At 53.6% G+C, this 115343-nt stretch carries 80 protein-coding genes, 16 pseudogenes and 1 riboswitch (2 of these 97 running past the window's edge); of the genes and pseudogenes, 57 read left to right on the forward strand and 39 right to left on the reverse strand.

Annotated features, from left to right (window positions below; translation table 11 throughout):
* Both BMX59_RS14785 and BMX59_RS14790 read right to left on the reverse strand, forming a co-directional pair.
* On the reverse strand, nt 1-379 hold the start of the coding sequence (locus BMX59_RS14785; protein WP_093122677.1) for a 3-dehydrocarnitine:acetyl-CoA trimethylamine transferase CdhC. It extends 509 nt beyond the left edge of the window; the window shows 379 of its 888 coding nt (coding positions 1-379); its start codon is at nt 377-379; its stop codon lies beyond the left edge, outside the window.
* 742 nt (nt 380-1121) lie between these two features.
* Nucleotides 1122-2147 carry a GlxA family transcriptional regulator gene (locus BMX59_RS14790; RefSeq protein ID WP_093122680.1) on the reverse strand — a complete coding sequence of 342 codons (1026 nt, stop codon included), beginning with the start codon at nt 2145-2147 and terminating at the stop codon, nt 1122-1124.
* 622 nt (nt 2148-2769) lie between these two features.
* Between BMX59_RS14790 and BMX59_RS14795 the strand changes: the two genes are divergently transcribed.
* From BMX59_RS14795 to BMX59_RS14865, 15 genes are all read left to right on the forward strand, one after another.
* Nucleotides 2770-4326: an ABC transporter substrate-binding protein gene (locus tag BMX59_RS14795; protein ID WP_093122683.1), complete on the forward strand. Its 1557-nt coding sequence runs from the start codon at nt 2770-2772 to the stop codon at nt 4324-4326.
* An 8-nt stretch (nt 4327-4334) separates the two neighbouring features.
* Nucleotides 4335-5294, forward strand: coding sequence for an ABC transporter permease (locus tag BMX59_RS14800; protein WP_093123363.1), 960 nt, complete (start codon nt 4335-4337; stop codon nt 5292-5294).
* On the forward strand, nt 5291-6118 hold the full coding sequence (locus BMX59_RS14805) for an ABC transporter permease (protein WP_093122686.1): 828 nt from the start codon (nt 5291-5293) through the stop codon (nt 6116-6118). Before BMX59_RS14800 ends, BMX59_RS14805 begins: the two co-directional genes overlap by 4 nt.
* A 3-nt stretch (nt 6119-6121) precedes the next feature.
* The gene (locus BMX59_RS14810; RefSeq protein ID WP_093122698.1) at nt 6122-7777 is read left to right on the forward strand and encodes an ABC transporter ATP-binding protein; all 1656 of its coding nucleotides are present in this window, start codon (nt 6122-6124) and stop codon (nt 7775-7777) included.
* Nucleotides 7778-8008: 231 nt separating this feature from the next.
* On the forward strand, nt 8009-8758 hold the full coding sequence (locus BMX59_RS14815; protein ID WP_093122708.1) for a hypothetical protein: 750 nt from the start codon (nt 8009-8011) through the stop codon (nt 8756-8758).
* Nucleotides 8759-8877: 119 nt separating this feature from the next.
* Nucleotides 8878-9108 carry an AlpA family transcriptional regulator gene (locus BMX59_RS14820; RefSeq protein ID WP_093122711.1) on the forward strand — a complete coding sequence of 77 codons (231 nt, stop codon included), beginning with the start codon at nt 8878-8880 and terminating at the stop codon, nt 9106-9108.
* 4 nt (nt 9109-9112) lie between these two features.
* Complete coding sequence (locus BMX59_RS14825; protein ID WP_093122714.1) at nt 9113-9955, forward strand: ParA family protein; 843 nt, start codon at nt 9113-9115, stop codon at nt 9953-9955.
* Between the two features lie 81 nt (nt 9956-10036).
* A complete protein-coding gene (locus BMX59_RS31095; RefSeq protein WP_093122717.1) occupies nt 10037-10246 on the forward strand; it encodes a hypothetical protein in 210 nt (69 codons plus the stop codon).
* Between the two features lie 14 nt (nt 10247-10260).
* Nucleotides 10261-11847 carry a ParB family protein gene (locus BMX59_RS14835; protein WP_093122720.1) on the forward strand — a complete coding sequence of 529 codons (1587 nt, stop codon included), beginning with the start codon at nt 10261-10263 and terminating at the stop codon, nt 11845-11847.
* Nucleotides 11844-12392, forward strand: a complete 549-nt coding sequence (locus BMX59_RS14840; RefSeq protein ID WP_093122724.1) for a DUF2857 domain-containing protein — start codon at nt 11844-11846, stop codon at nt 12390-12392. Before BMX59_RS14835 ends, BMX59_RS14840 begins: the two co-directional genes overlap by 4 nt.
* Entirely contained in the window at nt 12389-13576 is a 1188-nt protein-coding gene (locus BMX59_RS14845; protein ID WP_093122729.1) for an STY4528 family pathogenicity island replication protein, read from the forward strand. The genes BMX59_RS14840 and BMX59_RS14845 overlap by 4 nt, the downstream gene beginning before the upstream one ends.
* 216 nt (nt 13577-13792) lie before the next feature.
* A complete protein-coding gene (locus BMX59_RS14850; protein ID WP_093122734.1) occupies nt 13793-14548 on the forward strand; it encodes a PFL_4669 family integrating conjugative element protein in 756 nt (251 codons plus the stop codon).
* Nucleotides 14545-15063, forward strand: a complete 519-nt coding sequence (locus BMX59_RS14855) for a DUF3158 family protein (protein WP_093122738.1) — start codon at nt 14545-14547, stop codon at nt 15061-15063. The genes BMX59_RS14850 and BMX59_RS14855 overlap by 4 nt, the downstream gene beginning before the upstream one ends.
* The gene (locus BMX59_RS14860; protein WP_093122741.1) at nt 15060-15515 is read left to right on the forward strand and encodes a single-stranded DNA-binding protein; all 456 of its coding nucleotides are present in this window, start codon (nt 15060-15062) and stop codon (nt 15513-15515) included. The genes BMX59_RS14855 and BMX59_RS14860 overlap by 4 nt, the downstream gene beginning before the upstream one ends.
* 226 nt (nt 15516-15741) lie before the next feature.
* Entirely contained in the window at nt 15742-17709 is a 1968-nt protein-coding gene (locus BMX59_RS14865) for a DNA topoisomerase III (protein WP_093122744.1), read from the forward strand.
* 41 nt (nt 17710-17750) lie between these two features.
* On the opposite strand, the gene BMX59_RS14870 is transcribed toward BMX59_RS14865, so the two are convergent.
* Nucleotides 17751-18008, reverse strand: a complete 258-nt coding sequence (locus tag BMX59_RS14870) for a hypothetical protein (protein ID WP_093122749.1) — start codon at nt 18006-18008, stop codon at nt 17751-17753.
* 208 nt (nt 18009-18216) lie between these two features.
* On the opposite strand from BMX59_RS14870, the gene BMX59_RS14875 reads away from it, so the two are divergent.
* The 4 genes and pseudogenes from BMX59_RS14875 to BMX59_RS14890 all read left to right on the forward strand — a co-directional run.
* Nucleotides 18217-18558 carry a helix-turn-helix domain-containing protein gene (locus BMX59_RS14875; protein ID WP_093122754.1) on the forward strand — a complete coding sequence of 114 codons (342 nt, stop codon included), beginning with the start codon at nt 18217-18219 and terminating at the stop codon, nt 18556-18558.
* Nucleotides 18559-19469: 911 nt separating this feature from the next.
* On the forward strand, nt 19470-20051 hold the full coding sequence (locus BMX59_RS14880) for an STY4534 family ICE replication protein (RefSeq protein ID WP_093122758.1): 582 nt from the start codon (nt 19470-19472) through the stop codon (nt 20049-20051).
* Nucleotides 20052-20122: 71 nt separating this feature from the next.
* Entirely contained in the window at nt 20123-20380 is a 258-nt protein-coding gene (locus tag BMX59_RS30765; protein ID WP_093122763.1) for a hypothetical protein, read from the forward strand.
* 99 nt (nt 20381-20479) lie between these two features.
* A pseudogene (locus BMX59_RS14890) lies at nt 20480-20755 on the forward strand (JAB domain-containing protein); the annotation flags it as partial.
* A 336-nt stretch (nt 20756-21091) separates the two neighbouring features.
* Here BMX59_RS14890 and BMX59_RS14895 read toward each other — a convergent pair.
* The 4 genes and pseudogenes from BMX59_RS14895 to BMX59_RS31110 all read right to left on the reverse strand — a co-directional run.
* The gene (locus tag BMX59_RS14895; RefSeq protein ID WP_093122773.1) at nt 21092-23842 is read right to left on the reverse strand and encodes an ATP-binding protein; all 2751 of its coding nucleotides are present in this window, start codon (nt 23840-23842) and stop codon (nt 21092-21094) included.
* A gap of 52 nt (nt 23843-23894) precedes the next feature.
* On the reverse strand, nt 23895-24368 hold the full coding sequence (locus tag BMX59_RS31100; RefSeq protein WP_371914376.1) for a methyl-accepting chemotaxis protein: 474 nt from the start codon (nt 24366-24368) through the stop codon (nt 23895-23897).
* A 66-nt stretch (nt 24369-24434) separates the two neighbouring features.
* A pseudogene (locus BMX59_RS31105) lies at nt 24435-25211 on the reverse strand (PAS domain-containing protein); the annotation flags it as partial.
* 2896 nt (nt 25212-28107) lie between these two features.
* Nucleotides 28108-28244, reverse strand: a pseudogene (locus BMX59_RS31110) (transposase); the annotation flags it as partial.
* 274 nt (nt 28245-28518) lie between these two features.
* Here BMX59_RS31110 and BMX59_RS30155 point away from each other — a divergent pair.
* Nucleotides 28519-28941: a hypothetical protein gene (locus tag BMX59_RS30155; RefSeq protein ID WP_139212884.1), complete on the forward strand. Its 423-nt coding sequence runs from the start codon at nt 28519-28521 to the stop codon at nt 28939-28941.
* A 2331-nt stretch (nt 28942-31272) separates the two neighbouring features.
* On the opposite strand, the gene BMX59_RS30470 is transcribed toward BMX59_RS30155, so the two are convergent.
* Nucleotides 31273-31434 (reverse strand): hypothetical protein, encoded by a 162-nt coding sequence (locus BMX59_RS30470; protein WP_175486680.1) that lies wholly within the window; start codon nt 31432-31434, stop codon nt 31273-31275.
* A 515-nt stretch (nt 31435-31949) separates the two neighbouring features.
* On the opposite strand from BMX59_RS30470, the gene BMX59_RS14910 reads away from it, so the two are divergent.
* The 3 genes and pseudogenes from BMX59_RS14910 to BMX59_RS14920 all read left to right on the forward strand — a co-directional run bounded on the left by BMX59_RS14910 (nt 31950) and on the right by BMX59_RS14920 (nt 37367).
* The gene (locus tag BMX59_RS14910) at nt 31950-35174 is read left to right on the forward strand and encodes a hypothetical protein (protein WP_093122786.1); all 3225 of its coding nucleotides are present in this window, start codon (nt 31950-31952) and stop codon (nt 35172-35174) included.
* 365 nt (nt 35175-35539) lie between these two features.
* Nucleotides 35540-35884, forward strand: a complete 345-nt coding sequence (gene tnpB / locus BMX59_RS30770; RefSeq protein WP_256572964.1) for an IS66 family insertion sequence element accessory protein TnpB — start codon at nt 35540-35542, stop codon at nt 35882-35884.
* Between the two features lie 49 nt (nt 35885-35933).
* Nucleotides 35934-37367, forward strand: a pseudogene (locus BMX59_RS14920) (IS66 family transposase).
* Here BMX59_RS14920 and BMX59_RS14925 read toward each other — a convergent pair.
* Nucleotides 37349-37534, reverse strand: a pseudogene (locus BMX59_RS14925) (IS3 family transposase); the annotation flags it as partial. The pseudogenes BMX59_RS14920 and BMX59_RS14925 overlap by 19 nt on opposite strands.
* A gap of 60 nt (nt 37535-37594) precedes the next feature.
* Here BMX59_RS14925 and BMX59_RS14930 point away from each other — a divergent pair.
* Nucleotides 37595-38971: pseudogene (locus BMX59_RS14930) on the forward strand (IS30 family transposase).
* A 1-nt stretch (nt 38972) separates the two neighbouring features.
* Here BMX59_RS14930 and BMX59_RS14935 read toward each other — a convergent pair.
* The 4 genes and pseudogenes from BMX59_RS14935 to BMX59_RS30775 form a co-directional block, all read right to left on the reverse strand.
* Nucleotides 38973-39859 (reverse strand): annotated as a pseudogene (locus BMX59_RS14935) (IS3 family transposase); the annotation flags it as partial.
* A gap of 162 nt (nt 39860-40021) precedes the next feature.
* Nucleotides 40022-40537 carry a DUF6622 family protein gene (locus BMX59_RS31115; protein ID WP_371914375.1) on the reverse strand — a complete coding sequence of 172 codons (516 nt, stop codon included), beginning with the start codon at nt 40535-40537 and terminating at the stop codon, nt 40022-40024.
* A 338-nt stretch (nt 40538-40875) separates the two neighbouring features.
* A complete protein-coding gene (locus BMX59_RS14945; protein ID WP_093122794.1) occupies nt 40876-41793 on the reverse strand; it encodes a glycoside hydrolase 64/thaumatin family protein in 918 nt (305 codons plus the stop codon).
* A gap of 131 nt (nt 41794-41924) precedes the next feature.
* Nucleotides 41925-42459: pseudogene (locus BMX59_RS30775) on the reverse strand (transposase); the annotation flags it as partial.
* 45 nt (nt 42460-42504) lie between these two features.
* Between BMX59_RS30775 and BMX59_RS14955 the strand changes: the two are divergent.
* On the forward strand, nt 42505-44685 hold the full coding sequence (locus tag BMX59_RS14955) for a TonB-dependent receptor (protein WP_175486681.1): 2181 nt from the start codon (nt 42505-42507) through the stop codon (nt 44683-44685).
* An 18-nt stretch (nt 44686-44703) separates the two neighbouring features.
* The gene (locus tag BMX59_RS14960) at nt 44704-45561 is read left to right on the forward strand and encodes a DJ-1/PfpI family protein (RefSeq protein WP_218189806.1); all 858 of its coding nucleotides are present in this window, start codon (nt 44704-44706) and stop codon (nt 45559-45561) included.
* Between the two features lie 718 nt (nt 45562-46279).
* Here the strand turns inward: BMX59_RS14960 and BMX59_RS14965 are convergent.
* From BMX59_RS14965 to BMX59_RS14975, 3 genes and pseudogenes are all read right to left on the reverse strand, one after another.
* On the reverse strand, nt 46280-46522 hold the full coding sequence (locus BMX59_RS14965) for an ATP-binding protein (RefSeq protein WP_093122807.1): 243 nt from the start codon (nt 46520-46522) through the stop codon (nt 46280-46282).
* A 32-nt stretch (nt 46523-46554) separates the two neighbouring features.
* A pseudogene (locus BMX59_RS31120) lies at nt 46555-46761 on the reverse strand (hypothetical protein); the annotation flags it as partial.
* Nucleotides 46762-47668: 907 nt separating this feature from the next.
* Entirely contained in the window at nt 47669-48628 is a 960-nt protein-coding gene (locus BMX59_RS14975; protein WP_093122811.1) for a GlxA family transcriptional regulator, read from the reverse strand.
* Nucleotides 48629-48841: 213 nt separating this feature from the next.
* Here BMX59_RS14975 and BMX59_RS14980 point away from each other — a divergent pair, with 213 nt between their 5' ends.
* On the forward strand, nt 48842-49543 hold the full coding sequence (locus BMX59_RS14980) for a DJ-1/PfpI family protein (RefSeq protein ID WP_093122820.1): 702 nt from the start codon (nt 48842-48844) through the stop codon (nt 49541-49543).
* A gap of 394 nt (nt 49544-49937) precedes the next feature.
* On the opposite strand, the gene BMX59_RS14985 is transcribed toward BMX59_RS14980, so the two are convergent.
* Nucleotides 49938-50837: a LysR family transcriptional regulator gene (locus BMX59_RS14985; RefSeq protein ID WP_093122823.1), complete on the reverse strand. Its 900-nt coding sequence runs from the start codon at nt 50835-50837 to the stop codon at nt 49938-49940.
* A 163-nt stretch (nt 50838-51000) separates the two neighbouring features.
* On the opposite strand from BMX59_RS14985, the gene BMX59_RS14990 reads away from it, so the two are divergent.
* Both BMX59_RS14990 and BMX59_RS14995 read left to right on the forward strand, forming a co-directional pair.
* Entirely contained in the window at nt 51001-52791 is a 1791-nt protein-coding gene (locus BMX59_RS14990) for an ABC transporter substrate-binding protein (protein WP_093122826.1), read from the forward strand.
* 139 nt (nt 52792-52930) lie between these two features.
* A complete protein-coding gene (locus BMX59_RS14995) occupies nt 52931-53659 on the forward strand; it encodes an ABC transporter permease (protein ID WP_218189807.1) in 729 nt (242 codons plus the stop codon).
* A gap of 48 nt (nt 53660-53707) precedes the next feature.
* Here BMX59_RS14995 and BMX59_RS15000 read toward each other — a convergent pair whose 3' ends face one another.
* From BMX59_RS15000 to BMX59_RS15010, 4 genes are all read right to left on the reverse strand, one after another.
* Nucleotides 53708-54649, reverse strand: coding sequence for a SctD/MshK family protein (locus tag BMX59_RS15000; protein WP_093122832.1), 942 nt, complete (start codon nt 54647-54649; stop codon nt 53708-53710).
* A 118-nt stretch (nt 54650-54767) separates the two neighbouring features.
* Nucleotides 54768-54929 carry a hypothetical protein gene (locus BMX59_RS30475; protein WP_175486682.1) on the reverse strand — a complete coding sequence of 54 codons (162 nt, stop codon included), beginning with the start codon at nt 54927-54929 and terminating at the stop codon, nt 54768-54770.
* Nucleotides 54930-56049: 1120 nt separating this feature from the next.
* A complete protein-coding gene (locus BMX59_RS15005) occupies nt 56050-56514 on the reverse strand; it encodes a hypothetical protein (protein ID WP_093122836.1) in 465 nt (154 codons plus the stop codon).
* 2513 nt (nt 56515-59027) lie between these two features.
* Nucleotides 59028-59861, reverse strand: coding sequence for an enoyl-CoA hydratase/isomerase family protein (locus tag BMX59_RS15010; RefSeq protein WP_093122839.1), 834 nt, complete (start codon nt 59859-59861; stop codon nt 59028-59030).
* Between the two features lie 101 nt (nt 59862-59962).
* Between BMX59_RS15010 and BMX59_RS15015 the strand changes: the two genes are divergently transcribed.
* The 16 genes and pseudogenes from BMX59_RS15015 to BMX59_RS31130 all read left to right on the forward strand — a co-directional run.
* Entirely contained in the window at nt 59963-60340 is a 378-nt protein-coding gene (locus BMX59_RS15015) for a winged helix-turn-helix transcriptional regulator (protein ID WP_093122842.1), read from the forward strand.
* Between the two features lie 209 nt (nt 60341-60549).
* The gene (locus BMX59_RS30160; RefSeq protein WP_139212887.1) at nt 60550-60852 is read left to right on the forward strand and encodes a hypothetical protein; all 303 of its coding nucleotides are present in this window, start codon (nt 60550-60552) and stop codon (nt 60850-60852) included.
* A gap of 275 nt (nt 60853-61127) precedes the next feature.
* Nucleotides 61128-61199, forward strand: a complete 72-nt coding sequence (locus BMX59_RS31125) for a hypothetical protein (RefSeq protein WP_371914377.1) — start codon at nt 61128-61130, stop codon at nt 61197-61199.
* A gap of 14 nt (nt 61200-61213) precedes the next feature.
* Nucleotides 61214-61600, forward strand: a complete 387-nt coding sequence (locus tag BMX59_RS15020; protein WP_256572971.1) for a DUF2946 domain-containing protein — start codon at nt 61214-61216, stop codon at nt 61598-61600.
* A complete protein-coding gene (locus tag BMX59_RS15025) occupies nt 61584-62186 on the forward strand; it encodes a TonB-dependent receptor plug domain-containing protein (protein WP_093122845.1) in 603 nt (200 codons plus the stop codon). The genes BMX59_RS15020 and BMX59_RS15025 overlap by 17 nt, the downstream gene beginning before the upstream one ends.
* Nucleotides 62187-62329: 143 nt before the next feature.
* Nucleotides 62330-62836, forward strand: a complete 507-nt coding sequence (locus BMX59_RS15030; protein WP_256572965.1) for a DJ-1/PfpI family protein — start codon at nt 62330-62332, stop codon at nt 62834-62836.
* On the forward strand, nt 62833-63063 hold the full coding sequence (locus BMX59_RS30165; protein ID WP_139212888.1) for a hypothetical protein: 231 nt from the start codon (nt 62833-62835) through the stop codon (nt 63061-63063). The genes BMX59_RS15030 and BMX59_RS30165 overlap by 4 nt, the downstream gene beginning before the upstream one ends.
* Nucleotides 63064-63557: 494 nt before the next feature.
* Nucleotides 63558-64100, forward strand: coding sequence for a PFGI-1 class ICE element type IV pilus protein PilL2 (locus BMX59_RS15035; RefSeq protein WP_093122851.1), 543 nt, complete (start codon nt 63558-63560; stop codon nt 64098-64100).
* Complete coding sequence (locus tag BMX59_RS15040) at nt 64097-64768, forward strand: chemotaxis protein (protein ID WP_093122854.1); 672 nt, start codon at nt 64097-64099, stop codon at nt 64766-64768. The genes BMX59_RS15035 and BMX59_RS15040 overlap by 4 nt, the downstream gene beginning before the upstream one ends.
* 9 nt (nt 64769-64777) lie before the next feature.
* The gene (locus BMX59_RS15045; RefSeq protein WP_093122857.1) at nt 64778-65497 is read left to right on the forward strand and encodes a TIGR03759 family integrating conjugative element protein; all 720 of its coding nucleotides are present in this window, start codon (nt 64778-64780) and stop codon (nt 65495-65497) included.
* Nucleotides 65479-66027 carry a lysozyme family protein gene (locus tag BMX59_RS15050; protein ID WP_093122860.1) on the forward strand — a complete coding sequence of 183 codons (549 nt, stop codon included), beginning with the start codon at nt 65479-65481 and terminating at the stop codon, nt 66025-66027. The genes BMX59_RS15045 and BMX59_RS15050 overlap by 19 nt, the downstream gene beginning before the upstream one ends.
* A complete protein-coding gene (locus BMX59_RS15055) occupies nt 66024-66539 on the forward strand; it encodes an integrating conjugative element protein (protein WP_093122865.1) in 516 nt (171 codons plus the stop codon). Before BMX59_RS15050 ends, BMX59_RS15055 begins: the two co-directional genes overlap by 4 nt.
* Nucleotides 66540-66548: 9 nt before the next feature.
* Complete coding sequence (traD, locus tag BMX59_RS15060; RefSeq protein WP_093122869.1) at nt 66549-68654, forward strand: type IV conjugative transfer system coupling protein TraD; 2106 nt, start codon at nt 66549-66551, stop codon at nt 68652-68654.
* An 85-nt stretch (nt 68655-68739) separates the two neighbouring features.
* The gene (locus tag BMX59_RS15065) at nt 68740-69471 is read left to right on the forward strand and encodes a TIGR03747 family integrating conjugative element membrane protein (protein WP_093122872.1); all 732 of its coding nucleotides are present in this window, start codon (nt 68740-68742) and stop codon (nt 69469-69471) included.
* A gap of 244 nt (nt 69472-69715) precedes the next feature.
* Nucleotides 69716-69865: pseudogene (locus BMX59_RS15070) on the forward strand (transposase domain-containing protein); the annotation flags it as partial.
* A gap of 697 nt (nt 69866-70562) precedes the next feature.
* Nucleotides 70563-70732, forward strand: a pseudogene (locus tag BMX59_RS31130) (TraC family protein); the annotation flags it as partial.
* A gap of 883 nt (nt 70733-71615) precedes the next feature.
* Here the strand turns inward: BMX59_RS31130 and cysS are convergent.
* From cysS to BMX59_RS30790, 12 genes and pseudogenes are all read right to left on the reverse strand, one after another.
* Entirely contained in the window at nt 71616-72995 is a 1380-nt protein-coding gene (cysS, locus tag BMX59_RS15085; RefSeq protein ID WP_093122876.1) for a cysteine--tRNA ligase, read from the reverse strand.
* A 47-nt stretch (nt 72996-73042) separates the two neighbouring features.
* Nucleotides 73043-74236, reverse strand: coding sequence for an MFS transporter (locus BMX59_RS15090; protein ID WP_093122880.1), 1194 nt, complete (start codon nt 74234-74236; stop codon nt 73043-73045).
* Between the two features lie 4 nt (nt 74237-74240).
* Nucleotides 74241-75035, reverse strand: a complete 795-nt coding sequence (locus BMX59_RS15095; protein WP_093122885.1) for a thioesterase II family protein — start codon at nt 75033-75035, stop codon at nt 74241-74243.
* Nucleotides 75032-78466 carry a beta-ketoacyl synthase N-terminal-like domain-containing protein gene (locus tag BMX59_RS15100; RefSeq protein WP_139212889.1) on the reverse strand — a complete coding sequence of 1145 codons (3435 nt, stop codon included), beginning with the start codon at nt 78464-78466 and terminating at the stop codon, nt 75032-75034. The genes BMX59_RS15095 and BMX59_RS15100 overlap by 4 nt, the downstream gene beginning before the upstream one ends.
* Nucleotides 78463-79725, reverse strand: coding sequence for an ACP S-malonyltransferase (locus BMX59_RS15105; protein ID WP_175486684.1), 1263 nt, complete (start codon nt 79723-79725; stop codon nt 78463-78465). Before BMX59_RS15105 ends, BMX59_RS15100 begins: the two co-directional genes overlap by 4 nt.
* 14 nt (nt 79726-79739) lie before the next feature.
* Complete coding sequence (locus BMX59_RS15110; protein WP_093122896.1) at nt 79740-85700, reverse strand: non-ribosomal peptide synthetase; 5961 nt, start codon at nt 85698-85700, stop codon at nt 79740-79742.
* An 8-nt stretch (nt 85701-85708) separates the two neighbouring features.
* Nucleotides 85709-88783 (reverse strand): beta-ketoacyl synthase N-terminal-like domain-containing protein, encoded by a 3075-nt coding sequence (locus tag BMX59_RS15115; protein ID WP_093122900.1) that lies wholly within the window; start codon nt 88781-88783, stop codon nt 85709-85711.
* Nucleotides 88784-88786: 3 nt separating this feature from the next.
* Complete coding sequence (locus BMX59_RS15120) at nt 88787-95401, reverse strand: non-ribosomal peptide synthetase (protein WP_093122904.1); 6615 nt, start codon at nt 95399-95401, stop codon at nt 88787-88789.
* 613 nt (nt 95402-96014) lie between these two features.
* Nucleotides 96015-97102: pseudogene (locus BMX59_RS15125) on the reverse strand (IS3 family transposase).
* Nucleotides 97103-97433: 331 nt separating this feature from the next.
* Entirely contained in the window at nt 97434-98429 is a 996-nt protein-coding gene (locus BMX59_RS15130; protein ID WP_093122908.1) for a sodium:calcium antiporter, read from the reverse strand.
* A gap of 62 nt (nt 98430-98491) precedes the next feature.
* Nucleotides 98492-98637, reverse strand: a riboswitch (yybP-ykoY riboswitch).
* Between the two features lie 328 nt (nt 98638-98965).
* Nucleotides 98966-99319 (reverse strand): gamma-glutamylcyclotransferase family protein, encoded by a 354-nt coding sequence (locus BMX59_RS15135; RefSeq protein ID WP_093122912.1) that lies wholly within the window; start codon nt 99317-99319, stop codon nt 98966-98968.
* A gap of 29 nt (nt 99320-99348) precedes the next feature.
* A pseudogene (locus BMX59_RS30790) lies at nt 99349-99750 on the reverse strand ((Fe-S)-binding protein); the annotation flags it as partial.
* 212 nt (nt 99751-99962) lie between these two features.
* Here BMX59_RS30790 and BMX59_RS15140 point away from each other — a divergent pair.
* Complete coding sequence (locus BMX59_RS15140; protein WP_093122917.1) at nt 99963-100172, forward strand: hypothetical protein; 210 nt, start codon at nt 99963-99965, stop codon at nt 100170-100172.
* Between the two features lie 17 nt (nt 100173-100189).
* On the opposite strand, the gene BMX59_RS15145 is transcribed toward BMX59_RS15140, so the two are convergent.
* The gene (locus BMX59_RS15145; RefSeq protein ID WP_093122927.1) at nt 100190-101818 is read right to left on the reverse strand and encodes a methyl-accepting chemotaxis protein; all 1629 of its coding nucleotides are present in this window, start codon (nt 101816-101818) and stop codon (nt 100190-100192) included.
* Nucleotides 101819-102078: 260 nt separating this feature from the next.
* Here BMX59_RS15145 and BMX59_RS15150 point away from each other — a divergent pair.
* Both BMX59_RS15150 and BMX59_RS15155 read left to right on the forward strand, forming a co-directional pair.
* Nucleotides 102079-103226 (forward strand): annotated as a pseudogene (locus BMX59_RS15150) (IS3 family transposase).
* A 514-nt stretch (nt 103227-103740) separates the two neighbouring features.
* Nucleotides 103741-104748 carry a DUF481 domain-containing protein gene (locus BMX59_RS15155; RefSeq protein WP_093122932.1) on the forward strand — a complete coding sequence of 336 codons (1008 nt, stop codon included), beginning with the start codon at nt 103741-103743 and terminating at the stop codon, nt 104746-104748.
* Nucleotides 104749-104893: 145 nt separating this feature from the next.
* Here the strand turns inward: BMX59_RS15155 and BMX59_RS15160 are convergent.
* The 5 genes and pseudogenes from BMX59_RS15160 to BMX59_RS30795 form a co-directional block, all read right to left on the reverse strand.
* Nucleotides 104894-105082 (reverse strand): annotated as a pseudogene (locus BMX59_RS15160) (IS21 family transposase); the annotation flags it as partial.
* Nucleotides 105083-105111: 29 nt separating this feature from the next.
* A pseudogene (locus BMX59_RS15165) lies at nt 105112-106648 on the reverse strand (IS3 family transposase).
* A 304-nt stretch (nt 106649-106952) separates the two neighbouring features.
* Nucleotides 106953-107237: a restriction endonuclease gene (locus BMX59_RS31135; RefSeq protein WP_175486685.1), complete on the reverse strand. Its 285-nt coding sequence runs from the start codon at nt 107235-107237 to the stop codon at nt 106953-106955.
* Nucleotides 107238-107660: 423 nt separating this feature from the next.
* A complete protein-coding gene (locus BMX59_RS15175) occupies nt 107661-107954 on the reverse strand; it encodes a hypothetical protein (RefSeq protein WP_093122943.1) in 294 nt (97 codons plus the stop codon).
* A 243-nt stretch (nt 107955-108197) separates the two neighbouring features.
* Nucleotides 108198-108416, reverse strand: a complete 219-nt coding sequence (locus BMX59_RS30795) for a hypothetical protein (protein WP_093122947.1) — start codon at nt 108414-108416, stop codon at nt 108198-108200.
* Between the two features lie 323 nt (nt 108417-108739).
* Between BMX59_RS30795 and BMX59_RS15185 the strand changes: the two genes are divergently transcribed.
* The 9 genes in view from BMX59_RS15185 to BMX59_RS15225 are tightly spaced (at most 17 nt apart) and all read left to right on the forward strand, a layout consistent with a single transcriptional unit that may run on beyond the window.
* Nucleotides 108740-109075, forward strand: coding sequence for an integrative conjugative element protein, RAQPRD family (locus BMX59_RS15185; RefSeq protein WP_093122951.1), 336 nt, complete (start codon nt 108740-108742; stop codon nt 109073-109075).
* Nucleotides 109072-109311 (forward strand): TIGR03758 family integrating conjugative element protein, encoded by a 240-nt coding sequence (locus tag BMX59_RS15190; RefSeq protein WP_073162517.1) that lies wholly within the window; start codon nt 109072-109074, stop codon nt 109309-109311. The genes BMX59_RS15185 and BMX59_RS15190 overlap by 4 nt, the downstream gene beginning before the upstream one ends.
* A gap of 17 nt (nt 109312-109328) precedes the next feature.
* Entirely contained in the window at nt 109329-109700 is a 372-nt protein-coding gene (locus tag BMX59_RS15195) for a TIGR03745 family integrating conjugative element membrane protein (protein ID WP_093122954.1), read from the forward strand.
* A gap of 7 nt (nt 109701-109707) precedes the next feature.
* Nucleotides 109708-110121, forward strand: a complete 414-nt coding sequence (locus BMX59_RS15200; protein ID WP_093122959.1) for a TIGR03750 family conjugal transfer protein — start codon at nt 109708-109710, stop codon at nt 110119-110121.
* Complete coding sequence (locus tag BMX59_RS15205; protein ID WP_093122963.1) at nt 110118-110759, forward strand: PFL_4703 family integrating conjugative element protein; 642 nt, start codon at nt 110118-110120, stop codon at nt 110757-110759. Before BMX59_RS15200 ends, BMX59_RS15205 begins: the two co-directional genes overlap by 4 nt.
* Nucleotides 110756-111568: a TIGR03749 family integrating conjugative element protein gene (locus tag BMX59_RS15210; protein ID WP_093122967.1), complete on the forward strand. Its 813-nt coding sequence runs from the start codon at nt 110756-110758 to the stop codon at nt 111566-111568. Before BMX59_RS15205 ends, BMX59_RS15210 begins: the two co-directional genes overlap by 4 nt.
* Nucleotides 111558-113075: a TIGR03752 family integrating conjugative element protein gene (locus tag BMX59_RS15215; RefSeq protein ID WP_093122971.1), complete on the forward strand. Its 1518-nt coding sequence runs from the start codon at nt 111558-111560 to the stop codon at nt 113073-113075. The genes BMX59_RS15210 and BMX59_RS15215 overlap by 11 nt, the downstream gene beginning before the upstream one ends.
* The gene (locus tag BMX59_RS15220) at nt 113038-113454 is read left to right on the forward strand and encodes a TIGR03751 family conjugal transfer lipoprotein (protein WP_093122976.1); all 417 of its coding nucleotides are present in this window, start codon (nt 113038-113040) and stop codon (nt 113452-113454) included. Before BMX59_RS15215 ends, BMX59_RS15220 begins: the two co-directional genes overlap by 38 nt.
* Nucleotides 113454-115343, forward strand: the 5' portion of a protein-coding gene (locus tag BMX59_RS15225) for a conjugative transfer ATPase (protein ID WP_093122980.1). The gene runs 864 nt beyond the window's last position; only the first 1890 of its 2754 coding nucleotides appear in the window; the start codon lies at nt 113454-113456; its stop codon lies beyond the right edge, outside the window. Before BMX59_RS15220 ends, BMX59_RS15225 begins: the two co-directional genes overlap by 1 nt.

Below are 115343 nucleotides of genomic sequence, written 5' to 3' on the forward strand. Positions count from 1 at the left end.
TGCAGATTTCCGGCAGCAACGCTTCAACGTGCGCCAGACGAGCGAGAGGGCCAACAAGGTCAGTGTTAGGGCCGAACTCCATCGGGCGCTCGCCTGCTCCAATCTCCAAATCTCCGCCCATGCCAGCGGTGAGGTTGACGATGATGTCGACGTCTGCTTCGCGAATACGGTCCATAACTTCTCGGTAAAGCTCGACGTTGCGGCTAAACCGTCCAGTCTCAGGATTACGCACATGGCAATGAACCACTGTCGCACCGGCCTTAGCAGCCTCTACAGCGGCGGCCGCAATTTGTTTCGGCGTAATCGGTACCAAGTGGCTTTTCTTTGTCGTATCGCCAGCACCGGTAAGTGCGCAAGTTACGATGACGTCGTGATTCATTATTTGGCTCCTAACAAACGTAATGGTACCGTCCACAGCCGTATGAGGCTGCGAGATGAATTTTCAGCTTGATGATCTACTAATCAACTACTGGTATTAGCGAAAACGTTAACAACTCCTGCAGGTTCGGACCAAAAGGTGGCGACATGAATAGAGCTCTGGCTCGACCGAGAACTTCCTTAGTTAGCTTGGCTGGAAGCCACGATTGCCCCAATCAGGCAAAGGAGGCCAGGAATGTCCAACGTGTCACTAAGCCCCGCCATTGCTGTCACCCCGCTGAGAAGCGCCCCTTAAGGTTTGGTTGAGTCCTTTTGGCTCTATACAATCGTTAACGGTTTGCAGGGCCATTATTAGGTGTCATTTAGATGTCGACCCTACATTTCCGGAATACTTCCATACATTTTCGGACCAAATATTATCGTGGGCACCGATTTGAGGATCCCTGCACCATTCTGCGAGCTATGGACTTGAAGCCGACTGTCGGGTGTGAATGAACAAACCACCCTTATACTTAGAACGAAAGTAAATATTGAGTTAATACCCAGAACAAATCGAAATTTTTCTTGTGGTCTTCAACTTTTATTGCGTCTTAAACTCGCAATCAACTCTCTCAGCCTGATATATTTAGAGATTTAACATCTGCCCAAAGAATGAGAGTAACGACAAAGCACATCGGCTAGAAATTCAGACAAGTTTGAGGTGGCCATTCTCCGAGCGAACTCGGCCACCGAATTGACAGACTCTAATTACTCCAGAGATGTGCTTCACTCTTCGACGCTTGCTCTGCTGGCCGCTCAAGATAATATATTTCCCGGCGATCAGCCGCTGGCTGCTGACCAAACTCCCGCCTGAAAGCCCTCGAGAAGTCGGAGCTAGAAGAGAATCCGCAGCAAATTGCGACCTCTGTAACACTGATGCTCGTTTGACGTAACAGCAGGCGCGCTCTCTGCAGGCGCAGGCCTCGGTGATACGCCTGCGGCGTGACGTTCAAGTACATACTGAATAATCGCCTAACTTCGCGATCAGTGACCCCTTCTGATCTGGACATTTCCGCCACATCTAAATGCTTATCGAGGTTGAGATCGAGAAATTTGAGAATTCGAATCAGCCTAGGATGCGTCACATTCAGTCGCCCAGAGGAATCGAGCCGCTGAGGATTTTCACCTTGCCTAACCTTACTGTAGACAAATCCATCCGCCACTGCTGAGGAGACAGAACTACCCTGATGAAGGGCAATTAAATGAAGCATCATGTCTAAGGCCGCGGAAGCGCCGGACGCGGAAAATCGCCCCCTATCCACTACGAAGATACTGGTAGATATCTTGACCAACGGAAAGGTCTCCACAAACCCCTCCATATTTTCCCAGTGTATGGTTGCTTTATATCCATCGAGCAAGCCGGCACGGGCGAGCACATATGCTCCTGTTTCAACACCACCGACTTTCGCACCTTGCCTAGCCATCTTTTTCAGCCAGCTGCAAATCTTGGGAGAGGTGTAGAGATGCGGATCCCAGCTGCTGCATACGATGACCAAAGAGCTGGCGGAAACGCTGTCCATGGATCCATCAACGTTGATAGAGATGCCATTGCTAGCTCTCACGGGATTCCCATCATGTGAGACCACCTTTATCTGATAAACCTTTCGTCCGACGACCCAATTAGCCTCTCGAAAAGGCTCAATCGTTGAGGCGAAGGTTATCATCGCAAACTGTTCCAAAATCAGAACCGTTATGAGGTATGGCTCCGGTTGCTGCATCTCAATAGTCATGACCGCTACCTAATTTGACACTGGTGAAGGCTGACCGGGAGCGAAGCAATATTTGTTCCGAAAATGTATGAACCCGTTCCGAAAATGTAGAGTACACAAATGATTAGGACCTAATAATCGACCTATCGGGCCGCAGAACCCGTCGTCGAGAGTGCAATGAAATCAGCGAAAGACACACGCAAGCCGCACCATACATGCTCGGGTAACTGTTCCTGGCCAAATATTGTGCTGAAGTCATTTTTAAATTGGCTCCCGGCGGTAGGTCGATGGCTACGGTGCGATCTTCTATCGATCGGGCGCCGATGCTGCGCGCCAAGCGTTGCAGCATGCGTTCCGAGCCATGCAATTGCACCAAAATGGTGCGATAGCTCGATAGCGCTAGGATACGTGTTCGATGGTAACAAACCATTGTGCATCGTTACGAAAACACCTAATGCAGCGGAACTAATGCCAACGGCATCGGTTTGGGGAAGCAATGCAAAAGTCAAACTTAGATTAATCAAAACAAGAAATCGATCATTTGTGGAAAACTAGTTATGTCCGAAACATGATCAAAGCAATACTTATCTGATTGACACTGCCACGTTCCCTAAATATTCACCCGTCCTCGGAGAAGAATAAAATGAAAGATCGTATTTTAGGCGCAATGTTGGATAGACGTACGTTCCTTATTAGCTCGGGCGTTGCTGGAGCTGCTCTAGGGCTTCCTAGAGGATTGATGGCACAGGAAAACCCGGTGAAAGGGGGCCGGCTTGTTTTAGGGTTGGCGGGAGGGGCTACAACCGACAGTCTCGACCCAGCTCTGGCCAGTGCCCAGGTCATATACGCCGTAATCGCTCAGTTTGCCGAGCGTTTGGTTATGATTGCAGACAACGGCCGGGATTTAGAGCCCAGGTTGGCTGAAAGCTGGAGTAGCTCACCTGATTTCATGACTTGGAATTTTAAGGTACGTAAAGGAGTTACGTTCCATAATGGCAAACCGCTTACAGCTAAGGATGCCGTATTTAGTCTAAATCGCCATCGTGGACCGAACTCAAAATCGGGCGCCTCAGAAGTTTTTAAAGTTGTCAACGATGTGAAGGTTGTCGATGAATTTGAGTTTTCAGTGTTGTTAAATGAGCCCAACTCAGAGTTCCCATTCCTGATCGCGGACTACCATATTGTTGTTCAGCCAGACGGTGACAATGGCAAGTCTGGCATCGGTACTGGTCCGTACGTCTTAGTGCAAAGTGAGATGAGGCACGGAGTTCGTTACATTGCAGAAAAATATAAAGACTATTGGCAACCCAATGTTGGTCATGTTGCCTCAATTGAGACATTGGTAATAAATGACAACAGTGCTCGTGTTTCAGCATTTCTAAACGGCCAAGTTCACATAATTAACCGTGTGGAACCGAAAGTCGTCAGCTTGATTTCTCGCGCTCCTACTGTAAAAGTGGTACCAACAAAAGGGCGCGGTCACTATGTATTCGCAATGCGCTGTGATGTGGCGCCATTTGATAACCCGGACCTGCGGATGGCACTAAAACTCGCCATAAATCGCGAAGAGATGGTGAAACAAATTGTGCGTGGCTACGGATCAGTAGGTAATGACACACCGGTGAATGATACTTATCCGTTCTCCTCCCCGCTGCCACAACGCGCCTATGACCCTGAAGAAGCCGCTCGGTACTACAAAAAATCGGGGCACTCTGGTCCAATCGTTTTACACACTTCTGACGTTGCTTTCGCTGGAGCCGTAGACGCTTCTGTTCTGTTCCAAGAGCAAGCACGGCGCGCGGGCATCCAGATTGAAGTGAAGCGTGAGCCAGGCGACGGCTACTGGGATAACATTTGGAACAAAGCGCCTTTCTGCGCTACTTACTGGGACGGACGGCCCACTCAGGATCAGATGCTGGCATTGGCATACGCAACGGGGGCAGCGTGGAATGAAACAGCGTGGAGTAATCCCGAATTCGACAAGCTGTTGACCGACGCACGTAAAGAACCGGACCCATCAAAGAAGACTGAAATTTATAAGCAAGCGAATCTATTGATCCGTGATAATGGCGGAGCGATTATTCCAATGTTCACGCAGTACCTCGATGGCGTTAGCAATAAAGTCAAGGGATACATTCCTGATATCAATAACGAGCTTTCCAACGCGCGCTTTGCCGAACGTTGCTGGCTGGCCTCCTGAGGCTTATGATGAAAAATAAAGTGTCTGTACTAGTAGGCCAAAGGGTAGTCCTCGGCTTACTGACTTTAATGGTGATTGCGGTCCTGATCTTCTTTGGCACACAATTGCTGCCTGGTGATTTGGCACACACAATCTTAGGTCACCAAGCCTCACCCGAGGCGGTGGCGGCACTGAACCGAGAGTTGAACCTCGACAGGCCTGCTACCGAGCGGTTTGCAGGATGGGTGATGGATCTATTCCATGGCGATTTGGGGAAGTCTCTGGCCAATGGAACCCCAATTATTGATCTTATTGGAGAGCGACTAGGAAACACGTTCTTTCTCGCAGGTCTAGCTGCGATGATATCCGTACCAATCTCTGTTGTATTGGGAGTAACGTCGGTTATCAATAAGGGGGGTTGGCTTGATCGTGGGATTTCCTGGTTAACTTTAAGTCTAATCTCACTCCCGGATTTTTTTCTGGGGTATACATTAATCTTCGTCTTCTCCGTGACTCTTGGATGGCTTCCAAACCTATCCTCTGTCTACACGGGTATGGATTTTTGGAGCAGGATCACAGCAGTAGCATTACCCTGCGCTGCGTTAGTACTAATCGTATCTCCACACATGATAAGGATGACAAGAGTTGCCATCTTAAATGTCCTCGGCAGTCCTTATGTCGAGATGGGATATTTAAAAGGTCTCTCTTCATCCAGAGTCGTGGGGATCCACGCTCTAGCTAACGCAATTTCTCCGATTATTACAGTGATTGTGCTAAACATGGCCTATCTGGTTGTGGGCGTAGTGATTATCGAGGTTGTTTTCGTGTACCCCGGAATCGGACAGTTGATGGTCGATAGCGTCAGTAAACGAGACGTGCCGGTGGTCCAGGCCTGCGCTTTAATTTTCGGCACCACTTATATTGTGATGAACATCATTGCAGATACCTTAGCAATGATTGGTAACCCTCGCATTAGGTACTCAAGATGAAATGGCTTCTTCCTATTTGGCAATCGCCATGGGCTACGCGTATCGCGTTCCTCACAATAATACTGTTTATCGCTATTGCTTTGTCGGCTCCATGGATAGCGCCCTACGGATTAAACGACAGTGTGGGTGATGTGTGGGAGCCCCTATCCGCTCTTCATCCTTTCGGGACAGATAGCCTAGGGCGAGATATATTGAGTCGCCTAATGTTCGGCGGCCGTATTACGCTGTTGGTGGCAGGTTCAGCAACGCTCTTGGCGTTCATTATCGGCATTACATTTGGGTTTATCGCGAGCGTCTCCAAAGGCGTTCTAGATCAGATTTTGTCGCGCATTAATGATCTTGTTATGTCCGTACCGACACTGATCCTTGCTCTCGTGATATTAGCTATCGTTCCAATTAACCTATTCACACTCATAATACTCATGGCTATACTCGATTCGACCAGAGTATTTAGACTTGCCAAATCTCTATCCGCAGATATTGCTGTGATGGAGTACGTTGAGATGGCACGTCTTCGTGGAGAGCGAACGTTCTGGATTGTCACCCACGAAATTTTGCCTAATGCTATAGCGCCTTTGATATCGGAGTTTGCGCTGCGATTTGCATTTGCTGTTCTATTCCTCAGCGCGCTTAGCTTTCTAGGACTTGGAGTCCAGCCCCCTTACGCAGACTGGGGCAGCTTGGTACGTGAAAATAAGGACGGAATCATATTTGGTGTTCCTGCTGCATTGATTCCAGGGGTCGCGATCGCTTTGTTGGCATTTTCTGTCAATGCGTTTGCCGATCGATTTATCAATCAGTCGTCTCGTTTTCGTAAGGAGTGAGCTATGAGTCAGTTAACGAGCAATCTCCTTGAAGTGCGAAATTTATCCATCGAAGTTGCCTCAAGACAGCGCACTAAAAGTCCGACAGTGTTGGTGGACGATGTCAGTTTCAATGTCATGCCAGGTAAGGTGTTAGGACTTATCGGTGAATCTGGCGCAGGCAAGTCAACTATAGGTCTTGCTGCACTTGGGTACCTCCGTCCTGGATGCCAAGTCAACGGTGGAAGCATTACGATTGACGGACAATCAGTTTTCACTAACAAGAAGCTTCGGGGGGAATCCATTACCTACGTGCCGCAGTCTGCGGCTGCCTCTTTCAACCCCGCCTTTAGGTTGGTGAAGCAGGTGGTCGAGACAGCTGTGACGAGGGGGGTATTATCGCGTGACGAAGCCAAGACAGCGGCGGGTGCGCTTTTCAACTCGCTAGGCTTAAATGCAGCTGATTTCGGCGATCGATTTCCTCACCAGGTTTCGGGTGGACAATTGCAGCGTGCGGCCACAGCCATGGCACTTTGCACCAACCCAAAAATAGTGGTGTTTGATGAGCCGACCACCGCGTTAGACGTTACCGTTCAAGTCGAAGTATTGAAGTTGATTCAGGAGGTTATTCGAGGGTCCGATCTGGCCGCCATCTATATTTCTCATGACCTTGCTGTAGTTGCGCAGGTCGCTGACGAAATCATGGTCCTTCGCCATGGGAAAATGGTGGAGCATGCACCTGCCAGGGCCCTTATTACTTCCCCAGAGATGGAATACACCAAACAGCTTCTCTCAGTTCAAATGGCGAAAAGACTTGCATGCAACACCGCAGGTGAGAAGCTGTTATCGGTGAACCGAATCACCGCTGGGTACGGTGAGTTGGACGTCGTTAAAGACGTATCATTCGATTTGAGCGCAGGTCAAACGCTTGCTATTGTCGGTGAATCAGGTTCTGGAAAGTCGAGCATGGCCCGTGTCATTACCGGCCTATTAGCTCCCCGCCTAGGCACGATTGATTTCAACCAAGATAAAATGTCTGCTACTTTGCAAGGCAGAACGCTCAAGCTACGTAAAGATCTACAACTGATTTATCAAAGTCCTGATGTGGCGCTGAACCCACGTCAAACAATTGAAAAAATACTCTCTAGACCTTTACAACTATATTTCAACCTGCGGGGGACTGAACTTCGAGACCGCGTCATCGCTTTGCTTGAGCAAATGGAACTCAACAGCTCATTTTTAAATCGGTTGCCAGGCGAACTGTCTGGCGGTCAAAAGCAACGTGTCTGCATTGCTCGGGCTTTAGCAGCATCGCCCAAGCTGATCATCTGCGATGAGGTGACATCTGCGCTCGACCCTTTAGTCGCGGACAGTATTGTAAAACTATTAATGAAAATTCAACGGGAGACTCATGTTGCATATATATTTATCACGCATGATATTGCATTGGTTAGAGCAGTAGCTGATCAAGTTATCGTGATGAGTAATGGAATCTGCGTAGAAAAAGGGGACGCTACCTCAATCTTGGATTCTCCTATCAATACCTATACCAAAACCCTAATTGAATCCGTCCCCAAAATGGAACTTGACTGGCTCAAAAATCTGCAACTCTCGCGCTTGCAATCTGCGACTGCTCCTTTGCAGGAACTAGCAATATTGCAGTCCCGTCAAAGTGTTTGATTTTCATTGATTCAAATTTGTTGAATCTTTGCAACTATGCCCAGTCCGACAGGCCTGGGCACGTACTCCAGGAAGCAGGACGACCCAACCGGCTAAGCTGATCACTTATAAATTTAAGGAAATTATCTAACGTTAAAATTATTATAGGGAGAGTCGCCGCACGGAAGCCAGCTGTTAGATGCTATTAAGTGTACTGAGCGGGTCTGCTCCCTCAAATATGAGGCAGATCCTGTGTACGAATCCGATAGCTACAACGCGTTGGAAAAAATTTTTTATCGACCCATCGACGCAGCTATACGCTGGTGTAACCTAATGGCTTACGAAACTCAAATACTTAGGTCTGCTTGGGATTCCCCTGCGCTGCTGTCAAAGAACTTCCCCCAATGGCCCTGTCTACATGCTACTAACGAAAAAATCCTCGACGCAGTACGCAATCGTGAGCTCCCATTTGGTTATTTTGGGGTAACGGTACCACCACAAACACCTATTGATTACCGGCTACTCACTGTCAGGCATACAGAGCTCAAATGGTGGATGATTCATCATTATCCCGATCAGCGGCCGGCGTTTCTATTTGGAAAGCAGCCCGCTGAGAATGAACACATCAGCTTCGGTACTTACCTGACGTTGCGAGCTGACCGAGAGGCGCTGGAGGTGGAGCTCAAAGCGAGTGACGCCGCCCTTCGTGAGCTCCTTGAAGAACTCAAGGCTATCGGCTTGGAACGGGAAAGCTTACGCGCACTCGTTAAAGCACAAGGTAAGCTCAGCGAGCGCAGCGAAACTGGATATCAGCATGTAATCGGCGCCTTGCTCGAAACCCTCCTCGGATCCTCACCCGCCGGAAAACCCAACTCCGTATTCGATAGCCAAGCCGCTATCGTTGACTCAATAACTGCGCACTATGAAGGCACTCCAGGTTTGAGCAAACGTTCTCTCGACGAGAAATTCGCCGCCGCCCGGCGGAGCCTTTCCCGAACGTGAGTCCGACAGTCATTGCACTGCAATAGGTACGATTGCAGTGCAATGACTGTCGGACTTTTCTGTTTTTGAATTCAGGTCTCTTCCCAATTTGCGCTATCCGGCGCCAAGGAATGACGACCATGCAATCCCAAACAACCACCGACACATCTCAGCCTCAGTCATCACCCGAACGCTACATCATGCGGCGCGAAGAAGTCGAACGAAAAACCGGCTTCAAGCGGGCTCACATCTACAACCTGATGAAGGATGGTAAATTCCCTCAAGCTAAACGCATTGGATTGCGTGCAGTCGGCTGGGACTCGCTGGAAATTGAGCAGTGGGTCGCTGAACGCTTAGGCCAGCAGGCCTGATGTCATGCGTGTGGTATCGGTGGTTTCCACTAAAGGTGGCGTGGGCAAGACCACGGTGACCGCCAACCTCGGCGGCCTTTTGGCTGACGCAGGCCTACGCGTCCTGCTACTGGATCTGGATAGCCAACCCACCCTCTCCAGCTATTACGGCTTGAGCCAGAAGGCTGATGCCGGTGCGTACGAGCTCATCGCACTCAACCTAACTACGCCTGCACAGATTGTTTCCAAGACAGTTATCACGCGACTCGACCTGATCCTCTCCAACGATGATCAAGGCCGGTTGAGCACCTTGTTGCTGCATGCCCCTGACGGGCGATTACGGCTGTGCAATCTGCTCGACAACTTCCGTCCCCGTTACGATCTGCTTTTGATCGACACCCAAGGTGCGCGTAGCGTGCTGCTGGAGATGGCCATCCTGGCCTCCGACCTCGCCCTCTCCCCCATCACGCCGGAAATGCTCGCCGCCCGCGAATTGCAGCGTGGCACCTTGAAGTTACTCAGCGAACTCGAACCATTCCGCCACCTGGGCATTTCACCGCCCCCTTTGCGACTGCTACTGAATCAGGTAAATGCCATTCGAGTGGACACCCGGATGATCATCCGTGGCCTGCACGAGACCTTCGCTGGAACTACCCACATATCGGTTTTAGACACTGTAGTTCCAGACCGAGTGGCGTATCTCAAGGCCGCCTCCCTCGGCCTACCGGCCCACCGAATCGAGACGCGTCAGTCACGCAAACGACGCTCGCCATCAGCGCTGGAAACCATGCAAGCGCTGGCCATTGAGCTGTTCCCCGAATGGCGCGAGGCGATCTCCACGGTGAGCAGATGTGCGGAGGTTCAATGAGCCGTACCACCAAACCGGCATTTCTCGCCAAGTCATTTTTATCGATCTTGATGCCAACAGCGTTTGGCAAGGAGTCTTTTGATGTTGCACAAGCTTCCCATCATCGTTCAACCGTCCATTCGCCCACATCATCCACCTTGCAAGGAATACTGCACCGTGGTCTTTCGCCTGCAGGGTGGGCGCTCGGCCATGGGGTGGTTCCTCGCAGAACTTTCCCGACACCTCGAAGGTTCGGGGACTGCCGAGATCGTGAAGTTCGAGGTCGGGGACCATTTGCACAACCAACGTTAACGGAGGTTGTTCAGATGAAAAAGCTGAGTCAGGAGGAGATCACCGACAAGCTGCACCAGGACCCCTTCCCTCAAGGTCCAGAACTAGAGCGACTGTCTGACCCACTAACTGACACGCCGATGCTGGTCACTCTGGAGCAGTTGCGACCCTACGAACACAACCCGCGTTTCATCCGTAATTCGCTGTATGACGATATTAAGGCCTCGATCCGTGAACGAGGGCTGGATCAACCACCACCAATTACCCGCCGTCCGGGTGAAACCTCTTTCATCATCCGCAACGGCGGTAATACGCGCTTGGCGATTCTCGGCGAGCTGTGGCAGGAAACCCGCGACGAGCGCTTCTTTCGCATTCATTGCCTGTTCCGACCTTGGAGCAATGAAATCACTGTCCTGCTCGGCCATCTGGCCGAAAGCGATCTGCACGGCCAACTCACCTTCATCGAACGGGCTCTGGCGGTGGCCAAACTCAAAACCATGCTAGAAGCAGATGGCGCTGTACTCTCGCAACGTGAACTGGCGCGACATCTTGCCGCTGGGGGTTACCCTATTTCACAGTCGCACATCAGCCGGATGCTCGACACCCTAGAACACTTATTGCCCGCCATTCCACAAACCCTGTATGCCGGTTTGGGCAAGCCCCAGATTGAACGCCTGATAGCTCTACGTAGTCAGGCAGAGCGAACCTGGAACCGTTTTCCAACCGCCACCATTACGTTTGCCGAATTTTGGCTCGATACTCTGGTCTACTTCGATGCCGACCCGGAGTCCTTCGACCTTGGGCAGCTCCAAGATGAACTGCTCGAACGCATGAGTCGCTTGCTCGGACAGTCCTACCGTATGTTGGCCCTGGAGCTGAGCGATACCCAACGGGTCATTTCGAAGTCTGGCGTTGCCCTCACCGCGCCCTCGGGAAATATCCATCAGCCGAGCATTGACGAAGCCTCTGCAGGACTTCCCTCCTCCGAGTTCCATCCCAAATCAACTGAAGCTAGACCCCAGACCGAACCAACGCGAGAAGAACCGCTCACACCGCCAGAAACGAAGGTCGTATCAGCGGTCAGTCCTCCGTCACGCGTTCAACAGATTCGTGAACAGATTGATCGCGAGACCGCCACCGACGCAGTATCTTCTGTCGACACCTATGCGATCGACGGTATCTGGACCATCGCACCAGCACTGGATAGCCCCGAACAACTGCGATCTGCCATTGCCACACTGGCGCGGGAAATGGCGGCCTATGCCGGACATCCCGAGAGCATCGTCGATCAGCCGCTTGGCTTGGGCTTCGCTCTGAACATTGAGCGAGTTGATCGTGCAGCGCCTCGCGCAACCAGCGTTCACCTACTGCTCATGGCCCTGCTTCGCGCTCAAGACGACGTCAACTGGGAGGACCGCAAGCAACTGCCCTCGGCCCTGTTCGGTCAGCTGTTGCTGGGTGTCTATCAACTCCCGCTACCAGATCTTCCCGCTGTGGATGTTGGACTGGAACGACTGCCCGACGGTCTGCTCATCAAGCTGTATCGGCTAATTCGTTTGGCCCGGCGTCTGATCGACTTAACGCTTACCCCTGAAGATGAGTCACCGAAGGAGCTGCCATGAACCTGTCCTTCAATGTGCTCAATCAGGCCATGCTGACCCAGGTGTTGCATGAGCTGCGCCTGGGTAACCTGCAGCGCTGCAAGGCACTCGGACTGAGTGAAAACGACATCTACCTATTGCAATCCCTACCGCCAACCACCCTGTCGCGCCTGGCCCATGCCACAGTACCCTGGGTTGAGGTCAAGATTGACTCACCGGTGCTGCATCGGTTGATCGAGCAAGCCGAACGCGACGAGCAGAACGAGCGATTGATCAACCGCGCGCTCAAGCTCGGCGCCAGCAGCACCATCATGTATCAGTACTTCGGCTTGGGGCATTCGGAAACCGCGCTGCGTCGACGTCTGCTCAAGATAGAGACCCGTAAGGGTCGTCCTCAGCATTTGAGCGAAGCACAGGAACATGCGCTCTGGCAGCGTTGGTGTCAGCTACGCACTCGAGACGGTACCGAGGATCAGCTCGACGCGATGATGATGCTGGCCGAAGAACAGCAGATCAGTTTGACCATCGTCTGGCAGCAGATCGACCAGTACAGCAACGGAACATGAACGCTGCCCCTTCCAGTCGCTGGCAGCGCGTCCTGCAGCAATGCACCCAGCAGTTGAGTGAGCGCTGGCCGGCACGCCCTACCACTGAACAACCCTCCAACCAGGCGCTGCAGGCTGGCTTTCTATTCAGTGGCCTATCACACGAAGTCGTGCCACGTAGGCTGCTGTTGGATAATCGGCTAACGCCATTGGAGCGCAATGCCTGGCAGGTGTTTCGACTCATGCTGCAAGGTCAGGGCGTGGTCACACCGCGCTATGAGGATTTGCAGCCTTACCTGTCTAGCGTGCCCTACGGTGCTTCAGCCTCCCGTGAAACCATTGCTCGAGTATTAACGATGCTCAGGTTGACGCGTTGGCTCAGTTTGGTGAGTCGCGGACGCGATCAGCTCAGCGGACGTCTTCAAGGTTCTCTGTACGTCCTGCACGATGAGCCGTTAACCCCCGCCGAAGCCATGGAACTGGATCAGGATTACCTGGCGCTGGTCGGACATGCACTCGGTCATGCAACGAAGGCGGTTCGTACTGTTGCGCAGCACATTGTGGAAGAAATCCGCCAGGATACGAATATCGATCAGGGTCGACTACCGACACGGCTCGACAGTTGGGGCGAACACTGGACGCAGCAAGAATTGGATCATGCAACCGATGCCGTATTACACGATTCCGAACGAGGGGAGGATGCCCTCGTTCGGAATCGTGCAGGCACTCGTTCGGATTCCGAACTGGGCCTGAACGCCAGTGTTTCCTTGACCGTTCGGAATCCGAACGCTGCCTGTACTGTATTAAAAGAAAGTAAATGTACAGTACCGCGCGCGACCGCAGCGGTGGATAACCTGCACTGGCCAACTTCGCTGCACCTGAGCCCAAGCGAACGTCAGGCCATCGCCGTGGCGCTGAACAAGCTCAAACCTGCGGATCAGCAGGCGGTGCTCAACGAAGCGGGGGCACGCTGTACGGCCGGCGGGATCCGCAAGCCAGCGGCCTATTTGATGGGCCTGATCCAGCGTGCGCTGAAAGGCGACTTTCGTCCTTGGGCCAGTCAGGCCGAACCGTCAAATATTGCAGAGCCGGCCCCACCCGCCCCCTCACGGCCGTCTCGAAAAAAGGGCGAACCTGCATCAGACCTCGCCCTAGCGTGCCTGAATGAGCTGCGCAAACTGCGTGGAGGAAGTGGACGTCAGTAGATTTGATGCCACTGGCATCAAATCCATGGAGTTCCACTGTGCGAACACGTCGGACCAAACTATGAAACTTAGGGAAAAGTCGGCCTACCCTTCCCTCAGACCTCTCCTTAGTTAGCCCTCTTAAACCAAACCGAACAAACCGCCCTCAGCTTTTTGGCTGCCCTTAATCCTCATCTGTCGCAACGTTTCCGTCCAAGCCTATGCGAGGACAACACCGTGGCCGATCACTATCAACTCAACCTGGGTTCCCTGCGCAGCAGCATCACCCTGACCCTGCACACCCATCACGCCGCACGTATCTGGCAAGGTCGGGCCGCACGTGAAGGCGTCCACTCGATCATGGGCATGGCCGGCTACATAAGCGTCACCAACCTGATCAAACAAACCGCGGCCCAGGACGATCCCTATGCCGACTGGGCCATCGTACAACTCGAAGAAAAACTGATGCAGGCCAAGGCTGGGATGCTGGAACTGACCCAACAGCTGGATCGGATCAGACAGGACCTGCCGACACAGATCGACATGGGCGACAACCTCAACATCCACCCCGTCACCTTACCGTTGTACATCGGCAGCCAGCTGGGTTTTTTGGCGGTCTACCTGCTGACCGACTACGACACCCTAGTGCGCCGTACCCTATTGGCCCATCACACGGCTTTGATCGGCCGAAGAGACATGGAAGCCTGGATCGACGACGGCGCCCATCTGCTGCGCAGCCTGTTCGGCCAGGCGCAGCGCTATCGCCACGCTGGCGTCACGCGCGATGACATGGCGGCGAACAATGCCCGTGCGATTGCCGCAATCGACAAATTCGACTTGCCACCGATAGACATTCTTGAGGGACATCGCAGATCACAGTTTGCGCCACCTATCATTCGTCGTGGTGCTGTAGCGGTGGATGACGCTGACGCTTTGGCAGAGGACGTTGACGGTCCGTCTGCGAACGTAGATGAGCCGGAGGCTGATGCATGAATCCCATGATCCCGATTCAACCAATGCCCTTCGAAGCGTTGACACCGGATGCCTATCGGCAGCTCGAACACGCTGCCTCCCTAAAAGGCCTTTTAAAACCTTTTAAGGGTAAGGGGGAGTTGGAGCACCTGGCGCAGGTGGCGAGGGAAATCGAGGCGCAGTTATGTCGCCTGATGGAGGCTGTCGTGCAGCAAGCCGGGCAGCCGCCGTATTCGCTACTGGAGATACGATTGGTGCTGCAGAACACCAGTGCTGGCAGCACATTTTTGCGTTGGCGCACGCGTGATTTTTCTCGCATGGGTGTGGCGGTTTGGGAACGTCAGATCTCCAACAAAGCATTGCCGCAGATCGTACGAGAGGAATTGCACCGTTTCGAATGCGCGCGTATCGCACTAAACCTTCAGATGAGTGTGGTGCATTCGCTCTACCGCCAGGCTACGACCTGCGCGATCAAAATGGCCAGTGCCGAACAGTTGCTGCGCCAGTTCACACCCGCAGTGGAGAAAACACGATGAGTACTTTTTTCGTCGGCGAAGGCAATATCGGCAGTGCGCCAGAATTCCAAGAGTTCGCCTCTGGCAATGATGAACCACGGCGTTTGCTACGGCTGAATGTCTACTTCGACAACCCTATCCCACGTGAGGGCAGCTATGAAGATCGGGGCGGCTATTGGGCGCCGGTTGAGCTCTGGCACCGCGAGGCTGAACACTGGAGCACGCTGTATCAGAAAGGCATGCGCGTGCTGGTCGAAGGTCGTACGGTTCGCGATGAGTGGGAGGACAGCGAAGACAATGCACGAGTGACCTTCAAGATCGAAGCCCGTCGAGTCGGCATCCTGCCTCACCGGGTGTACAGTGTGGTCATGCGGGAACGCCCCAGTGAACCGACGGCCTCTCAAAATACTGAGCAGGCCAGTTCACCGACGTCGAACCCCAAGAAGCGCAGAGGACAACCACCTACGGCCTGAGCGACTTCAGGCATAAAAATTGAGCGTTTGCGCGAAGTTCCTGGCCTGTCATTGCTCGCTGCTCGTGAAGCCCTACCTAGTTACGCACGCTCCAATAAGGTAGCAGCTTCAGCCCATTCAAGGCCGCCCTCACCGATTAATATGAGGAACCTGCCATTCAGGTTTCTCATATCTCGCCCCTGCTACTTCGAACAACGCTGCTCCGAACTCAATCCGGAGTAGTTATATGCGCCTCTTCCTCTGCGAAAAACCTTCCCAGGGTCGTGACATCGCCAAGGTTCTCGGAACCACTCGGCGTGGCGATGGCTGCCTGATCGGCCCCGAGACAACTGTTACCTGGTGTATCGGGCACCTACTGGAGACGGCCCCGCCTGAAGCCTACGGCACTCAGTACAAGAACTGGTCGTTGGATCATCTACCGATCATTCCGGCGCAGTGGCAAGTGGAGGTCAAACCCAAAACTGCCGCGCAGTTCAAAATCATCAAACGCCTGCTCAGCGAAGCCACCATCGTTGTCATCGCAACCGACGCCGACCGCGAAGGTGAGATGATTGCCCGCGAATTATTGGAGCTCTGCCAGTACCAAGGCACTGTTCAGCGCCTCTGGCTGTCCGCACTCAACGAAGCATCGATTCGCAGGGCATTGACCTCGCTGAAGTCTGGTCAGGAAACCTTCCCGCTCTATCACTCGGCCCTCGCCCGCAGCCGTGCCGACTGGCTGATCGGCATGAACCTCAGTCGTTTGTTTACCCTTCTTGGTCGGCGGGCAGGCTACGACGGCGTTTTGTCAGTGGGGCGCGTCCAGACACCCACCTTACGTCTGGTGGTCGTTCGGGATCGTGCTATTGAGGGCTTCGTCCCGGTGCCTTACTGGAACATTGAGGTACACCTATCGTCGATGGGCCAGCGATTCATCGCGTCGTGGTTACCGCCATGCTCAGGACGGGACGAGGCGGGGCGTTGCCTACAACAAGTGCTTGCCCATCACGCGGTCCAAACAATCACCGACGAAAAGTCCGCTACGGTACTCTCGTTACATACTGAGCATTTCCGAGAACCGCCGCCCCTGCCCTACGACCTAAGCACGTTGCAGGAAGTCTGCTCGCGTAAGCTGGGGCTCGGCGTCCAGGAAACCCTGAACATCGCCCAAGCCCTGTATGAAACCCACAAAGCCACCACCTACCCGCGCAGCGATTGCCGCTATTTGCCAGAGAATATGTTCAACGAGGCTCCCGCGGTACTCGACGCCCTGCTCAAAACGGATCCTGCACTCAGACCTGCATTCGAGGACCTCGATCAATCATTGCGCTCCCGCGCATGGAACAATGCCAAGGTCACTGCTCACCACGGCATCATTCCCACCACCGAACCGGCAAACCTGGTGCGGATGTCCGAACAAGAACGCCATGTCTACGAACTGATCCGTAGCCACTACCTAGCGCAGTTTCTTCCGCATCATGAGTTTGATCGGACCCAGGTCGAACTGGCCTGTGGCGAAGAACGATTGACCGCCGTGGGCAAACTGATCTTGGTCCAGGGCTGGAAAAGCTCGCTCTCCGAAAACACCGAGGAGGACGAGCCCAGTCACAAATCCCAAGTCTTACCCATCTTGCAACAGGGCACGCAGTGCGCAGTGGACAATGTTGAACTCAAATCCATGCGAACTGCCGCTCCTAAACCGCTCACCGAGGGTGATCTGATCAAGGCGATGAAAAACATCGCCAAGCTTGTCAACGACCCACGCCTGAAACAGAAACTTCGGAACACCACCGGTATCGGAACCGAAGCCACACGAGCCGGCATTATCAAAGCATTAATTGATCGCGGTTATTTGCTGAAGAAAAAACGCGCGTTAATAGCTACGGCGGCGGCCCATACCCTGATCGAGGCGGTACCCGCTGCAGTTGCGGATCCTGGCATGACCGCGATCTGGGAGCAGGCGCTTGACGAAATCGAAGCGGGACGCCTGACCTTGGAGGCGTTCGTCGCGAAGCAGGCGAACTGGATTGCTAAGTTGGTCAAACACTATGGAGCGCTCAACTTGTCGATACCGGTCGAAGCCGGCCCGGCCTGCCCCATTTGCAATGCCTCAATGATCAAGCGGAAGAGCAAATCTGGGCCGTTCTGGTCATGCTCGCAGTATCCGAACTGCAAAGGCACTACGCAGTTCAGAAAAGAGACGCGCCGCCCATGACAGTTCGATGAGATCAACATGAAGTTAGGGTGGTGCACAGCTCAGTGCATCATCAGCGGCGCCTGATCCTGCTCCAAGTCGATCAAAGGTTGTCCGACCTCACGGGCCAAAGCGATGCCTGTCGAAATCCATATCTGCCCCAGTTCGTTGAAGGCTTTTAGGTGGGCAGGATCTTCGTTGAGCCAATGAACAAGGCGTTCGAAGTATTCGGGATTATCCGGGCAATCATGAATCTTGATGAACAGCTCCAGTGTTCGATCCCAAATCAGATCCATGACGTCCTTTCTCTCATCTTCCATGTTCAACCATCCCTCAACATGGTCCCTTCAGACCGTCGCTCTTACTAATCACTCTGGACTCTGATCCCTGGAGGGGCAGAAACCACGTCGCGATACTCAGCTGTTTCAGTCACTATAACAACCCAATGAGTCGATACTCAACCCTTAAGGATGTTCATGTCAACGGGTCTTTGCTCAACCATTCGGGTTGAACTGGAGAACTCATCACTTGGCACATAAACATCCAACCCAAGCCCAAATCGGGCGCATGATCGCGAAGCACCGCAGCGAGCGTAATTTGACTCAGGAAGAGGTGGCTGAACGTTTAGGGATCGGTAGTGAAGCCATCTCGCGCCTGGAACGAGGTGTAGTGGAACTTTCCGTGGTCAAACTGATGCAACTGGCGGACATTTTCGATTGCCGGATGGATGAACTGCTGACGGAGTCGAGCAATCGCCCCAATGACCAGGGCCAGATGATCGCGGGGCTGCTGAGTGGACTGAAAGAAAGCGACCGTGCCTTTATCTTGGCAACTGTCGAACAATTAGCCGCACATCTCGGCAGTAAGTAACTTCTTTCATCGTGCTCAACATGGCGTCTTATGAAGGGGGCCTGTAGGCTTGACGTCGTGTTGACCTCTCTGCTGTAGTAGCTTCGGATAATCGCCAACGGCGACCCAAGACCGATTAGCTTCGCGCAGTTCGGTCAAACTCTTCGAGTCCGGAGCCTCCTATTCTGCGGAATTTAATTCCCGTTTTTTGCTCGACATGATTGTGGTGGCGGATGACCACTGTTGCCTCTACCCGGCAATAGCGGTCATCCGCTTCGGCGATCGTATTCAGTCCCGGAGCCCACCGGGGAAACACAGGGCACCCTTTGTGCGCGGATGCGTGCCAGCATATTCCGACCCAGGCCACGACAAGGGCCGGTTGGCGAATCATTGCGCAGTTCAACCAAGTTTTGCGAGGAGCTTGTCGACTGCGTAAGACCGCCAAAGGTGGTTTTTCTCTTCCTCGCCTGGCACACCGCCAGGCCCACTCTTCTTTTTTTCATTTTCTTAATTCCAGTGACTACCACCGTATTCCGGCCCTAAAAAATCGGGTTGTAACGTCTTGACGCTCCCCGGTGACAGGCTTATACAAAGGGCGTGGTTCGCTGTCGTTGACAGCCCAACCCAGATAGCCAAAACCTTCAAGGCTACGCCACGTTCGTGGTGGTTTACCCAAGTGCGATCAGCGTTCGGAAGCTCGCACGGTTGCCGCTTAAGCGGTGATGAATGCCGACTACTCCATGCCTGCGGGTTACCACTGCAGACTCTCCTCTGCTGCACAGCTACTCACCCAGAAGCTTCATTCTGATGGTCATCGGCTTGCCGGTGGCGAGTCGTTCATCGCTCGACTTCATCTTACCCACCCTGACGGGGGCTCACGTTCCCGTCAGGGGCTGTGCGTCGCCGTTTTCCCTTGAAACAGGAGAACCACCATGGCCTACGCCAACCAATCCCAAGAAGCGACCTCTTACTTCAACCTGCACACCGTCGGTATCGGCTACCTCAACCGTGTTCGTGAAGTACAGGTCCGCCGCGGTCAGCCATTCATGGCCTGCGATATTGCAGCCTTGCATGGTGCCACTGATGCAGTGGAGTACACCCGCTTTGATTGCAAAGTCGCTGGTGGCGAAGCTGACCGTTTGATTCGTCTCTATATGGACGCCGTCAAGGCCGAGAAAAAGGTCTTGCTGTCGTTCCGTATTGGTGACCTGTGGATCGACCCATTTCTCTATGAGAAAGGCGATAAACAAGGCCAACCTGGCGCCAGCCTGAAAGGTCGTTTGCTGTTCATCGACTGGATCAAGGTCAATGGTAAGTTTGAATACAAATCGCCCGCCAGGCAGGAAGCAACAGCACCTGCTGAGCCAGCGCCGATCAATGAACCCTCTCCAACGTCGGCTGATGCCGAAGCTGAGGATACCGACAACCCTACAGAGTCCAGGATTGAACCTGAATCTCCACCTACTCACCGCACGGCTCGCCGTGTCGCCACGCGCACTGTTCAGTCCGCCTGAACAATCCATGATGTTTTACATCAAGGCGCTCAATCGAGCGCCTTTTCCTCAACCAGCACAGGAGAACCAATATGGAATGCTTCTGGCTTTGCGACGACTGCTTGTTCGGTGCGGCTTACCAGGACTACAGCACGCTATCGCTGTATCACTCGCCGGAGGAGATCGAACAACGCATCGCCACGATACATCGCGGGCTGGTTCGCTTAATGCCCATCAGTGCCGACTTCGATCCCGAAACCAGTTTGGGCATAAGAGCCTTTTCTTCCTTGCCTTGTGACGGTTGTGGTTCACCCCTGCACGGTCAACGCCACCGATACACTCGGCTATAAACCCTACATCACCTGCAAACGCCGGCAACTCCACACCCACCTGGGGATACCACTCCCCTCGGGCGTGTACCCCTGATCATTCCCTTCGGAGGTAGCGCCATGAGTTCCCCACTCACACTGATTGAGACCTCGGATTTCGAGGCTGATCGCATTGTTCAAGAAAACCAGCTGATCGACGAAGCGCTGCATATTCTGGATCGTCGACTGTTCAGTCGCGGTCCTAAACCAACGTCACCTGACACCGTGACCTCTTACCTAAAACTGCAGCTTACACAACAAGAACATGAAGTCTTTGGTGTAATTTTTTTTGACGCTCAGCACCGGGTGCTGGCGTTCGAAATCCTCTTTCACGGCAGCATTGATGGAGCCAGCGTTACGCGCGCAAACCAGTTGTTGTCTAGGTGCGAAGCCATGCAACAATGCGGCTCAGATTGTTCGCAAGCTGCGAAGGTTTACCGCTAGCAGTCAACGTCTGCCGAACACCTTCGCTGCTTTGGAGCGTAAAGTATCGGATGCTTACCAACGCCCTATCAACTTCCCGTGCTAAATTAGATTACTCTTCCGATGCTGCTGCGATTTGCTGATTACTATCATCTGTACGACCTCTGTGATGATTGCAACGGCCGCCCAGCCTCATCGGCGGTATCTTGAGTCTTATGGACTTATTGCGTACGGCCTATCACCGGATCCATGACCTCGGAATGAAGTTCCTTACACGGTGCCTTGGGGTGGGCAAACCAAATTTTCGGCTTTCTCAAGCTGCTCTAAATCGAGGGATAGGCACGTCAACCAGAAGTTCGCTCCCTGCGAAATAGCTTCACTCTCGGCCTGTCGCAACACGTTATAGGCAAGCACGCCACGGCCTTCTTGAGCTAGTATTTGCGCTTTAATCTGAAATAGTTTCGGGATAAGCCAACGCTCCTGCCGCCCGATAGCAGTTTTCAGCGTTTCGTCAACCATCTCTAGCGCGCGATTCGTCAAGCCTAGCAGGGCAAGCCCCCGTGCGTACTCGCACCGAAACAGACTGTCCAGCGGGCTGCCACCTTGATCGCGTAGCTTCTCCAGCACTTCTCCTAAAGACGGCAATGCCTCTTCAGCAGCACCTTGATGTATCAGCAGGATCTGTTCGAACGCGCGGGCAATATGTCGCCACAAATACAGGTCATGACCTTCCATGCTTTCTTGCAGCATCGACAGACAGTGCCTGGTCTTTTGAAGCCGCCCCGATAGCAAGGTGAACGGAATGGCACTCAGGCTCAAGGTGTACCACAACGTGGCGGGGTGATTAAGGTTGATAGCCTGACTGACGTTCTGCTCAAGGGCCAACAGAGCCGCATCGACATCGCCCTGCAGCAGTTGGATCTGTGACTTGATCGAACATGCCGCGATGCGCTGGTTGAAATGAAGATCGATCAGGTCAGGTTTCGTTGAAGACGGCGCGCTCAGCGCCTCGACCACCGAGCGGTAAGCATCATCAAGACGTCCCATATAAAACTGCGTATTGGCTCGCATTCGTAACCCCAGCAATTGACGCTCGCTGCACCGGCTGTCCTTGCTGAGCTCGACGTATTGGTCGGCGAGCTCTAGGGCGCGCAGGTATTGATTACCGCAGCAATAAACACTCCAAAGCCCCCACAGTGCACGCAGTTGACTATTGGTATCGCCCAGAGCGCGCGCATCGGCGCCCACCTGCCGCCACGCCTGACGGATTTTGTTGCCGCTGCCATAGGCCAGTGTCATGACGCTGGCTGAGATGGTAAGCAGCCGCATGCGCTGGTGCTCGTCAACCGGTGCGTGATCGCCGAACGATTGCAGGCCACGACTGACCCAGTCATAGCATTCGGCGGTCAACGATAAGCGCAACCAAAGAGGCGCGCTTACCAATGTCAACTCGACCGCCAGCTCCCGATCACCATCTGGTGAATAAGCCCATTCCAGCGCGGCGCGAACATTGTCAACATCTGCCCGATAGCGCGCAAGCCACGCCTGAGGCGACTGCTTGACTAGGTCCTGCACCGCATTCTGGAGCTCATTGAGTATCCAGTCCGCGTGACGCAATGCCAAGGAGCCAGTCTCGCCATGCTCTGCAAGTTTCTGGGCAGCATACAATCGCGTTGTTTCCAGCAGCCGATACCGTTTGATTGACAGTTCTTCGCGCGACATGATCAGCGACTTGTCCAGCAGACTTTCCATGATCTGTGCCCGATCCCCGGCTTGGACTTTGGTTACAGCCTCCACGGCGTTTAATGTGAATAGTCCGGAGAAAACCGATAATTGCCGCAGCAATGCTTGTTCCTGTGCAGACAGCATTGCGTAGGTCCAGTCCAGCGCGGCTCCCAAGGTACGGTGTCGTGGGAAGGCTGTACGACGGCCTGTCATCTGCAATCGAAACACACCGTCGAGCATGTCCGGCAGATGACCGATGCCGAACGCCTTGACCCGCGCAGCAGCGAGCTCGATGGCCAACGCGTTGCCTTCCAGCTTGCGGCAGATGGCTGCGGCGGATTGAACATCCCTTTCGTTAAGCACATACCCAAGGTCGTGCGCGGCGATGCGTTCGACCAATAGCTCAATGGCGGGGTATTTCATCGCCTGTTCCAGGGTCAAGTCCGGCGTTTCAGGGGGAAAAGGCAGTGGCGGTAGATCATGTACACATTCGCCTTGCACCCGCAGCGGCTCGCGACTGGTGACCAGTATCGAACACTGCCAGGCATCGCACAGGATGGCCTCGACGGCGGTAGCTACTTCGTCCAGCACATGTTCGCAGTTGTCTAGAATCAGCAGCGCTCTGCTCGCGGCCAGTCGTCTGGCAATACCTGACAAAGGGTCGTCGGTGTCGCACTCGATTTTAAGCGCGGCGGCAATGACCACGTGCACGAGTTGGCCGCGACTTACTGGCGCCAGATCGATGAAAATCACACCTTGCGGATAGAAGGGGTGGAGTCGGTCGGCCAAGGCCTGTGCAACGGTGGTCTTGCCGGCCCCTGCATGGCCAGAGAGGGTCACGAAACGTCGCGTTTCCAACTGCTCGCACAGTATATTCAAAAGCTTGTCTCGACCGAACACCTTACAGGCGTTGTGCTGTAACGGCGCTGAAGGAGCTGATAACGGCGCTTCGTCAAGCGATATGGAAGTGGTGACGGCGTCAAATCGGTAGCCGCGCCCCGATACGGTAACGATGCGGGCAGAATTGGCGTCATCGGCCAGCGCACGGCGCAACGTAAGGATCTGTGCACGCAGGTTACATTCCTCGACCACCACTTTTGGCCAGGCCAAACTTAGCAGCTCGGCTTTTTCGAGCAGTTCGCCGGGGCGAGTGGCCAATGCAATCAGCAGCAACATAGCCCGGTTGCCCAAGGGCACAGGTTCGCCGTTTTTCAGCAATTGATAATACTGGGGGATGAGCACAAACGGGCCAAAGCTAATGGCTGATTGCTTCGGTCGCGGCGAGTTGAAATTCATCGTGCTCCCTCAAGATGATTACGCGCGGTACCACTTCGTTGCACATGCCTCATTATTGATTCAATCCAGCGAAAATCCGAACGGCATCCACCGCCTCTTCGGTACGGCTGCTGATCTGTACGATTGCCGATCCCGCCTGGTCTGCGAGACTCACCCCCTTAACGGCGTTATTGCGAGTATTGTCAATGCTGACGATTGCCTGCCGAACCTCGGTCTGAATCAGCTCGATCATATCGGAGATTTCTTGAGTAGAACGGGTGGTACGGCTGGCCAACTGCCGAACTTCATCGGCCACTACGGCGAAGCCTCTTCCCTGATCCCCGGCGCGCGCTGCTTCGATAGCTGCGTTGAGAGCCAGCAGGTTGGTTTGACTCGCAATGCTGTGGATAGTGTTGACGATGGTGGTGATCTGCTCCGAACGCGCGCCCAGTTGGCCGATGATTCGAGCTGAGTCTTCGATGCTGCATGAAATTTCACGCATCTCACTGGCAGCTTGTTGAATCACCTGTGTGCCTTGCTCGGCCATTTTCTGGGTTTGCGTCGAGATGTGATATGCCTGCGCGGCACTTCGGGAGTCCCGTTCATGCTTCTCGATGCGCGCGGTTATGTCGGAAGCGTACTTCACCACTTTGCTCAGTTTGCCGCAGGCGTCATACACCGGGTTGTACGACGCTTCCAGCCAAATCGTTTGACCGCGCTTGCCGACACGTTTGAATTGTCCACTAAAAAAAGCACCGTTTTTCAGACGCGTCCAGAATTCGCTGTAGTCAGGACTGCTGGTCAGTTCGGCAGAGCAGAGCAGTCTGTGGTGTTTCCCTATTAGTTCGTCGCGGCTATAACCTAGCAGACGTAGCAAGTTGTCGTTAGCAGCGATGACACGCCCTTCCAGATCGAATTCGATCACCGCCATGGCGCGGTCGATGGCCTGTAGCTTGTTGCGGGCTTCACTTTCGGCTTGCAGCTTTGCTGTGACATCCGTCGCATATTTGACTACTTTGATGACTTTACCGTCTGTGTCGCGTACAGCGTTATAGCTGGCCTCAAGCCACACCGTACTGCCGTCGCCTGCAACTCGTCGAAACGTTCCCGAAACGAACTCGCCACTGCGCAGGCGGGACCAAAGCTGCGTGTACTCGCTACTGCGAACATACTGATCTGTGCAGAATATTTGGTGTTCCTTGCCAATGATGTGCTCGGGCAGATAGCGCATGGTCTTGGAAAAGTTTTCATTAGCGCTAAGCACGATCCCCTCCAGATCGAATTCGATACAAGCCATGGAGCGATTGATGGCCTCCAACAGTCTGGCCTGATGAGCAATGGTCAGCTGAAGGTGCTGTATTACTTTTTTCTTGGACGAGTCGAAAAGCATTGGTGGCAGCCCGATAATTGGAAGACGGAATTGCCACTCCGTGGCTTCAACAGCAATGGTTATAAACGGTGCGATAACGAAATAATCACACACGTAACGCTATAAAGTAACGAAATACCTGTGCAACTCGTCGGATTTGCACAAGTTTTCAAGGCTCAACGCGATTCTCTCGTGCCTATCCCCTCGTTCCTTTACCGGCCGGACGGCGCTTCCTACCGCCCGCCCCAAGGTGGTTCTCGTTCTCAAAAGCAATTCGGGGGTGGGCATAACGCTCGGCAACAACTGAGTTTGGGAGACAGTGGTACAACCTCCACATACTTCACCACCGGGACGTAAGCGATCAATGTTGATAGAGGGGTTCATTAAAACTTGGGATTTCCGAGGACGTAATTTGACCGCGTCGAGCTCAGCTTTTTTGGCAGTGGCCAGCTCAGCGAGTTTTACCAAGGTTTCAATAACCATTTTGAGTGACTTCCATTTTCATAATTACATTACCACAGCTCCGCCTGAACTTGCAGTAGGGACCTCTGCTTTAACTTAATGAAAAGTAATGAGTCCCAAAACGGCACACTGCAACGCTCATACTTTATTTTATATTAGAACCAGACCGGCAGGCTAAAGCACAAGCACCTTGATCGATACTAAACCAACGCAATGATTCTGCGCTGTGAAAAACTGTGAAAACGCTACGCATGCTGCTAGCAATTACAACCACCAATTTCCTCCATGCGTATATCAACGGACTTCAAATATGAATTTAGCGTGAGACCCGTTACGAGAACTACCGACATCATTATTCAGCAAACTGAAATCATGTCAGCTCACTATCAACGGGCCTTCCGCGGTGTGAATGTCGGTGAAACATGTGACTGGAAAATGACAGATAAGATCCATGCCGAACCTGAAAGACTCGTTGCTCAAGAGAAATCGACCTTTGAGGACGCCCAGAAGCACTCAAGCTCGCATCGGTGAACTGGAGCCCGCCGGCGGTCTTAAGTGAGCCTTCATGCGCACCACGAAAAATACTGCCAGTGAAAAGTGCGGAGTGACAAAGCTTGGTGAGTGGAATTGCGCAGACCATTAAGTGCAAAATAGTATCAATTTTTAAACTGATAAGTATTTGACTTGCTAACGGAACAGGCTTTTCATAGAAGTATGATATTCATCTCATAATTTTCAGATAATCTACAATTCAGTTCAGCACCGCGCGGCTCACTTTACCGGGGAAAACATCGTGCTCCTCGCCACACTAAATTCAGTGCCATTATTCAGACAAGCTTTCCCAATTTCGAGTATATCGGTAAACGCGAGCTGACCCATCGCAAGCGTTTTTTAGTCACGATGAAGCAAGTCGTTTCATGAGGCGGATTGATAGCCCCTCATTATCCCAAGATACATTTATCGCAGGTGTTATCCATTTGAAACCATGCTGCGCACTCGCCTGCTGCAGAACTGGTTTTCCCTCAATATATCTCCCATTCAGAAACACTACACGAAATTACTAAAATGTGCCGACTCGCTAGGCTGACTTTCAGCGCTCTAATACCCGAAGATGTCAGGATGATGAGTTTATGCCTCCTGCTAAAAATGCAACAACTTGCAATGAGCACCAGGGAAATCATGATTGCTGCTTGCAGAACAAAGCTTTGTCACTTCGCAGAAGACTAAAGTGGACGCCTCTATCATCCACACCTTTAGCTCGACCAAAAAATAAGGAAGGGGAGCCCCCCCATGAAATACACTAGATTAGTAGCGAACCAAAAAAGTGCATATTATTCTTGTTTACAAAATCGTACAAATACGATATAACATAACGAATAGAACCGAATGGAGCGGACCTATTGATAAATTAGCGAGATGAATTATCACCTTAAATGTTATGAGCAAAGAGAAAATGAATAGGCGTAAACAAAAAATAAAGATTTCAAAGCGAAACCTTACTATTTTAACGATAATTTCCCTTATAATCTTTTCATTTTTTTTATATAAAAGCATTTCCTCAGCGCCGGCCCACACGCCTTTTTACCATTCATTGCAAGTGACAAAAAAAATTATTTTTTTCCATAGAGTATTTTAGCTGATCGTAAATAACACATCGGACGACAATAAATTACGACATCTAAAATCATGGCCTGCCGTAACAGAGGCTTGCCCCCTGCCCCGCGTATGCATCAGGTAAAGTCGGCGATTTCCTAGATCGCGCTTGTAAGCTGTGGACAAGTTAGAGCAGTAGTACCTGTTTCGGTGCAGAACGTTTCACTCATAAACGCCGCGTACAAACCGCGCACGTCTAGGCTAAGAGTAGTGATATCCGCTACTGCTAGACCGCGGCAAGCAAAAATCTGGTTAGAAGAATGTGGTATAAACTATTCTAGCTACCATGGATATTTTCCAGCTTCAAAGTGAGGCACTTTCAAAGCCATCAGGACTGATGCCGTCCAGATGACCGTGACAATGCGTTCGATTGTAAAGTAATTCAACGCCATTAACAATGCATCCTACGCCAACTTCTTATCTAGCGCTGGCTTCATAAACCAGCCGAACAACTCGCAAGCATTAGAGATTCAGCAAGATGCTCAGATATAACTGCTTCTTCAACTTTCGGATGTATGTGACAATCAGCCGTAACAGCCGACCATTCTCTTTTTTCACGATCTGATATAGGCTTAGCTATTGATAGTACTTAATACGAGAAACTTGCATAATCCGACGCAGCATAGTGGTACTCATGCTCGTTCATAAAGCTGTATTTCACTTCGGGTTCTCCGGCAAAATACCGCGCTGTTTTTTTAATATTTCGCAACCTTCTTCCAAGTTCAGCATATGGACTCGTAATCATACAATTTCGCCTTGGGTTTATAGAAGGTTGCTGGCCTGCTTCTCAGTTTTTCAGGGCTCACGGGGTTCCCACTTGGAGAGGCTGATAGTCGAAAATCCGAAGCATTTCAGCTGTTTCCGCAACAGAGTATCCGCGCTCAATGACCTGCCTGACTGCTTCGGATTTGAATTCTACGTAAATCGCTGGGTATCCACAGACATCTCCAGTCGATGCTCAAAGTAGAGATTGAAAATATATGTGATGCTACGGGCAATCCAATTAACGCACAAGGAGGTATTTCAGCCACTTCAGAGAACGCAATGTAGAGTCTTGAATATTGGTATCGCTAAATTTTATAACTCCAGCACTCAAAATTGGTAGGCGCCTGTGAATATTTGTGAAATATTACGAAAACTACTAGATTTCCTATTGAAGAATGCTAGTTTTGTTTCGGTAACGCGAGTAAAAATATTTAGACCGGGAGACTTTATGAAAAATATAAGCTTTTCAATAATCATAATTTGTGGCATAGCCATCTTCAACTCTACTGAAATTAATGCTTCCCCAGGTGTATATGAATCGCTCAACCGAGGAATATATGTAATTTCCGGAACCGATTGCGGCAATCCGCCTAACGCTGATATTAAGGAATATAACGGCAAAGGCATTAGTACTGCGCATACAAGTAAATGTGTAGCGAAAGTTATTTCTAAGAGCAAATCAGCACGCGGCACGGTTTTTGAAATTAGCCAGACGTGCAATGACTCCGGCGACGGGTCGGGCACAACATTCACTGAAAAAGACAAAATCCTAGTTAAGGATCCTAATCATTTTCAATACGTTTCTGACAATACAATTTATACTTATTGCCCAAAAAACAAACTGCCTAAAGACCTGCAAACGAATTACTAAAAACTTCCTACATCTCTTTACCCATCGACATCAGCGGCACTTACAAATTTCATTGGTAAGAGCCGCTTTTCTTATTTTTACACCCTAATACGAAGCACGTAATAGCAAACCCAAAAGTTACATGTGATGTATTTAGCTATCTAAATTATTTGAATCCAGCATATAGTTCCGACTGCTAATTCTCAGGAAATTATATGCAGACCAGCAAACCGAAAAATAGTTAACCTCACAAGATCCAACTTCATACGAACAACTTATTGCTGAACAAGCAAACAGATTATTGATGGCCTGCATATGACTTTATTGCATATACCTCAATATCAAAAACCACTTAAATCTTCTTGAATTCAATTCTTAGCTGTTTGGTGGACTCGCATACCTCATATCTGCAGCACTCTTAATGATCTGACGTAATGCTTAATCCTCTCTCTAGAGCCTCTCCTAGCTACGCAGACACAATTCTTTAACCTACCTGAAATTTTAAAAAAATCTGCACATGAGCGGCCTTAATAAGTTAAAGTACAAAAATTTTGGCCACGCGACATTCCGCTACTTAGGCATTTAGTAGTACCGTCCACCGACGCGATTCGCATCAATCTTTCGCAATTGGAAAGCCTCGCTTGCCCTTCGCGGCCAATATCATGGCAGCCACCGAGATGAATGCAGCCCTGTTTAAGCCATCCTTCGATTTAACGAATTTGGAATAGGGCCACCTTCTCAATAATTCACAGAATGCCTGAAACGAATTAAGAAACTTTGGTAACTCCGTTTAAAATCTTAAAATGGGTGCAGCTTATCAATCAATATCATATCTATCTACAGAGCATCGGCCGATGCTTGAGCGAGAAGCAGACTACACCAAAGGTACGTCCCGTTGAGCAGTATGTACGTAGAAAATGGATGCGGAGGACAGTGCGAAGTACTGGTCTAAGCATCAGTTCTGGCCCAACTGAGCGATGAAAGCAGTCAGACCGCAGACATTTTGATACATACAACGGCGACGAAGTTTGTCCATTATTTATCTCTGTTGTAATGGCAGGAGAAATCTTTGGTCGTGCGGGGATGGCAATTACTCGCTCGAACACGACGCATTGGATGAGCAAACCTAGTGCAACTCCAGCGGTTATTAGAGGCGCTACGCGGACGAAACGCCAGTGCAAATGCTTGCGCCAGTTGAGAAGAAGGCTTATATCGCTTAAGTATAGGCCTACGCACCAAGCCACTTTTAACACTCAAGGCTTGTACGACTCTATCCCAAACGTATGTTCAAGCAGACAGGCAACTTTCTTGTCGTATGAAATGGCTAACCACTACAAAGGCGTTTTAACAAGACATCTCCGAAATCAGCTAAACCATCGATGCACTTGGCAATCTTTTGATCGGCACATGGTTAATAAAATTCAGTGACAGAACAAGTGCTGCACTCTATCAGCTACTTGTATGAGGTCGAACGTCAGTTGTAGAGGGGCAAGCCGCGAGAGACCAATAATGACTATTATTGGCAAATATTTCAAAAAATTCCAATTACCATCTTTCAAAATTTTGCATGAATGGAGGTTGGCCCAGCACGATTTAGCAACCAAAGACTTCGCTATGGCGATGGAGCTCGGTGACATTATTGACTACAGGACTCCCAGTGACCCTTAATTCAGTAGAGTAGCGTGCACAAGCGTCGCAGTGGTCAGGCGTTTTACCTAGGCTAGATGTAGAAAATTTAGTATGGCAGGCAACTGAAATGAGATATTGAGTTCATGCTATCAGCAAACACGCTGACGAATAAAAATAACGACAACAACAGATTTGCCCCGATTGAATTACACCACCAGGCAGGCGAGCAACGCTCGTGATACCTAGAATCGTAATATGTCTATCCGAATCCGCCTTGCTTAGGCGATTCAAGTCGAGAGACGAAATTTGACGATTGCTCTACAATTGATGAATGTTGATTAAACATGCTAAGCTGCACAGCAAGATGCTACCGAGATATGCGCCACCAGACCGGCCGAAATTAAGGCGCATGGCTGCTTTATTTAATATCTTTTGGTTATTGAGAACTACTTTTACCACCATCTTTATTACTGGCGTAAATTTCCGTTCGGTGAATACGTTTTTACTAAATGGTCTAAAGTAGAGCGAAGCTCGCTTAAGCCTAGAGGTTAGATGCCGTTTTCAATAAGGGTGGAAAAATCAGAGCCTCAAAAAATAAAAGTGATCATCGGTTATATCTAAATTACGTGCACACAAAAAAGACTACATCATTAAAAACTCAATTTTAACCAAAAAAAAGCTAGGCAGGCGAGCAGCCTTTCGACTGCACGCCACGCAGCGAGGTTAGTTTTGAGGGCGTTGCTTGGTTGCATCGAGCTCAGCTTTTTTTGCTGTAGATAGCTCTGTAATTTTTGACGATTTTTCAATGGCCATATTGAATGTAGCTTCCATTTTTTCGATTGCTGCGTCTGCGCCACCAGAGTTGGCTGGGGAAACTGGATTCATTGGGAATATCCTCAACAATATGAATATTATTAGCCGCAAAAGCGGCCGCTAGCTTGATGCTTGAGCAGCGTTTATAAAACTGGTTCAGCACGCTCCTCTCGCGAAAAATATTGTTACGCATATCAAAAAATTAAATGCTGTGAATTTTCGTGAAATCGAGGCGCGCCAAAAAAATTTCGCCAAACCACTCTTGTCCTTGTCGAGCGGAGAAATATGCGCCGCATAGCCGCATAATTGCAACGTTAATCAAAAAACCCCATATGCATGCTATTTAAATATGAGTTCCAACAGGAACGAAATCATTACACTCATGAAACCGTGAAAAACGTATTAAGGCAAGCACAACTGTGAATTCTTGTGAAAAATCATTTTACTGACTCCTCATTTAGGCTAGGTTGATGTCATATCATCACTAGGGCATGGATATTGATTTACACGAGAGCACCTTGCTTGGTCTATCAGACCTAAATTTATGATTTTCTATTAAGCATATAAATAATTTAGAGATTTCTTCCATGATAACCAAAGTAGAAAAAAGCACCAAACACACTTCGGACTCTGATAAGAAGTCTACAAAGCTTTGGGAAAGCTCCGTGAAGTTAGCTTCTTCAAGCGCAAAACTTAAAGCTAAATCTTCTTCATCCAAAGCGTCTACAAACAATGAACTCGGCAAAGGCCAAAAACGTCCTGAAGGGGACAGCCGATCAGCTCGGCAAATAATAAATGAAAGTAACCTTCTGAAAAACCTGGGCAATCAGAACGGAGTGAAAGATAATCTAAAAAAGCAAGTGGGCGACTTTGAAAAAGATGCTGATGCTGCTTATCGCGCTGTTAAGGTCCTGGAGCATGTAGTCAGCGTCGATGAGAATGGCAAAATGCTTTCTGGTTATGACGCCCTAGGTAAAAATAATTCGAGCATTGATGGCTTTACTAAAGATGGTGAAGCTGAGCACGGTACGGAAGCCGGACGCTTGCAAGATTTCGGAAAATTTGGTTATTCAAGTTTACGCGGAGAGCTAGTAAAGTCTGATCTTTCAGCCAATGCAAAACGTCCTGATGGCGATAAACGTTCAGCCAAAGAGATTATAGATTCCTCGCCCTTGTTAAAAAACTTGGGTAACCAAAGCGGTGTGAAGGATAAACTTAAAAAACAAGTCGGCGATTTTAACAGTGACGCCGATGCGGCCTATCGAGCCACTCAAGTACTCAAGCATGTGGTTAGCTTCGATGAAAACGGCAAAGAACTAACTGGTAAACTTTCAATCAATAAAGATAATGACAAAATTGATGGTTTTACCAAAGATGGTGATGCCAGGCATGGTACAGAAGCGGGCCGTTTGCAAGACTTTGGAAAGTTTGGCTTCAACAGTCTTAAAGGCGAGCTTTTCAGTGTTAAAGATAGGATACATACCAATAAAGCTGCCCCTCCCAAGGAGCCTAAGGATGTACAGTCTTTGCGTGAAAAATACGAAATCCCTAGCTTTGGTGCTGAAGGTTTGATGGATATGGAACTGGTCAACCACAAAACCGTGGGAAGCCAGACCGCGGAAAGCTTTGTCAATGGTATTCGCGACGACATTAAGAGCGGGAAATTGAAAGAAAATTCGGACGAAGCTAAGTTAGTTAATTTCATGGAGGGCCAAGCTGCGCTTAGTGACGGTTACGAGCTGCACGGATATGTAGAGTCCGTTAATAATATGGACGCTAGTAGTAACAGTACTTATCGGCGGACGAACGTTAAACCTGCGAAACTAAGCGGAAAAGATGTTAAGGATATCGTTGATGAAAAAAAGCTCGCTAAACAGATTTCAATCTTGATGGGCAAGGATGATATAAAACGTCGTTACGATAAAGAGCTCCAAAAAAATATTAGCACTTTACCCGGCGAACAATTAAAGGAGGTTCGCGAACAAGTATTCCCAGCTCTTTTCAAGCAGCACACACGTGAAGCGAATACAAAATTTGAAGAATATGTGATCGCCATGAACGACTCTGGTGACCCGCAAAAGCAAAAAATCGCAGAGCTGGACGTGGATAGATATTTTGAATCTCTCCGTATCTTAGAGCCAGATAGCTATACCGCGCGCCGCCAAGCCTTTGATCAAAATATGATGACGCACCAATTGAACACATACGTTGAAAACCCAGACAAGGTGTCGTCGAAAAATTCTCAAACTGGACTGACCTCTACCCTAAGTATAATTAAGTCTGGCCTTAGCACAGCTACGGGTGTGATGGACAAGGGTGACAAGACTTACGATTTATATAAAAAAATGAAAGATGAGGTAGATATTCTTGATGGGCATATAAAACATTTGACGCCGGATGAAAATAAGAAGATCTCAGCTGCTTTACACCTTGCTACTATCAGTGGAGATCCTAATGCGATTGACAAGGTCGTTGATAACCAACTTAAGGGGCTTGCAAACAATAGAGAGGCCACAGCTGGTTCTCTCAAAAAATTTCTGCATTCAGCAAGCTCCTCCGGATCACTAGGCGCGATGAACGGTACCGTGAGTCTGGTCAGCGCTGCGATGCAACTGGCCAATGGCGGCAAGGGTATGACAGATGACCAGAAAATTGCTGCTACGCGTGATCTTATTGGAGGGTTAAGTAGCACCAACGACTTTTTAAAATTCGGCTCAAATTTAGCGGAAATTGCTGGCGGCAGGCATTCTTATGACCCAGCGGTTGACATTGATGGCAAACGCCAGCCAAAAATCAAGGCCACTCAATGGCTCGGCATGCTGGACGACAACTTTCCTGACCTCTGGAACAAACAGAAAATCGCGAAATCTGATGCTCTTACAGACGCTATTAGTGAACGCGTTAAGGCCTCTTCCGATACCCTTAAACATCTTGATGTTGGAAATTTGTCGGCGGAGGGGGTAAAAGAATACGATAAAACCGTCCAGGCCCTTGGAGAAAAGATGGGGGTCAGAGATATTCCTGGTCACGCAGGAGACTTAAAGACAAATAGCTTTGCCGAGGCAGCGGGACGTTCTTTCTTGCGCTTCATGGGTGGATCGGCATTGGACGTGACAGGAGGAGTGATGGATATTGTGTCTGGTGCACGTAAGCTCCGAGATGCAAAGTCTGATTTGCAGAAGGTGGACGCCGCGTTCTCACTTGGCTCAGGCATTTCCGGCACAGGTACGGCTATCTCAAACACGGTCGCTATGTTTGCGCCCAAAGGTGCTCATTTGGCGGCTGCACTGAGTGGGGATGTAGCTACTACGGTAGTCCGCGGCCTGGCTATAGGAGCTCGAATCGCAGGACCTATATTTTCCGTCGCAGGGGTCATCTTTGGTATAGCAGGCACTCTGATTGCCGAAGCAGTACAGCATGCGAAGCTACAAAAAATAACTGATTCGGAGGGTAAGTTTTTCAAAAATCTTGCTGACTCTGGTGTCACCCATGAGAATTGGGGTGATAAGCTAGAATATGCCCGCTACGCTACTTACATGTACGGCAGCCGGGACACGCCTGATGATAAGTCAATGTTTGAGTTTCAGGCGGATGAATGGAAACATTTCAAGGAAGCTGAAGGCAGACGAGGCAGTTCACTTTCGCGTCTCGCACCTTATCTTCATAAGGACGGCGACCCTCAAAACGAAAATCTGTGGAAGAAATTTTTAGCCGGTGGTACTAATCTTAGCAGCCGGAACGGGTTAAATTCCAATACAGATGATTGGCGTCCATGGTCCGATACGGATCTAAATGCAGGTAGAACTAAATAGCCCCAATTAAATTAGGTGAATAAGGCAATCTAAAGTGTTAACTTTACCTACTCTTAGTGATTTTGATTATGCAGAAACGAATATTGTCAGAATCCAAACTGCTACCGTATCAGCGAGAGGAGGCCTCTATCACTGAGATTGCCGCAGCAACAGGAATTCTTAGATTGAAGTCCACTGGGTTCTGCTGATAAGTGGCTACCGATTTACCAGCATCAATCTCCTGCAACCTTGCCGGCTTTCGTTCCGTTAAAAGCGGTACCAAGACGAGCAACGGAAGAGATAGTGATTATCTAGCTGCCTGTGGGCAATAAATTCATCACCGTAATGGCCAACCTCGGATCCGGACGGCTGCGCGTGTTTTATTCGTGGTCTGGCCCAATGATTCGTGTCTCGTCTGGCTCGCCACCGAGCCCATTGACATGCGCGCGGGTACTGAGACCGCGTTGGCCAGAGTTGTCGCGGTGTTCGGTGCGGCGAAGCCGCACTGCGCTTACCTCTTTGCCAACCACCGGGCGAACCGGATGAAAATCCTAGTGCACGACGGCTTCGGTATCTGGCTGGCGGCGCGGCGCTTGAACCAAGGTAAGTTTCATTGGCCAGGCATCCATCGTGGGACGGAGATCGAATTCGCCCCTGAACAACTTCAGGCGCTGGTACTTGGATTGCCCCTGGCATCAAGTCGGTGCGGGCGACGTAATTACATTGCTTAAACGCTCCTTTCAGCTGTAGCACGCGGGCTGCTTTGGTAAAATCCACTGCATGACTTCCTTACCCTATCTCGACCAAATGACTTCCGAACAACTGCGCGCACTGGCTGCCCAGTTAATGTCCAAGATCGAGACCCAGGACGGAAAGATTTATCGTAATAAGACGATCATTGAGTAACTTACTCACGAAATCGCCATTCTCAAGCGCCACAAGTTCGCCAAGCGCAGCGAGCAGATCAGCCCGGCGCAAGGCAGCCTGCTCAATACCGACCTCGAACCATTGAGGCAGAGTTAAAAGCCCTTCATACCGCACCTGCGCAGACAGAACCACGCCAGCAACCCAAGCGTGCGCCGTTACCGCCGCAGTTCCCGCGTACCGTAATCCATCACGAGCCAGACAACACCCAATGCACCTGCGGCTGCCAGCTTCAGCGTATCGGCGAAGATGTCAGTGAGAAGCTGGACTACACCCCGGGCGCGTTCACCGTCGAACAGCACGTTCGTGAGAAATGGGCCTGCCGCCAATTCGAAACGCTTATCCAGGCGCCGGTGCCGCCGCAGGTAATCGATAAGGGCATCTCAACAGCGGGCCTACTGGCCCATGTGATGGTGGCCAAGTTCGCCGACCACCTGCCGCTGTATCGACAGGAAAAGATCTTCGGTCGTGCCGGTCTGACCATCCCGGGTTCGACCCTGGTACAGTGGGTGGGCCAAACTGGCGTGCAGCTTCAGCCCCTGGTCGATGCGCTGCGCGAATTAGAGTTGGCCCAGCGCGTGGTTCACGCCGATGAAACGTAGGTACAAATGCTGGCGCCAGGCGAGAAGAAACCCACCGCGCCTATGTCTGGGCCTACAGTACGACGCCGTTTTCGACACTCAAAGCCGTGCTCTACGACTTCAGCCCCAGCCGTGCCGGCGACCATGTGCGTAACTTGCACCTAGAACGGTAAGCTGGTATGTGACGACTTTTCCGGCTACAAGGCCAGCTTCGAGCTGGGCATCACCGAAATTGGCTGCATGGCCCATGCGCCCCGCACTTTCTTCGACTTGCATATCGCCAATAAAAGCCAGTTGGCGGAGCAAACGTTTCACTCGATTGGCGGACTGTACGAAGTCGAGCGAAACGCGAAGGAAATGAGCGACAAAGATCGCAGGCGATTGCGGTGCCCATGGCCAAAAAACTGCACGAGTGGATGCTGGCCCAACGCGAACTTGTGCCCGAGGGTTCGGTCACGGCCAAAGCTCTGGATACAACCTCAAACGCGGGGTAACGCTGACGCGCTACTTGGAAGATGTTGCTGTGCCCGTCGACAACAATCAAATCGAGAACCTAATCCGGCCGTGGGCACTTGGGAGGTCGAACTGGTTATTTGCAGGGGCGCTGCGCAGCGGCAAGCGGGCGGCGGCGATCATGAGTCTTATCCAGTCGGCGCGCATCAACGGGCATGATCCGTATGCTTATCTCAAATATGTGCTGTCGCGGTAAGCTTCTTGAGCTGTCATGTAGCCCACAGTCGGTACCCATTCAGTTTTCAAGCTGCGAAACACACGCTCTATTGGTGCATTATCCCAACAGTTTCCACGACGACTCATGCTTCGGCGCATGCGGTAACGCCAGAGCCGTTGGCGAAACTGGCGACTGCCATATTGGGCGGACTCAATCGGTCGTCGCAACACCTTGATCGAGGTGTTATGGGACGACCCGCAGGATGAATGCACAAATTAACGGGCCGGGGAGCGATGTGCTCTCCAGGTGCACCCTCACTTCGTAATGAGATCGAGCGGCTATTTTTGGTGCAGATTGCAACAGGCATCAAAAGCGAAAAGGCAGCACATGCCGTTAGCGTATCAACAGCGGTAGGTACACGCTGGTTCCGTCATCGAGGCGGGTTGCCACTATTCATGTCGAATCACATATCAGGACGATACTTATGGTTTGCAGAGCGAGAAGAGATTGGGCTGCTTTGAGCGCAAAGCATTGGCGTTCGTGAGATCACCTGTCGTCTTGGACGAAGCCCATCGACAATTTCAAGGGAGCTGACACGAAATGCTGCTACCCGTTGCGGTCGGCTTGAATATCGAGCGTCAGTAGCGCAATGGAAGGCAGAACTGGTGGCCAAGAAGCCGAAGCCAGCGAAACTGGTCGCTAATTCGCGACTGCACCAATACGTACGTGACCGTCTTGAAGGCAAGGTTCAAGGCGCCGATGGTCGTGAGATTTCTGGGCCTCCGCAAGCGCCCCTCAAAGGCCGAAATAAACCGCATCGCAGTGACCGTAAATGGGTCAATGGCCGGTCACCTGAACAGATTGCCACCCGCTCCAGATCGATTTTCCGGATGATGAATCCATACGCATCTCTCATGAAGCCATATATTAGACGCTCTACATTCAGGGGCCAGGAGCTCTCAAGCGCGAACTGGTGAGCTGCCTGCGCTCAGGACGCGCATTGCGTGTGCCAAGATCCAGAGCGCAGGCCAAAGCGTGGGCACACGTCAGCAAGGACATCATGATCTCCAGTCGCCCTGCTGATGTAGAAGATAGGGCTGTACCCGGGCATTAGGAGTGCGACCTGATCATCGGCCTGAACCGTTCTGCGATTGGAACTCTGGTCGAGCGCTCAACTCGATTTTACCATGCTTGTCCATCTGCCTCGCGGGAAAGGTTACGCGCTAATTCCACGCACAAAGAACGGTCCGGCGCTGGCAGGCTATGGGGCGGTTAGTATGGCCAACGCATTGAAGAAGACAGTGACTGACTTTCCTATCGAACTGTGGCGATCTTTGACTTGGGATCGTAGAAAGGAACTGTCGTATCACGCTCGATTTACCATCGAGTCCGGAGTAAAGGTTTTCTTCGCTGATCCACATAGTCCATGGCAACGCGGCACAAACGAAAATACGAACGGCCTTCTACGGCAATACTTCCCAAAAGGCACTGACCTCTCTCGTTGGAGTGCCCAAGAAATACAGGCGGTAGCTCATGTACTTAACACTAGACCTCGAAAAGCATTCGGCTGGAAAACACCTGCCGAAGCACTGAATGAGTATCTAAAGTCTGTACAACAATCCAGTGTTGCGACGACCGGTTGAATCCGCCTTGCGAGCCCTGATCCGAGTGAAACAGCAGTCCTTGAAGCCTGCCACGCTGTTCGTAAGCCATGTCCAACGCCTTGATGACCAGATCCGCATCCGGCTTGTTTGACAGCGCCCACCCCACAATTCGGCGTGCGTAGAGATCCAGAACGACAGCTAGGTAATGCCATTTCCCTTGAGCCCAGATGTAGGTGATGTCGCCACACCAGAATTGATCCAATGCCGGAGCATCAAACTCTCGATTCAAGATGTTCGGAATGTCAGGCCGCTCCACCGTCGCTTGTTTGTAGGCATGTGATCCAAGTTGCTTGCCAACAAACTCCAGTTTCCGCGTCAGGCCGCGCACCTTGAACCGCCCGATTTGCTCACCGTCTTCCTGCATCATCGACACGATGCTGCGGCTACCGGCGGCGCTTCGACTTTGCGTAAACAGTTCGTTGACCCGACTGCGCAACCGAAGCCGCTCAACGTCCGGAGTTCGGCGCCTGAGCCGGTTGGAGTAGTAACACGAGCGAGTAAAGCCAAAGACTGTGCAAAGCCAATCGACCGACTCTTGGGCGCTCAGTTGATCAATTAGCGCGTGCGCTTGTGCTCTTCCGACATCAAGAGCGCGGTAGCCTTTTTTAAAATGGATTTCTCCCGTTCAAGGCGAGCGATTCGAGCTTCCAATTCCCGGATTTTCTGCTGCTCAGGCTTCAGCGCCTTACTCTGCGCAATAACGCCGTTACGCTCCTGCTGGAGTTGATTAACCCAGCGACGCAACGCGGACTCGACCACCCCAAGCGAGTGGCTGGCTCCGATATGGCTATAGCCTTGATCGAGCACGAGGCCTGCGGCCTCGCGTTTGAATTCAGCGGAAAAGGATCGACGTTGCTTGGTAAGCAGACACCTCTATCTGGCGATCATTCTCGCCTAAATGGGTGTCCGGTTTCATTAGACCACTACACTGCCAACGCAGCGAGCCAGCGAGATTGAGCGACTGCTACCGCATAAGTGGCAATCTGCTTAGATCTATAAGACGTGATGGCCGGTGAATGCTGATTACTATTAGGTAACACGAAGCTTTAACCATTTACGGTAAAAGCTCGTAGCACGACCGCAAAAAAGACCTACGGTAAATCCCGATACAGTGCAGCCGATTAATACGATTTGGACATCATTCGAGCGCTCGGGATGCACGGCTGCTTGATAGCCAATAAAATATCTCACAGCAAAGAAAAGCAGGTATATCGCGAGAATTTTCCAAGTCCTAGGCACGACAAGTCGCCTTCCGGCATCGTCAAGAGTTAGGCAACGCGTAGGGAACAAAAATAATGCAGTGGCGCTCCCTACAGCTATGGCTGTTAACCACGCGCTTAACGTCATCGTGAGGTGACCGCTGTAGTTAAGTGAAAAAAGAGACCAAAATACAAAGATACAGGATGTAATAAGCAGAAAGCTCGGGCTCTCTCGGGTAGGCCGTAAAGCTTTGAATCCGTAATAACAGATCAGTAGAAAAACGCCGAAAACCCAGAGGGGGGTACCTTGTAGAATTTCAAGCATCGCCTTTGGAGTCCTTGCCACTATTTCGTGACTTTATGCTTACATTAGCTCGGGAGCGCTGTCACGTGAAAGCTTGTCTGGGGGCTAGCGCGCTGAGAGTATTAATGGATTTCGTAGCGCGATGTTAACCGACAACCAAACAGACGCGTCTAAGGCATCTTGAAGGCGTATTCACCACCCGCTTACCTAAGTTGTAATTGCTAGCTGCTGCTTACTAAGGCGACAATTCTTCTCTGGCCTCATCCTCTAAAGAATTGAAGCCTTCACAAAACTCGTTGCGATTCAGAAACCCGTCGCAATGCCCCTACAGTTGAACACAATCCGTAGCGGCACTTAAGATGTGCGCAGGAAAAATTATATCAGGAGATTTGCACGTTAAGATTGTTCGAGCTAGTACCGAGGGTACTGGAGTCATCTTTCGGCAAAACATACCCCTCACCCTGTCCCACTACCGTACGGTAGTAGTTGGCTATTGAATCGTCGATTGCTTCAGCATTCGTCGTCTTTTTCAAGCCGTATACGTTGCCACTTCCATCTCTTGCCTTGATTTTGTCAGGTGCTCCGCTAACGATATCCTTCAAGGTGCCGGATACGGGGCCACCCGAACCAGGCTCGATGGTCATTCGAGAGTTGTTGCCTTCGATATAGCTTACGTCATAAAACGTCTGCTTGCCGTCGACCCCGCCGTTAAACTTCACTTCGCCCAGAGTGGCATTAGCACCATCTCCGTCAGAGGTGCGGAAATTACCCGACCAGTTCTCAGGGAAAGCTTGTGTCAGCGTTTCACCCGGCTTGAGCGTAACAGACGGAATAGAGAGTTGGTCAGCGTTGGAGGTAAACACTATAGTCATCGGCGTATCGCGCTTATTGGAGAAATTCAGCGTGTTACCTGCCGACGGTTTAGTTGGAGAGCTAGAAGCGGCATGCGATGTAGGCGCTGAGGGGTTTGAGATTGTGGGAGACGTTTTGTTGTCCTGCACCAATTGTTTTGACCGTACCGCATCACCGGCCTTTACATTTGTGGGTTTGAGTGTAGAGGATACGGTAGAAGTGCAGGCTGAGGCGCCCTCAGGCATCATCAGCTTCAGTACATCCAACTCGTTTTGGTAATGCTTGGCTAAAGTCTCGTTGCCCGATGCCTTTGCCTGATCACGAGCTTGCTCACGAATGCTCCATTCATTTTTCCAGGCACCTCTGATCGCTGCGTTGAATGCCACACTATTGTCATTATCGCTTTGCTTCGGTACCGTACTTTTCCCAACGCTCTCAACTGCCATGGCTCATTCCCTCAGCATCGTTTAATAGTGTTGAATTTTAACTTCAAGTGTGCGAAACGCGTTGTGAAAAGCTGTTAAACAGTATGCGATCCATAAACTCACCTACTGCCAGTTCCAGCTTAAGTCATGGTTTACCGTCGCATATCTGGACACTTTCCTGGTAGCAGCACTTCGTAGCCCTCCATCGACGAGGCATGCGGCGACTGTTCCAGTGGGTGGCGTAGCCACATGCAAGGCTCTCGGCCGTTGACTTTCGCGGTCTCGACCAAGCTGAAGATCTGCGCACTGGCAGTCGCAACTTTGGACGTTTTGCTGAACAGCCACGCATTGAGCACGATTACAAACGGCTTTACACCACACTCTGCCTGGTCATTATTGATCGGCAAATGGCCGGCGTCGACACAGCGCTAGCCGGCTCCTGTTGCTGGCTAGGTAATGCACCGTCTTGCCCTGTATGCTTTTCGGCGTTATATGCGATTGCGACTTGTCCAGCCAGCCTTTTAAATGGTCGAGGATGGCAGGCTTCGTTCCTGACGACCGATGAACCGCTGTTCATCGCTGGCATCCTTGAGGCCGCGTTCGATGGCTTACGGCTTGTTGTCATCGCCAGCGCCACATTGTACGAACTGTCTTGCCTTTGGGCCACACTTTCCACGCTTCGACGAAGTCACCCACTCGCCTGTGCTTCAGCGATATTTTGGAAACTATGTAATGACACACTACTTCTCAAACGCTCCATCCTTGGCAGCTACCTTCTGTGCCCCCTTCTTTGCAACCGTCTCACAAGCTCAAAACGATGTGGACACCACGGTTGAACTGGCACCCATCAGCATCACCGCCAACCCAATCAGGCTGCCCTCAGCCAGCTTGACAACTGCCTTGCTGCCCGAAGCCACGGGTGGGCAAGTAGCAAGCGGCAGCCAGCTAGGCCTGCTTGGTAACCGCAACCGCCTTGACACCCCTTTCAACGTGACAAGCTACATCTCGACCTATATTTCCGACATCCAGGCGCGCAGCATTGCCGATGTAGTGGCTGCTGATCCGTCGGTGCGTGTGGTCTTTCCTCGGGCGAGCTATCGGGACGTTTATTACATACGTGGCTTCAGCTTATTCTCCTACAACATGGGCCTGGACGGTTTGTACGGTATCGCACCAAAACAACGCTACCCCGCCGAATTTGCCGAGCGGATTGAAATTCTCAAGGGCCCGGACACCTTCGTCAATGGCGTGTCCCTTGGCGGATCGGTGGGGGGAGCAATTAATATCGTGCCAAAGCGCGCCACTTATGATGATGTCACGGCGCTGACAACCAGTTTTGAGTCCGACAGCGAGCTAGGTATTCATGTCGATGTCGGACGTCGCTTTGGTGAAGCCAAACAGTTCGGCATTCGTTTCAACAGTCTGGTCAACGACGGTGACCTGACGCTCGATGACCAGTCTTCCAAACTTGGCGCCACGGCGTTAAGCCTCAACTATCAAGGTGATCGCCTGCGTCTGTATGGCGACGTCGGCACGCAGCGGCAGAAAGTCGACGCCGTGGATTGGGTCGACACATTGGCACCCGGGGTGAATAAACCGCCGAGCATCGATGACCATACCGATCTTGGTCAACCCTGGGCATCGTTCACCAGCAAGGACAGCTACGCCGCAGTACGCGGCGAATACGACCTGACGGATCAATGGACTGCCTTTTCCAGCCTAGGCATCAGTACTACCGAGACAACTGGCATTTTTGTGCAGCCCACTAACCTCAAGGCCAACGGCGATTACCTCGCGGCGATCCGCTCGTTTCCGTCCAACGGTACGTCTGTGTCGACCCAATCTGGGCTACGCGGGACTTTTAATACCGGGCCTTTGGACCATAGCCTGACACTGGCTACGGCGTACTGGCACCAAGACCTCAAAGCTGTAAGCACAGCCTTCGGCAGTTATGCCGCTAATGCCTACAACACAATCTCGCAGCCCAAGCCCAACACATCAGCCATAGTGGACCTGGATGATATCCATAAGACATCCCAAGTCAACTTTAGCAGTGTTGCTTTAGCTGACACGCTGTCAGTGTTGAACGAGCGTGTACAGCTGACGCTGGGCGGCCGCCAGCAGAGCATCCAGAGCGACAGCTACGCCGCACAGAGTGGCGCGAAAACCTCGTCCTATGATCGTTCCGCGTTTTCACCGGCGCTGGGGGTGGTGTTCAAGCTGAATGATTATCTGAGCCTGTATGGCAATTATGTCGAAGCCCTGCAGCAAGGCCCATCAGTCCCTAACACGGCGCTTAATTATGGCGACATATTCGCTCCAGTGGTGTCGCGTCAGGTCGAAACCGGGATCAAGGCAGAGATAGGTACCTGGTTCACCAGCTTGGCAGCGTTCCAGATCACACAACCTAATGGCAATACGGACCTGCACACCAATATTTATTCTCTGGATGGCGAACAGCGCAATCGTGGGCTGGAGTGGAATATCTCCGGAGCATTGCTTGCGCAGGTACGCATCCTTGGTGGTGCAATGCTGATCGACGGTCGCCAGACCAAGACCGCAGACGGCGTTTATGACGACAAAAAGGCGATTGGCGTACCAAAGTATCAAGCCAATCTCGGCCTTGAATGGGATACGCCGGTGCCTGACCTCACTTTGTCCACTCGCGTCATCCGCACCGACAAACAATACGTCGATGCCGCCAACACCCAATCGATTGATGCCTGGACCCGTTACGACCTGGGCGCACGCTATTCGCTCAAGGGCGTGATGGACAAGCCAGTAGTGCTGCGGGTGGCAGTGGAAAACGTCGCGAACACGCGCTACTGGTCCTCCGCATCTACCGGACAGGTCTCCGGTATCTCACGCGCTACGCCTCGAACCTTGTTGCTTTCTAGCACTTTCTCATTCTGACCCACAGGAAAACACAGCATGAACGACTCATTTTCCAATGGCCTCGGCCGTCGCGACTTTCTTTCAACCTCCCTCATTGTCGCCGGTGGGCTAGCGCTGAGTGATAAAGCATTGGCTGGCCAGAAAGATCCAGGCATGCCCATGCCCATCTCCATACCGGCCGGTCCCAAGCTCAAAATTGCCATGCTGGTGCATCCGCGCATGGTCCTGCTTGACCTGGTTGGACCGCAAACCGTGTTCAATATCATCGGCAGTGACATTTACCTTGTGGCCAAGACCCTCGCGCCCGTTTCAACTGATGTCGGCATCGATATTGTGCCAGACATGGTTTTTGATGACTGCCCCCACGACCTTGATGTGCTGTTCGTACCGGGTGGTCTGATGGGTTCGCTGGCGGCTATGCAGGATGAAACCACCCTGCAGTTTCTGGCTGACCGCGGGCAAACCTCAAAGTATGTCACCAGCGTGTGTACAGGCGCACTCGTAATCGGCGCCGCCGGTTTGCTCACGGGATACCGCGCCAACACCCACTGGGGAGTGGCTGATTTGCTGCCACTGCTGGGCGCAACGCTTGATCACAGCCGCGTAGTGCATGACCGAAATCGTATGACCGGTGGCGGTGTGACGGCAGGCATTGATTTTGGCTTGACGCTTGCCGCCATTTTGCGTGGAGAAGATATGGCCAAGCACGCACAACTTATCATCGAATACGCGCCGGAGCCGCCATTCCATGCCGGGACACCGCAGGAGGTCGGCCCGGCGGGAATGATAGAGGAGCGCAAGCGTAGGGTGTGGATGGACGGTGAGGCCCTGCGCGTATGCGAGTTGGCCGCAAAGCGGCTCAGATTACCACAAACACTCCTCCAGAAAGGGTAAAGCTTCACATCAACTCAGCCCATGGACGGAATTTTTTGGTGTGAAAAGAATCTTTAAAGCCGACTATCGTCAGTGGGAATAAATCTGTTTGCCGGTCATCTTCAGAAGGCATCAATAAGAGATAACCCTATGTCTATACACAAACCCCGCACGCTGATCGGCAGCTTTGCATTACTTGCGCTGAAGGCAATGTTGCCAGGTTAAGTAAGCGTTTCATAAATCTCATATTTTAAGGCGGCATCTACGGCTATGTTAAAATTTGCGGCGTGCAGTTCGACGACATCAAAGCTCTGAAGTTTTCCATTTGCGAGGTAGGTGGCTGGCGCTCAAGTGTGCGGCATAGTCATGCATAAGGCTCTTCGCCGTTATCTTTAGCCGTCTCGATCAAGCTGCAAAGGTCAGTGCGGTCGTCAGACTTGGGTATGTCGCTGAATAGCCAACTCTTGCGCCCGGATATGAAGGGCCTGATCAAGGCTAGACGGCATTGTTGCCGAGCGTCAACTAATCTGCCTCGGTGTACCGCAAGACTTATTGCAGTCATTGGCCAGACAACTGATGAGGTTAACCTCTGCATTTGCGCCATCACTTATGGCTGCGTTTTCTCCAGCAAGTGCACAAGTGCACCAACAACGACAAACTGTGGTTCTGTCAACTTTTTTATGACGATGCTCACCGCCGAATTCTCTCAAGTGTCGCTCAACACCGTACAGCTGGTTGATTAGATTGGTGCGATATCCGAGCGACTAGCTGCACTTTTTTGCGCGTCTACGACGTTATGAGCGTGGTGCAGCAACTTATCCAGCAGCAGCGCAGCGGCCAGTGTCGAGCCGTCAGCCACTTTCGTCGCCCTTTGGCTAAAGGCAAATTGCTTGTCACCACTATACTGGCCGTGCTCATACCATCTGGCGAGCGCATTGAAGAACAATGTCCGATTCGTACCGCCCAATCGCAAAGAGCCCATTCATCAATCACCAGCAGTTTGGAACTGCTGCACTACGCGTTGAAATGCTGCGCTAACCAGCCGTGATGAGGTGAAGCGATGAGTTGCAAGGTACGGTGGGCCGCTGATTTAAATCGGGTGGAGATATACACCATGATTGTTGGGTGAGCCAGTGCGCTGCCCAAAGGGGTGTTACCAACATCCAACAGTTCTAAGAGAACAACGTTTTTTCTGTGCTCGATAAACCCCAGCCCGGCTAACTTAGTAACCTGGCTTTATGGCGGGCCGCTGGCGATTTTTGAAGTCGTATTGTGCAACCGTTTTCACTGCTGTCAATCTTGACTGCTGCATCAGCAGGTAGCGTCGTCGTTCATTATAGGCTCGATGCTCGCGTGCAGTTGCTGCTTCAGAAATTCGGTGTAGCTGGTTTATTTTTCAGCAGCCTGCTGAGCAATTGCCGACTAACCCCTCCCAAGACTGTCGAGGCTGAACTGTTAGAACAGTGACTTTATGTGTAAATCTTGAAACTTCGTGGACGAACCTACAGCAGCACCTGAAAGACCTAAAGTGGGTGCTGCGAATTTTCTACCATACCGAATGGTCAATGGAGATCAGGATGTTTAAGCGTTCTGTAGGTCAGGCATTGGCAATAGATAATATAATTTCGCATTAAGCCTTTGCAGGGGTATTTCGCACAGTTGACGCATGTATTCGAGCTTTGACGACCTACGTCTGCTGTGTTGGGTTGAGATGCTTACGCGGCGCCGTGTACTCCTGATTCAGATCGCGGTCAGCCTGTGAGAACAGGTTACCCACACAATAAACCTGACCGAACGCATTACGGGGCTTGACGCAGTCCGCAGCGTACGCCCGAGGGGACAAGCGACAGCTATCAGAGCAATTGCTATTTTCTTAATCGTTGCACTCACTTCTCTTGTCGATATTATTGGTTTAGTAGATATTTTCCGTAAATTCAATCTTAAAGACTTCCAAATTTTGCGTGACATAGGGTATAGGCTTGCAGGACCAGTCATTTGCCTTAGAACATTCAGCGGCTGCCTTAGCCATTCGCGAAAACACCAACCCAGCTTTGTTAACGGCGAAGGCGCCTGAGCGTTCACTGGCCGGGTCGCTCATTACTGGTCCGAAGTGGTCATCACCAAAATGCTATCGCTTGTCCCTTGCCGCTCGCCGAAGGGCTTGTGGTGGATGTCCGAACAACCGAATGAAGGCCCGCCGCATTATCTCTGGGTCATTGAAACCTACAGTGCGCGCTACAGTTTCTATAGATTCGCGGCCTCCTTCTAGACGCACCCGGGCAGCTTCTGCTCGAAGGCGTTCGACTGCCCGCGCAGGAGTTTCTCCAGTTTCAGCACGAAATGATCGGCCAAACTGTCTCTCGGACAAAGCTGCCACTTGCGCGAGCACGCTGACACTGAGGTCATTTGAGAGATGTTCTGCAGCATACGCTAGAGTTTTCTGGATTCGATCGGATGATGCCTCCAGCTGAAGCATTGCTGAGAACTGTGTCTGACCGCCTTGCCTGCGGTGATAGACCACCATCTCACGCGCAACCGCACGCGAAAGGTCAGGTCCTTGATCTTGCTCAACAAGCGCTAGAGCCAGATCAATGCCTGATGTGACACCGGCAGATGACCATATATGTCCGTCTTGAATGAAAATCGCATCGGCTTCAACCCGCACCTTGGGATAATCTTTCTGCAGCACATTGGCGTACCGCCAGTGCGTAGTCGCGCGACGTCCGTCGAGTAAGCCAGCACCCGCAAGAAGAAAAGCACCCGTGCATACGCTCGCGACGCGGCGAGTGCTGGCTGCCAGCGACCTCATCAAGGTTGCGTGCTGGGTATCATTAGAAATTTCCTGAGATCCCGCCCCACCTGAAATCATCAGGGTATCGAACGCCAAACCTGCAGCTCGATCTGTGAAAATGTTGATCCCGGCAGTGCTCGACATCGATCCACCGTATAGCGACACAACGTGCAATGAGTATTGCGCTTGGTTAAGGAGTCCGTTGCATACCTGGAAGACAGCCAAAGGGCCGGTAATGTCTAGCAGCTGAAAGTGAGGGAAGACAAAGAAGCCTATCCGACGAATTGTAGTAGTCATGGCAATGGCGCAAAAAGTGGGAAAAACGTCGTTTACGCCTTAATTATGCACAATTATTCTTAGATCGGTCAAACGCAATAAGGTGAAAACCGGAGCCTGAATTAGATAATAACCAGCCCTAATTCTAAACTTTAATTGCGGGACAAACATTCTATCCATATTTGCCCTCGTTTATTGCACGAGAGCGACTTTCACACGCCGAGAGGTCCATCAATGTCAGATGTAATCACCAGCACCAAGATTGAGAATCGATTCACCGTAGGAATGGTTCTCTACCCCGGAATGACCTTCCTGGACCTAGTAGGTCCTCAGACGGTCCTAGGGATTTTCGGCGAAACGCTTCTCCTATGGAAATCGCTGGAGCCGGTTGCCACTGAAACGGGTAACACCATTAATCCAACTACAACCTTCGATAACTGCCCAGACGAGCTAGACGTACTGTTCGTTCCCGGCGGCTACGGCACGAACGCAGCAATGCAGGACGAAGCTATCATAAACTTTTTGTCAGAAACTGGTCGTAGCGCTCGATATATCACTTCGGTATGTTCCGGCTCAGTGCTATTAGGTATGGCCGGCCTGCTTGATGGGTACAAGGCAGCTACACACTGGGCTTGCTATGGCGCGCTAGAGGCCAGCGGCGCAATTCCAGTGCGCGAGCGTGTCGTCGTAGACCGCAACCGGATCAGCGGCGGTGGAGTGACGGCAGGTATCGACTTCGGGTTAAAGCTGCTGGCAGAGCTTCGCGATGAAAATACCGCCAAGACTGCTCAGCTAGTGGTTGAGTACGACCCCAAGCCAGCGTTCAGCGCTGGTACTCCGTCGCTGGCGGGGCCCGAAATCTTTGATTCGGCCATGAAGATTCTAGGCGACATGGACGCACAGATGATTGCCACACTGCAATCGCGGACCATTTAAACAACGTATCACTCACACGATAACTGTCGCCAACTTCCCAAGGGCTGGCGGCAGAGCGTACTGGTATTCTTGCGAGTATGCGTTTCTAGGTACACACTGCGAGATACTAGTGTTAACGTGTGTATCAATATCAAATGCGCATGAATACATAAGAAATCATATAACTAACTAACATCAAAGCGACCAAACTGCTTAATCATTTAAATTTATGCAAATGGCACGATAGTTTTCAGTAATTATGGAATTTAGTATAGAACTATTAAAACTAAAATTTTGTATTGTAGCCGAATAAATGCTTTTCCGCTCGCTGTTTATGCTGATTCACTATCAATCCTGACATAGTACGATTACGTAGGCTAAGACGCTCTTGCTGTGCTTACTGTCAGGAAGGAATTCAGACTGGAAGATTTTCCATTTTAGCCAGGCACTCTCCTGCAACTTCTAGAAACCGGCTCACCGCCGGGCGAGATGAGTCTGCAGCAGTAGCTATGGCAGTTTCTAGCTTCACATTCAGGTCATCCACTGCACGAAAGACTAACTGTGAGTTGCCAGCCCTTATGAGAGATTGGGGCACAAGCGCGACCCCCAAACCTGAGGTTGCCTGGTCCAGCATGGTATGCCAACTGTTTTTTTCCTCGCGCAGTCTTGGCTGAAAGCCTGCGTTGCCGAACGCCGCCAATATGGAGTTATACATAAAAGCTCCTGTCTCTTCGGCACAGACAATCAAACGCTCGGCTTTGAGGTCAGCCAATCGCAAAGTAGGAAGGGCAGCTAAAGCATGGTTGGCGGGCAACGCTGCAACCATCCATTCATCGCCAGCAGACCTGATCATCAATTCCACGGAATTCACCGGCGGATGGAGAAAAGCCACATCAATGGAGCCACTTGCGAGCGCGACCACTTGGTCGTTGGTGGAGAGTTTGCGGAGGGTAACGTCGACACCTGGATACATTGCCGTATAGCGACGGATGACCAGCGACATGCGACCGGCTTCTGGCAATTCGCAATAACCGATAGCCAGAGCGCCTGATTCACCACGCTCTGCATCCTGGGCTTGTTGAACTGCATTGCTCATCTGGTTGAGAGCAACGGCCAATTCCTTTGCCAGAATGACACCTGCCTCAGTGAGCATCACTTTTTGCGGTGATCTCACTAACAAGGTGCAGCCTATTTCTTCTTCCAGTTTTTTGATCTGGTGGGATAACGCCGGTTGAGTCAGATGAAGACGCGAAGCGGCCCTGCTGAAGTGCAATTCTTGAGCAAGGACACAGAAACTATGGGCATATTTAAACATAGTCAATCATAAGCTTTTTTTATCTTGAATGGCAACAAAATAGATTTTACATCACCTTCCACTTCCCCCACTGTTTACGCGATGACTGGCAGCACGCAGTCACTCACATACGATCAACGCAGAACAGGCGCCGGGCAAGCCTGAGCACTAATGGGGAAGGCTTATGCTGCGAACTATCAGGATTCCTTCTCCGCTGAAAGCCTTATTGATCGGGCTCGGGCGGCTACCCAGCCTCACACAGTGGGATGATGGCCGTAGCGGAGAATCCATGACGCGAACAACAGTTTTATGTTTATTGACCGCCGCGCTAGTAGTGCTATGGCTGACGCCTGGCTTTTCGCGAGCGGATCAGGGTCGTGATGAAATGATGAAATCGCACCGAGGCGGAACGGTGCGCCTTGTCGCCAAGTCGGCGGGCGGCACGCTCGACCCGCAGGTCAACTATGCCCCGCTCTATAACAATTACTATTCGGGTGTTTACGACGGTCTGGTGACCTTCAAAAAGGCGGGAGGTGTCGAAAGTTTGAAAGTGGTCCCCGACCTTGCCGAGCAAATGCCCACTGTAACCAATCAAGGCCAAACCTATACTTTTAAATTGCGTGATGGAATAACGTTCTCCAATGGGCAGCCGCTCACCACTGATGATGTAGTTGCATCGCTCCGACGCATTTTCAAGGTGTCGAGCCCAACTTCTGGTACGTGGTTCAACGGGATCGTCGGCTCTGATACCTGCCTTGCAAACGCCGCGACCTGCACCCTCGAAGGCGGAGTGGTAGCGGACAAAGCGAACCGCATCGTTACCATCAACCTTAAAGCGCCAGATGCTGAATTCCTTCACAAACTGTCGATGCCTCACGCTTCGATCCTACCGGCAGACACCGCCCCACGCGATGCAGGGATTGAGCCGATCCCAGGAACAGGCCCTTATGCCTTTCTTAGCTACGACCCAAACCAGTCGCTCGTCTGGGTTCGCAATCCCAATTTCAAAGAGTGGAGCGTTGAAGCTCAACCAGACGGCTACGCGGATCGCTTTGAACTGCACTTTGGCATGACAGCGGATGCACAGGTCAATGCGGTTATCAATGACCAGGCTGATGTGATGTTTGACCAACCGCCCGCAACTCGCCTGGCGGAAATCGGTACGAAGTTTTCAAGCCAGGTTCACCTCGATCCGCAGTTGGCGTTGTGGTATCTCCCGCTCAACGTCAATCTGGCGCCGTTTGATTCGCCTAAGGCACGTCAGGCTTTGGCGTACGCCATTGATCGAAAGGCGCTGATAAATTTTTTCGGGGGACGTAACCTTGCCAACCCTACTTGCCAAGTACTTCCACCCGGCGTACAGGGATATAAGCCCTTCTGTTTCTACGGAAAAACCCCTGGCAGCCAATGGTCCGCACCGGACCTGGAACGTGCAAAACAACTGGTTGAAGAGTCGGGAACCAAAGGTCAGCCAGTTACCCTGGTGATTGATGACGGCGATATCTCTCGCAATGTAGGTTCCTATCTGCAAAGCACTCTCAACGCAATCGGCTATAACGCCAGCGTCAAGTCTTTATCGGCAAATATCCAATACGGCTACATTCAGAATTCCTCCAATAACGTCCAGATGTCCGTCACTCAGTGGTACGGCGACTATCCCGCTGCCAGCGACTTCCTGAATGTACTGCTTGGTTGCGAATCTTTCCGCCCAGGGTCTGATTCGTCGCCAAATATGTCCGGATTCTGCGATAAAGCATTGCAGACCACTATTGATAAGGCGCTGCTGCTCGGCAGCACTGATCCAGTGGCGGCCGGCGAGCTTTGGTCGTCGATTGATCGGGAGGCGATGCAGGAAGTTCCCATGATTCCCCTATTCAATCCGAAACAAGTGACGCTGGTCTCTAAGCGATTGGGCAATTTCCAGTTCTATACAGCGACGAACGCCTGGGCCTACACGCTGGCTTGGGTGCAATAGGATGACCAGGCAACCTGAGGAGTCGCGCACCTGTCCAGTACAGGAGCACCGTGACGCAGCCCCACCTGGCATGTTCTCCGCGCTGCTAGCCCTGATTGAGCCGATGAGTGAACCCGCACCGGGCCCCTGGATCCAGGCCATGCACAAGCTCTGGCGCGACCGCTCGGCGATAGTCGCGGCAGCCGTGTTGCTGATGGTAATCGGCGCTTCCCTGTTGGCGCCGCTGTATGCCGAACGGGTTGTGGGAGTGAACGCATTCAGTTCCAACTTGGATGGCGAGATCACGCTGAACGGAGAACGCATTTCTGTACTCGCTCCCAATACGGAGGGGTTGGGCATTGGCGTAATTCCAATCGGTCCGACCTGGCATTTCAATGCGTACTTTCTGGGATCCGACGAACAGGGCCGCGACGTGATGTCACGCTTATTGTATGGCGGGCAGGCGACTCTGCTCATTGGAAGCGTCTCTACCCTGATCACGCTTGCACTGGCTGCAGTTGTGGGTATATGTGCAGGTTTTTTTGGCGGCTGGGTTGACCAAGTACTGTCCCGAATATTGGATGTGCTATGGGCGTTTCCGATCTACCTGCTTGCGATTTGCCTTTCCATCGTGCTGTTGACAGCGCACCTCCAACTTGGACCTTTTGTTATCAATTCCGGCAGCCTGATCATTCCCATCATGATCATTGGCATCATCTATGTGCCGTACGTGGCCCGGCCCATTCGTGGACAGGTGCTCGCCCTTCGAAAGAGCGAATTCGTGCTCGCAGCCATCGGCCTCGGCGTGCCCCCTTGGCGCATCCTGTGTTCAAAACCGCTTCAAAATGCCCCCCATGCCGCGGCTTCGCCTGCTGGACAGCGTCAATAGCAGGCGATTTGTCGGTAGCGGGCGGAAGCTGCGGGCGCGGGTCGATTTTCATAAGGTGAAAGTGAATCGTTCTTCACCCCGGGCGAGGATCACCTCGTTGTTCTCGATACGCTCCAATGTCCAGTCATCGGCGAGTGAGGCGCCCGGATACAGACGTTTGCCGCTTTCATTGACGACATAGGGATGTGCGCCGAACCATACAGCCTGAAAGCGAACCCGCGGCTTGGCGATCTCGGCACTGGGGACTACATCAGCACGCAGTACCAATTGCTGCCCAAAGCGCCTATCAAAAGCTTGTTGCACATGCACCCACAGGGACTTTTGCGCGGGCTCGTATCTACCCTGCAAATGGAGCTGGCCATCGGATTCATTGACTTTTATCTGATTCAGACGTACTGCCGCTAGTTGCTGCTTAAGCCAGAGCGCGGCTTCCGCGGTCGTGACATCTGGATATTGTGCGTTAGGGGACGCAGCGAGCTGGTTTCGAGTCATCAGCTCTAATCTCGACATAGGCTGACCGCGCAAAGCAAACACGCCGGCACACACGAACGTCAACAGCAGCGCAATGGCCCACCGCGGTATAGGTAGCGAGGCAAACACGGTGCACTCCGCAGGCTCGGACTTATCGCAGGTATCATTCAGTACCAGTCGAGCTTCGCCGACCCGTATTGCCAGAGGAAGTACTGCACGGTGGCCGCTGCCTGGGGGAATCAAGATCTTACTGGCGTTACGCCCTATAATAAGCACTTCACCGCCAATGGCTTCGACTACAACCCGACCGCGAGAAAAGCGCAATACCATGTGCCGCTCGGCGATGCCTGCGTCACCAAGCAACAAATCTGCATTACCGTCACTACCTATAATGTATGTGGCCTTGTCGAGAGCTAGGCTTACACCTTGATGAAGGCCATGGGTGATAATGAGCAGTGGAATGCTCTTCCCTGGAGAGGATGAGCCAGAGGCGGAGCCTAGTAAATTCATAACTGTCATGCCGGGTTACCCGAGTAGTGCGTACAGCCAAGGTCGAGTCAGACACCGATAAAAGCAGAGTAAATACGGCGCGAAAGCAATTCGGACTAGCAACCTTTCGACGACGCGTTCAAAAGCATCAGTTCTGAGGACGTTGCTTTGTCGCATCAAGCTCAGCTTTTTTGGCAGTGGTGAGCTCAGTGATTTTTGCCGACTTCTCGATGCCCATATTGAATGTGGCTTCCATTTTCGCTATCGCCGCATCTGCACCACCGAAGCTTGCTGGAGGAACTGAATTCATTTTGATTATCCTTACTTAATCTTCAACAGTCTTCAGCCGCAAAACAGCACATATAATTGGGCAACACGGTCAAAATTAGCCTGAAGCCCTGCACAAATCCATATTACACATATCAACTTGCAGAGCGCTGTGAAAATTTGTGAAATTTTAAAAGCTTTTCGATAACGTCGACATAACCAACCAGCCTCAGCACATAAGAATTCATTAATTCATCAAAGCAGTAGTGATGATCTAAAAGAACCATTCAAAAATCTATAAACACGTCCACCCCCTACTTATTACACGCCCTATATCAGCAGCCCGTATAATTAAAGCAGAAACCCTTGTAGTAAACCTCACTCCAACTTTTAACTTATTCAGCACTCAGCACTCAGCACTCAGCACTCAGCACTCAGCACTCAGCAAAATATTAATTAATGAATTTAGGAACACCCCACAACCAGTAACGAATTATAATTAAGGTTTAGGTTAAGCCTATAGTAAATTACGAAAATCTACCAAAGAGCCCCCTCCCCAGAAACCCCCTTATTCAATAAACATTTTTACGCTAGCGCTTACTAAACAGGCTCACCCAGCTACCAACTTTTAATTCGCGCCGCCCCTTCAAAAACTGCGACATAGCGCACAAAACGAACTTTACCCAAAATATAACTGTACCCCCAGCCACGATCACTTCCCGATCAACAAGTATCGGCGCTCCAGGATAAGAATGCAAAAGACAGAAAGCTCAGCGCAGGTAAGCAATTAGAAGCCAGCAGATACACCCGCCGATCTTGCCAAAAGTTATATTTATCAGATAAGCAACAACACAGCTGCATGCCTAAGCATATAAAATATATTCATCAACCTCGCTGAATATTTACATCCACACTTGGCAAACTCTATATAAAAAATCTAGAAATCACCCCCACAAGCTATCGGCATCTGGAAAACAAAGATATTGATGCGATATCAATACACGAATTCTGTAGAGCTCCAAATCACGCAAAATAGGGAAAAACACTACAATTCGAAATATTTTCCCGAATAACAAGGCAGATGAGGAGTTGAATTCTTCTGCAAACCCGGCAGGCAAAAAACCTCTGTAACTCCAGAGTTTTTTTGCTTCTGCAGGTATATATCAGTTACTAGGTCGCTGCTTGGTAGAGTCCAGCTCGGCCTTTTTGCCAGTGGTAACTTCAGTGATTATAGCCGACTTAGCAATAGCCAGATCAAATGTATCTTGCATCTTCGCAATCGCATCAGTAGCAGTACCATTCAATCCACCATTGGCGGCCCAATCGAAGTTCCATACACCCGAAAGGTTGTCTTCAACTGCTACATCGTGGGTTTCAACAGCACGAAACACATCTGGATGTCGCTGCATATAATTCGCAGCGCCAGCTACATCCGCGGGAGTTTTACCTGAATTGTCGTGAGCTAACTGAGCAAGCTCTTCACCCGTAATTGCCCGCTTATCGTTCTGCCTCATATAATCAGCAATGATTTTGCTCGATTTAGCTATATTCAACTTATCATCGAACGATGGCGCAGATTTCTGACCAGTAGGTTGGCTGCCTAAGGTTGTGGCGGAAACTTTAGTCATATTCTTCACTGCCTTCTCGCATGATGGTATCGCCCCAGTGACGATTGCCGAAAACTTACGCTAGCATGGAAAATAGTATCTTACGCGCTGACTTCACAACATTTCACAAAAATAAACACGTCTAGTTTTTGAGACGCTGACCAAAATACTCAAGTGCTGGGCCATAAGTGGATAGGCAAAGTAATAGAGTTGGCAATATTCACTGGATGCAGGTTATTTTAAGCCTAAATTAAGCAAATACAAATAATGAGAAACGCCATACCTGCGCCATTCTCCTACAGGAAAGCTAATCATGGAACATTCTTCCTTTTTCTAAGCTGTAAGTTATGCTCTACCATTATCCCGCATCTGCCCTAGACGCAGCCAAAGGTGGCAATCGAAGTCAATCAGGTAAGAACTGGACGCCGCAAATTTCTTGATAAATGTCATGAGCTCAATGCCACCTATCGGTGCCTGGCAACCCGTTCACCATTCATTATTTAATACTTCAAAAGAATGGGTCCACCTTTCAGCTCTACACCCGTAGAAGCAATGACTACTCAAATATCTACTCTTGCTCTCCCATGATGGATGCAGTCCCCCCAGACGACACGCAGTGACAATAAAGCTGATACATCACAGATGCTATCAGTTCTCGCCGCAGCATAATCAGCTGCGAATATGTAAAAACAGTCATAAAAATGCTTATGTGCGAAATGAGATTAAGGGCGATTAAGGGACAGATCCGCAGTATGAGTCGCATCCCGACGAAAACATTTTGCGGTTCTGGTAATGAGTGTCGTAGCCTGGCTGCCGAGCTTGAGACGGATAATCAACCAATGATGCACCCTGCCACCCTACTGGCCAGTTTTTATGCCACGCTTTTGGTGAATTGCGCCGTACCGGCGCGCCCTGCGGCGGCATCAAAAACTCGACTCGGCCGGCTTACCCTGCACGTGTGCGGTGGGCACTAACCTAGGATTGACTAACGCTCAGCTCTGATGCGATGGTTAATTAGTTGCCCGTTGGGCGGCGTGGCCGAACAACGTATCCACCCGCGCGCCGCTGGCCAGATTCAGCGTCTGGCCCCAGCTGCAAGCTCTCCACGTCTCACGGCTTTGCGCCGATTGAACCACGTGAGCAGATCGTGCATCGGGTACTAAAACTCCGCCACCGGCACGATAATCCTCTCGGAGCCGCCTTGCCCACCCCTGCAGTAACCAGCGGCCTATTGCCTTTTGAAAGGAGAATAGCTGTTCAGAATTTCACTTCTACACAAGGGAACCTGCGGATGAGTGTTGCCGAACCATGTTCTCTTCGCTGTGCAGCGGTTCGGCCGGACAATTATGATGGCACAACCGGCCGTGGCCGTCCCAACACATCTGAAGGAGTTGTGGAAACCGAACCCATGAATCCCCTCCGCAATATTTACAGTGCCGTTCTGCTGGCCCTGGTCTGGTCCGGTTCCAATATCCCAGCAAGCCATCCGCACAAAACGCCCGCCATGCCCCGCCGCTACCGCCCATGTGACGGAGCAGTTGGTCAAATTCCTGACTCATTTGTAGCCGACTTTCGAAATCACACTTGAGCTGGTGGCAAACAGTTTGGAGACGCATTGACCACAAGAGATGACGACACGTTTGCCACAGTACCGATCTCGACAAAAGTTCGTACTATGGGGTGAAGGCCTTCCTGCTGTCTAAAGCGTCCAAAGCAGGATTTAACTTTTGATTCTATAATCCCGGCGCGACGTCGCCCGCATCAAGCCTCCACGTCGTTCGTGAGCAGTAGGTGCCCCTGGATACACCGCGAGGTTCGGCTATTCGGAGGTTAGCAACGTTGATTCGGCGGAGTTTGTCAGAGATGGCGTCGTATTGAAGGTCCTGCGGTGGAATCTGTTGATAATCCCAACGACGATGAGTGCATCATGACATCCAGACTATCGACGGTCGCTAAGTAAGCAGGCGCTCTCGCTCCGAATCCAGCTCTCGAAGCGGCTATCGGTCGCTCTGCTCAACATCTCGGCTAGTTACCGAACTTATCGATTAAAAGCTCGTGGCCATTAGGGGCATTCAGCGCAAGGTAACGTAGTCCACGCCCAACACTCCATTTTTTAACGTCTTCTAGATTTGCATTGCAGCAATAACGTCTTGAAGCCCCACCATCTGATTTTGCACTATAACTATAAAGTTCTCAAAAACTTTACGTTTAAAAAAGCAGATGCTTTTAGATAATTTCAAACCCAAACGTGGACTTCTTAATTGCGCTCTCTCGAAAGTTAGCAGCTGAATCGGAAGCGCGATACTGGTCTTTCGCTCGGCCGCGCCATTATCTGCCGTTAGGTGTGCATTTGCCGAAAAACCACATAGTAAAGAAAAAATCCTGAACACCCATTCTAACATTACGTTAAATCCGCAATTACCTGATTTGAGGAAGCTCTAAACTTTGAAATCCCTCGAATTACCCAATCTATGGATCAGGCAATTGCAGATCAACGTTTTCAAAAACATCAATACCAGTAATTTAAAAACTAGTTATATTTTCAAACTTCTTAGAAGCGCTTCAAGTTTTTTCTCACCTTCCTTCGTCTGCGCGCCGGCTTTAAGTCCTCTACGGATGAGGGTCTCGGCTGTCGGCCGTTCAAACAGCCCCGCCCAGGCTTCATGCTCACGTCGAAATCCTTCTCTCATGTCTGCTGCGGGTACTGCTTTTTTAGCTGCGGCTATGACTCCATCTGGTAAAGCAGAGATATTCTGCGCTAGTTGATCAACAAAAGCGTCAAGTTTTTTTGCAGGCAACGCTCTGTTGATCCATCCGTAGCGTTCTGCGGTAGTTGCGTCCATTAGATCTGCACCAAGTATTATTTCAAGAGTTCGGCCACGCGACATCCGGCTACTTAGGTATTGAGTAGCACCTCCTCCCGGCGTGATTCCCATCAATGCTTCGCACTGTGCAAGTCCCGCTTGCTCTTCTGCAGCAAATACCATATCGGCTGCCGAGATGAATTCAGCTCCACCTCCGCGTGCTAATCCTGCGAGTTTAACGATAGTGACTTGAGGTAGATTCCGCAGCAATTCGCCGAATGCCTGAAACGGATTAAGCCCCTCTGGCGCCCCCTGTACGAAATCGTCAAATGCGTAGGGCTCATCAATCAGCGTCATATCTACATGCGCTATAAAAAAATCAGGATCCGCACTTTGAAAAACCAAAACCCGAGTTTTCGGATCATTCCGAACGGATAGGAGAAAGTGGCGCATCTCACTCATCAAATGTGCATCGAGAACATTCACCGGTGGATTATCAATTGTTACCGTGGACACACCGTCATTGCATGAAATGCGAATTCTATCAAAATCTGTGTCTTTCATCGTTATTGTCTCGTTAGGGATACTAGCGACTTAATAGTACTTATTATATACTTGGAGTCAATTACGCACCTTAAGAATCCTAAGTATGCTGGAGGATACCGATGAAAGACTCTACGCCTATCTACCGTGCAGATTGCCCGAGCCGAGTGATACTCGACCAAATAGCAGATAAATGGTCTATGATGGTTTTAGCAGTGCTGTGCGAACCTCATCGTTTCAATGCCATCAAACGACGTCTCGATGGCATCACTCAGCGTGTCCTTACACAGACCCTACGCAAACTGGAGCGAAATGGCATGGTGGCGCGTAAAGTTCTAGAAGGCCGAGTGCTCGGCGTCGAATACGCGCTGACCCCAATGGGTAAATCATTACAGGAGCCTTTTTCGGTTTTGTTTAACTGGACAGTCGATAATACGGTTGCAATACAGGAGTGCCAACGAAGCTATGACGCTGAAGAGCGTCAATCCTCGTTTGTCTGAAGTTGAAATGGCAGTGAACGTTTTACCAGAACGCTTAGTGCTTCAGGCATTTTTGGACGAGAGTCCAGAGTACTATAATCTTAGAAACAGATTGCCCACTGTCAAAAAAATTGACTTATTTTCCGCAAGCGGAATCGGTATTGGCTTCGTTAACCCAATGACAGTGGAATTACCTTGACGTCATCTGTTCAATGGCCAGGCGCGCAGTATTGATCACCCCAGATGATGGATCATTTGCCAAAAAAAATTTAGAAATTGTTTTCTCAGATGCTGACCATGGGGTTTCCGATATACACAGCGCTCATCACAAGATGCATATGTCTATGGATGCGCCATCCACAAAAATGAATATGGCTGGAGTCATGAATACTCAGTCTGGCGACTGCTCATTCGCTGCAACTCTGGCATTGACCATGATTTTCTTCGTGGTACTGAGTTTGCTGCTGCGCGCCCTTAATCCCTGCTTAATTTCGCCTATCACCTGGCCCACTGTACGATTTTTAAAGACTTAATCCACGGACTCCCTTGAACTACTTGTGGAAGTACGAGCGCCGCTCTCGCTAACAAACCTATATAGATTTCATGCCTTGCCAGAGGCTGATCCTTGCTGGGCGCGTTTAATCGCTAGAGAGTCTTTATGTCTGATTCGTATCTATCGCTGCAAGCATTTGTCTCTCGGCTGCGAGTGGCTGACCGTTTTGTCCAGTAATGCACATGACAAGCAGGGCTCCGGCCAGTGCTTAATCGTCAAGTGATCGGAGCATGGCTGAGTCTGTTCGCCATGCTGATGATTTTTGCCGCTCCGCTGATCAGTCAGGAGATAAGCTTAGCCCATGACAAAAGCCAACCAATGAAATAGCTGGCATGAGCCAAATGTCTCAGCATGCCTCCGTCCACAGGCAACATAATCTGGTTGCTTGGGAGAAGTGCGGCTATTGCTCGCTGCTGTTTCAACATCCCGCGCTTGCAGAGTCGAGCCGGCCCTGTTTGCGGCTCTATGTTACGTCCCCGCCGTATCGCTTCACCCATTTCATACCACAGCAATCGGCGGCGCCGGTATTTCCCAGGGCGAAAAGTCGAGCACCACCGATTCGGACGTTGAAGTCACCTTTACTTTTCGCGGAACGTGAATGGTCAACACTGCGTCGAGGGATTTTGTGCCCCGGTGAAGCTGTTAGCGTACACGCGCTCAGTCAACATCTGACCATTCTCGGAAGATCCCATGTACTGAACCAAGAACGAGTTGCTGTGTCACATTGACCTGTCGCGCCTGCATTGGCGTCACGCCTTTTGGGTGTTTCCGATAGTTGCCCAAGCTACTCAGCCACAGGCTGACGAGGCCGATACACAACACTTCACCGTAGGCTTACTCGACGGAGCCGCCAAGGGGTGGAGTTTCGGTGCGGGCATTACTACGCTCATGCTCTGCATCACGTCAAGTGCCTACGCAGTCAAAGGTGCAAGGGGCGTTGAACCCGACGTTCAGAAAACGTTTGTTGAATTGTTACCGAGCAATATCGATGCCCAGCGTAATCGGCCCCCAGCGCCTAGTGATGCGAAAAGCTCGCTAGGTGAAGCATCGGGCCAGCAGGTGGCGACAGGCAGTCAACTCGACATACTGGAGAATCGCGATGCCCTGGATACGCCCTTCAACGTGACTGCGTATACCTCCAAATACATTGCCAACAGCCTGGCAAGTAGCATTACTGATGTTACCGCTGGCGATCCATCGATCCGGGGAATTTTTCAAAAAACCAGTTATCCGGATGTTTACTCTATCCGAGGATTCAACTCATTCTCTTACAACATGGGACTTAACGGTCTGTATGGCATCAAGCAGCGTTAAGCTAGCAGAGGAATACTGACGATGACTGATATAAACGCTGACTATCCAGGAAGACGTAACTTTTTATCTCTCTCCATGGCACTGGCGGGCGGATTACTGTTTGGGGAAAGGCTAGCGCCAAACAAATGGAAGCGGAGATGCCAATGTCACGTACCAGGGCTCCAGGGGCTGGACGCAAGATTGAAATACTGGTTCATCCATGTATGGCCTTGCTTGACCAGCTCGGGCCGCAGACTATCCTCCGAATACTAGGGTGTGACATTTATCTTGTCGCGAAAACGCTAGATCCGGTTTCAACCGATGTCGGGATCAGCGTCACACCGGATATCACCTTTGAGCACTGCCCTAAGGATCTGGATGTGTTGTTCGTACCTAGCGGGCTGATGGGCTCGTTGGTTGCCATGGAAGATCAGCAGACGCTCAGCTTCCTCGCAGATCGAGGTGCTTCGGCTAAGTATGTGACCAATGTCTGTACCGGAGGATTAGTACTTGCAGCAGCAGGATTATTGAACGGTTATCGGGCGACAGCGCACTGGGGCGTGGCCGATCTGTTGTCACTCATGGGGGCTGTGCATGAAACGGGCCGTATCGTGCATGACCGAAATCGGTTGACCGGGGGAGGCGTCACAGCAGGTCTGGATTTGGCATGACGCTGGCCGCACTACTTTGTGGAGAAGGTGCAGCAAAACATGTGCAGCTCATTATTGAATATTCGCCCGCCCCCACCTTTCGCTCAGGTACACCTGAAGAAGTCGGGGCAGAACGAACGACCGAAGAGCGCAAAAACCGAATGTGGATGGACGGTCAGGCACGAAAAGCCTCGGATCGAGCAGCTACAAGGCTCGGCTTAAAAGCCAGCACCTCGAGCCAGCAATAAGCAATCATTTGGAGAGTGCTTGCATATCCGCGAACGTACGCACATGGTCCGCTACAGGCATAGAGCTTATAAACCAGTAGTACCTTCCACTTCTGGTCCTGTCTTTACGTAACGCCGAGTTAGCAATTCGACTCAAGGCCGGCTGCTGTTTGAACCCGTTGCCCTCCTAGACTGCAATGGGGACAGATGTAAGCTGATTTGCACTCTCTGGAATGGCGATAACTTGGTGAAAATCGAGGGCAATCCTCGCGGAGGTAAGATCAGCTCGATACCGGACGCTGGAGGCTTTGGTCAACCTACTGTATCTGGCGACATTGGCTGATGTGCGATTGTTGATCTTAGATTCTGATGCTGCTGTCTTGGATGGATCGCGATCCATGATGCATAGCAACTCATTTAGCGTTAATACGACATGCCATAAATCGACTTTCTAACTGAATCGCTCCTTCACCTCATGTCAAGCTCTGCACTGAATCTGACATGAGTTTTTTTCCATGAAGCGTTTTCTCACGCCTATCTGCCTGCTGAGTTTGTTGAGCGCCTGCAGCGCACAGATTTCCAATACATTGCCGACCCATCCAGAAATCGGCGGTGGCTCCAATCAGGCCCAGAACTCAAGGGGCACGGATGAAGAAAGCCATCCTGCAGAACTCCGCTATGGCCGCTATACGCTGGTCAGCACCGAGCCCACCACGGAACAACGTGATCTTCTCGCTCAAATAATTGATGTGAGCATACCGTCCAACCTTAATCCCTCGGTACAGGAGGCGATGCACTACGTGCTGCAGCGCTCGGGTTATTCGCTCTGCCCTGCCACCGAACCAGTAAAGACACTTCTCACTCGGCCTTTGCCTGCAGCCCATTACCGGCTCGGCCCGATTCCGTTACGCAGCGCACTACAGGTACTGGCTGGCTCCGCCTGGCAACTCACGACCGATGAGGTCAGCCGTTCGGTCTGCTTCGAACGCCAGAAAATGAAGGCTGGCGTCTCGCGGTTACTGCCCACCTCGTCCCATCAGTCGGGGGCACGTCCATGAAAGCCTCGACGTTTCAAACCCTCATTGTCGGCTCACTTTGCCTGGCGGTCTCTGGGCTAAGTGGTGGTTTGTATAACCAGTATCAACGCGTGATCGAGCTGGAAAATGCGAACGCCCAGCACCTACAGATCCTGCAAACCTTGCAACGTGATTCGAGCGCTCTCAAAGACGCGCAGGAGAAGCTGCAGTACGCACTGAAGGACCTGAAGCAGATGGTGGATTCCGGTGAGCAACAGGCCAATACCCTCGATCCGATGCTGGATCAATGGGCGCAAGAGATACAGGAACTGCGCGATCGTCTGGCAGACCGAACCACCGCAGCCGACATGAACGCGCTACGCGCACGGCTTGAGCACGTCGAGCAGCAACTCCTGGACCTCAAGCCACAGCCACCACTTCAAGCACCTACACCTTCCCCGGCCAAGCCGAAGAAAACCGCTCGCCCAAAGCCTGCCCCGCTCCCGCCGCCATTCTCAGTGTTGAGTGTCGAGTCCCGTGGTGGCGAGCGCTTTCTGGCGGTCGTGCCTCCTGATAGTCGCTCGCTCAACGATATCCGGTTGCTGCACAACGGCGAGCAGCTCGGCACATGGCAACTGAAAGTGCTAGAGCCGAACGCGGCCATCTTCGCAGTGACCGCTCATCCAGACCAGACAGTGCAAATCCCCTGAGACACGATTATGAACCGAGCACCACTGTTGCCCGTCGTCTGTCTCGTTTCACTGCTTAGCACGGGCGCTGCGCTGGGCACCCCTGTCACGACACCGTCACGGATCCAGAACACACAATCCACTCCGCTGGGACGCTCGCACTTTGAACAAGCCGCAAGCTGGGGTCTCACAGAGCAGGAGTGGACACACTTCAAACAGATCCAAGCCGGCCCACGTGGTTTCTGGAGCCCGAATCTCGATCCCCTAACTGCGCTAGGTGTCGAGGCAGAGACCGATCAAGAGCGCCAGCGCTATGCCGAATTGCAGGTGACGCTGGAAGCCAAACGAGCCAAACGCGAGTTGGCGTACCAAAACGCTTATACAGCGGCTTGGGCCAAACTGTTTCCGGGACTGTTGCCGATTCAGGGTATGGCATCCCCGCCCTCTGCTAGCTCACTGGTAGAGCCGCGCCGAGCTATGTTTGTCGAAGAACACTGCTCTGCGTGCACCGCCGAAGCGCAGCGTCTGCAAAGTAGTGATACGGCGTTCGATATCTACCTGGTGGGCAGCCAAGGCGAGGATGAACGCGTCCGCAGCTGGGCTCGGCAAGCGGACATCGATCCGGCCAAGGTTCAACGCCGGCAGATCACCCTGAACCATGATCGTGGTCGGTGGTTCAGCCTGGGGGCTCCGGGGCCATTGCCCGCCACATTTCAACAGGCGAATGGACAATGGCAACGTCTCGATTGATTGCTATTGCGCTCCTGCTGACGGTGCACGCGGTTCAGGCTAACGAACTTCCGCCTCCGGCTTATCAACTGGCGGCGCATGACGCCAACATCCCTTCTACGGTGTTGTTCGCAATTGCCTTACAGGAGAGCGGTATTCGCGTCCGTGGTCGACTGCTGCCGTGGCCTTGGACCCTGAATATCGCCGGAACACCCTACCGTTTCGCCACTCGCCAGGCCGCATGCCACGCCTTGCTCCAGGCGCTCACACAATATGACGCTAAGCGGGTCGACGCCGGACTAGGGCAAACCAACCTGGGTTATCACAGACAACGCTTTTCCAGTCCCTGCGAAGCTCTCGAACCCTACCGCAATCTGGCTGTGACTGCCGCCCTGCTGCAAGAGCATCACGCCGTCACCGGTGATTGGGTTTCAGCCGCTGGGCGTTATCACCGCCCTGCGGGAGGTTTATCCGCCGCGCGTTACCGCGATGGATTCTCCCGGCAACTCGCACGGCTACAGGCTTCCGCTGAACAAGGCACACCACCATGAAACGAATTCCTATTACCTATTACTTCTTCCTGCTCTTGGCTGCTTTCGCGCAGTCGAAACAATCCGTTGCAGAGGACCAGTTTGGCGGCTTCACCCGTCCCCATTTTCAAGTTGCCAGGCCGCCCATGAACAACAATCTCCAGCCTGGTCGGGCCATACATGCGGACTTGTCCACGTTTGCCGATGAAACCTGGATATTACCCGTTCGCAGCTCTCACTTGAGCCCAGGCCAAATCAAGTCTCGCGCCCTAAACATGCCAGGCTTACGGCCATTTTTCCTGGTGGGTGAGGATACCCACTCACTGGCTTGGTTGCGTCAACGCGCGCCTGAACTGCAGGAAATGGGCGCAGCCGGTCTAGCGGTTGAAGTAACCGATACCGAAGCTTTGGCCCGGATTCGAGCCGCCGCGCCGGGCATCACCATCCTGCCGGTCAACGGTAACGACATCGCCACTCGCTTGCAGATCGAGCACTACCCCGTCTTGATCACCGACACCTCACTGGAACAGTGAGTCCAGGTCATGGCAGAGCATGCGATGGAGTCAAAGCTCCGGCCGGCGGTGGAGTTGTACACCGTAGCGATCTGCATCGCCGCAGCGGTGTTGTGCGTGTGCTCGCCCTGGGCTGTGGCCCTGTCACCCGAGATCGGGCTGGTTGTGGCGCTGGCCTATACCCTATTCGGCCTGATACGCCTGCGACAAGCCTGGGAAGTGTTGCGCTATCGGCGCAATATCCGCCGGCTGCCCCGCTACGAGCTGACCAGTCGGCAGATTCCGGTCAGTTGTAAGCGTCTGTTCATGGGACGCGGGTTTCGCTGGACCCGCCTGCATACCCAGCGCTTGGTCGAGGCTCAGGATCCAGCGATCGCCCACTATGTCGACCAACCGACCCGCTATCGCCTGGCCCGTGGACTCGAACAGTCCCTTGAGCATGCACCGTTTCCGCTCTCGACATTGGCGCGTGTCACCGCCTTGGACAGTGCCTTCAATCCGTTGCGCCCTTTACCACCGGTAGGAGGCTCGCCATTACTGCATGGGGTCGAGCCCGATGAAACGGAAGTCAGTCTGCCACTGGGCGAACGGGTCGGTCACACCCTGGTATTGGGCACGACCCGCGTCGGCAAGACGCGGCTCGCCGAGGTGTACATCACCCAGGACATTCACCGCGTTGACCATGAAGTCGTGATTGTCTTCGACCCGAAGGGCGATGCCGACTTGCTCAAGCGCATGTACGTCGAAGCCAAATGCGCCGGTCGGGACAAAGAGTTTTATGTCTTCCATCTGGGCTGGCCAGAAATCTCTGCCCGCTACAACGCGGTGGGACGTTTCGGTCGTATCTCGGAAGTGGCATCACGCATCGCCGGGCAGCTCAGTGGTGAAGGTAACTCCGCGGCCTTCCGTGAGTTCGCATGGCGTTTCGTCAACATCATTGCCCGGGCTTTGATCGAATTGGGCCGACGTCCGGACTACCTGCAGATCCAGCGGCACGTGGTCAACATCGATGCGCTGTTCATCGAATACGCCCAGCAGTTTTTTGCCAAGACCGATCCGAAAGCATGGGAAGTGATCGTCCAGTTCGAAGGCAAGCTCACAGAGAAGAACATTCCCCGGCATATGATAGGACGCGAAAAGCGGGTCGTGGCCATCGAGCAATACCTGGCGGCGAAACGGGTATTTGATCCGGTAATGGACGGGCTGCGTTCGGCGGTGCGCTACGACCGTACTTACTTCGATAAAATCGTTGCCTCGCTACTGCCGCTGCTGGAGAAACTCACCACCGGCAAGACCGCCCAGTTGCTTGCACCGAATTACACCGATCTGGATGACCCGCGGCCGATCTTCGATTGGATGCAGATCATCCGAAAACGCGGCATCGTCTACGTCGGCCTGGATGCGCTGACCGACGCCGAGGTGGCCGCTGCTGTGGGTAACTCCATGTTTGCCGACTTGGTTTCGGTCGCGGGCCACATCTATAAACATGGTATTGACCACGGCCTTCCCGCATCGGGCAGCAGCAGTGAAAAGCTGCCGATCAACCTGCACGCCGATGAGTTCAACGAGTTAATGGGAGATGAATTCATCCCGCTAATCAATAAGGGTGGCGGCGCCGGTATCCAGGTAACCGCCTACACCCAGACCCTCAGTGATATTGAAGCGCGAATCGGCAACCGGGCCAAGGCCGGCCAGGTGGTCGGCAATTTCAACACTCTACAGATGCTGCGGGTGCGCGAAACCGCGACCGCGGAACTGCTCACCCAGCAGTTGCCCAAGGTTAATGTGCTGACCAAGACCCTGGTCTCGGGTGCGACCGACACCTCCGATCCGGAGGCCAACACGGATTTCACCTCGTCCTCACAGGACCGTGTCAGCAGCACCAGCGTGCCGCTGATCGAACCGGCTCACATCGTCAGTTTGCCCAAGGGGCAAATGTTCTCCTTCCAGGCCGGTGGTCAGCTTTGGAAAGTCCGCATGCCGTTGCCAAAATCCTCCAACGACGATGCTATGCCCAAGGACCTGCAGGAGCTCACCCAGATGATGCGGGCGGCTTACAACGAGCAGGCGGGTCAGTGGTGGAGTACGGGTGGTGGTGGACCAACTACAAACTTCAATCTGGATCAGGTCGGATAGCCCAACCTAGTTGTTCGATTTAACGGCAAATGGTTCAGATGGCATCGTGCCCATATCAACGCTGCAACACACAATGGAGTTATCAATGGCGACTTCATTGCAGAACATGCCGCCACAATCGAGCCAGCGTACTGGGTTGATTATTGCGGCGATCGGCTTGGTTCTGCGCATCATCGGTTTGTTGATTGCTTCATTACTGTTCTCGATCTTGATCGAGTGGGCTGGTCTGCTCTTCTTCTGGGGCGATCAAGGCTGGAGACACAGCCAAGTCATGCTGACCAATGAACTGAGCTGGCTTAGCGACCATTTCAAATCGTCACTCATTCTCAAACAACCTGGACAGATGGTCGTTCAGGTACTCGACCTCCTCAATCATTGGCTATTGGGCAAGACTGGATTTGCGGACTTTGCGCGGCAGGCCCGAATGTCGAGCCAGAGCAACGGGTTCTGGGGCTGGACCAATCAGCTCTACGTGACTGTTGAAGATTTCGTGCTGGCTGCAGTCTACGTCACCTTCACTTTTGTGGTGCGCCTGACGATTCTGGTCTTAGCCACGCCACTGTTCTTACTAAGCTTGCTCACTGGCGTTGTTGATGGGTTAATGCGCCGTGACCTACGCAAATTTGGCTCAGGACTAGAAAGCAGCTTTGTGTACCACCGCGCTAAGCGAGCAGTGCTACCGCTGCTGATCGTGCCTTGGGTTATTTACCTATCCTTACCGTTTTCGCTCAATCCCATGACGATTTTTATGCCTTGCGCGGTGATACTCGGAACAACAACCGCTATCACTGCGGCAACGTTCAAAAAATACCTTTGATAAAACGTAATGCTGGAGTACTAAACCATTTAGGTCGATCTAGGCAATACTGAGACAATACCAAAAGCCGCCACAACCAATCAGTGATGGGAGATTCTGGCATTGATCGCTGATACCTGATTGCTCAGTATTATTGTGTTCGCTAGGAACTGGGCAGATCCATACAAGCATTTGCGTCATGAGCAGCCCGAATCACCTCCCTCTCACTTTCTTAACTCGCTGCGCCGCTTTCTCACCACCGTCCCAGGCGGCGGCGATCATGAGTCTGATCCAGTCGGCACGGCTCAATGGGCATGATCCGTATGTCTATCTCAAGGATGCTCTAACGCGGCTGCAGACGCAGCGGATAAGTGAGATCGGTCAACTGCTGCCCCATCAGTGGGTTCCTGCATGACCAGTTTAAGACACGTTTGCCAGACGAACACCGCGAATTGCCATACATCCGGCGCCTCCAGTCATGACACCTGTGGAGGTACGATTCAGGCGTTTCATGGCTTTAGGTGATCGAATTGCACGCTTAATACGTGAAGCCGCGAGGAGATAGGGCAACTGAACGGTGATATTAATGCCAACTCCTAGCGCGGTTATGAACAAACCTCTGGGACGGAAAGATCAATTAGATCAAAGGCGTGAGTCACGACTGCACCGAAAATAAAGACTGCTTTTGGATTGCTCAGCGTCAACAGAGCACCCGATAGCAAACCACGGCCCGCTGAACGATGGGCAGGAGCTCGAGGTTGATTGGCATTTTTTTCGACATAGATCCCATGCGATAAATAGAATGAAGGCAACTCCAAACCACTTGACTGCAAGGAAAACCTGCTCAACTGGAGTTCTAGTGCCGTAAGGCGAAGAGTTGCGACAAGCAACCAGACGGGGTTACCTAAGACCATGCCTACGATGAACGGCAAGGTCGATTTGGCGCCCGAGAGACCGCCTGGCCCAGTAAGGCACCTTGGGCAGGCCCAGGAATAGCCGCTGCGATAGCAAACGGAACAACAAAAAACCAGATTGACGAATGAGCCAGCACGGCGACAATCCAAATTTTTTGGCGTAAAGCTAGATCGTCGCATTCTGACGAGAGCGAGTAGTTGGAACAGCCCTTCAATCTCGGCGTCGCCGAACGGTTGTTCTATAACGAACAGCGTTCGGACGTACGGCATGGACTCTGGTTTTTTGATGATCACCCACACCGGGTCATGGTCGTGGACAAGTTGCGCCGGCCACCATTGATTGTCAATTCACTGGCGAAATCCGCGAGTTCCACTCAAATTATCCGGGCTGAAGGCGAGCTGATGGGCATTGCAGGGCTATGGGAGCAGTGGCGTGTCCTGAGTGCCAGAGATCTGTTGCACAGGTTCACCATGCTCACGATCAATGCAGAAGACCACCCCTTCATGGCCAACTTTCACAAGCCCCAGGATGAAAAACGTATAGTCGTGATTCTGCCCCGGGGCTTTATGGAGATTGGTTGAAAGCCTCGGCCGGCGATAGCATGGAATTCATGCGTAAGTACCCATCTGATCGTATGTCAGTAGAGATGTGAAATATCGCTGCAACTGATGCAGCGTCGGCAACAATTTCAGCGAGAGCAACTGAATGACCAAAGAAGAACTGCGACAGCAGCTGCAGAAGGAGTTTGAGCAGCACCTGCAAGCGCCCTCCCCCCCCATGCAGTGACGCTTTACGCTGCACAGCCGGATCCCGAAACAAAACCTTGGAAAAAGAAACCGAGCTTGCTTGACCAGGCATTCGCACAGGATCTGTGCCGAAATTGAAAAACACTTGCGGGAAGGTCTACCCGGGCGGATTTTCCGTAAACACCAGGTAGGGCCTGCTGATACCCTGAATTTGGAGAATTAAAACTGTCACAAACGGTACACGGAATTCACGAGATTCTGCCTCCTTTGGAGGAAGCGCAAAACTGTCGCAATGTACCCAAAAGCCGGTTCGAACTGACGCGCTAGAGAATTGAAACTGTCGCAGCCAGAAACAACGCGGCTTTCACGTTATGTTGAAACTGATGCGGTTTTGAGCCAGGCTGCCGGAATTCGTTTACGTACCTGGGTACTCGGTATTACGAACTGGTAGTTCCCATGCAGCCCTCTCTACACAGAAAGACGAATCCAGGCGCGTTCATGTAGTCACGATACCGCTTTGATGGTCACGCCGTGCTCACCATCTTCGATGACATAGCCCAGCTCAAGAATACGCTTACGCAGAGCATCAGCCTCTTGCCAATTCTTCGCCTTACGGGCCGCCTGCCGAGTTTCGAACAGTGCCATGACTTCAGCTGGAATGATCGCCTCAACCGGTTGCCAGCTGTCGAGCGCCAGCCCTAGCACTTGGTCGCAATGACGCAGCGTTGCTTTTTTATCGGCATTCGACAACGAGCCCTTAACCAGGCTCCATACCAGCGCGAGTGCTCGCGGGGTGTTCAAGTCCTGATTGACCTCGCGCAAAAACGCCTCGCTGAAGGCTTGATCAACTTCGCCGCCTTGTGGCCAGCCAAAATAACTGACGCGCAGACGCATAAGCGCCTGTTGAGCACTATCAAGTGCTTCCCAACTGAAGCTCAACTGCTTGCGGTAATGGGCGCTCAGATTCAGGTAGCGATAGGCCATCGGATCATAGCCTCGGTCAATCACAGTTTGCAGCCGTAGGAAATCACTTCCTGACTTGGACATCTTGACGTTGTCCAACTGTAGAAAATACCCATGCATCCAGAAATTTGCCGCTCGCGTGCCGTGGCACGCTTGGCTCTGGGCAATTTCGTTGGTGTGATGTACGGCAACATGGTCTTCACCGCCGCAATGAATGTCGAACCACGGCGATAAATATTTGCTCGACATCGCCGAGCACTCGATGTGCCAACCGGGAAACCCGCGCCCCCAGGGGCTGTTCCATTCCATTTGGCGTTGGCTGTCCAGAGGGCTGAATTTCCACAGGGCAAAATCGGTCGGATGGTGCTTTTCTCCCATCTCGACCCGCGAACCAGCTTGCAAGCCGGCCAAGTCAAGGCGCGCTAGGTAACCATAGTCATCTTGTTGACTGGAGTCAAAATAAATACCGTCAGTCGTGCGATAGGTAAAACCCTTGGCTTCGATATTCGCAATGAAGTCTATCTGCTCGGCAATGTGCTCTGTGGCGCGGCACCAAAGAGTCGGCTCCAGATTATTCAGAGCCCGCATGTCTACCTGAAACGCTGCGGTGTAGCGATCAGCCAGCACCCACGCGGACTCACCTCCCGCCCGACGACTGCCTCTCTCCATTTTGTCCTCACCGTCGTCTCCATCTGAAACAAGATGACCGACATCGGTGATATTAACCACATGACGCACGGAAAAGCCGTTGAACTCTAAAACACGGCGCAGGGTGTCTTCAAACATGTAGGTGCGCAGATTACCGATATGGGCGTAGTCGTAAACAGTCGGACCACAGCAATATAGGCCTACGTATTCAGCGTTCAGGGGTTCGAATGCGCGAGTCTCGCGTTGCCAGGTGTCGTATAAATAAAGTTGCATGCGTGTCTCGTAAGGGAGTCTGAGAGGCTGTTTCTGTGCAGATAATGCTAATGAGTGAGCTTAGGTATTCTGGTCCGGTGACGCAAGAATAACGCCAGAACCCCACAGGCGACGATCACCACACAAGTGGCGCCCCATTGCAGCCTGTCTATCGGAATATGCAGGCGCGTACTCATCGAAATGAGAAACCCCGAGACCGGGATCGGTAGTTGCAACAGGGCAATCATGACGCCCAGCGCTTTGCCGAAGTCAGCCGAGGGGATCGCGCGCGCGCGCTCAGTGCGCACGTGAATCACAAAAACTGTGCGCATGATGATAAATGCCAAATAAAGGCCGGCAAACACGCCAAGCGTGTTGGCCATAGGAATAACTAGGGCGACCACCGCCATGGCAATCAGCAGCGTATGCGCGAAGGTGCGACCGATGTACACATGACCGCGCAATGACAACACGGAGAGGACCGCAATCGAAACAGCAGCTGTCACGCTGAGAAACGTGCCCAGGTCTACCTCCGTCATGTGGAAACGCGTGATAAACATCATCGGAGCCAATGACATAAGTAGCGACTCCACCAGATTGCTCGCCATCGACACGGCCACAAGCCACACCATTCGTGGCCGCGACCATAACGTGCGAACCCCTTTCAGAACACTGCTGTGTTTGCCTGGTACAGGCTTGTCTTCATCGGGCCGAAAGCCAAACCAGAGCGAACACAAACTGCAGGCGAAGATAGCGCAAGCAACAAGCGCAATCATCCGTAGCCCGCCCAAGTAAAGCGTAAACCCGCCGACCGAGGGAGCGACTACCCGCGCGATCTGCTCGATGGTCTGTAACCGCGCTTGCAAACGTCCCAACTCATGGGGCGCAGAGTGAGAGGCGACGGTTTTCTCAAGCATGATGAAACTGTAAGTGTTGAGCAGCGCCAAGGCGCCCGCGAGCGCAATCGTCACCCAGTGCCACCTGATGGTGAGGGCCATCAGTGCCGTCAACACGATGCGCCCCGCATCGATTGACAGCAATTGCGGCCTCAAGCGATGGCGGTCGATATACAGCGCCAACCAGGGGAGGAGCAGCACACGCCATACCGTAAGCCCCATGACCGACAAACCGACCCAAGCCAGCTCGCCGGTCGCCACATAGAGTGCGACAGGCACTGCAAACAAAAACATCTCATCAGCCAGCAAGCCAAATCCGCGAGCTATGATAAAGGACGTGAGTGAAAATTTCTTAGGGTGAGTCACAGTCTTAATCTCCTGCGTCTGCGCGCAGCAGATCCGACGCGATCTTACCCAAGTAACAGGCAGCGGCTTGAGCGGCAGTAGCAGCGTCTACATAGAAGTGGTCGCCCTCTAACGCCACTTCATCCACATCGCCGTCGAACAAGGCAGACCAGCCAGCCATTTCGACACTGCCTACCAGCCTGTCGTCCCTGGCGCAGAACAGCGTTAGTGGGATCGCCAGAGGCGTTTCTTCGCTAAAGCAGTATTGCGCCATGACCTGATACTCGGCGCGTACTGATCCCATCATGGGCAGGAACGCCTCCCGGTGCGGCTGAAGCGAGGCAGGGACACCGCCGTCCTCCACCAGCCGGTCAAACATGGCGCCATTGTCATCCAGACCCTGGTACTTGGACCGTCGGGCCTGCGTCAACGGCGGCGGCAGGCAACCGGAGGCGACAAAGTGTGCTGGCAGCGATTGACCGGCACGTCGTAATGCACGGGCCGTTTCAAACGCAAGCAACCCGCCGAAACTGTGGCCAAAAAGCACGAATGGCGTAGTTTCCAATGCCTTGATACCAGCCACTACTTCATCGGTCATGGCGGGTAGATCGGCCAGGATCGGCTCGTCTATGCGGCAGCCGCGACCGGGTGCCTGCCAAGCCATCAAGCCGATGCCGGACGGAAGGTGGGCCGCCCATGCGTGATAGGTGTGCAAGTTACCGCCCGCATGGGGAAGGCAGACGATCAACGCTTGGACGTTTTGCAAGTCCCCGGCAGGAAAAAGGTACCGACTCATGAGTCCGCTAGTATTCGCCATCATCGGTGCTCCAAGGCTGGGAAAAAATTCGGCTCCGGGCACGCCCGCACCATGCTATCGATATGCGCGAGCCTCACCTTCGACCATTGGAATCCACAGCGGGCCAATACGTCGCGCGTATAGGAGTTGTCAATCTCCCAGAGTGTCGAGACAGCCTCCAGGTTGAGTGTCAGGTAGCCGATGTGAAACAACAGGCGGTCAACAATCCGGCCGTGAGTTTCTTTCACCTGCGGTGTGTTGATATAGCGGACGAACTCGCCAAGCGGCATACGCTTCATTGGATAACCCAGTGCAGCAAAGTTTTCGCAGATGTCGTTGACGCTGACGCAATGTTCGTTGAACAGGTGATAGCAGCCCTGATTGAGTGCTGGCCGATCAAAAATAGCGAAAAAAGCATGGGTCATTTCGTCGATAAAACCGAAATCCAGCTCGCGGCGCGGTGAGTCTGGATAGCATCCCAGAACCACAAATGCACGAATCAGACTATAGATACCGTTCTCCTCAACGTTGCTTTGGAAAAGGCCCGTACGCGAGTGGAACAGGACATTGCCAAACCGATAAATATTAACGTCCACCCCCGCTTGGCTGGCCTGCCCGAGCAACTGCTCGGCGGCGGCCTTGCTCTTGCTGTAAGGGTTGTTGTATGCCGGCGCCAGGCTGCGGTCGAATTCCGTGTACAGGCGTACTAAAGGCGGCTCGTCATAGTGACCATGCGCAACTGCCGTAGAAGAAGCGAAGTGCACCCGCTTGCGGCGCCCCGTTTGGGCGCAGGCAATAATCTGTTCGACAGCCGCGACATTGTCGTGCTGAAAGCGCGCCTCGTCACCCGAATGGCGCACACGTGCGGCCAAATGGATAATCTCGTCCACCTGTTCACATAAGTCGTGCCAATCGGTTTGCGATAAGCTTAGGCGAGGTTCACCCAGGTCTGCGCAGAAGACCTGCAAACGCTCAAGTTCAGCGGCGCTGATCGGTCTGGCGTGATAGTGCAGATGCGCCGCCTGCAAACGCGAGATGCCTTGCTCCGGCGTCTGGGCTCTTATCGGCGCGATCACATGCCAGTCTTGCCTGTCCAACAGCACGCGCAAGAAATGCGCGCCCATATAGCCGGTCGCCCCCGTCAAAAGTACCGTGCGTGACCGCCGATCGGTTCTCAGCGGCCCGAGAGCATGCTGCGCTGCCTGGCGTTGTTGGTAATAGTGCTGCAACTGCGTTTCGAGCGTCGTACGGTCTTCCAGCAATGCATCCATCTGCAACACGTGTCGTGCAAACAGTTCGGGTTTACTCGCTTCATCATGGCGCTTGATCAGCAAGCACCGAACCAGATCATTGACGGTGGGATTGGCATAAACATCGTTCAGCAGCACGGTCATGTATTTGTTCAAGGCGCCGACAATCTGAATGACGGTCATGGAGTCCCCGCCCATTTCAGTGATGCTTGTCTGTGGGTCGACGTTGGTCAGCCCCAGCTTGCGCGCAAACGTCTGTTGCACCAGCGCGGTCAGCGGGCCCTGATCGCGCTCAATATCTCCAGTGAGTACAAAATGACTGACCGCCGCAAGGTCCAGCGCCTCGACTTGCTCCAGCAGGTGCGCGACTTCCGGGTCTGCGGCACGCGCGCGCAACCAAGGCTCGACCAGCTCGCGCAGCCGCTGCCCCATGCCTCTGGCGCCGTTCGCCTCGAACAACGTCGGGCTATGGGGGTCCAGCCAATGCCGCTCCAGGTTCAGTGGCGGCGCCGGCAAATGAACGCGTCGACCGCTGAGGCGCGTCGGGAGTTTAGGCAATTGTCCCGACTCAACAGTAGCGTAGACAAGCCACTTATGGTCGCCAGGTTGCTCATGGGCCGAGCCGGGATTGGCTGCCGCTCGCAGCAATCGCAAGACTTCGGCGGGCTCGGAGGCCCGTATCGTCCAGCGGTAAGGCTGGTTGGCGCGACCGGTTGCCAGGGTATACGCCACATCGGCGAGCTCCACCCTGGGTTGAGTCTGGAGCCAGTCAGCCAAGTTCAAGGCGTAATGACGCAATTGTTCAGGCGATGCAGCCTGCAGGCAAAGCTGTACCTCACCAGGCTCACAGGGAACCGGCTTGCGTGAGGGCGGGGCCTGCACCACCACATGGCAATTGGTGCCCGTCATGCTGTAAGAACTCACCCCCGCTATGGCTGACTTTCCCTGCGGCCAGCCACGAAGACGGTCGTTCAGATAGTACGGTGAGCCAACAAAGTCGATAGACGGATTCGGCGCGATAAAGTGGAGCGAGGGGAACAGCTCACCGTATTTGACGCTCAGCACAGCCTTAACAAATCCGGCAAGGCCAGCCGAGTTCATCAGGTGGCCGATCTGGCTCTTGAATGTGCCGATCGCGCAGGTCTGCACGGCAGGCGAGTGTCGCCTGAAAGCCCGCGTCAGCCCTTCGAACTCAATCGGGTCACCCAGTTGTGTCCCTGTGCCATGCACCTCGATATAGCCGATCTCGTCAGCTGTGATATTCGCATGGCGCCACGCCTCGCCAATCGCATCCGCTTGACCGGAGGCAGTCGGAACCGTTAAGCCGGCGGAACGCCCGCTGTGGTTGACAGCACTGCCGCGAATCACCGCATGAATCGCATCGCCATCACGCTGGGCATCCTGGAGTCGTTTTAGAACCACCGCTACAGCGCCCTCGCCCAAGCCTGTACCGCTGGCATCAGCGGCGAAGCTGCGTGTCGACCCGTCCGATGACTCAATGCCGACGCGCAAGCCGGTATCCAGCGGCATGAAGTTTAACTCGCTGCTGCCGACGACGGCGCAATCATACTCGGCCGAGAGCAGACCCAGACATGCCTGATGTATGCCAACAAGGGATGAACAGCATCCCGTGTCCACCACACTGGCCGGCCCATGCAGGCCAAGAAGAAAGGAAAGGCGTGCCGGAGTATAAGAAGCATTGTTGCCGGTGAGCGCGAGCGGCAGAATGTCAAACGCCTGCTCGGTCACCAGATTCAAATAGCTGATGCCCTTTTTGGTATCGCCGCACGCAATCACCGCCGTGCGCGTCCCCTTGAGCGCATTGCCGCCATAACCTGCATCGTTCAGGGCCTGCCATGCTGCCATCAGGAACAGCCGCTGATGAGGATCACAAAGATTGGCTTCGGCGACCGTCATGTGGAACGGCGAGCGGTCAAACAGATCGACACGATCAAGCCAGGCTCCACGAAAAAAATGTGCCGCCTGGCTGCGGTCACTCTGATAGTAATCGACGAACTTGCTGACATCGGCAACGCGGTGTTCGGGGTAATTTCGCGTCTGGTCGTTGCCACCGCGCAGCAGTTCCAGCAGCAGAGCTTCATCCTGCGCCCCCGGCAGGTTGACGGCCAGACCAATGACAGCGATATCGTCGCGAGTGGGGCTCATTGGTTCAACGGCAGTCTCGAATAAAAACTTCTTTTTCACGCTTGATCCGGTCCATTTTGTGGAAACTGTGAAGTGAGGATGCCGTGGCGGTCGAACCAGGTAAGTTCTTCGCGGCGCTCTTGTACCTCCGCGCTTGAGGCCCCCTTGGCTGCCAGCACGTTTTCGAACAAGGAGACTGCTTCGCCCAAGTCTTCAAGGGATGGCATCGTTCCTTGGTCACGAGTCACCTGCCAGCGTTCCAGTACTGCGCGATATGGCACCTGACAGCGCGCTTCAAAATGCTCGTCGGGCTGACGAAGCGTGCGCGTTGCGGCAACATGGGCGAGACAACGCCCGATGAAGGCGTTGCTGATGGCCGCAGGGCGTAGCGGGCGGATGAAGTCCTCCACCGTCTGCAAGTCATCGACGTCGCAGAACGGCGTCACATACAACGAAGGCACGGTGCTGCGCAGCGTGCGAGCAAGCACGCTGGAGGGGCCGATCTCTACCACATGCGTCACGCCGTTCATGGCCATGAAGCGCATCGACGAGGTCCAGCGAACGGTGTCGCACACCTGGCGGGCCAGCAACTCCAGCGCCTCCTCTCTTTCGCGTGGATACGGGCGAGCGGTGACGTTGGCGATTACCGGAAGGCGCGCCTTCTGCCAGCTAGCGGCGGCCAGGAGCGGGCGCAATGCTTCACTGCAGTCGTGCAGTGCACGTGAATGAAAAGCACCGCTGACCTTGAGACGCGTAAGACGCGCGCCCAGCAAAGTCAGTGGGTCTTCAATGCGCTCCAGATCGGTAACCGGGCCAGCCAGTACTACCTGCTCAGGACCGTTGTGGCAGGCAATATCGATGTTTGCATCCGCCGCCACCAGGCGGGCATGAACCGCCAAAACCATGCTGGCTGACAAACCACTGACCGCAACCATGCCAAGCGAAGGGTCGCAGGCGTCGTCCATCAACACCCCGCGACGGTCCACCAGCCGCAAGGCATCGGCGAACGATAACGCGCCCGCAGCGACCAAAGCGGAGTATTCGCCAACGCTGTGACCCGCCAGAAAAGCGACCGGCAAAGCGTGCCGTGCTTGAAGCGTGCGCAACAGGGCGATCTCCACTGTAAGGATGGCCGCTTGGGTAAATCGGGTTTGTGAGAGTGCCGCCTCGTCGGGGGCGCTACAAAACTCGCTGACCGACCACTCAAGGGTGGCATCTGCTTCCTCAAACACCGCTTGCGCTTCACGATAGCGTCGACACAACGCGGTCCCCATAGAGGCAACTTGCGAACCTTGGCCTGCAAAAACAATTCCCAGCATGATGATTGAGATCCTTATTGAAATTGATTGAGAAGTTGGCCGATACGACGCGCCAGCAGGGTCGCTGCCGGCGCCTGAGAGGCAGGCGCCCATACTTGGCCGGCAATGCCATCGGCGGCGATGCTCAGCGACAAGACCCTACGGCCTGCGCCGGGCTGAGGATCATCCTCCAGATAAAGCACCCATTCTTGCTCGGTCGGAGCGAGTGGCTGTTGCGATTCAAGTTGCGCGACCGTGTTGTCTAGTAGCTGCCCAAGCGAGTCGTACTGCCCAAAGTCAAAGGTTAACTGACGGCCCTCACCGCGCATGAACAACGCCAGCGATACCGAGTCGTCCTCAGCCCGCTCATAAAGCGCAGACGCCACAATGCTGATCAGTACCGCATCGAGACTGGCTTGATGACGACGCGCAAAACGCTCAAGCATTCGCGTGCTGCTGCTCCAGCGTGCATTCGGAGCAGGCAGGGCAGCAGCGAGACGCCGGCGCAGCAAACTGGCGATTTCAGCCAGCGTGCCGCAGGCAAACAAATCGGGCAGGGTCAGGACGTCTCCGAAGCGTTGACGCACCTCCGTGAACAAACGCAGTATCTGCAGCGAGTTTCCACCAGCCTCGAACAACGGCGTATCGGTCGAGTCGACTTCCATGCCAGTGAGCGCTTGCCACATCGCTTGCAAATCATCAAGCAGTGCACCGCGCTTCAGTGTTTTCGGTGCCGGTTCGCTGCGTTCACGCTCGGCGGGCTTGAAGTTTGCGAGCAGCGCTGCAGCATCCACTTTGCCGTTATGCGTGACGGGCAACTTATCAAGATGGCGCAAATGCGAGGGCACCATGAACGGCGGTAGACTCTGCGTCATCTGAGCCCGTAGCGCGGTAATGTCGCTCAGCGGGCCCTGCCAGAACAGACACAGCTCGGCATCTCCCTGGGGGCTTAAAACGACAAGGGCGGCGACCCCAGTCACTCCGTTGAGACGAGCTGCCAGAAACTCAACCTCCGCCAGTTCCACACGGAAGCCGCGAATTTTGACTTGCCGATCGATCCGCCCTTGCAACACCAGTTCCCCACGAGCGTTGCACCAAGCGGCATCGCCAGTCGCATAAATCGGCCCTTGGCAAAGATCTGAATCGAGAAAAAATCCTTGCCCCGGCTCAACGCCCAGATAACCTTGGCTCACGCCCACGCCTGAGATACACAGCTCTCCGACCAGCCCTGGAGGCAAGGGCCGGCGGTGTTCGTCGACAATCAACGCTCGCGTATTGTCAACCGTATCTCCAACGGGAATAGCCCCCTCCTGACCATGTAACGCGAGGTCGACCCGCATTGCCACGCATCCGATGGTGGTCTCTGTCGGGCCGTAGTGGTTGACCAGTTCGACCCAGGCCAAGGCTTTGCTCAAGCGGAGCATCTCGGCACGTCTGGGTGGTTCACCGCCGAGGGTAATCAGGCGCAACGAGGCAAGCCGAGCGGCACGAGATTCAAAATCGGCGAGCATTATGCTCACCAGCGACGGCGTTGCCTTGAGGCAGGTGACACGGCGGCGCGCAATAAAATCAACCACCGCACTTGCATCCACCGCCGGCATCGACGGTGCGATGTGCACCGACCCACCGGACCACAGCAACGGCCAGACCGAAGTAAATGACAGGTCGAAAGACAGCGATGTCAGGACCGCAGAGCGATCTTCGCCGCTAAGGCGGCCAAAGCGCGCAAACCATGCGCAGTAATTGGCAAGATTGGCGTGGGTTATGGGGACGCCCTTGGGCTGCCCAGTCGACCCCGATGTAAAAATCACATACGCCAGATCATCCGGCTTTGGTGCGATGACGGCAGAGTCGTCGGGCGCGACGCTGTCATCCTCCATCAGCAGTTGAACGCAGCTGGGCAGGTTCAGGCTGGCATCGTCGACGACGGCTACTTTCACCCGCGCCGTGTCACAGCAGTCACTCAATCGCTTGGTTTGCCATTCCTTGTCAAGGCTAAGAAACGCTGCCCCGACACGCCAGCAGGCCAGCATCGCGACTATGGTTCGCGCACTGCGCGGCAAACAGACAGCAACCACATCACCGCGGGTGACGCCGACCACCTTCAATCGAGCGGCCAGGCGGCCGGCGTGATCGCTCAGTTCGGCCCACGTCAGTTCGCCGTCTACATCGCTGAGCGCCGGAGCGGTTGGCTGCGCCTGCGAATGGTAGGCCACGCGATCCCACAGGGTAGTGTCGGCCACCGTCAGTTTTGGTACGCCGCCGGTGTTCGATGGTGCCTGTTTTTCGCTGCGGGCGAACAGATCCGCGCACGGCAGCTGTGCAGCTGCCAGCGCGTGCTCCAGCAACGCCACGCAGCCGTCGAGAAATGCCGCGGCCTCTGCGGGCAAAAACACCGATTGACGGTATTCAAGCCCTATGGCGACAGCGCTGCCGTCAACCTCGTCGACCCTTAAAGCAACGTCGTATTTGGCCGAGTTCCAAGGCAGGTGGAGCAAGGTTGCTGCAACGCTGTCGCCGAACGCCAAGGTCGACATGCCCGAGGGCTGCATGTTGAACAGCACATTGAACACCCCGTTGGTGCTTATGCCGAGCCCGGCGGCGACCTCGTTCAACGGTGCGCGCTCATGCTCCAGTGCGTTGTGCTGCTCCTGCGCAACCTCCGCGATCATTTGCGCGAACGACGCCTTGGCGTCCCAGCGCAGCCGCAACCCCAACGAATTGACAAACATACCGACCGTGCGTGCCGCATCGGCGCGTCGACGCCCTGAGACGGGCATGCCGATGCTCAGGTCTGTACCGGCGCCGTAGCGCGAAAGGCCGAGTGCGAAACACGCCAGCAACGGCACTGCAGGCGTCACCGCGTGCGCGCAGCAAAACGCATTGAGCGCCGAGCGCAACTGCGGTGTGACCGTGCGAGTAGTGACCGTCGCCAGTTTTGCATCACCGCGAGGCACTGCGGGCAGGCGGCGCAGTTCGACACCCCTCGGTGCGTCCCGCAAGTGCTCGATAAAATAGTCGACATCGGTTTGCGCGGTGCCCATGTCGTCCAGGCAACGCTGCAACTCGGCACCCCAGGCAGCACCGACGGTTTGCAGGGAGCTACCGCCATAGCGCTTCGCCAGATCACCAAGCAATGTGCCCAGGCCGACACCATCAATCACAAGGTGGTGGCAAACCACCAAGAGCCACGCATTCTGTTGATCAGCGATAAACAACTGGGCGCGAACACAGCGCGCTTGCGACAAATCAAAGGGACGGGCAATCGACTGTGCAACACAATCGTCCAACTGCGCGGCGTCAATTTCGCGGACCGCCACCGAGTTGTCGACGCTCGCCTCTATCTCTTGGAAAACACCGTCGTTGGTCACCTCAAAACGCGTACGCAGCGCCTCGTGCGCGACCAGCATGTCTGCCCACGCCTGCTGGAGTACCTGGACGTCAACGTTGCCTGACAAGCGCAACAGCACCGGAATGTGATAGGCCGCTGAAGAAGGCGCACGTTGCTGACCCAGGAACATCATTAGCTGAGTTGGCAGGAGCCGGTGCCTTGACGAAGAGATTGTTTGGCTGACGTGTGCGGGTGCCGGTACAGGATTAGCGGACCGCTCCACGACCAGGTCTGACAGCTGACGCAGTGTCGCGTGCCGCACCAGATCGACCAGCTGCAATTCAACGCCGAAGGTCGAGAATACTGCAGCAGCAAGGTCAAGCAAGAGCATCGAATGACCACCGAGCGCAGCAAAGTGATCATCGATACTGACTCGCTCGACGTTTAGCATCTCGCGCCAGATTGCCGCAATGCGTCGGTCCACTTCGTGACGGCTATCATCGACCAGTGCGAGTGAGGCTGTTGTGCAGGTGAGCAAAGAGGTCAGTGCTGTTTTGTCCACCTTGCCTTGCAGGGTAAGGGGGAGATGCTCGAGCTGGACGAGACGCGCCGGAATCATGTACGGCGGCAAACAGTCGCTAAGGTGTTGGCGCAATTGGCCAATGTCCACAGGCACGCTGGCGCAAAATCCGCAGTCAAGTGACTTGCAGCCTTCTTCACCGCGTTCGCCCGGCAGCACTTCGAGCTCGGTGATGCCTGGGAATAGGGCAATGCGTGCCCGAACCTCATCCAGCTCGACCCGATAACCCTGGACCTTTAACTGATGGTCGTTGCGCCCGAGAAAGTCAATGGCGTAGTCGGGCGTCCATCGTGCCCAGTCGCCGCTGAGGTAACCATTCGCGCGCAGGCTCCCAGCCAATGCTGCCGGCAACTCGACAAAGCGCCGGGAGGTCAGTTCGGGTGCATTGAGGTAGCCGATTGCGACACCATCGCCACCCAACAGCAACTGGCCGCGCGCACCAATCGGCAGTGGACGCAACTGTGCGTCGACCACCCAGGCTGTGGTATTGGCGATTGGGCGGCCTATAGACAGCCGATCGCCGATCGATTCCACGACATGGCAGGTTGAAAAGGTGGTGTTTTCCGTCGGTCCGTAAACGTGATGCAGACGAAGCGCCGGATTAGCATTGCGCACCGCACGCACCAGGTTCAGCGAGCAGGTTTCGCCGCCGAACAGTAGGCAACGCAAGGCGCCAAATGCTGTGGGCCGACGTGATGCAACAAAGTTGAACAGAGCGGTTGAAACGAATGCCAGCGTTACTTGCTTTTCAGCCAGCGTATCGGCCAGCAGGTCGGGGTCGAGGAAAACTGCTTTCGGAATACAGACCAGCGGCAGCCCATTCACCAAGGCGCCCCAGATTTCGAAGGTTATCGCGTCAAAGATCGGCGTTGCCGCTAACGCCATCCGATCACCGGGCTGCCAGTCGATGTAGGTGGTTTTACCAACCAATCGAGCGACATTTCGATGCGTGACCTTCACCCCCTTCGGCGCCCCGGTAGAGCCTGAGGTATAGATCAGGTAGAGCGGGTCATCCCCGCGTCGCGATAACGGTGCGACCGGTGAATAATCGGTAAAAGGGATGTCCGCCCACGCGGTGACAGGTACCGCCAGCGAGGGAGCAGGATGAATCGCGATGACCTGCCTCGCGTCGGAATCCGCGATCAGCATTTCGATGCGATCTGTGGGGTAATCCGAGGACACAGGCAGATAAACCCCGCCAGCAAATGCAATTCCAAGGAACGCGGTGACGGTGCTCTCGTGCCGCTCTGTCACAACCGCAACCACTTGCCCTGGTTGGACCCCCTGTGCAATTAGCCATCCAGCCAACCGTGCGGCCTTGTCGATGAGTTCGCCCCACGTCAGGTCGCCCTCCACGCCATGTACCACAATGTTTGTCGGCTGTTGGAGTGCCTGCGCCAGTACTGTGGCGGCGATATTGCAGTCGCCAGAGTAGTCGGCGCCCGTGGCGTTGATGCTCAACAGCTCTGTGCGCTGGGCATTTGGCAACAGGTCGATATGGCCGAGATTACGATGCGGGTCGCTAGCGAACTGGCGGCCCTGATGCACCAAGGCCTGCCACAGCCAATATACCCAGTCGGCCAGCTCCTTGGCGCGGGTGCCGCTGAGCTTTGCGCACCAGCCTTGGCCGATGCGTTCGAAACCGAGCACCAACGGCATGCTGTCGAACCCGGCAGTGTTTTCCAATCGGCAGACCAGCAATTGCGCAACCGGCGATTTATCGGCCCGAGGCGGTGCGGAGCACACTTGGAGGGCATCGCTGGCGAGGCTTGCAAAGCTGCGCTCTGGCGTGCAATCAAGCTGCAGATACGCGCAGCGTGTCGGGTGCTGGCCCAAGGTATCGTTGACGTCGACGCCGACCATGAGGGCGACCTGCTGTCGCCCGCAGAAGGACGCCGCCACAACGCCAACCAAGGTGCCGAGCAAGGCCATCTCGGCCACCGGCTGGCCGGCGCAGACACGCTCTATCCAGTCATTTACATCTCCCGGAATCTCAAGCGCAATGGCCGGCACTGGGCCCGAGAACCAATCGGTTGGCAATACATCATAACCAGCTTCCGCATCAATTTCGTTAGCTAGGGACATTTTAGGACTCAGAAATGGAAGACAGGGTGCATTTGCGGGGCGGCCACGCCGGCTAGCAGCGCGAGGCAATCGGATAGCTGTTGAACGCGGGGTGTTGCAAATTCGGACAGCAGCGTAACTACCTGCTCTGCCAGGGCCGACAACGCGGCCGCCGACAAGCCATTGACACGCCGTTCGAAACTGAGCACGAGGCGGTCACCGACCTCCATGGCGAACAATGTCAGATCAAATTTTGCGACGTTCCACGGCAAGTCGTAGAAGGGTATCGGCGTCGCCCTCACACCTTGGTCGAGTTCAAAGGCCCCCAGCGCCATGTTCTGCAACGCAAAGACCACGTTGAAACCTAACGCTTCACGCAAAGGGCCGGGCTGTGGCGCGATCAGATCGATTGGCGCCTCTTGTACGTCCATGCATTCCGCCAGGTTGTTGCGCAGGGTGGCCAGCCAATCGTTCAGCGCTGCTTCGGGAGCCACCACCATCGCCATGGGTAGCAGGTTCACGAACATGCCCAACACGTCCTCCGTGCCTGCGCCAAGACGCCCAGAGAACGGGGTTCCGATGTTAAAGGCACGTTGGCCGCTGAATGCATTCAGAGCCAGAGTGAACGCTCCCAGCACCGTTGCAAACAGCCCTACTCCGCTGGTGCGCGCAAAGTTTGTCACCGCCAGCGATGTTGGCGCATCCAGTGTCAAGGTAAGCCGTGCTCCGCGTGTTTCGTCCGGGGAAGCCGCCTGAAAAGCAGCCAGCATCCCAGAACCACGGTGTGCCAGGCGCGATGTCCAGAAGTCGCGATGCCGGGTGAACTCTGCGCTAGCCACGCGCTCGGCGTACCACTGAGCACTGTCGAGTGCGGTGCGTGCCGGGGGCAGCACGTAATCGTCGTCGGTACGGCATGCTTGCTCAAGCCGTTGTACGAACAGTGCGACAGAAATCCCATCCATCACCACGTGATGAAAGTCCATCAGCAACCAGGTAACTGTCGGCGATTGGCGGACCAGCAGCAATCGCGCCAGTGGGCCATTCTCGAGCGAAAAGGGTCGGATAAATTGCAGCGTCAGCCGTTCCAGCGCCGCGTCATCCGCAGCCTCGACAACGTCTACTTCAAGCGCCTGTGACATAGAAGGCACCATCACGGCCTGGCCACCCTGCATGGCCACGCGTACGCGCAACCCGTCATCCGCCTCAGCCACTGCACGAGCACGTCGGCACAGCTTTTCGACGTCTACCGCGCCGTCTAGGCGCAGACCGAAAGGCACGTTGTAAAGTGTGTCGGCATGCTGCATGCTGTGCAGCATCATGTGTTTTTGCGCCGGAGTGAGCGGGTATCTATCGGCAGGCTCATAGTGTGGCAGCGCAACTTGATGGCTGTCGCTTGCCTGCTGAAGGGCAGCACGCAGGGTTGCGAGCGTGGGGGTTCGCCATAGCTGCGAAACACTGACCTTTCGCCCTAACTCACGTGCAAGCCGAGACGCAAGGACTGCCGCCTTGAGCGAGTCGCCGCCAGACATGAAGAAGTCTGCATCCTCGACAGCGGCACCCGCACCCAGCAGTTCGGCCCAAACCCTCGTGACCACGTCCTGGGCGGCGTCAGGCTTGCCAACATTTGCCTCCATCGACGTTGCCGGGGCGGGCTTGTACGCGAACCAGAAAGCCCGGCGTGTCATCTCGGCGCCGACCTTGGGGCGCTCGACAGGCGTGTGCGCTGGCGCAGGACCAACGACGATATGGCAGTTGGCGCCGGCCATACTGAACGCGCTGACGCCACACTGTTGACCGGCTTTTTCTGGCCAAGGAATCAGGCGATCGTTCACATACAATGGCGATGCCAGGTAGTCGATACTTTCATTGGGCGAAACGAAGTTCAGGCTCGGCGCAATGTGACGGTGCTGGACCATCAGCACGCTCTTGATCAGGCCCGTGATGCCCGCCGCGCTGTCCAGGTGGCCGAATACCGTCTTGGCCGATCCGAGCGCGCACCGTGTTGTCTGGTCACACAGGGGTTGCAAAGCGCGAGACAATGCCTCGAATTCGATCGGGTCACCAAGGCGTGTGCCCGTGCCATGTGCTTCGATGCAACCAATGTCTTGCGGCCCGATACCCGCGGCCCGCCATGCAGACTCAACCACCGCCTGCTGTGATACCACATTGGGCACGGTGAGACCTGAAGTACGGCCGTCTTGATTGCAGGCACTGCCGTTGATAACCGCATAAATGCGATCGCCGTCGGCCAGTGCCTTGCTCAAAGGCTTCAATACCACAGCCCCCACACCCTCTCCCAAACCGGTGCCGCTTGGCCCCCCCGCAAACGTGCGAGTCAAGCCGTCTGGCGATTCGATCCCAATCTGGTCGTCCGATACCTGCGGAAACAAGTGCAGCTTCACGCCTCCAGCAATTGCCAGCTGGCATTCGCCCGCCCGCAACGCCTGGCAGGCATAGTGCGCAGCCACCAGTGATGACGAGCATGCCGTGTCGACAACCATGCTGGGCCCGCGCAGGTCAAATGCGTGACTTACTCGCCCGGGCAACATCGACGACAAATTGCCGGTGAAGGCCACTGAAGCGGCGCCGGGCGCATGACGCTGGATCAGTTGCCAGTAATTGACATCGTCCGAGCCCGGGCAACAGCCGGCGTATACCCCCACAGACTGGCCACGCAGTTGCGCAGGATTGCCGACGGCGTCACGCAAAGCCAGCCACGAAGTCTCCAGGAACAACCGCTGCACCGGGTCGATCAGCTCGGCATCGCGTGATGCGATGCCGAAGAAGTCGGCATCAAAGTGGTCAATCTCGTCCAGCCATGCGCCCGGCAAAAATGCCGTCGCGCCATCAGCCCCCAGCCAAGGCGAGATCGTCCGGCGTCGTGACTCCGGAAATGCGCGAACCTGGAACTCGTTGGCCCTGAGCACGTTCCACAGAGCGTCCACATCCTCGGCGCCCGGCCAACGCCCCGCCATACCGATCACCGCAATGGGCTCTTCAGCAGTGCGCTGACGGGCACAAACCCGCAGCAGGTAGGTCGCACCCTCCTTGCTCAGGCTGCCTGTAGCAAAGCTGCGCAAGATTTCTTCATGTAGTTTTTTCACGACTCATTCACCCAATGTCGTTAGTTGCATCATCGCGGCGTCAATATCGATTTCGTTGCGGGCGACCCGCTCAAGCAACGAGTTGAGCAAGTCGGACTCGTCATCGAGCGGGGGGGCCACCGTGCTAGCACGGAATGCTTGGAGGTGCGCGGCTTGCTCACGCAGCGTCGGCATGGCAAACAATCCGGGAATGGTGAAGACACCCGCAAACGCCTCTTCCAGTCGCGAGAAGAGCCGCACCAGCAACAGCGAACTTCCCCCCGCCGCGTGGAAAGCGAGGTCTAGTGCTACCGAATCACGACCCAGCACGTGGCACCAATGTGCGTGAATCTCGGCTTCCACCGGGCTGAGCAGTTGCTCGGTCTGTTGCAACGCCATCAGTTCGCGGATGCTCGGCAGACGCTCGCGATCAAATTTGCCGTTGACCGTTACGGGCAGGCAATCGAGAAACGAAAACCAGGTTGGTACCATATAGGCGGGCAGCAACGTCGACACAAAGGCTGTGAGTTCTCTGACGCTTACCGGGGCGTTGAGGACTACGTGTGCCACCAGCGCCAGATCGCCACCGGGGTCCTTTTGGGCCTGTACCAGCAAATGATTGACGGCTGGGTGTGAGGCGACGGCATGCGTGACCTCACCGATTTCGACACGGTAGCCGCGAACTTTGACCTGATGATCTCGGCGCCCCAGGAAGATCATCTGGCCATCGGCACGCCACAGAGCAAGGTCGCCCGTGTCATACATGCGAGCTTGCGGCTGTTGCACAAACGGGTCGTGGATGAAACGTTCCGCCGTCAGTGCTGGTGCCTGTGCATACCCTTCGGCAAGGCATTGCCCGCCAATAAACAAACGCCCAGGGACACCGACGGGACAGGGTTGCCCACCTTCGTCGAGCACGTAATAGCGCGCGTTGCGGATAGGCCGGCCATAAGGAATGCTTACCCAGTCAGAGGTGTCCTCGCGCACCTCAAAGAAGTTCGACCATACCGTGGCTTCTGTCGCGCCGCCGAGCACTACCAGTTGTACCTCCGGGAACAGCCCGCGCAACGCGCCCGGCAGCGACGTTGGAACCCAGTCCCCGCTCAGGAAGCACAGGCGCAGTGCGTAGGAAATGGCCTTGCCACTGCCGGACGCCGTTTGTAGCACCTGCTGCAATGCCGCAGGCGCCGAGTCCCAAAAAGTGATTGCTTGATCACGCAGCAGTTCGATCAGGCGCAACGGGTCACGCAAGTCGTCAGTGCTCGCGACATACACAGAGGCCCCGGCTGCCAGCGAGCCGAAAATGTCATACACCGACAGGTCGAAACACAACGAGGTGACAAACAGCAGCCGGTCCTGCGGCCCAACCGCCCAAGTGTCATTGACCCAGTCGATGAGGTTGACTGCGCGACGATGGGCAATGGCTACACCCTTTGGCCGCCCGGTCGAACCAGAGGTGAAAATGGTGTAGGCCAGGTCGGTGGGTTCCGCACTGCGCACTGGCTGACTGGCTGGATAGGCGGCGACATCGTCGGCCCACAGGACACGATTGACTGGTGACTCGACGAGTACAGCTGGTTGCGCGTCAAGACACACAACTGCGTCGAATGCCACGGTCTCGATGAAGTCGCAGCGCTGCCCAGAGGAAGCGGCATCGGTAACAAGCAGGCGAACCGTTAGAGATTCAGCAATTGAGGCAAGCCGTGCCGCAGGGTGTGTCGGGTCGACAGGCACATAGTAGCCACCGGCTTTCAATACACCGATGACTGCCACCACGGTCTGAACTGACCGATCCATCATCACCATTACCGGTACGCCAGGCTGGCACCCTTGCGAGCGCAGTGCATGAGCCAGGCGGTTAGCGGCGGTATCAAGCTCGAGATAGGAGAGGCGATGATCACCCTGCATAACAGCGCAAGCTTGGGGGGTCGCTCTAGCCAGTGCCTCGAACGGTTCATGCATTAACAGTGTGTCGCGCTGGGTTGCCGCCGTGTCGTTGAAAACATCCAGCACCAAGGTGCGTTCGTCCTCGCCAATCAGACTTGTTGCTTTTAGCGGTGCCTCGGGGGTAGCCGTCAGCGAACCGAGGACGCGCAGCCAATGTTGCAGGAACCCGCTCGCATCCGATGACAACGCACCGTCTGCTACTTCCATAGCGATGCGGGAATGTCCTGGCTCTTTTTGCACGAAAAGCGTCAGGTCGAATTTGGCAAAAGGGTATTCCCAATCGCTGCGACGCCAGTGCAGACCTTGCCCAGGTTGAGCCAGCTCGCCAGTATTGGTGTAGGAGAACATCACGTTGAACAGCGGGTTGCGCCAGCTTTGGCGGTGTGACGATTGCGCAGCGACCAGGTCGCTGAAGGAGAACGACTGATGTTCAAGCCCTTCGAGGACAATCTGGCGCACGTCCGCCAACAGCGCTTCAAAGCTTATCGATTCATCCAACGTGATGCGCAGTGGTAGCGTGTTGGCAAACATCCCGCAGACACCTTCGCACGCAATCGACGTGCGACCGGCACTCACCGTGCCGATCGTCAAGTCATCCTGCTGGGCATAACGTCCCAGCGTGACCAGGGCACCGGCCAGCCAGATCATGTAAGGCGTCACAGCGGAACGTTCGGCAAGTGCCTGAATCGCGGTATCGAGTGCCGGCTCAACCGGTGCCGAGGTGGTCGACCCGCGGTAATCAACATGTGCACCACGGGAGCGGTTGGTTGGCAGTTGTATCTCACAGGTTGAATGGGCTAGCCGGTCAATCCAATAGCGCGTCGAGTTGTTGTCAGGTTCAGTAGTCAACGCGGCCCAGGTATCTATCAAGGGTGCCGGGGGCGGCGCCAAGACATCGCCCGCGTGCAGCGCCGCAAAATCCTGTAGCAGCGTCTCCACCGAGTCGCCGTCAAACGCAGCATGGTGAAAGACGAGAGCTAGCCAGCTCTGCGAAGGCGTATCGAGAAGCGTTGCGGTGGCCATATCGCCTTTTTCCAGGCAAAAACCGGCGAGCAGGTCTGCCAGCGTAGTCTCGACCTCGTCCTGAGCCAGGGCCAGACGCTTCAACGGGGGTTGACGGGCGGGGTCAAGCCAGACCGTCTCACCTTCAATGTTGAAGCGGCTGCGCAGGAATTCATGTCGCTGGCCAAGGGCTAACCATGCAGCCCCAAGCCGATCAAAGTCGACATCACCCTGCAGACGCAACAGTATCGGAATGAGGTAAGGCGCCTGGCCACCACTGATTCGATCCAGCAGCACCAGGCGTGCTTGCGCATCCGTTGCTTGCAGACGGGTTTCTACTGCAGGCGCAGGTTGCGACGCCGTGACGGTGTCGGCGACAAACGCCTGTGCTTGATCGCGAGGTGTGCTCGCCTTGTAGAGGGCCGGGATCGTCGGCCGGTGCGCACTATGCAGTGCCAGGCGTGTAGCGAGTGCGACAAGCTTGAGCGAGTCGCCGCCCAACCGGAAGAAATCATCGTCGAGCCCAACGGTGTCCAGATGCAACACTTCGCACCAGATCGCAACGACAGTCTGCTGAGAGGGCGTCAGGGCGGGGGGGGCCGAGCTCGCGGTTTCGTCGCGACCCAGCAGCGGTTGCCAGCTATTAGGCAGTCCGGCTTCATTGATCTTGCCGTTCTCAGTCAGCGGTATTGTTTCGACGAAAGCGTAATAAGTCGGAACCATGTGCGACGGCAGTTGACTGCGTAAATGAGCAAGAAGGGACGCTTCATCAAGGGTCGCGCCCTGCGCAAGGACGATGAAGGCAACCAACCCTTCGCGCTCTGCCTGACGCCGGTAGCTCACATGAGCCTTGCCCACAGCGGCAAGCATGCGGAGGGCCTCGCTGACTTCATCGGGTTCTACACGCAAGCCCCGGATTTTGATTTGGGCGTCACGGCGTCCATGCAAACACAGGGTGCCATCCGGCGCCGCCGTTGCCAGATCGCCTGTTAGATAGAGGCGTTCGATCATCCCGTCGCTCCAGGTATGTTCGATAAAACGGCCTTTATCTTGTTCGCCATCGAGATAGCCGGCAGCCACGCCTTCCCCGCCGACGTACAGTTCACCTAGCGCGCCCGGCGGCAACAGGTGCCTCCCGCTATCGAGCACGTAGGCTCTCGAACGTGCGATAGGGCGCCCTACAGGCAACGGCCCGGTATGTCCCTGACGAATGACATGAAAGGTCGAGAATGTGGTGTTCTCGGTTGGGCCGTAACCATTGACCAGCGTGACTTCGGGTGTATGCGCCTGAACCATGCTAACCGCGAATGGTTGTACAACGTCGCCGCCGACAATCACATGATCAACGCCTGCGAACAGCCGTGGATTCGCTTCGACATGCCGCGCAAACAACGGAGCGGTCATCCACATCGTGTTTGGTTGGTAGTGCTCAATGGCTGCACGCAGCAGGACGCCGTCGAGCAAGGTGCCTTTGTCGACAAAGGACACGGAGCCACCTTGCAGCAACGGTGCCCAGATTTCGTAGGTGGTGGCGTCAAAAGACGGTGAACCTGTCAACAGGACACGCATATGAGAACCGCAGGGAACTGCGTTTGCAGGGTCGACAAGCCTCAGCACGTTCCGGTGGGTAACCTTGACCCCCTTTGGCTTTCCGGTGGAGCCAGATGTGAACATGACGTAGGCAATCGCTTCGGGCCCAGCGTCTGCCGCGACGGCTGTAAACGTTCCAGCCGCTTCAGGGACGCTTAATAGGCCAGGCCAAGACAGCATCCGAATGCCCAACTCCGGTGCATCGTCTTCCAACACCAGGCACGCACTGCAACCCGCTGCCTCGGCCATATACACCAAACGCGACGGGGGATAGCTGGGGTCAAGGGGAACGTAGGTGGCACCGGCCTTAATAATCGCTAACAAGGCAACCGCGTAGTCGACGCTGCGCTCGCTCAGCAGGCCAACCCTGGCGCCGTGTTTGATGCCTTTTACGGCCAGCGCCGCTGCGATAGCTGTAGCACGGGCATCTGTTTGGGCGTAGGTGAGTTGGCTACGCGCATCTTGCAACGCCGTCGCCGAGCCATGGCGCTTAACAGTTGCGGCCCAGTGTGACGCTAGCGTTCCCTGCGCTGGCGCAGGCGTAACAGCCGGGTTCAGGCGCTTGCGCCAAAAACTTTCGCGGGTTTGATCAAGAATACCGACGTCGTCAACCTGTGCAGCAGGCTTGGCGGCAAAGCAAGCCGCCATATGAAGCAAACCGTGTGCAAGCTCCTCGACCAAACCCGCAGTGAGCGCTTCACTATATTCGAACTGCAGTTCGAAACCGTCTGCTGACTCGGCCAAGGTGACCAGCAGATCAAAATGCGATTCTGGGTAGGTAAAAGCCCGCGAGTGGCCATGTTGACCCAGCGAGAAATCAAAGCGGTGCGACGCAAAGACCACGCCGAACCCGGGTTCTGTACCCTCGGCCCAACTCCAGGCCACATCGCTGCAAGCGAACGCCATGGCATGCAAGTGCGCCGCCGCAACGTCGTTGAGCAGTGATTCGAAAGTCGTGGCCCGCTCCACCCGCAGGCAAGAGGGTAACGTCCGGACGAAAAGGCCTACGGCCTGCAAGCTGTCACCCTCTGGACGCCCGGCGTAGGGCACGCCCACTACAACATCCTCTTCACCCGTCCACTTGGCGAGCAAGACATTCAACGTAGCGAGAAAAAACCCATGCAATGAAGCCCCGCGTGAAGACGCCAGCGCCTGTGCAGCACTGATCAGCGAAACAGGAACAGGCTGGTGGAATCGGCCAGGCCCAAGCACGGAGCCTGAAAGAGATTCAGCGCGCGCCAGTCGCGTAGCTTTGAGCGGACTCTGCGTTAAACAAAGCCAGTCGTTGCCAACTAACGAGGCCGCTTGAATATCCGCCAGCACGCATGCGTACTCCGCAACAGGCGGCAACTCGGAACCGTCGAGAATAAGCTTGAGTTCTCTCAGCAGTATTTGCACAGAGAGGCCATCCACGACCATATGATGGAAATCGAGTATCAAACATTGCCGCGTTGCAAGGCCGCTGAACAATGCGGCGCGCAACAATGGACCCTGTGCAAGATCGAAGGGTTGGCGCAGGGCCGCTAATGCGTGATCAAGTACATCGACGGCTACCGTATGTACTGAAAACGGCACGCGTGCCTGTTGATGGACGCGTTGTACTAGCCTGCCGTTTTCAATTAGAAACGTAGAGCGCAATGCTGCGTGGCGAGTCACCAATGTAAGTAATGCACGTCGAATAGCGGAAACTGTTATCGAAAGCCCAAGTTCAAGCACAATCGGTACGTTATAAAGAGTTGGCGACGGGTGCATACGGGCGGCTGCATAGATCGCCGCCTGGGCCGGGGTAGCCTCAAATATGTCCTCGGTGCCGGCTGTTATATCGCGTGGTACAGAACGCGGTGCTGAACGAACCCATGCTGCTATTTGGCGTGGTGTCGCCAACCGATGAACGTCCGCATAACTGACAATTACCCCGCAGTTAATCGATAGCAGTCGCTGTAACTCCAAGACACCTAGCGAATGGCCACCCGCTTCAATAAATGATTGATCCCAGTTGATGCGAAGGGGTGTGAACGCATCATTTATTAATTGCTGGACCTTTTCGTCAGTCACATCCGCTGGAGTCGAGCTGATAATTTTAAAATCAGATGTCGTCATGAACTTAGGATTCCATAGAAGATACAACAACTTCAAGACTGGACATTAACACAACCCTAAATCCAATCCCTCACACAAACTTTTAGCAGTTTCATCCCCCCAAAAAACCAAGCTCATGATTCCCAGCTAGCACTCAATCTATATACTGAATGTGACCACCTAGAAGCCGTCAAATTTGTGCTATTAACGAGCCCGTACACTTTATGATTAGAGCACCATCGCCTGAATACATATATTTAGACTCTAAGAATTATTTAGTAATATGTTATTTGATCGGAGCCACACCAGCTGTGAATTTTTTGTGAAACCGTTGAACCAAATATTGAAAGCACGGACGTTTATTATATTAATTTTCGACATGAGCTTCGAAGCGATTTCAACTAGCCAGTAATGGCAAAATGATGAATCTATCTAAAAAGTGGAGCTGATGCGCTCCTATAGACATCAAAACCTACCAGTGAAGGATCGACAAGGCGACTTCGCCAGAGGCATATCATCATTGGGCTAGGTTGCATATCCTCCTGCCTATCAACATAATGGGTGTGACAACTCTTCCGCCCTGCTGCCTACTGGCGGTCATCAGTAGCGCCCTGTGATGCGGCCTGTGTAGTGGTCAACTGATCCCGGACACGACGTTAAGTTTTTTCTCGACCTGAGCCGGTGGCAGCCCACCATTAAATTGGTGCGGTCGAATCCAGTTGTATCGGCGCATCAAAAAATGGCTGATATCCCGCTGAGCTTGTTGGACCGTCGTGTAACCCATGGTCGGTATCCACTTGGTTTTCAGCCTCCTGAACACCCGCTCCATCGACGCATTATCCCAACAATTTCCTCGCCGGCTCATGCTCTAACGCATGCGACATCGCCAAAGGCGCTGGCGAAAACTCCGGCTTTCATATTGCGAGCCTTTCGGAGTGGAACAGCAAACCCTGAGGCTTCCCTCGCTGCTCGTAAGCCATGTCCAAGGCCTTGATGACCAAGTCGGCATCCGGCTTTCCCGACAACGCCCAGCCCACAACACGGCGGGCAAAAAGATCTAGCACAACCGCCAGATACTGCCATTTCCCATATTAGGGATGTCGGGCCACTCGGCCGTCGCCTTTTTTGTAAGAATGCGATCCCGGTTGTTTACTGACCAATTCCAGCTCGCGCATCAGGCTTCGCACCTTGAATCCCCCGATCTGCTCGCCGTCCTCCTGCATCATGGCCATGATGCTACGGCTACCGGGAGCACTGCGGCCTTGGGCGAACAACTCGTTCACCCGACTGCGCAATCGAAGGCGCTCTAAATCCGGTATGCGGCGCCTGAGACGCCGAGCGTAGTAGCACGAGCGGATCACTCAAATATCTTGCACAGCCAGTCAACCGGCTAGTGCATGCTCAACTGGCCAATCAGCGCGAACGCTCGGGATCTTCCGACATCAAGAGCGCGTTAGCCTTTTTTAAGATCGATTTTTCCCGCTCAAGGCGAGCAATTCGGGCTTCCAGCTCTTGGATTTTCTGCTGCTCCGGGGTCAGTGCTTTGCTATGCGGGGTGACGCCCGTGCGTTCTTGCTGCACCTGGTCGACCCATCGGCGCAAAGCAGACCCGCCGACACCAAGCGAGCGGCTGGCCTCAATGAAGTTGTAATCCTGCTTGAGAACGAGGTCAGCAGCCTCACGTTTGAATTCGGGGGAAAAGGTACGGCGTTGTTTGGTCATCTGACACCTCTATCTGACGGTATTCTCGCCTAAATGAGTGTCCGGGATCACTAGACCACTACAAGCATCTGGCTCCCGCATGAGCAACCCTCCCCCTACACCAATTCATTCGGCTTACAATAAACACGGATCGGGAGCGGGTAGAGCGCAGCGTAACCCTGCCCCAGAGTGCTTGATGGTCTTTGTCGCTCTAAGTGTTCAGAGGTTGAATGAGCTCAGAATGTTGCCGCTGACCGCTGATCCCTCAATCGCTAAACTCCAGCAGGGCTGTACTTGCCCGAATAGGAAATACTCCGGGCATGGATCTTTAAACCGCGTTGGGGGGTATTGATCAGTGCATGAAATACCAGACGATATATCCGGCGAACCCCACATAAAGCGCAGCAATTGCCATCAGGCCTTTCGCATCTACGGACCCACGACGGAACAGCAGCCACAAGAGGATGATCGCAAGTGTGGTGATCGAGCCAGAGACGAGAAGAGAGGCATCAAACACCCAAGGCGTGAAAAACATACCAAAAGCACTTGGGATTGTGGCTTGAATCATCATTGCGCCGGAGATGTTGGCCAGCGCAAGGCGCTCCTTGCCTTGGCGCACCCATATGAGTGCGTTCATAATCTCAGGAAGCTCGGTAGCGACCGGACTTAGGAGCAGAGCTACGATATGGGGCGATAAGCCGAAGACAGCTCCAATATGCTCCAACTGAGACACGAAGATATGGGAAGCAACAGCAATGACCGCTAGGGCAGTAAGCGACTGTAATGCTGCCCATCCCATGGAGGCATTTTGGGGACGTAGTTTTAGCGGTTCGAGCTCCTCCTCCGGAGTTGTATCCACGCTGGAGATTTCACGCCACACATAAACGCCGTACGCGGCCAAGAATAGTATCCCCAGCCAAGGCTTGATAGCGAAGGTGACAAGACCTAGAGCTACTTTGAACGCGAATATCGCAAGGAAGGAGATTTGATCCCTAGCCAAGCGTTCGTGGTCTACGCGAACCAAAGAATCACCTCGGTTCAGTTTTCGACGATTAAGCCAGAGGGCTAGGCCCACTACAGCGTAGGCAACGGTGGCTAACACAAGTGGGCCGCCGATAGCAGCACCAACGCCGATATCTTTTTGTTCAGGAGTAGAGCCAAGAGCTACAGCTGTGAAAGTTACAGCGCTTTCTGGAAGAGCGGTACCGAAGGCAGCCAGCACAGTGCCAACTGCAGTGGCGCCAAGCTTCATGTGATGACCACACCATTCGACACCGTTGATGAAATACTCACACGATAAGTAAATCACCACCGCAGAGACGCAGAATAGAATCAAAGTTAGAATCATGAGGAGCACAGACCGGGCAAGCAGAATACCAATGGCTCACAGCGTGGCCTACCCGGTCGGTAAACACGCAGTGGCCAAAGGTCTCGCCGGACAACATCAGCTGTGCGCTGACGTGTTGATCGCGCCATGAAGCTATTGGCTTCAAATATGTTGACGTGATCTCCTCAACCAATTCGGTTGAAGATAGCTACTCCCCAATGACAAGGGAGTGCATTATTTCAGCAGTTTTTTATTATAGCAAGAGGTTAAATCTACACATTTTTATGTTCATATTTTTGCAACAAATCTAAGACAAGAATTTTTAGTAACGCTTATTATTTTCAAACGCTGCGTAAACGCACACTAATGTCGACAATCTGACATCGGATGCTGTGCTCACGGACTTTTCCAGGAGCAAAGGCATCATGATGCGAATCGACGCCAAAGTCGAAAATCTATTTTCCTACTCTTCATTAGGTTTTTTATAGAGAGGAAATAAAAGTTACCCAACATAATCAGGATGCGCACGGGGTAAATGCGACCATCACGCTCAAGAACTATGCTTGGATGTATACCCAGGCCGTCAATCCCGATGCCAACACCACCGACACCATTTTGTAATCTGCAACCTCATAGTCGTCAGCAGCTGCGAGCTCCTGCTTTGTAATCTGGAAAACGGTCCCTACGACCCGGTCATTGGAATTATTATTGGGCATGACGATCGGATGGCGAGTTCTGCGACTGGCTGCCACCAATTCTGCGTCCGTAATTCCGGCCCAGGACAGTGAATAGCCGAGCATATGCTCAACTTCGCTTACCAGCTCCGGACCAAAATTCGCAAGCTGTACCGTTTTGTCTTGCAGCGTGCCGTAAAAGAACAAAAGCGCGGGACTTGTAGTGGAATTTTCAATGAGCTCTCTTTATTAGGTAAAGGTAGTGAGGCCAATAGGTCTTCATAGAATGCGCCATAGGCGCTAGACCGGCTGGGCAATCTGAATATCCAGAATCAATAATGCAGCATTCGGGCAATGCTCCAGATCCCCCAGGTCACCACTACGGTGGATGGCATGGAAAATCGCTCACGCGATGGCCTTTGATACTAACTCCTCCGCGTGTTGCTTGGCGTATTGATATTCAAGTCCTGCAATGCGAACGTTTTTCCAACGCACTTGAACCCGTTCGAACGAGGTTTTGGCCGCTGCGGGGCAGGCCTTAACTTCCAAATCACTCCCCATAGTGAAAGTTTCACCCGCGTCACCTTCATGGCCTGCCACACAGCACCCATATTGATGAAAAAATATCGTTTTTCACCTAGAACCGGATCACCCTCGGAGCTCTGCTTTTCAAGACTGGCGATTTTTTCTTTATTAAAAATAAGTTAATAGAGAAAGATTTCCGCATATCATTCAATATTTTTACTCGGAAAGCCGCGTAAATCAAGGGGTGACTATCCGGTTGCGGAAATGATCCCGCCTCCCTACGGCGTCCTGCCAACGAACACAAACCAAACCCAAACACCGCTGCTAAGCTCTCCACTCCACCAGAGGAACGCCAATGCCCAACTCAGACCTGCTTCCCTCCCTTCTTTCTAAGTTCTACGAAAACCAGCAGGCCCTTGAGGCCTCCATCATGGAACTATCCAGCTGGATCGAGCAGCGTGGCTCCGCCGATGTCGCTGAAAACGTGCGCAGCGCGCTGCACACCATCGACCAGAACGAAGAGTTCAACAAGCTGACGCTGGCTACCCTAATGACTCCAGAGTGAATAGTTCGATTACTGACTTAAAGTTTAAACTCTCTTAGCCTGCCCATCAGCCCGGTAGCGAGTTGTGCTAGCGCTTGACTCGCGCTACCTGTCTGATCCGATCTTACCGACGACTGAGAGGAAAGATCCCGAATTCGGATGAGGTTACTATCGACCTCGCGTGCGACCTGAGCCTGCTCTTCGCACGCGCTAGCGATAACAGTGTTGCGATCATCTATGACCGCAACTGAGTTGACGATTGCAGCAAGTGCAGCGTTGGCCGACTCGGCCTGCACTTTGGTTAGTTGAGCTCGCTCGCTGCTCAGATCAAGCGCTGCAACTGTATCACGAGCGCCCTGCTGCACATCCCCAATCATTCTCTCGATTTCACTCGTTGATTCACTCGTACGATGTGCCAACCCTCGCACCTCGTCGGCGACTACAGCGAACCCCCTGCCTGCTTCTCCAGCCCGAGCGGCTTCAATGGCAGCATTCAAAGCAAGTAGATTAGTCTGTTCTGAAACTGACCTGATGACTTCTAGCACCTTCGAAATATCCAAGGTTCGTGAGGCCAGAAGTTGTGCCTGTGCCGAAGCATGCCCTACGTTCTCCGTCAACTGCATTACTGAAGCCACGGTCAAACCAAGTTCACGTTGACCATCTTGAGCTGAGCGAGCAGATGACTTCGACTCTAATGAAGTCGAAACGGCATTGCGCGTGACTTCTTCCACTGCATGGCTCATCTCGGTAACCGCGGTTGCGGCCATTTCAATCTCAGAATTTTGTACAAGCAAGTCGGCATTGCTTCTTTGCATCAATCTGCCCAGCTCTTCAGTTGCTGAGGAAAGCTGACTTGCAGCATCACCTACATGGCCAAGCGTATTTCTTAAATTCTCGCGCATCTTCATCATAGACTGTAGTAACAGCGCAGCCTCATCAATACCGCTACTATCCACTTCAATAACTTGAAGGTCGCCAGAAGCAATTGTTTCAGATACAAACAATGCGCGGTTGATGGGAACAGATAGGCTGACGGTGAGTCTCCAAGCCAAAACAATCGTCACAGCCACAGCCAAACCCATGGTCAGTAATGTGACCAGTTTCGCATTTGAGTACGCGCCGCTCGCGTTAGTACTAGATTCGGCTTCCGAGGCATCATTCAGTTGTTCGAGATCTTTAAGATAGCCTGTCATCACTTCTGAGACATTGGTCATTTCAGTCCATGCCAGTTGACGACCTTCATCCCTTTGACCCGCCGCGATCATCGTATAGACACGTTCGGCTTGTTCGCTGTAACTCTTGAACGTATCGTTGATACCTTCAATCATTTCCCTCTCTTTCGTTGAGCTAATGAGGGGACGGTAGACTTCAATCGCCTTCGCGAAGTCTGACTCACGCTTAAGCAGCTCCTCATGAGCTTGTGCTAGTTGGGCACTACTGCGGGTGGAAAGCATCTTCATCATATCGTAACGGGTATTTGAAAATGCCAAAGCAATGTCATCGCCCAAGGCAATGCCAGGCAGAGAGTCGTTCTCTATTTGGAGCCCTTCATCGCGGATGATTCCTATCTGGACCAAACTGAAAGAGCCTAAGCCTAGGACCAATATCACCATAACTGAAAAGCAAGTAATAGTCCGACTTGCTATATTTAAATGCCTAAGCTTCATCCTTCACCGCTCCAGTTGACGACGCACTATCGAGACCACCCACATAAGCTATCGGCGCCGCGCTGAAAAAAATTAATAATAAACCTATAAAAATCGTATCTGTGATAACTCTCTTTCAAAACCTATCGATCAGCGGCGATCCCGCACGCGGCCGTCGTGGGCTAGAATCTGACTGATAGGCTGAGGGAGTAGCGCATTGAATCGCCCCTGGTTTCCTAGACACCTCCAAGCCTCATAATGAGGCCCAAATAGGAGGTGCCATGAGTCGTCAGCGTTACCCCGAAGAATTCAAGATCGAAGCGGTCAAGCAAGTGACCGAGAAAGGCAAACCCGTCGCCGATGTCGCCCAGCGCCTGGGCATGTCCGTGCACAGCCTTTACGCCTGCAAGGTCTACAGCAAGCCCCAAGAGCAGCGTCAGCAAGACGACGATCAGCAGGCCGAACTGCGCAAGCTGCGCGCTGAACTCAAGCGCGTGACGGAAGAGCGAGACATCTTAAAAAAGGCCGCCGCGTACTTTGCCAAGGAGTGCGGCTGAAGTACGCCTTCATCAAGAAGCACTCGACTGATTACCCGGTGCGGCGCCTTTGCCAAACCCTCAAGGCGCACCCCAGCGGCTACTACGCCTGGCTGGCCGAGCCTCAATCTGCCCGAGCAAAAGAAGATCAACGTCTGCTTGGCTTGATCAAACACGCCTGACTAGAAAGCGAAGGTGTATACGGCTACCGCAAAATTCACGATGACCTACGTGAGCTAGGAGAGGAATGCGGACGAAATCGAGTCGGGCGCTTGATGCAGGCGGAGGGGCTGCGTTCGCAAACGGGCTATCGGCGGCGTCAAGGGTTTTACGGTGGAAAACCAACAGTGGCCTCGCCCAACCACCTCGCGCGGCAGTTCAATGTCAGTGAGCCGAACAAGGTCTGGGTGACAGATATCACTTACATCCGCACCTATGAAGGATGGCTCTACCTAGCGGTAGTGCTGGATCTGTTCTCACGCCAAGTAATTGGTTGGTCAATGAAGCCAAGGATGTGCAGCGACCTGGCTATCGACGCAATGTTGATGGCTGTGTGGCGACGCAAGCCACAGCAGCAAGTGATGATTCACTCAGATCAAGGTAGTCAGTTCAGTAGCTCAGATTGGCAAAGCTTCTTGAAGGCTAACAATGTAATCAGCAGCATGAGCCGGCGGGGAAACTGCCACGACAATGCCGTAGCCGAGAGCTTTTTCCAGCTTTTAAAGCGGGAGCGAATCCGACGAAAGATCTACACAACCCGTGAAGAAGCCCGAAGTGATATTTTCGATTACATCGAGATGTTCTATAACCCTAAACGCCGACACAGCAGTGCTATGCAGCTGTCTCCAGTAGAGTATGAGAAACGCTATTTCCTGAGCTTGGAGAGTGTCTAGGAAACCAGGGGCGATTCATTGAATGGACGCAGCGTTTTATGCTGAGGTGGAGACAAAGCTGTTAGCTGCGGCAATGCCAGCGGCACTGGGACGACTTTTATGAGGCGAACCTTGAGACATCTCAAGTTCGTCTGCCTTAGGCCTGTGAACACCCAAGTCACGAGCTAGGTAGCGGTTCGTTCGGGAAAAATCAGACCTTTCCGAAAAATCGTCCTGCTTGAAGGAGATCATTCGTAAATCGTAGAGCCGGGTGGTTGCGTCCGCAAAGTGGTGTCCTTTAACCCCGGTAATCAGCCTTAACTGCCTCCTTGAGTGCGGTACGCCGTATTTTGGCGGGGCTTTGAGGTGTAGCGACAAGTATCTCCACTATGTGTTTACCCGTTGAGTTCGTCGCGGTTTTGTCAGAAGCGGCTGTTAAAGGCTATGGAGAATTGAACTGAATATGAACGCTTGACTCGACATCTAGAAATGCAACACTATAACATCCGTTTTTAGTCCCCCTCGAGCCTTAGTTATGTTGTCCAGAACCCTGTTGTGCCTTGCTGTTATCAGTGCTTCAACGCCCTTGCTCGCCGACACCGTGTGGTTGAAGAACGGCGACCGCCTGACCGGTAAGATCAAAGTCTTTGATGGCGGCAAGCTGCTGATCCAGACAGACTACGCGGGCTCGATTCCGGTGGACTGGAAGCAGGTGAAAACCCTGGAGAGTGATCAGGAGTTGCTTGTCAAGCAGGACGCCTACACTGGTGAGAAGGCCAAGTCGCTGAAGGCCGCAGACGATGGAAAGGTGGTCCTGACCAATAGTGAAGCGCCCAAGACCGTGGACTTGGCGAGCATCCAGCAGATCATCAAACCCAAGCCGGTCATCGAAGACCTGGTATGGAAGGGCAATGTCGACCTGGCGCTGGACTACAAACGTGCCGACAAAGACACCAACGATTACGACATCGATTTCAAAACCACGGCCCGTCACGGCCAGTGGCGTCATACCGGGAAGGGTGAGTACCACCGCGAGTTCCAGGACGACGTCACCACCACCGACAACTGGGCCTTGGAATATGACCTGGACCGCTTCATCACCGAGCATTGGTTCTGGCAGGGTCGCCTGACCTATAAGCGCGACAAGGTGGAAGATCTGTCGCGGCAACGCACTGTGGGTACCGGCCCCGGCTACCAGTTCTGGGATGATGAACTGGGCGCATTCTCTCTTGGTTCCCTGGTTAACCGCACCGATTACGAATATGCTGACGGCGGCAAGGACAACTTCTACTCCTTGGCCATGAAGTGGAACTACAACCGCTATCTGGTGGGCAAGACCGTTGAGTTCTTCACCAGCGGTGAGCTGGGCAAACCGTTGGCCGGGCCCGCCGAATACTCACTGGATGCACAAATGGGCCTGCGCTACAAAGTCACCGAGTGGGCGTCGCTCAACCTCAAGGCCGAGCGCGACATTATCAGTGGCGACACGGAAAGCAGCTTGAGCAAGACGCGCTACACCGCAGGGTTCGGCGTGGACTGGTAAACATACGTCGGGCACTCTGGCAACCTGAGCGGATATTGACTTTCTATACCTTAGGAATTTCGGCTCGCATGACGCTTATATGTACCGTCCGACCAAGTCATCTATCTGCATTTAAATCCCGCACCCACGCGCCGCTGTCACGGTGACGCGGCACACCACCCAATTCTCCAAACGAGCGAGTATGGGCATCGAACAACATCTCGTGACCTTGGTTGGGGGTAGGCAACCAGCCAAAATGCACGGCTGGTACAGAGCTCATATGGGAGACCTGGATCCGCCTGCACAGCCCGTCAATCAGAAGACCTTCTTCACTCCAGTCGAACTGAAAAGCCTCGCGGGGATGCGGACAAAAACTTGGGCTGGTTATGCCGCGAGGCCCAGGCTTTCAAGATACTCAGTGGGACTGAGAGCGCCGAGGGAAATCTTGATTCGTTTCTTGTTGTACCAGCGAATGTATGAATCCAGGGCCTGAATGAACTGCTCGATGCTCGTTGACTGCTAATTGCGAGGATAGAACAGCTCCGTTTCCAGCCGGCCGAAGAAACCTTCACAAGCCGCGTTGTCAGGCGAGCAGCCCTTGCGCGACATCGAACGAATCAGCTTCGCATCAGCGATGCGCGATAACCAGCCAGGCCAGCGGTAGTGAGCGCCACGATCGGAGTGAACAACAGGCCGTTTATCGATGCAGGCCACCGTTTCAACGGCGGCATCCAGCATCGTGTTCACAAGGTCGGCGTAAGGACGCGTGCCGATCGACCAACTGATTACTTTCCCATTGAAGCAGTCGATCATGTGCGACAGTTACACCTTGCTAGCCGAGATCTGGAACTCCGAGGTGTCAGTCAGCCATTTCTCATTCGGAGCAATAGCCGTGAAGTCCCGGTTGACGAGGTGTTCTGGCGCGGGACTGATTTCCCCTAGGTAGAAACCGTATCGACGCCGTTTCGGCTTTGCGACGACCAGGAACTCCTGCTTCATCAAGCACTGCACCACCTTCTCTGACAGACGCATACGCTGCCTGCTCAGCGAAGCCCGCATCCGTCGGTAGCCGTAGCAGCGATGATTGCTGCTCGAAAATGTCCGCCATGGCAACACGCACTTCGGTGTACTTTTCCACGACCTGCATTCGGACTCGATGGTAGAAATAGGAGCTTCGGGCCAAGCCAAGCGCTTCAAGCAGCTCTGACAAGGAATACGTCCGCCTCAGGGCATCAGCCAGCAATGTCTTCTCCCGATTGATCAGGACTTACCGATCGATGCCCGTCTCTTTTTTATGAGTTCACTCGCCCTCATCAGCAGTTCGTGTTCAAGCTGCAGACGACGCACGTCGAGCCTAAGAGATTCAAGTTGCCGCTCCAACTCTTTTCGCTCGGGTGACGACGGAGTTTGTTGTCGGCGTTTCATGGATGCGGATGCCTCTGGGCCTAGTAACTGATTTTTCCAGTTGTACAAGGTCAGCCTGCACACGCCCAGCTTTTGAGCCACGGCGTGCGCACATTCATGTCGCGTGCACAGCGCGATGACCGCCGCCTGCTTCATCGCTGGCGGGCGGGCCAGCCCGTCAGAACGACCGACGACACGCGTATGCAACTCGGGGTGCAATTCGTAAATCCAGGCACGCGACGACTCCCGTGCGGGTAGCCCAACGCCTTGATAGTAGCGGCGATGCTGCGACCGTGTTCGAGATAGTACCCGACAGCCTTTTCCCTTTGGGCCGGTGAGTACTTCGACTTCGACGGAACGTAGCCACACTGCAGTTCGAGGCATCGCTCATACTCTGAATACAGGTCTTCAAAGAGTTCTTCGTCGGGTAGCCGAACTGACGAATAGTTGCCCCGGTGCGCTTTCCCAGTTTGATGTAGAGCTTGACTGCTCGGGTGCGGTCTTCGTATGAATACATGAACTACCTCCAGGTAGTCCAAGATTTCCGCCGCATCCCCAACAGCCTTTAATGAGTCAGTTTTCGGTCAGCGGCAACAATTCTGATATTAAGGGTAATTGCGTCCGCTTAAATTGGGTGACACCATCGCCTTAAGCGACGTTGTGAGGGGGATGTGTTGCCCGGACGGCTACCTGCCAGTTCGCCGCAACTCGATTACGAGCATGGTATTAGCGGCTAGATTTTTTGATCAAAACAGTAATGCATGGAGGCCCTTATCATGCCCCAATCCAAACGGTGCTCCGGTTTCCAAGTCAAAGAAAGTCTAGACAGAGGCTCCTACGCTGAGTTCGGTTGGTATTGCGTTATGACGAATCCGCATTCCCAAAAGTTGTCCAATTAAGGGAATTTCTTCGATACTCAAAGCTGAAATTCGGTTCCGCTCAGCGGAGTGCTTGGCTCCAGATTGGAAACCGCTGGCAGAAACGATGACGCCTATTACATCAGAAAACTCAACAATCTTGGCTTTGAACGCCAACACATCGTTGCGTTCTACGCGTCTTTTTGTATTTTTACACTCAATAGCAACTCGATGCCGTATCACGGCCACCTCAAACTCGTAATAGACGTCAATCAGATACCCGGCGCCTTCTCAGCCCATCAAACAAGCATTGTTCGCGACCACGATGTGGTGACCACCGAGCCTCAGAAGCGTTTGATAAACATATTGAACGTGATCCTCAAAACCTTTCCAATTTAATGAGTTGGAGGACTATGTACGTTGCTGTTCGAGGGTTTCTATCAAGCCTTGCATCAACCGCTGGATTGTCTTAAACATTGAGGGCAAGGTTCGAGTTGGATACCATTGGAAACCAACGCAATCACGCCGGAGCGCAGACCTGTATCTTATATGATTCAAATTACGCTCGGCATCAACTCAGGAGAAAATGCTTCTATCAGGTAAATTGCCTGGATGCTTCAGGCATATGGCAAGGGGTCCAACTCTGGCATGCCGCATACTATGAAACATGATTTACATCGGCATGACCGTTAGCACTTCTACATACCTGAATTTTTTCCTGGCTGCCTTGGTGGCTTCCTGTTCTGCCAGGAGCGTACTCAAAGTATCAGCTTCATGAACGATCTCAAATGTCCGACCTTCAAACTCATTGCTCACACGGAGAGTCACCAGAAGCCTAGGGGTGAAGGCTTTAGGGCCCTTCTTTTTCGTCATTTTTAATACGGGGGCGGAGCTCACTGGCGCAGATATTTCAGCGTTTCCGAACAACGCTTCGCGCATCTCTTCTTCGGTCAATTCTTCGTTCATGCTGCTTCTCAAGGGCCTGATCACAAAACCAGCGTAATTCTAACAGCTAGGTCTTGGCAAGACAGTCATCAGCAACGGAATTTGTTCTGAGCACTACTCCCCGGTGGGAACAAGCCTGGTCAATTTGCATCGGTACTCCCCACACCTCAAATGATTAGATCCAGTGAGTCGCGTGACAGATTACAGGTTGATTACCAGAATCATTGCGGTACCTGCAAGAGGGCAGCAGGCTTTAGATGATGCCTATAACCGGCGTAAGCACATTATCGCATCGGTGATGGCTCGTGAATTCTTATACAGCGTTTCCATGGCTCCCATTGCGTTAGCGGCGACACTTTCCACTCCATTCTCTGAGCTCCATTTGGTCACTTCTTCAAGGGCCGCTGCTAGGGCGTGCTGGTTATGCAGGAGCAGTGTGAGAGCGTCCGCCGTGGCTATGTTGGCTTCAGAGTTATCTGGCATGGGGACCGTCCTTGAGTAACTGGTGGGAAGACTAGCTGAACACACCGTTATCTGGCGCCACTTCCAGATCTGCTAACAACTGGATATTACACTCACCTGAACAGTGATTTGCAATCGCCCTTGGTAGACGCTTATAGATCGAGATCATATTGACGTTCCAGTACGTCATTTCTCCGCGATCATAGCTTAGACACTATGACCGAGCACGATACATGATCAGCGCCTGTACCAAAATAAGATGACGCAGCTTATTTCGTATTTCTTACTGCTGAGCCCTAGTCGTCAGTTGGATGCTAGCCCCAATAACCAAATGGGCTATCCACATGCCGACAGTATTTTGCCGAATCTGTTGTCTGCTCGTACTGATCACGTTCAATGGTGGCAGCTATGCCGCACCTGCTCATGAACAGGATCAGTTGAGTCTGATTTTGCAGCAACTCGACACTATCGAGCATCTTGCGACACGAGCCAAGATAGATAGCCCGACTGAATCATTCGAACGTTACCGCTTTGACTATCCCCGCCTAACTCAAGACATCCAGCGTATCCGCCAGGGCGTACAGGACTATCTGTCCCCCTCCCGAGCTCAACCTCGCGATCTCCATGAAATGGTCGGTGATTACCGCCTTGACGCCCCGTCTACAGAGACTTCGCCATGAGCATGACTGACGCTCAGATCGCGGCCTTCCAAAACGCCTCCGGCTTTTCGGCGCAGAGCAGCTCGACACTGTGGCTGTCCCTGGTTCTCGTCCTGGCTTTGCTTTGGTGTGCCTGGGTGATGTGGACGGCTTATCGGGGCTGGGCGACAGGAAGCGTGCGCTTTGGTGCCTTTGGCGGCAGTGCTGCGCGCGTACTGCTCGCCTTGCTGATTTTGATGTTCTTCACCCTGTCCTAATATCGGAGATCGCGATCATGCTCAAGTGCCTTGTCCCTTTCAAAAACAACCTGCGTGATCGTACAAGCCAACGCTTGATCGGTCTGCTGCTGGTCCTTGGTCCAGGCCTAGCTTTTGCCGAACTACCGACCATGGAGGCGCCTTCCCGAGGCGAAGGTTCAGGGTTGATCGAGACAATCAAAAACTACGCCTACGACGGCGGCATTTTGCTCGGCCTGCTGATTGCCCTGCTCGCGTTTCTCGGCGTGGCTTGGCATTCCCTGACCGTATTCGCTGATGTCCAAAACCAACGCAAGACCTGGAAAGACCTTGGCGCGGTAGTGGGTATCGGCGCCCTGTTGGTGGTGATCATCATCTGGTTCCTCACCAAAGCTGCCGCGATTCTGTGAGGTTGGCATGAACGACACTATCGAACGCCTTGCCGACGGCACTTTGGTCTTTCTGCCAGAGCGACTCAATCGTGATCCCGCCGTATTGCGCGGCTTAACCAATGATGAAATGTGGGTAGCCCTCGGCACCGGCGCCGTCATTGGCCTGCTGGTGGGCGTTCCTCTGGCGATCGCCACCGCGTCGATTGCCGTGGCGCCGACCAGCATGATCGCAGGCATGACAGTGGTGTTATTGGTCGGGGGCACGCTACTGCGTCGGGCCAAACGAGCTCGTCCCGAGACCTGGTTGTACCGCAAGCTCGAATGGATACTCGCCAGCCGTTGGCGCCTGGGGCGTGGAAGTTTGATTCTCCATTCCGGCGCCTGGACAGTTCGCCGTTCGCGTCGACTTCGCCCCGCCCTGTCGCGGTGGCAGCCATGAGTCGATTTCGAAACAAGGTCGATGCCCAACAGGCCCATATCTTCAGCCTGCGTCTGGCGATAGTGATCCTCGCCCTGCTCAGCGCCGGGCTCTGGTATGGCTGGAGCTCCGCACCGACCGATCTGACCGTGCATGTACCCCCTGATCTGCGCTCGGGCAGCACGCGCAAGTGGTGGGATGTTCCCCCAGAGAATGTGTATGCCTTTGCCCTGTACATCTTTGGCCAACTCAACCGCTGGCCCTCGGATGGCGAGCAGGATTATCGCCGCGCCATCTATGGCTTGCAGCCCTACCTCACACCCTCGTGCAAGGCCTTCCTCGATGGCGACTACGAGTACCGCAAAGCCGCCGGCGAACTGCGCCAGCGGGTGCGTGGGGTCTACGAAATTCTAGGTCGAGGCTACAGCGAGGATCCGGAGCTGCGGGTCAAGCAACTCGATCGCGACAGCTGGCTGGTCGCACTCGACCTCAACGCTGATGAGTATTACGCCGCCGAGCCGGTGAAACGGGTGGTAGTGCGTTATCCGTTACGCGTGGTGCGTTTCGATCTGGACCCCGAACGCAATAAGTGGGGCCTCGCACTGGATTGCTATCAGGGCACTCCGCAAAAAATCTCCCTGCCCGGAGGTGAGCAATGAAGCGGATTTCTACCCTGGGACTCACCCTCACACTGATGCTATCGGGCGCTGCAGCGCAGGCCGTCGAACTGATGCATTGGGAACGCCTACCGCTCGCGGTCCCACTGGTGATCAATCAGGAACGAGTGGTCTTTGTCGATGAAGCTGTTCGTGTCGGCGTGCCTTCCACTCTGAAGGATAAACTGCGCGTGCAATCAACTGGAGGCACGCTGTACCTGCGCGCGTCGGAAGCCATTGCACCGACACGACTGCAACTGCAATCGGTCAAGACGGGCGAGATCATCCTCTTGGATATCGCGGCCACGCCTGGCGATCACCCCCTGGAGCCGGTGCGTATTCTCAAAAATGCTCAGGGGCAAGCTACCGAGGCCGAAGCTAGCGCCGCCCCTGTTCTAGAACGTACGCCGATCCAGGCCGCTTTAACGCGCTATGCCGCGCAAAGCCTGTACGCCCCGCTGCGCACCGTGGAGTCCCTGCCCGGCGTACGCCGCGTCCCGCTCAAGCTGCGCACCGAACTGCCGACCCTGCTGCCGAGCGAAAACGTTTCCAGCACACCCATCGCCGCCTGGCGGCTCGGTGACTATTGGGTGACGGCCGTGAAGTTGCGCAATCGAGGTACAGCGACGGTGCAACTAGATCCGCGTCAGCTTCAGGCAAAGCTGTTCGCCGCGACCTTCCAGCATGCTTTCCTCGGGCCGGTCGGCAGTGCGGAAGACACCACTATTGCCTACCTCATCACTCGAGGTGCCGGCCTCGAACACGCCCTGATGCTTCCGCCCGTTGCGCGAGGTGCTGACGATGAAGGCTAACGCCTTACTCAAATGGCTGGTACCGGCTGCGCTGCTGGGCGTGGTACTGATCATCATGAAAAGCTGGGACGCTGGAGGCAGCATGCCTTCTCCAGAGCACCCAGTTGATCAGGGCGATATTCAATTATCTGCCGAGCAGGCCAAGTCGCTCGGCATTGCGGGCGATACCCCACGCGACACGGTCGCCACCTTGGTAGGTCAAGTGAAAGCCATGCGCAGCGACATGCTCAGTTTGAAGAAACACAATGATTCACTGCAAACGGAAAACAACCGTCTACGTGAGCGGGAAAACAGCGTCGACTCGCGTATTCAGACGGCACTTGGCAGTGTGACCCAGCAGGTAGACGAAGGCCGCCGACAAGCCAATGAAGCACGCCTCAAAGCGGAACAAGACAGTCGTCAGGCTCGCGGTCTGCTGACGCAATTGCAGGAACAGTTGTCGGGGCTGGCCGGCAAAGGCAAGGATATGCCGATCGGGCTGGGGCTTGAACCGGGCGATGGGGACCAGTTCGAAGGACAGCATTCTGCCAACGATGCGCTTCATTGGATTGAACCCTCGGATGCTCCCTCCACCGAAGCCCGAGGCAAAACCAAGACCTCTTCCGCACCGAGTCTGCCTAATGCCTTCAACTCGCTCGAGGGCTTGAAGGACAATGCCATCGACCGCAGCCAAAAGCAGTTACGCGAGGTCACCAAGGGTGAGCGTGACCTGACGCGCCCCGGTGATCGTACCGAAGGTGCGAAGCCTGTCTACACCATTCCCGAAAATGCGACATTGATGGGCTCGGTCGCCATGACCGCGCTGATCGGCCGAGCCCCTGTGGACGGCACCGTGAATGATCCCTATCCCTTCAAGGTGCTAGTCGGCCCCGAGAACCTAACGGCCAACGGCATCGACCTGCCGGACGTCGCGGGCGCCGTAATGAGTGGCACGGCGTCCGGCGACTGGACCCTGTCTTGTGTCCGCGGACAAGTCGAGTCGATCACCTTTGTGTTTACCGACGGCACCATCCGCACGGTGCCTCAGCCGAAGGCGGTAGCCAGCCGCAATGCCTCCACCACCCAGAGCTCAAACACCGACAAGATCCGCGGTGGACTCGGTTACCTCTCCGATCCGTATGGCATTCCTTGCATTGCCGGCGAGCGTCGCTCGAATGCTCAGCAGTACTTGGGCAGTCAGACTCTGATCACTGCCGCCGGTGCTGGCGTCGCCGCCCTGCTCGGGAATGAACAGAACAACAGCAGCGTCATCAGTTCGGGCGGCAGTGCCTTCGGGGTCACTAACAACAGTGGTAATAGCGCACTGACCTCAATTCTCAGTGGTGGGGCCAGCGACATTCGAGAGTGGGTCAACAAACTGTATGGCGAAGCCTTTGCTGCCGTGTACGTACCACCGGCAGCAGAAGTCGCCCTTCACCTCGACCATGAGATCACCATCGACTACGAGCCTAAGGGCCGGAGCGTTCGCCATGAAAAAGATCCTACGTCTCTATCTGATCTGGATTAGCTTGCTCTGCTGGGTCCTGACGGGGTGTTCCACCGACAAGGACACACTTTTGCCGCATGGCGAGCAAACCATGCTGGACATCTGGAACGGCACCGGCTCACAGGGTACTCAACAGCAACTGTTGGATGCTCGGCAACAGTTGCGTCGCCCGTTGGCTCAAACAGATCTCTCCGCTGCGCTCCAGGAACCGTATACGCGTACAGCAGCGAATGAAATTCGCAACCTGTTCCCTCGCCTGCCCAATCCTGATTTGGTGATGTACGTGTATCCGCATCTGAGTGGTACCGAGCAGGCACCAGTGCCGGGGTACTCGACCGTCTTTCCATTCTACCAACGGGTTCAGTACGCACTGCCGGGTGAACGCCAGGAAGATCTGTAATGTGTAGCAATGATGCGGGCAACCGCAATTCTGCCTGGAAAGCCTGGCGCAACCCATTGCGCCCACGCGCCACATTGGCTGACGAAGCTGCGCTCTATACGCACAATCCCAGCTTCACCGATCATCTGCCATGGGTCGAATACCTCGACACCGAGCAGTGTTTTCTGCTCGATGACAATCGCTCTGTGGGGGCGGTGTTCGAGTTGCTGCCCATCGGCACCGAAGGACGTGAACCCGATTGGCTAATGGCAGCCCGCGATGCCCTCGAAGATGCCCTGCAGGATAGCTTTGATGAGCTGGATCAAGCGCCATGGGTGGCGCAGTTTTTCTGCCAGGATGACAACGACTTCACTCCTTACCTAACCCGGCTCACAGATTATATTCAGGGCAGCGCCCGGGGCACGGTTTTCACCGAAGCGTACCTGGAACTTATTCGCCGACATCTGAAAGCCATCACCAAGCCCAGCGGCCTGTTCGAGGATAAGGCAGTCATGCGCCTGCCCTGGCGAGGAAACAACCGTAGGGTGCGATTGGTGATCTATCGCTGGCTTGAGTATGACGGTGAGGAGGCGGGACTCAACCCAGTGCAATCGCTGCAACAAACTTGCGAACGTATCGCTGTTTCGTTGCAGGCGTGCGGGGTGCAATCGACGCGAGTCGATGGTCGAGGTTTGTATGCCTGGTTGTTGCCCTGGTTCAATCCAGCCCCCAAGCTCACAGGTGAATCGCCCGAAGATTTCTACCGCCGCGTGGCCTATCCGGAATCCAGCGAGAGCGAGTCGCTGGAACTGCCCTTTGATCACGACTTTGCCGAACGGTTGTTCTATAACGAACCGCGTTCGGACGTGCGGCATGGGCTCTGGTTTTTTGATGATCAGCCCCACCGGGTCATAGTGGTAGATAAACTGCGCCGGGCGCCAATGATTGGTCAACTCACTGGCGAAATCCGCAAGGGCGACGCGGTGAATGCGCTATTCGATCAATTACCCGAAGGCACGGTGATGAGTCTGACCTTGGTGGTCAAACCGCAGGATGTACTCGAGGATCAGTTGAACCGTCTGGCCCGCAAAGCGATCGGTGAGAACCTTGCCTCGACCCAGGCCCGCCAGGATGTTGAAGAGGCTCGCGCGATCATTGGCCGACAGCATAAGCTGTACCGCGGCACCCTGGCATTTTACGTGCGTGGTCACGATGAACAGCAATTGCACCAACGCTCAGTCGGCCTGACGAACGCGCTGTTGGGCGCGGGGCTACAACCGGTGCGTGAGGGCGATGAAGTCGCCGCCTGCAACAGCTACCTGCGTTGGTTACCGATGGTTTACAACACAGCCCGCGACACACGTAATTGGTACACACGCCTGATGTTCGCCCAACACCTGGCGAACCTCGTTCCAGCCTGGGGCCGCAGTATTGGCACCGGCCACCCGGGTATCACGCTGTTTAATCGTGGCGGGTCGCCTTTGAGCTTTGATCCGTTGTCGCGTTTAGACCGGGCTATGAACGGCCATCTGCTGTTATTCGGCCCCACCGGCGCTGGCAAGTCGGCGACCCTAGTCACCTTGTTGATGCAGATCATGGCTATATACCGCCCTCGCCTATTTATCGTAGAAGCTGGCAACTCGTTCGGCCTGCAGGGCGACTACTTCGCGACACAGGGATTGTCGATCAACAAGGTCCAATTGAAACCGGGTGCCCCGGTCAGTCTCGCCCCATTCGGCGACGCCTGGCGCCTGGTCGAGCAACCGGATCAGGTGGCGAGTCTTTCCATTGATGAGTGGGATGATGAAGCAGTAGCCGGTCGCGAGGACCAGCGCGATGTTCTCGGCGAGTTGGAAATCACCGCGCGCCTGATGATCACCGGCGGCGAGGCCAAGGAAGAGGCGCGACTG

Origin of the sequence: Pseudomonas sp. NFR09 (assembly GCF_900111535.1) — a bacterium.
Taxonomy (GTDB): Bacteria; Pseudomonadota; Gammaproteobacteria; order Pseudomonadales; family Pseudomonadaceae; genus Aquipseudomonas; species Aquipseudomonas extremorientalis.

Bases quoted from the DNA above. Each gene is read 5' to 3' on its own strand.
- BMX59_RS15065 (WP_093122872.1), top strand. From the start codon at position 68,740: ATGGCGACTTCATTGCAGAACATGCCGCCACAATCGAGCCAGCGTACT.
- BMX59_RS14855 (WP_093122738.1), top strand. From the start codon at position 14,545: ATGAATCCCATGATCCCGATTCAACCAATGCCCTTCGAAGCGTTGACA.
- BMX59_RS14895 (WP_093122773.1), bottom strand. From the start codon at position 23,842: ATGAATTTCAACTCGCCGCGACCGAAGCAATCAGCCATTAGCTTTGGC.
- BMX59_RS14945 (WP_093122794.1), bottom strand. From the start codon at position 41,793: ATGGCAGTTGAGAGCGTTGGGAAAAGTACGGTACCGAAGCAAAGCGAT.
- BMX59_RS31100 (WP_371914376.1), bottom strand. From the start codon at position 24,368: ATGGCCGAGCAAGGCACACAGGTGATTCAACAAGCTGCCAGTGAGATG.
- BMX59_RS15215 (WP_093122971.1), top strand. From the start codon at position 111,558: ATGAAGGCTAACGCCTTACTCAAATGGCTGGTACCGGCTGCGCTGCTG.
- BMX59_RS15205 (WP_093122963.1), top strand. From the start codon at position 110,118: ATGAGTCGATTTCGAAACAAGGTCGATGCCCAACAGGCCCATATCTTC.
- BMX59_RS15175 (WP_093122943.1), bottom strand. From the start codon at position 107,954: ATGAACGAAGAATTGACCGAAGAAGAGATGCGCGAAGCGTTGTTCGGA.
- BMX59_RS15010 (WP_093122839.1), bottom strand. From the start codon at position 59,861: ATGAAAGACACAGATTTTGATAGAATTCGCATTTCATGCAATGACGGT.
- BMX59_RS15105 (WP_175486684.1), bottom strand. From the start codon at position 79,725: ATGCTGGGAATTGTTTTTGCAGGCCAAGGTTCGCAAGTTGCCTCTATG.
- BMX59_RS15210 (WP_093122967.1), top strand. From the start codon at position 110,756: ATGAAGCGGATTTCTACCCTGGGACTCACCCTCACACTGATGCTATCG.
- BMX59_RS15035 (WP_093122851.1), top strand. From the start codon at position 63,558: ATGAAGCGTTTTCTCACGCCTATCTGCCTGCTGAGTTTGTTGAGCGCC.
- BMX59_RS30795 (WP_093122947.1), bottom strand. From the start codon at position 108,416: ATGCCAGATAACTCTGAAGCCAACATAGCCACGGCGGACGCTCTCACA.
- BMX59_RS14865 (WP_093122744.1), top strand. From the start codon at position 15,742: ATGCGCCTCTTCCTCTGCGAAAAACCTTCCCAGGGTCGTGACATCGCC.
- BMX59_RS14860 (WP_093122741.1), top strand. From the start codon at position 15,060: ATGAGTACTTTTTTCGTCGGCGAAGGCAATATCGGCAGTGCGCCAGAA.
- BMX59_RS15195 (WP_093122954.1), top strand. From the start codon at position 109,329: ATGCTCAAGTGCCTTGTCCCTTTCAAAAACAACCTGCGTGATCGTACA.
- traD (WP_093122869.1), top strand. From the start codon at position 66,549: ATGGCAGAGCATGCGATGGAGTCAAAGCTCCGGCCGGCGGTGGAGTTG.
- BMX59_RS15030 (WP_256572965.1), top strand. From the start codon at position 62,330: ATGTCACGTACCAGGGCTCCAGGGGCTGGACGCAAGATTGAAATACTG.
- BMX59_RS30155 (WP_139212884.1), top strand. From the start codon at position 28,519: ATGAAAAATATAAGCTTTTCAATAATCATAATTTGTGGCATAGCCATC.
- BMX59_RS15095 (WP_093122885.1), bottom strand. From the start codon at position 75,035: ATGATGGCGAATACTAGCGGACTCATGAGTCGGTACCTTTTTCCTGCC.
- BMX59_RS14870 (WP_093122749.1), bottom strand. From the start codon at position 18,008: ATGGAAGATGAGAGAAAGGACGTCATGGATCTGATTTGGGATCGAACA.
- BMX59_RS15200 (WP_093122959.1), top strand. From the start codon at position 109,708: ATGAACGACACTATCGAACGCCTTGCCGACGGCACTTTGGTCTTTCTG.
- BMX59_RS15055 (WP_093122865.1), top strand. From the start codon at position 66,024: ATGAAACGAATTCCTATTACCTATTACTTCTTCCTGCTCTTGGCTGCT.
- BMX59_RS15050 (WP_093122860.1), top strand. From the start codon at position 65,479: ATGGCAACGTCTCGATTGATTGCTATTGCGCTCCTGCTGACGGTGCAC.
- BMX59_RS15005 (WP_093122836.1), bottom strand. From the start codon at position 56,514: ATGACTAAAGTTTCCGCCACAACCTTAGGCAGCCAACCTACTGGTCAG.
- BMX59_RS14985 (WP_093122823.1), bottom strand. From the start codon at position 50,837: ATGTTTAAATATGCCCATAGTTTCTGTGTCCTTGCTCAAGAATTGCAC.
- BMX59_RS14880 (WP_093122758.1), top strand. From the start codon at position 19,470: ATGGCCTACGCCAACCAATCCCAAGAAGCGACCTCTTACTTCAACCTG.
- BMX59_RS14995 (WP_218189807.1), top strand. From the start codon at position 52,931: ATGCACAAGCTCTGGCGCGACCGCTCGGCGATAGTCGCGGCAGCCGTG.
- BMX59_RS14835 (WP_093122720.1), top strand. From the start codon at position 10,261: ATGAAAAAGCTGAGTCAGGAGGAGATCACCGACAAGCTGCACCAGGAC.
- BMX59_RS15000 (WP_093122832.1), bottom strand. From the start codon at position 54,649: ATGACAGTTATGAATTTACTAGGCTCCGCCTCTGGCTCATCCTCTCCA.
- BMX59_RS14980 (WP_093122820.1), top strand. From the start codon at position 48,842: ATGTCAGATGTAATCACCAGCACCAAGATTGAGAATCGATTCACCGTA.
- BMX59_RS15140 (WP_093122917.1), top strand. From the start codon at position 99,963: ATGCCCAACTCAGACCTGCTTCCCTCCCTTCTTTCTAAGTTCTACGAA.
- BMX59_RS14810 (WP_093122698.1), top strand. From the start codon at position 6,122: ATGAGTCAGTTAACGAGCAATCTCCTTGAAGTGCGAAATTTATCCATC.
- BMX59_RS15145 (WP_093122927.1), bottom strand. From the start codon at position 101,818: ATGAAGCTTAGGCATTTAAATATAGCAAGTCGGACTATTACTTGCTTT.
- BMX59_RS14975 (WP_093122811.1), bottom strand. From the start codon at position 48,628: ATGACTACTACAATTCGTCGGATAGGCTTCTTTGTCTTCCCTCACTTT.
- BMX59_RS14820 (WP_093122711.1), top strand. From the start codon at position 8,878: ATGCAATCCCAAACAACCACCGACACATCTCAGCCTCAGTCATCACCC.
- BMX59_RS14990 (WP_093122826.1), top strand. From the start codon at position 51,001: ATGCTGCGAACTATCAGGATTCCTTCTCCGCTGAAAGCCTTATTGATC.
- BMX59_RS15015 (WP_093122842.1), top strand. From the start codon at position 59,963: ATGAAAGACTCTACGCCTATCTACCGTGCAGATTGCCCGAGCCGAGTG.
- BMX59_RS15220 (WP_093122976.1), top strand. From the start codon at position 113,038: ATGAAAAAGATCCTACGTCTCTATCTGATCTGGATTAGCTTGCTCTGC.
- BMX59_RS15190 (WP_073162517.1), top strand. From the start codon at position 109,072: ATGAGCATGACTGACGCTCAGATCGCGGCCTTCCAAAACGCCTCCGGC.
- BMX59_RS30765 (WP_093122763.1), top strand. From the start codon at position 20,123: ATGGAATGCTTCTGGCTTTGCGACGACTGCTTGTTCGGTGCGGCTTAC.
- BMX59_RS15185 (WP_093122951.1), top strand. From the start codon at position 108,740: ATGCCGACAGTATTTTGCCGAATCTGTTGTCTGCTCGTACTGATCACG.
- BMX59_RS15045 (WP_093122857.1), top strand. From the start codon at position 64,778: ATGAACCGAGCACCACTGTTGCCCGTCGTCTGTCTCGTTTCACTGCTT.
- BMX59_RS14845 (WP_093122729.1), top strand. From the start codon at position 12,389: ATGAACGCTGCCCCTTCCAGTCGCTGGCAGCGCGTCCTGCAGCAATGC.
- BMX59_RS30165 (WP_139212888.1), top strand. From the start codon at position 62,833: ATGACGCTGGCCGCACTACTTTGTGGAGAAGGTGCAGCAAAACATGTG.
- BMX59_RS14840 (WP_093122724.1), top strand. From the start codon at position 11,844: ATGAACCTGTCCTTCAATGTGCTCAATCAGGCCATGCTGACCCAGGTG.
- BMX59_RS15040 (WP_093122854.1), top strand. From the start codon at position 64,097: ATGAAAGCCTCGACGTTTCAAACCCTCATTGTCGGCTCACTTTGCCTG.
- BMX59_RS14800 (WP_093123363.1), top strand. From the start codon at position 4,335: ATGAAAAATAAAGTGTCTGTACTAGTAGGCCAAAGGGTAGTCCTCGGC.
- BMX59_RS15130 (WP_093122908.1), bottom strand. From the start codon at position 98,429: ATGATTCTAACTTTGATTCTATTCTGCGTCTCTGCGGTGGTGATTTAC.
- BMX59_RS14805 (WP_093122686.1), top strand. From the start codon at position 5,291: ATGAAATGGCTTCTTCCTATTTGGCAATCGCCATGGGCTACGCGTATC.
- BMX59_RS14965 (WP_093122807.1), bottom strand. From the start codon at position 46,522: ATGGGCTCTTTGCGATTGGGCGGTACGAATCGGACATTGTTCTTCAAT.
- BMX59_RS31095 (WP_093122717.1), top strand. From the start codon at position 10,037: ATGTTGCACAAGCTTCCCATCATCGTTCAACCGTCCATTCGCCCACAT.
- BMX59_RS14825 (WP_093122714.1), top strand. From the start codon at position 9,113: ATGCGTGTGGTATCGGTGGTTTCCACTAAAGGTGGCGTGGGCAAGACC.
- BMX59_RS14960 (WP_218189806.1), top strand. From the start codon at position 44,704: ATGAACGACTCATTTTCCAATGGCCTCGGCCGTCGCGACTTTCTTTCA.
- BMX59_RS30470 (WP_175486680.1), bottom strand. From the start codon at position 31,434: ATGAATCCAGTTTCCCCAGCCAACTCTGGTGGCGCAGACGCAGCAATC.
- BMX59_RS15120 (WP_093122904.1), bottom strand. From the start codon at position 95,401: ATGACGACATCTGATTTTAAAATTATCAGCTCGACTCCAGCGGATGTG.
- BMX59_RS14790 (WP_093122680.1), bottom strand. From the start codon at position 2,147: ATGACTATTGAGATGCAGCAACCGGAGCCATACCTCATAACGGTTCTG.
- BMX59_RS15110 (WP_093122896.1), bottom strand. From the start codon at position 85,700: ATGTCCCTAGCTAACGAAATTGATGCGGAAGCTGGTTATGATGTATTG.
- BMX59_RS15155 (WP_093122932.1), top strand. From the start codon at position 103,741: ATGTTGTCCAGAACCCTGTTGTGCCTTGCTGTTATCAGTGCTTCAACG.
- BMX59_RS14910 (WP_093122786.1), top strand. From the start codon at position 31,950: ATGATAACCAAAGTAGAAAAAAGCACCAAACACACTTCGGACTCTGAT.
- cysS (WP_093122876.1), bottom strand. From the start codon at position 72,995: ATGCAACTTTATTTATACGACACCTGGCAACGCGAGACTCGCGCATTC.
- BMX59_RS15020 (WP_256572971.1), top strand. From the start codon at position 61,214: ATGTCTCAGCATGCCTCCGTCCACAGGCAACATAATCTGGTTGCTTGG.
- BMX59_RS14795 (WP_093122683.1), top strand. From the start codon at position 2,770: ATGAAAGATCGTATTTTAGGCGCAATGTTGGATAGACGTACGTTCCTT.
- BMX59_RS14955 (WP_175486681.1), top strand. From the start codon at position 42,505: ATGACACACTACTTCTCAAACGCTCCATCCTTGGCAGCTACCTTCTGT.
- BMX59_RS30475 (WP_175486682.1), bottom strand. From the start codon at position 54,929: ATGAATTCAGTTCCTCCAGCAAGCTTCGGTGGTGCAGATGCGGCGATA.